The organism is Streptomyces sp. NPDC025618 (assembly GCF_055558795.1).
On the sequence record NZ_JBVHLW010000027.1, the window covers coordinates 1 to 98,128 of the forward strand.

At 72.1% G+C, this 98,128-nt stretch carries 87 protein-coding genes and 2 tRNA genes; 51 read left to right on the forward strand and 38 right to left on the reverse strand.

Features of this window, described 5'->3' with window-relative positions:
- Positions 1 to 86 precede the first annotated feature (86 nt).
- Positions 87 to 1,055 carry a ParB/RepB/Spo0J family partition protein gene (locus tag ACZ4A5_RS21715; RefSeq protein ID WP_467586414.1) on the reverse strand — a complete coding sequence of 323 codons (969 nt, stop codon included), beginning with the start codon at positions 1,053 to 1,055 and terminating at the stop codon, positions 87 to 89.
- A gap of 226 nt (positions 1,056 to 1,281) precedes the next feature.
- Complete coding sequence (locus ACZ4A5_RS21720; RefSeq protein ID WP_467586417.1) at positions 1,282 to 1,602, reverse strand: hypothetical protein; 321 nt, start codon at positions 1,600 to 1,602, stop codon at positions 1,282 to 1,284.
- A 280-nt stretch (positions 1,603 to 1,882) separates the two neighbouring features.
- Here ACZ4A5_RS21720 and ACZ4A5_RS21725 point away from each other — a divergent pair, with 280 nt between their 5' ends.
- The 3 genes from ACZ4A5_RS21725 (at position 1,883) to ACZ4A5_RS21735 (ending at position 4,762) form a co-directional block, all read left to right on the forward strand.
- Positions 1,883 to 2,863 (forward strand): quinone oxidoreductase family protein, encoded by a 981-nt coding sequence (locus ACZ4A5_RS21725; RefSeq protein WP_467586420.1) that lies wholly within the window; start codon positions 1,883 to 1,885, stop codon positions 2,861 to 2,863.
- A 143-nt stretch (positions 2,864 to 3,006) separates the two neighbouring features.
- Positions 3,007 to 3,792 carry an IclR family transcriptional regulator gene (locus ACZ4A5_RS21730; RefSeq protein WP_467586424.1) on the forward strand — a complete coding sequence of 262 codons (786 nt, stop codon included), beginning with the start codon at positions 3,007 to 3,009 and terminating at the stop codon, positions 3,790 to 3,792.
- Positions 3,793 to 3,907: 115 nt separating this feature from the next.
- Entirely contained in the window at positions 3,908 to 4,762 is an 855-nt protein-coding gene (locus ACZ4A5_RS21735) for a TauD/TfdA dioxygenase family protein (protein WP_467586427.1), read from the forward strand.
- A 77-nt stretch (positions 4,763 to 4,839) separates the two neighbouring features.
- Here the strand turns inward: ACZ4A5_RS21735 and ACZ4A5_RS21740 are convergent, their stop codons facing one another.
- Entirely contained in the window at positions 4,840 to 5,799 is a 960-nt protein-coding gene (locus ACZ4A5_RS21740) for a hypothetical protein (RefSeq protein WP_467586431.1), read from the reverse strand.
- A gap of 837 nt (positions 5,800 to 6,636) precedes the next feature.
- Here ACZ4A5_RS21740 and ACZ4A5_RS21745 point away from each other — a divergent pair.
- Both ACZ4A5_RS21745 and ACZ4A5_RS21750 read left to right on the forward strand, forming a co-directional pair.
- Positions 6,637 to 6,701 (forward strand) — tRNA-OTHER (locus ACZ4A5_RS21745).
- 270 nt (positions 6,702 to 6,971) lie between these two features.
- The gene (locus tag ACZ4A5_RS21750; RefSeq protein WP_467586435.1) at positions 6,972 to 7,703 is read left to right on the forward strand and encodes an HNH endonuclease family protein; all 732 of its coding nucleotides are present in this window, start codon (positions 6,972 to 6,974) and stop codon (positions 7,701 to 7,703) included.
- A 20-nt stretch (positions 7,704 to 7,723) separates the two neighbouring features.
- Here ACZ4A5_RS21750 and ACZ4A5_RS21755 read toward each other — a convergent pair whose 3' ends face one another.
- Positions 7,724 to 8,344 carry a hypothetical protein gene (locus ACZ4A5_RS21755; RefSeq protein ID WP_467586439.1) on the reverse strand — a complete coding sequence of 207 codons (621 nt, stop codon included), beginning with the start codon at positions 8,342 to 8,344 and terminating at the stop codon, positions 7,724 to 7,726.
- Between the two features lie 216 nt (positions 8,345 to 8,560).
- On the opposite strand from ACZ4A5_RS21755, the gene ACZ4A5_RS21760 reads away from it, so the two are divergent.
- Positions 8,561 to 8,947 (forward strand): hypothetical protein, encoded by a 387-nt coding sequence (locus tag ACZ4A5_RS21760; RefSeq protein ID WP_467586444.1) that lies wholly within the window; start codon positions 8,561 to 8,563, stop codon positions 8,945 to 8,947.
- Positions 8,948 to 9,041: 94 nt separating this feature from the next.
- Here ACZ4A5_RS21760 and ACZ4A5_RS21765 read toward each other — a convergent pair whose 3' ends face one another.
- Positions 9,042 to 9,836: a polyphosphate polymerase domain-containing protein gene (locus ACZ4A5_RS21765; protein ID WP_467586449.1), complete on the reverse strand. Its 795-nt coding sequence runs from the start codon at positions 9,834 to 9,836 to the stop codon at positions 9,042 to 9,044.
- Complete coding sequence (locus ACZ4A5_RS21770; RefSeq protein ID WP_467586453.1) at positions 9,833 to 10,465, reverse strand: DUF4956 domain-containing protein; 633 nt, start codon at positions 10,463 to 10,465, stop codon at positions 9,833 to 9,835. Before ACZ4A5_RS21770 ends, ACZ4A5_RS21765 begins: the two co-directional genes overlap by 4 nt.
- Positions 10,466 to 10,782: 317 nt before the next feature.
- On the opposite strand from ACZ4A5_RS21770, the gene trxA reads away from it, so the two are divergent.
- The 3 genes from trxA (at position 10,783) to ACZ4A5_RS21785 (ending at position 12,329) form a co-directional block, all read left to right on the forward strand.
- The gene (gene trxA / locus ACZ4A5_RS21775) at positions 10,783 to 11,181 is read left to right on the forward strand and encodes a thioredoxin (protein ID WP_467586456.1); all 399 of its coding nucleotides are present in this window, start codon (positions 10,783 to 10,785) and stop codon (positions 11,179 to 11,181) included.
- On the forward strand, positions 11,174 to 11,836 hold the full coding sequence (locus ACZ4A5_RS21780) for a histidine phosphatase family protein (RefSeq protein ID WP_467586459.1): 663 nt from the start codon (positions 11,174 to 11,176) through the stop codon (positions 11,834 to 11,836). Before trxA ends, ACZ4A5_RS21780 begins: the two co-directional genes overlap by 8 nt.
- 67 nt (positions 11,837 to 11,903) lie before the next feature.
- Positions 11,904 to 12,329, forward strand: coding sequence for an OsmC family peroxiredoxin (locus ACZ4A5_RS21785; protein WP_467586461.1), 426 nt, complete (start codon positions 11,904 to 11,906; stop codon positions 12,327 to 12,329).
- Positions 12,330 to 12,368: 39 nt separating this feature from the next.
- On the opposite strand, the gene ACZ4A5_RS21790 is transcribed toward ACZ4A5_RS21785, so the two are convergent.
- Together ACZ4A5_RS21790 and ACZ4A5_RS21795 are read right to left on the reverse strand one after the other, a co-directional pair.
- Positions 12,369 to 12,935, reverse strand: coding sequence for a class F sortase (locus ACZ4A5_RS21790; RefSeq protein ID WP_467586464.1), 567 nt, complete (start codon positions 12,933 to 12,935; stop codon positions 12,369 to 12,371).
- Positions 12,936 to 13,381: 446 nt separating this feature from the next.
- Positions 13,382 to 13,936, reverse strand: a complete 555-nt coding sequence (locus ACZ4A5_RS21795; protein ID WP_467586467.1) for a hypothetical protein — start codon at positions 13,934 to 13,936, stop codon at positions 13,382 to 13,384.
- A gap of 88 nt (positions 13,937 to 14,024) precedes the next feature.
- Between ACZ4A5_RS21795 and ACZ4A5_RS21800 the strand changes: the two genes are divergently transcribed.
- From ACZ4A5_RS21800 to ACZ4A5_RS21850, 11 genes are all read left to right on the forward strand, one after another.
- Positions 14,025 to 14,729, forward strand: coding sequence for an ABC transporter ATP-binding protein (locus ACZ4A5_RS21800; protein WP_398871590.1), 705 nt, complete (start codon positions 14,025 to 14,027; stop codon positions 14,727 to 14,729).
- Positions 14,726 to 16,423, forward strand: a complete 1,698-nt coding sequence (locus ACZ4A5_RS21805) for a hypothetical protein (RefSeq protein WP_467586470.1) — start codon at positions 14,726 to 14,728, stop codon at positions 16,421 to 16,423. Before ACZ4A5_RS21800 ends, ACZ4A5_RS21805 begins: the two co-directional genes overlap by 4 nt.
- A 152-nt stretch (positions 16,424 to 16,575) precedes the next feature.
- The gene (locus ACZ4A5_RS21810; protein ID WP_467586473.1) at positions 16,576 to 17,397 is read left to right on the forward strand and encodes an IclR family transcriptional regulator; all 822 of its coding nucleotides are present in this window, start codon (positions 16,576 to 16,578) and stop codon (positions 17,395 to 17,397) included.
- A 342-nt stretch (positions 17,398 to 17,739) separates the two neighbouring features.
- The gene (locus ACZ4A5_RS21815; protein ID WP_467586476.1) at positions 17,740 to 17,970 is read left to right on the forward strand and encodes a response regulator transcription factor; all 231 of its coding nucleotides are present in this window, start codon (positions 17,740 to 17,742) and stop codon (positions 17,968 to 17,970) included.
- Positions 17,971 to 18,157: 187 nt separating this feature from the next.
- Positions 18,158 to 19,480, forward strand: a complete 1,323-nt coding sequence (locus ACZ4A5_RS21820) for a wax ester/triacylglycerol synthase domain-containing protein (RefSeq protein ID WP_467586478.1) — start codon at positions 18,158 to 18,160, stop codon at positions 19,478 to 19,480.
- On the forward strand, positions 19,474 to 20,931 hold the full coding sequence (locus ACZ4A5_RS21825) for an MFS transporter (RefSeq protein ID WP_467586481.1): 1,458 nt from the start codon (positions 19,474 to 19,476) through the stop codon (positions 20,929 to 20,931). Before ACZ4A5_RS21820 ends, ACZ4A5_RS21825 begins: the two co-directional genes overlap by 7 nt.
- A 72-nt stretch (positions 20,932 to 21,003) precedes the next feature.
- The gene (locus ACZ4A5_RS21830) at positions 21,004 to 22,377 is read left to right on the forward strand and encodes an NAD(P)/FAD-dependent oxidoreductase (protein WP_467586484.1); all 1,374 of its coding nucleotides are present in this window, start codon (positions 21,004 to 21,006) and stop codon (positions 22,375 to 22,377) included.
- A 128-nt stretch (positions 22,378 to 22,505) separates the two neighbouring features.
- On the forward strand, positions 22,506 to 23,981 hold the full coding sequence (locus ACZ4A5_RS21835) for an acyltransferase domain-containing protein (RefSeq protein WP_467586487.1): 1,476 nt from the start codon (positions 22,506 to 22,508) through the stop codon (positions 23,979 to 23,981).
- A gap of 129 nt (positions 23,982 to 24,110) precedes the next feature.
- Positions 24,111 to 30,155, forward strand: coding sequence for an SDR family oxidoreductase (locus ACZ4A5_RS21840; protein WP_467586490.1), 6,045 nt, complete (start codon positions 24,111 to 24,113; stop codon positions 30,153 to 30,155).
- A 2-nt stretch (positions 30,156 to 30,157) separates the two neighbouring features.
- Positions 30,158 to 32,551: a KR domain-containing protein gene (locus tag ACZ4A5_RS21845; RefSeq protein ID WP_467586493.1), complete on the forward strand. Its 2,394-nt coding sequence runs from the start codon at positions 30,158 to 30,160 to the stop codon at positions 32,549 to 32,551.
- A gap of 102 nt (positions 32,552 to 32,653) precedes the next feature.
- Positions 32,654 to 33,073, forward strand: coding sequence for an ester cyclase (locus ACZ4A5_RS21850; RefSeq protein ID WP_398871567.1), 420 nt, complete (start codon positions 32,654 to 32,656; stop codon positions 33,071 to 33,073).
- Between the two features lie 51 nt (positions 33,074 to 33,124).
- On the opposite strand, the gene ACZ4A5_RS21855 is transcribed toward ACZ4A5_RS21850, so the two are convergent.
- Entirely contained in the window at positions 33,125 to 33,604 is a 480-nt protein-coding gene (locus ACZ4A5_RS21855; RefSeq protein ID WP_398871565.1) for a nuclear transport factor 2 family protein, read from the reverse strand.
- 137 nt (positions 33,605 to 33,741) lie between these two features.
- Here ACZ4A5_RS21855 and ACZ4A5_RS21860 point away from each other — a divergent pair, with 137 nt between their 5' ends.
- Both ACZ4A5_RS21860 and ACZ4A5_RS21865 read left to right on the forward strand, forming a co-directional pair.
- Positions 33,742 to 34,659 (forward strand): SDR family NAD(P)-dependent oxidoreductase, encoded by a 918-nt coding sequence (locus tag ACZ4A5_RS21860; RefSeq protein WP_467586497.1) that lies wholly within the window; start codon positions 33,742 to 33,744, stop codon positions 34,657 to 34,659.
- On the forward strand, positions 34,656 to 36,092 hold the full coding sequence (locus tag ACZ4A5_RS21865; protein ID WP_467586499.1) for a cytochrome P450: 1,437 nt from the start codon (positions 34,656 to 34,658) through the stop codon (positions 36,090 to 36,092). The genes ACZ4A5_RS21860 and ACZ4A5_RS21865 overlap by 4 nt, the downstream gene beginning before the upstream one ends.
- Before the next feature lie 60 nt (positions 36,093 to 36,152).
- Here ACZ4A5_RS21865 and ACZ4A5_RS21870 read toward each other — a convergent pair whose 3' ends face one another.
- Both ACZ4A5_RS21870 and ACZ4A5_RS21875 read right to left on the reverse strand, forming a co-directional pair.
- On the reverse strand, positions 36,153 to 37,997 hold the full coding sequence (locus ACZ4A5_RS21870; RefSeq protein ID WP_467586502.1) for an AfsR/SARP family transcriptional regulator: 1,845 nt from the start codon (positions 37,995 to 37,997) through the stop codon (positions 36,153 to 36,155).
- Positions 37,998 to 38,775: 778 nt separating this feature from the next.
- Positions 38,776 to 39,207, reverse strand: a complete 432-nt coding sequence (locus tag ACZ4A5_RS21875) for a MarR family winged helix-turn-helix transcriptional regulator (protein ID WP_467586505.1) — start codon at positions 39,205 to 39,207, stop codon at positions 38,776 to 38,778.
- A gap of 88 nt (positions 39,208 to 39,295) precedes the next feature.
- Between ACZ4A5_RS21875 and ACZ4A5_RS21880 the strand changes: the two genes are divergently transcribed.
- Positions 39,296 to 40,315, forward strand: coding sequence for an NADP-dependent oxidoreductase (locus ACZ4A5_RS21880; RefSeq protein ID WP_467586507.1), 1,020 nt, complete (start codon positions 39,296 to 39,298; stop codon positions 40,313 to 40,315).
- A gap of 48 nt (positions 40,316 to 40,363) precedes the next feature.
- Here ACZ4A5_RS21880 and ACZ4A5_RS21885 read toward each other — a convergent pair whose 3' ends face one another.
- Positions 40,364 to 40,942 carry a methyltransferase family protein gene (locus tag ACZ4A5_RS21885; protein WP_467586510.1) on the reverse strand — a complete coding sequence of 193 codons (579 nt, stop codon included), beginning with the start codon at positions 40,940 to 40,942 and terminating at the stop codon, positions 40,364 to 40,366.
- Positions 40,943 to 41,031: 89 nt separating this feature from the next.
- Positions 41,032 to 41,802, reverse strand: coding sequence for an MgtC/SapB family protein (locus tag ACZ4A5_RS21890; RefSeq protein ID WP_467586513.1), 771 nt, complete (start codon positions 41,800 to 41,802; stop codon positions 41,032 to 41,034).
- 90 nt (positions 41,803 to 41,892) lie between these two features.
- On the opposite strand from ACZ4A5_RS21890, the gene ACZ4A5_RS21895 reads away from it, so the two are divergent.
- Positions 41,893 to 43,164 (forward strand): pyroglutamyl-peptidase I, encoded by a 1,272-nt coding sequence (locus ACZ4A5_RS21895; RefSeq protein WP_467586516.1) that lies wholly within the window; start codon positions 41,893 to 41,895, stop codon positions 43,162 to 43,164.
- Positions 43,165 to 43,426: 262 nt separating this feature from the next.
- On the opposite strand, the gene ACZ4A5_RS21900 is transcribed toward ACZ4A5_RS21895, so the two are convergent.
- Positions 43,427 to 44,398 (reverse strand): quinone oxidoreductase family protein, encoded by a 972-nt coding sequence (locus ACZ4A5_RS21900; RefSeq protein WP_467586519.1) that lies wholly within the window; start codon positions 44,396 to 44,398, stop codon positions 43,427 to 43,429.
- A gap of 35 nt (positions 44,399 to 44,433) precedes the next feature.
- Positions 44,434 to 45,849, reverse strand: a complete 1,416-nt coding sequence (locus tag ACZ4A5_RS21905) for an MFS transporter (protein WP_467586522.1) — start codon at positions 45,847 to 45,849, stop codon at positions 44,434 to 44,436.
- A gap of 187 nt (positions 45,850 to 46,036) precedes the next feature.
- Here ACZ4A5_RS21905 and ACZ4A5_RS21910 point away from each other — a divergent pair, with 187 nt between their 5' ends.
- The gene (locus ACZ4A5_RS21910) at positions 46,037 to 46,324 is read left to right on the forward strand and encodes an ArsR/SmtB family transcription factor (RefSeq protein WP_467586525.1); all 288 of its coding nucleotides are present in this window, start codon (positions 46,037 to 46,039) and stop codon (positions 46,322 to 46,324) included.
- A 27-nt stretch (positions 46,325 to 46,351) separates the two neighbouring features.
- Here ACZ4A5_RS21910 and ACZ4A5_RS21915 read toward each other — a convergent pair whose 3' ends face one another.
- Positions 46,352 to 47,038 (reverse strand): TetR/AcrR family transcriptional regulator, encoded by a 687-nt coding sequence (locus ACZ4A5_RS21915; RefSeq protein WP_467586528.1) that lies wholly within the window; start codon positions 47,036 to 47,038, stop codon positions 46,352 to 46,354.
- Between the two features lie 857 nt (positions 47,039 to 47,895).
- Here ACZ4A5_RS21915 and ACZ4A5_RS21920 point away from each other — a divergent pair.
- The 5 genes from ACZ4A5_RS21920 to ACZ4A5_RS21940 all read left to right on the forward strand — a co-directional run bounded on the left by ACZ4A5_RS21920 (position 47,896) and on the right by ACZ4A5_RS21940 (position 53,556).
- Positions 47,896 to 48,177 carry a response regulator transcription factor gene (locus tag ACZ4A5_RS21920; RefSeq protein ID WP_398871536.1) on the forward strand — a complete coding sequence of 94 codons (282 nt, stop codon included), beginning with the start codon at positions 47,896 to 47,898 and terminating at the stop codon, positions 48,175 to 48,177.
- 199 nt (positions 48,178 to 48,376) lie between these two features.
- Positions 48,377 to 49,594: a fatty acid desaturase gene (locus tag ACZ4A5_RS21925; RefSeq protein ID WP_467586531.1), complete on the forward strand. Its 1,218-nt coding sequence runs from the start codon at positions 48,377 to 48,379 to the stop codon at positions 49,592 to 49,594.
- Positions 49,595 to 49,651: 57 nt separating this feature from the next.
- Positions 49,652 to 50,098, forward strand: a complete 447-nt coding sequence (locus ACZ4A5_RS21930) for a cobalamin-dependent protein (RefSeq protein ID WP_467586534.1) — start codon at positions 49,652 to 49,654, stop codon at positions 50,096 to 50,098.
- Positions 50,095 to 51,495 (forward strand): methylaspartate mutase, encoded by a 1,401-nt coding sequence (locus ACZ4A5_RS21935; protein ID WP_467586536.1) that lies wholly within the window; start codon positions 50,095 to 50,097, stop codon positions 51,493 to 51,495. Before ACZ4A5_RS21930 ends, ACZ4A5_RS21935 begins: the two co-directional genes overlap by 4 nt.
- A gap of 96 nt (positions 51,496 to 51,591) precedes the next feature.
- Positions 51,592 to 53,556: an FAD/NAD(P)-binding protein gene (locus ACZ4A5_RS21940; protein ID WP_467586539.1), complete on the forward strand. Its 1,965-nt coding sequence runs from the start codon at positions 51,592 to 51,594 to the stop codon at positions 53,554 to 53,556.
- Positions 53,557 to 53,673: 117 nt separating this feature from the next.
- On the opposite strand, the gene ACZ4A5_RS21945 is transcribed toward ACZ4A5_RS21940, so the two are convergent.
- Both ACZ4A5_RS21945 and ACZ4A5_RS21950 read right to left on the reverse strand, forming a co-directional pair.
- Entirely contained in the window at positions 53,674 to 54,072 is a 399-nt protein-coding gene (locus tag ACZ4A5_RS21945) for a carboxymuconolactone decarboxylase family protein (RefSeq protein WP_467586542.1), read from the reverse strand.
- A gap of 37 nt (positions 54,073 to 54,109) precedes the next feature.
- Positions 54,110 to 55,144: a GlxA family transcriptional regulator gene (locus ACZ4A5_RS21950; RefSeq protein ID WP_467586544.1), complete on the reverse strand. Its 1,035-nt coding sequence runs from the start codon at positions 55,142 to 55,144 to the stop codon at positions 54,110 to 54,112.
- Positions 55,145 to 55,255: 111 nt separating this feature from the next.
- Between ACZ4A5_RS21950 and ACZ4A5_RS21955 the strand changes: the two genes are divergently transcribed.
- Positions 55,256 to 56,659 (forward strand): MFS transporter, encoded by a 1,404-nt coding sequence (locus ACZ4A5_RS21955; protein ID WP_467586547.1) that lies wholly within the window; start codon positions 55,256 to 55,258, stop codon positions 56,657 to 56,659.
- Positions 56,660 to 56,790: 131 nt separating this feature from the next.
- Here ACZ4A5_RS21955 and ACZ4A5_RS21960 read toward each other — a convergent pair whose 3' ends face one another.
- Both ACZ4A5_RS21960 and ACZ4A5_RS21965 read right to left on the reverse strand, forming a co-directional pair.
- Positions 56,791 to 58,065 (reverse strand): serine hydrolase domain-containing protein, encoded by a 1,275-nt coding sequence (locus ACZ4A5_RS21960; protein WP_467586551.1) that lies wholly within the window; start codon positions 58,063 to 58,065, stop codon positions 56,791 to 56,793.
- Positions 58,066 to 58,111: 46 nt separating this feature from the next.
- Positions 58,112 to 58,840 (reverse strand): hypothetical protein, encoded by a 729-nt coding sequence (locus ACZ4A5_RS21965; protein ID WP_467586555.1) that lies wholly within the window; start codon positions 58,838 to 58,840, stop codon positions 58,112 to 58,114.
- Between the two features lie 63 nt (positions 58,841 to 58,903).
- Here ACZ4A5_RS21965 and ACZ4A5_RS21970 point away from each other — a divergent pair, with 63 nt between their 5' ends.
- Positions 58,904 to 59,566 carry a TetR/AcrR family transcriptional regulator gene (locus ACZ4A5_RS21970; RefSeq protein ID WP_467586559.1) on the forward strand — a complete coding sequence of 221 codons (663 nt, stop codon included), beginning with the start codon at positions 58,904 to 58,906 and terminating at the stop codon, positions 59,564 to 59,566.
- On the opposite strand, the gene ACZ4A5_RS21975 is transcribed toward ACZ4A5_RS21970, so the two are convergent.
- Positions 59,535 to 59,717, reverse strand: a complete 183-nt coding sequence (locus ACZ4A5_RS21975) for a hypothetical protein (RefSeq protein ID WP_467586563.1) — start codon at positions 59,715 to 59,717, stop codon at positions 59,535 to 59,537. The two genes, ACZ4A5_RS21970 and ACZ4A5_RS21975, sit on opposite strands and share 32 nt — an antisense overlap.
- A gap of 14 nt (positions 59,718 to 59,731) precedes the next feature.
- The gene (locus ACZ4A5_RS21980; protein ID WP_467586566.1) at positions 59,732 to 60,496 is read right to left on the reverse strand and encodes a MerR family transcriptional regulator; all 765 of its coding nucleotides are present in this window, start codon (positions 60,494 to 60,496) and stop codon (positions 59,732 to 59,734) included.
- A gap of 114 nt (positions 60,497 to 60,610) precedes the next feature.
- On the opposite strand from ACZ4A5_RS21980, the gene ACZ4A5_RS21985 reads away from it, so the two are divergent.
- Positions 60,611 to 63,106 carry a beta-glucosidase gene (locus ACZ4A5_RS21985; RefSeq protein WP_467586569.1) on the forward strand — a complete coding sequence of 832 codons (2,496 nt, stop codon included), beginning with the start codon at positions 60,611 to 60,613 and terminating at the stop codon, positions 63,104 to 63,106.
- A 27-nt stretch (positions 63,107 to 63,133) separates the two neighbouring features.
- On the opposite strand, the gene ACZ4A5_RS21990 is transcribed toward ACZ4A5_RS21985, so the two are convergent.
- The gene (locus ACZ4A5_RS21990) at positions 63,134 to 64,015 is read right to left on the reverse strand and encodes an SGNH/GDSL hydrolase family protein (protein ID WP_467586572.1); all 882 of its coding nucleotides are present in this window, start codon (positions 64,013 to 64,015) and stop codon (positions 63,134 to 63,136) included.
- Between the two features lie 322 nt (positions 64,016 to 64,337).
- On the opposite strand from ACZ4A5_RS21990, the gene ACZ4A5_RS21995 reads away from it, so the two are divergent.
- A complete protein-coding gene (locus tag ACZ4A5_RS21995; RefSeq protein WP_467586575.1) occupies positions 64,338 to 64,832 on the forward strand; it encodes a DUF3145 domain-containing protein in 495 nt (164 codons plus the stop codon).
- A 63-nt stretch (positions 64,833 to 64,895) separates the two neighbouring features.
- Complete coding sequence (locus ACZ4A5_RS22000; protein WP_467586578.1) at positions 64,896 to 65,774, forward strand: NAD(P)-dependent oxidoreductase; 879 nt, start codon at positions 64,896 to 64,898, stop codon at positions 65,772 to 65,774.
- Between the two features lie 77 nt (positions 65,775 to 65,851).
- On the opposite strand, the gene fabF is transcribed toward ACZ4A5_RS22000, so the two are convergent.
- The 5 genes from fabF to ACZ4A5_RS22025 form a co-directional block, all read right to left on the reverse strand.
- Positions 65,852 to 67,114 (reverse strand): beta-ketoacyl-ACP synthase II, encoded by a 1,263-nt coding sequence (gene fabF, locus ACZ4A5_RS22005; RefSeq protein ID WP_467586581.1) that lies wholly within the window; start codon positions 67,112 to 67,114, stop codon positions 65,852 to 65,854.
- A 67-nt stretch (positions 67,115 to 67,181) separates the two neighbouring features.
- A complete protein-coding gene (locus ACZ4A5_RS22010) occupies positions 67,182 to 67,430 on the reverse strand; it encodes an acyl carrier protein (RefSeq protein ID WP_398867472.1) in 249 nt (82 codons plus the stop codon).
- A gap of 93 nt (positions 67,431 to 67,523) precedes the next feature.
- Positions 67,524 to 68,570, reverse strand: a complete 1,047-nt coding sequence (locus ACZ4A5_RS22015; RefSeq protein ID WP_467586585.1) for a beta-ketoacyl-ACP synthase 3 — start codon at positions 68,568 to 68,570, stop codon at positions 67,524 to 67,526.
- A 14-nt stretch (positions 68,571 to 68,584) separates the two neighbouring features.
- Positions 68,585 to 69,535, reverse strand: a complete 951-nt coding sequence (locus ACZ4A5_RS22020; RefSeq protein ID WP_467586588.1) for an ACP S-malonyltransferase — start codon at positions 69,533 to 69,535, stop codon at positions 68,585 to 68,587.
- 89 nt (positions 69,536 to 69,624) lie between these two features.
- Positions 69,625 to 70,809 (reverse strand): PucR family transcriptional regulator, encoded by a 1,185-nt coding sequence (locus ACZ4A5_RS22025; protein WP_398867469.1) that lies wholly within the window; start codon positions 70,807 to 70,809, stop codon positions 69,625 to 69,627.
- A 57-nt stretch (positions 70,810 to 70,866) separates the two neighbouring features.
- On the opposite strand from ACZ4A5_RS22025, the gene ACZ4A5_RS22030 reads away from it, so the two are divergent.
- Positions 70,867 to 71,547 carry a pirin family protein gene (locus ACZ4A5_RS22030; RefSeq protein ID WP_467586591.1) on the forward strand — a complete coding sequence of 227 codons (681 nt, stop codon included), beginning with the start codon at positions 70,867 to 70,869 and terminating at the stop codon, positions 71,545 to 71,547.
- A gap of 267 nt (positions 71,548 to 71,814) precedes the next feature.
- On the opposite strand, the gene ACZ4A5_RS22035 is transcribed toward ACZ4A5_RS22030, so the two are convergent.
- The gene (locus ACZ4A5_RS22035; protein WP_467586595.1) at positions 71,815 to 72,627 is read right to left on the reverse strand and encodes a serine hydrolase domain-containing protein; all 813 of its coding nucleotides are present in this window, start codon (positions 72,625 to 72,627) and stop codon (positions 71,815 to 71,817) included.
- 130 nt (positions 72,628 to 72,757) lie between these two features.
- Between ACZ4A5_RS22035 and ACZ4A5_RS22040 the strand changes: the two genes are divergently transcribed.
- Entirely contained in the window at positions 72,758 to 73,222 is a 465-nt protein-coding gene (locus ACZ4A5_RS22040; protein ID WP_467586598.1) for a MerR family transcriptional regulator, read from the forward strand.
- 6 nt (positions 73,223 to 73,228) lie between these two features.
- Positions 73,229 to 74,248 (forward strand): aldo/keto reductase, encoded by a 1,020-nt coding sequence (locus ACZ4A5_RS22045; RefSeq protein WP_467586601.1) that lies wholly within the window; start codon positions 73,229 to 73,231, stop codon positions 74,246 to 74,248.
- Between the two features lie 21 nt (positions 74,249 to 74,269).
- Here ACZ4A5_RS22045 and ACZ4A5_RS22050 read toward each other — a convergent pair whose 3' ends face one another.
- The 5 genes from ACZ4A5_RS22050 to ACZ4A5_RS22070 all read right to left on the reverse strand — a co-directional run bounded on the left by ACZ4A5_RS22050 (position 74,270) and on the right by ACZ4A5_RS22070 (position 79,363).
- Complete coding sequence (locus ACZ4A5_RS22050; RefSeq protein ID WP_398867464.1) at positions 74,270 to 74,950, reverse strand: response regulator; 681 nt, start codon at positions 74,948 to 74,950, stop codon at positions 74,270 to 74,272.
- Positions 74,951 to 75,011: 61 nt separating this feature from the next.
- The gene (locus ACZ4A5_RS22055) at positions 75,012 to 76,286 is read right to left on the reverse strand and encodes a sensor histidine kinase (RefSeq protein ID WP_467586604.1); all 1,275 of its coding nucleotides are present in this window, start codon (positions 76,284 to 76,286) and stop codon (positions 75,012 to 75,014) included.
- Between the two features lie 96 nt (positions 76,287 to 76,382).
- Positions 76,383 to 77,243, reverse strand: coding sequence for a DUF4429 domain-containing protein (locus tag ACZ4A5_RS22060; protein WP_467586607.1), 861 nt, complete (start codon positions 77,241 to 77,243; stop codon positions 76,383 to 76,385).
- Positions 77,244 to 77,383: 140 nt separating this feature from the next.
- Positions 77,384 to 78,604: an alpha/beta hydrolase gene (locus tag ACZ4A5_RS22065; RefSeq protein WP_467586610.1), complete on the reverse strand. Its 1,221-nt coding sequence runs from the start codon at positions 78,602 to 78,604 to the stop codon at positions 77,384 to 77,386.
- Between the two features lie 99 nt (positions 78,605 to 78,703).
- Positions 78,704 to 79,363, reverse strand: a complete 660-nt coding sequence (locus tag ACZ4A5_RS22070) for a TetR family transcriptional regulator (RefSeq protein ID WP_467586613.1) — start codon at positions 79,361 to 79,363, stop codon at positions 78,704 to 78,706.
- 113 nt (positions 79,364 to 79,476) lie between these two features.
- On the opposite strand from ACZ4A5_RS22070, the gene ACZ4A5_RS22075 reads away from it, so the two are divergent.
- Both ACZ4A5_RS22075 and ACZ4A5_RS22080 read left to right on the forward strand, forming a co-directional pair.
- On the forward strand, positions 79,477 to 81,069 hold the full coding sequence (locus ACZ4A5_RS22075) for an MFS transporter (RefSeq protein WP_467586616.1): 1,593 nt from the start codon (positions 79,477 to 79,479) through the stop codon (positions 81,067 to 81,069).
- A 131-nt stretch (positions 81,070 to 81,200) separates the two neighbouring features.
- Positions 81,201 to 81,581 carry a peptidase inhibitor family I36 protein gene (locus ACZ4A5_RS22080; RefSeq protein ID WP_467586619.1) on the forward strand — a complete coding sequence of 127 codons (381 nt, stop codon included), beginning with the start codon at positions 81,201 to 81,203 and terminating at the stop codon, positions 81,579 to 81,581.
- 67 nt (positions 81,582 to 81,648) lie between these two features.
- Here ACZ4A5_RS22080 and aceE read toward each other — a convergent pair whose 3' ends face one another.
- The gene (gene aceE / locus ACZ4A5_RS22085; RefSeq protein WP_467586621.1) at positions 81,649 to 84,381 is read right to left on the reverse strand and encodes a pyruvate dehydrogenase (acetyl-transferring), homodimeric type; all 2,733 of its coding nucleotides are present in this window, start codon (positions 84,379 to 84,381) and stop codon (positions 81,649 to 81,651) included.
- Positions 84,382 to 84,842: 461 nt separating this feature from the next.
- On the opposite strand from aceE, the gene ACZ4A5_RS22090 reads away from it, so the two are divergent.
- From ACZ4A5_RS22090 to ACZ4A5_RS22115, 6 genes are all read left to right on the forward strand, one after another.
- Positions 84,843 to 85,265, forward strand: a complete 423-nt coding sequence (locus ACZ4A5_RS22090) for a DUF3052 domain-containing protein (protein ID WP_467586624.1) — start codon at positions 84,843 to 84,845, stop codon at positions 85,263 to 85,265.
- Between the two features lie 169 nt (positions 85,266 to 85,434).
- On the forward strand, positions 85,435 to 85,893 hold the full coding sequence (locus ACZ4A5_RS22095) for a peroxiredoxin (RefSeq protein ID WP_116211479.1): 459 nt from the start codon (positions 85,435 to 85,437) through the stop codon (positions 85,891 to 85,893).
- Positions 85,894 to 86,092: 199 nt separating this feature from the next.
- Positions 86,093 to 86,668, forward strand: a complete 576-nt coding sequence (locus ACZ4A5_RS22100; RefSeq protein ID WP_301887664.1) for a TerD family protein — start codon at positions 86,093 to 86,095, stop codon at positions 86,666 to 86,668.
- A 118-nt stretch (positions 86,669 to 86,786) separates the two neighbouring features.
- Positions 86,787 to 87,362 (forward strand): TerD family protein, encoded by a 576-nt coding sequence (locus ACZ4A5_RS22105; RefSeq protein WP_361529330.1) that lies wholly within the window; start codon positions 86,787 to 86,789, stop codon positions 87,360 to 87,362.
- A gap of 48 nt (positions 87,363 to 87,410) precedes the next feature.
- On the forward strand, positions 87,411 to 88,553 hold the full coding sequence (locus ACZ4A5_RS22110; RefSeq protein ID WP_467586629.1) for a DUF475 domain-containing protein: 1,143 nt from the start codon (positions 87,411 to 87,413) through the stop codon (positions 88,551 to 88,553).
- Between the two features lie 102 nt (positions 88,554 to 88,655).
- Positions 88,656 to 89,402, forward strand: coding sequence for a TerD family protein (locus ACZ4A5_RS22115; protein WP_467586632.1), 747 nt, complete (start codon positions 88,656 to 88,658; stop codon positions 89,400 to 89,402).
- A 13-nt stretch (positions 89,403 to 89,415) separates the two neighbouring features.
- On the opposite strand, the gene ACZ4A5_RS22120 is transcribed toward ACZ4A5_RS22115, so the two are convergent.
- On the reverse strand, positions 89,416 to 90,174 hold the full coding sequence (locus ACZ4A5_RS22120; RefSeq protein WP_467586635.1) for a TerD family protein: 759 nt from the start codon (positions 90,172 to 90,174) through the stop codon (positions 89,416 to 89,418).
- Between the two features lie 183 nt (positions 90,175 to 90,357).
- Here ACZ4A5_RS22120 and ACZ4A5_RS22125 point away from each other — a divergent pair, with 183 nt between their 5' ends.
- The 4 genes from ACZ4A5_RS22125 (at position 90,358) to ACZ4A5_RS22140 (ending at position 95,595) form a co-directional block, all read left to right on the forward strand.
- Positions 90,358 to 91,533 (forward strand): HpcH/HpaI aldolase/citrate lyase family protein, encoded by a 1,176-nt coding sequence (locus tag ACZ4A5_RS22125; RefSeq protein ID WP_467586638.1) that lies wholly within the window; start codon positions 90,358 to 90,360, stop codon positions 91,531 to 91,533.
- On the forward strand, positions 91,533 to 94,079 hold the full coding sequence (locus ACZ4A5_RS22130) for a phosphoribosyltransferase (protein WP_467586650.1): 2,547 nt from the start codon (positions 91,533 to 91,535) through the stop codon (positions 94,077 to 94,079). The genes ACZ4A5_RS22125 and ACZ4A5_RS22130 overlap by 1 nt, the downstream gene beginning before the upstream one ends.
- A complete protein-coding gene (locus tag ACZ4A5_RS22135) occupies positions 94,076 to 94,879 on the forward strand; it encodes an HAD family hydrolase (protein ID WP_467586641.1) in 804 nt (267 codons plus the stop codon). Before ACZ4A5_RS22130 ends, ACZ4A5_RS22135 begins: the two co-directional genes overlap by 4 nt.
- Before the next feature lie 77 nt (positions 94,880 to 94,956).
- Positions 94,957 to 95,595, forward strand: coding sequence for an O-methyltransferase (locus ACZ4A5_RS22140; protein WP_467586654.1), 639 nt, complete (start codon positions 94,957 to 94,959; stop codon positions 95,593 to 95,595).
- A gap of 18 nt (positions 95,596 to 95,613) precedes the next feature.
- Here the strand turns inward: ACZ4A5_RS22140 and ACZ4A5_RS22145 are convergent, their stop codons facing one another.
- Together ACZ4A5_RS22145 and ACZ4A5_RS22150 are read right to left on the reverse strand one after the other, a co-directional pair.
- Positions 95,614 to 95,829 carry an FmdB family zinc ribbon protein gene (locus ACZ4A5_RS22145; RefSeq protein WP_467586644.1) on the reverse strand — a complete coding sequence of 72 codons (216 nt, stop codon included), beginning with the start codon at positions 95,827 to 95,829 and terminating at the stop codon, positions 95,614 to 95,616.
- A gap of 60 nt (positions 95,830 to 95,889) precedes the next feature.
- Positions 95,890 to 97,293 (reverse strand): hypothetical protein, encoded by a 1,404-nt coding sequence (locus tag ACZ4A5_RS22150; RefSeq protein ID WP_467586647.1) that lies wholly within the window; start codon positions 97,291 to 97,293, stop codon positions 95,890 to 95,892.
- A 391-nt stretch (positions 97,294 to 97,684) separates the two neighbouring features.
- Between ACZ4A5_RS22150 and ACZ4A5_RS22155 the strand changes: the two genes are divergently transcribed.
- Positions 97,685 to 97,759 (forward strand) — tRNA-Val (locus ACZ4A5_RS22155).
- Positions 97,760 to 98,128 lie beyond the last annotated feature (369 nt).

A 98,128-nucleotide genomic window follows, 5' to 3' on the forward strand; every position in this document is an offset into this window, starting at 1 on the left:
CGGGGGGTGAAGGGCACACCCTGACCGGGGGGGGGGGGGGGGGGCCACCCACCCCCCCCCCCCCCCCCCCCCCCCCCCCGGGGCCGTCAGGTGGCGACGAGTTCGCGGGGAGCCTCGACCGCGTCGACGGTGTGCTCCTCGGCTTCAGCGGCGGGGTTGATGGTGATCACCTCGGCGGCCTCGGCGTGGGCCTTGGCCTGGCGCAGTTGGAACCGGGCCTTGCTCAGGGAAGCGGCCACGCGGTCGAGCTGCTCCAGTCGGGCACCGACCTGTCCGGCCAGGGCTTCGGCGAGCTTCATCGGGTCGGTGCGCGCGATGTCGTCCAGCAGTGCCCGGACCTGCTCGACCTTGTCGAGGGTGCCCCGGGCCTGCTGCTGGGCGGCGACCCGCTCGGTCCGCTGGTCCTCGGTCAGCTCCTCGGCCTCCAGTAGTACGGGCTGGTCCTGCTGCTGCTTCATCGCGTACGCGAAGTGGATGATCTCGTTGTCGCCCTTGAACTCACCGCGGGCGAACTTCCCGAGAATCACGCCCTGGTTGGCATGGTTGAGCGCGGCGATCTTCACGGCGGCCAGGACGCCGATGTGTCCGTCCTCGACGACCCTGGCGACGTCGGCGTGCAGGTCGAGGAGCGCGAGGCGCATATTGACGTACAGGACGGTCTTGCTGAAGTCCTCGGCAACGCTCTCGGGAGTGGCGCCCTCTTCCTCGTCCAGGACTCGCTGGAAGCCGCGGGCTTCCTCGAAGGGAGTCATGTCCTCGCGGTTGATGTTCTCCGACATGGACGCCTTGAACTGCGCCAGCTCGTTGGCGACGCTGAGGATCTTCGCGCGGATCGTCTTCTTCCCCGCGAGCAGGTGCGCCCGGTAGCGGCGCTCGCCGGCGACGATCTCGTAGCCGCCGCGCTCGTTGTCCGGGCGGACCACGATGTCCTGCAGCAGTCCGTACTTGAGGATCGAGTTCTTCAGCTCCTCCAGGGCCACCGGGTCGAAGAGCTCACGCGGCTGGTTCGCGTTGCGGTGAACCTGAGCGATCTTGAGGGTGCGCACGGTGGCCATGAGGACTACTCCAAGAGGTGATTTCGGAAGAGGTTCCCCCCTCTTCCCGATATCAATATTCTAGTACCTTTCGGGGTGGGGGCCAGCTCCCCGGACGTGACCTCGGCAACACAAAAGCGCAGGTCAAAGCACCCGCGACCCTCGCAGGGGTAGGCGGCGGCGACTCCTCGCGCACGAAAGGCGGCGGGCGCTGAGGAGGTCTCGGCGCCCGCCGCCTTTCCGTCTGTCACGCGGTGAGCGACAAGCTCTCACCCAGGCGCTCCCGCCATGCCCGCGCTGACTCGGGCATGCCCGCGGCGACGGCGCTGCGGCACGACTCCGAGATCGGGCAAGCGACGCAGACCCGTGCCACCTCCTCCCGCGTGGCCGCGCGCCCCTCGCCGCGCGGATCACACGAGGCGGCACTCCACGCGATCGGCCGAGTCAAAGGAGTGTCCTGGGTGTGCAGGAGGTTCAGGGCCAGCAGTTGATCGACAGCGAGCTCGCGGGCTTCCACCCGGGGACGGGACTGCTGCGCGAGCGCAAGGATGCGCTGCTTGTCGATCAACGTTGCCTCTCCAGATCGGCCGAGGCCGCACGCGCCCCCGGATCGTGCTCATGCTCACCACGGGCACCAAGTCAGACCTGGAAGCCCCACGGTGACGCCGGATCACCTTATCCAGGCCGAAGTGGATGCACTCGCCATTTTTTGCCTGGCGAAAAGTGCCTCACATCCTCCAGACGTGATCCATCCCCGCTTTTCACCACGTAAAAAAGTGGTCAAGGGAGCCTCAAGGCCCGCTTAGGGTTCTGTTGTAGTCAGAACAGCGGCAACGTGAGAGATGAACATGCGAGCAGTCGTGGTGCACGAGCCCGGCGGACCCGAGGTCCTCCGGCTGCAAGAGGTCCCCGACCCCGAGCCCAAGCGAGACCATGATCTCGTCACGGTGAAGTACGCAGGCGTCAACTTCGCCGACGTCCGCATGCGGGAAGACAACTACGTCGCACCCGTCTCGTTCCCCTTCATCCCGGGCCGAGAACTCGTCGGCACCACCCAGGACGGCCGCCGGATCGCCGCCCTCACCGACAACGGCGCCTACGCCGAGAAGGCCCTCGCCCAGCGCGGACTGGCCTGGGAGATCCCGGACGAGATCACCGACGAACAGGCGTGCGCCCTGCTCCTCGCCGGCCAGTCTGCCTGGCACCTCCTCCACACCACCCTGGCTATCCGGGAAGGCGAAACCGTCCTCATCCCTGCCGCAGCCGGCGGCCTCGGCAGCATCGCTGTCCAGCTCGCCAAGCGTCACGGAGCCAAGGTCATCGCCATGGCCAGGGGGTCGATCGCGGTCGCCGCTGCCCGCACCTACGGCCCCGACGCCGTACTGGACACCTCCAGCACCGACGACCTCGCCGAACGCATCATGGATGCGGCCGGCGGCCGAGTGGACGCCGCCCTGGAAATGATGGGCGGGAAGATGTTCACGGCCACCGTCGAAGCCCTGGCCCCCCGTGGGCGTATGGCACTCTTCGGCTGCACCCCTGGCGACGGCATCCCCCAGGGCAGCCTCATCTACGGGTCCAAAACGATCTCTGGATTCTGGCTGCCCGACTACTACAGCAACCGCTACGCGCTGCGTAACAGCATGAACGCCCTTTTCTCGATCACCGCGATAGGCGCCCTCAAGACACCCGAAACCTTTACGTATCCCATGGATGCCGAGTGGCGCGTACAGGCGGCGCAGGAAACTATCGCCGGGCTCTCTGGCAAAGCCCTCCTTGAGCCCGCAGGCTTCTACAACGCTGCCGCTGTATGGGGATGGCACGGGTGATCAGCATTCGGGAGTAGTACTCTCTATCCTTCGGCTTTACCTCTCCTTGACTAGGGGGTTAGGGGGGTGCCGCTTCAAATCCAGTAAGACGGACTGTGCACGGGGGGATGCGCAGCGCACGTATCCACCGAGGGGCCGACGGCGTGAGCGCCATCAGCAAGAGCAGCAAGGACTCCAGCCAGCAGCGCGCCTTCCGCGTACAGGCCGCATTCGTCGCGCTGGGCGGCGACGTCCTCGGCCCAACAGAGATCGCCGAAGCCACCGGCCTTGACCCCGCGACCGTCTACCGCGTCCTCAAAGCCGGGCTCTTCGACGAGACCTTCGAACAAGTCGGCCGCGGACGCTACCGCCTGGGCGCAGGCTCGGCCCGCCTGGGCATGCGCACCCTCGCCCGCACCCCCGCCGACCCCGAAGCCGCCAACGCCGCCCTCGAGGAACTGCACCGCACCGCAGACGGCCCCGTCGGCTACTACATCGCCGTCGGCTCCCGGAAACTCCTGATCGACTCCGTCATCGGCGACTTCGACCCCGACGACCTCAACCTCGATCCCCTGGAGACGATCTCGATCATCCGCTCCCTGCGGACCGGAGCCGCAGGCCGAGTGATCCTCGCCCACCTGCCCGAGTCAATCATCGTCAAGGTCCTCGCCGAGCCCGTACCCGACGGTGTCGGTCCCGGCGCGATCAAGGACAACCAGCAACTCCTGGACTCCCTCGAAGACATCCGCGCCTGCGGCTACGCCGTCGGCCGCCAGGAATCCATCACGGGCTGGGACTCCATCGCCGCCCCTGTCATGTGGGGCGACACCGTCCAGGGCGCCGCCGCCGTCATGGTGCCCGCCGCCCGCGCGGCCCAGGACCCTGGCCCCTTGGTCGACGCCACCCTCAAAACAGCCCGGCAGCTCACCCACCTGCTTGCCCTGACCTAACCCCCCGGCCCCACCGGACGCAGCCGCCCGCGAACCGTCACCACGACCCGCGAGCGGGCGAACAGCCATGCCCACCACCGGCCGCCCCCCGGCCGACGCCCCGAGGAGCCTCCACATGGACACGATCACCGACACCACCCAGATCGCCGGCCACCCCGTCACGCTCGTGACCCCCTTCGGTGTCCGCATCGACGCCGCGCTCCCCGGCACCCCGGTCACAGACCTGCCCGTCGCCCGCCTGCGTGAACTCGCCCGCGAGCACCACCTGCTGCTCCTGCGCGGCTTTACCGGCTTCACCAGCGCCGACGACCTGACCGGCTACAGCGCCCAGTGGGGCGAGATCGCCATGTGGCCCTACGGTGCCGTCCTCGAACTGGTCGAGCACGACAACCCCGACGACCACATCTTCGATCACCGCTACGTGCCCATGCACTGGGACAGCATGTACCGGGAGCAGATAGCCCAGTTCCAGGTCTTCCACTGCGTCAGCGCCCCCGGCGTCGGCAACGGCGGCCGCACCACCTTCACGCAGACCGAGGCCGTCCTCCGCGACGCCGACCCGGCCCACCGCGAACTGTGGGAGAAGGCCACCGGCCGCTACCGCCGCGCCGTCTCCGACTACGCCGGCGAATGCGTCTCGCCCGTCGTCACCACCCACCCCGACGGCTTCCCGATCATCCGCTACAACGAGCCCCCGGTGGGCGAAGACTTCCTCAACCGCCCGGACCTGGAGTTCACCGGCATCCCCGCCGAGCAGCTGCCGGAATTCCACCGCACCCTCCAGGAGGCGCTCTACAGCCCGCGCCACCTGTACGCCCACACCTGGCAGACCGGCGACGTGGTGATCGCCGACAACTACACCCTCCTCCACGGCCGCGAGGCGTTCACCAGCCGTTCCCCGCGCCACCTCCAGCGCGTCCACGTCCTCGGCACCCCGCCCCTGGAGAACACCGCGCTCACCCACCGGTAAGCCCCCCGCACGGCAGCGGCCCGGTACTCGTCACAGACGAACACCGGGCCGCACACAGGTCGCTCAGCCGACGACGCTCAACGCCACTCGACGTCGATCCGCTCATGCGGATCAGGGTTCCGCCCACGACGGCCCGGCCCCACCCGCACCTTCGCGATCACCAGCAACGTCAACGCGCGCTTCGAAGCCGCCGGAGCCCTCTTCCACCAGGCAATCAGCTCGTCCACGTCGCCCGACGGCAACGCCGCCCCGGTCATCTGCTCCAGGAACCGCAGACGAGTACGAGCGTCACGGGCCTCCTTGCGGGTCACCTTCAGCGCCGCCACGATCCCCTCACGCGCCTCATCAAGCATCGGGGTCCGGACCATCGCGTCCAGCCGCTTGACCCGCGACTCGACCGGCTTGATGCCCTTCTTCAGACGCCCGACCTCAGCCTCGACGTCAGCAAGCAGGGACTCCAGCCTCTCCCGAGCTTCAGGCCGAAGGAGCTCGGCCAGCACACGCTCCGCAACGGCACCCTCAAGCATGAGCGCGTTCATGCTGATCGAGCCACAAGGCTGGCTACGAGCGGCCTCCCCGTCCGCCGCCGGTAGACCAAGGGGGTCATCCGGCTTCGCCGACGGGCAGCGGTAGATCGGCTTGCCGGCCGCCCAGGACGGGATCAACTCCCAGGCACACTTCCCGCAAACAGCTATGCCCCCCAGCGGGTACTCACGCTCGTCCACATCCTCCGAACGGCCCCGGGACAGCTCCTTCAGCTGCTTCTGCTCCTCCGGGGTGATGATGATCGGAGCCCCATCGATGGGCTGACCATCGGCATCGAGCCCGGCCGTGCGCGGGCGCAGCAGGGTACGCATCAGAACTTCTTCACGCCAGGGGTTCCCCAGCGTGGTGCGGTGCCCCTCGGCATTCACCCAGCGCGTGACGTCCGCCTGCCGCTCGCCCGCCAGCATCCGGCAAGCTGCCTCACGCAAGTAGGCCGCCTCTCCGGGCTCAAGATCGCCGGACATCGTGAACCCTGCGGTCCGCCGCGGCATGACAACTCCATCCACTCGGGGCCGGTCACCTCCGGCTTAGCAACCACGTAGCCCCGTAATAGGTAAATGTATATCGACACTCTGTGGATCTCGGCTCAATAGACGCCCGGAAGGGGTGCGCTCCACGGAAATGGCAGGTCAGTGCCTCAAGGGTCGATAGCGAGTGGCATACGTCACGCGTTGAAGGGCGGAAGGGGTGGCTTGGTCTATGCCCGCCAGATGGGCAATAGTGCAGCTTCCCGACCTCGAACGGCTTCAGGGAGGGCCCCAAAATATGTACCTGGCCAATGAGGCATGGAGGATGTGGGGGCCGCTGAAGCTCAGGGACGCTGGCCGCCGTACGGCCGGGAGGCCCGGGTGGGCGGCGGACTGGGGAGCTCGGCCGTCCTCCCGGGCGGCCATCCACCCCTAAACGGACCTGGCTATGCAATGGACATCATTAGCTGCTCAAGCTGGCGAATCGACCCAAAGCTTCCCTAGGTTTGAGGCAAACAATGGCCGAAAGTGATCGAAGGCGAAGTGTCGCCTTCGAGCGTCGCGTCGGCGAGCCTTGGGATAATGATCATGCGCACGTCTCGTCCGGGTGCAGTTTCCCGGACCTATCGCGCGCGAACATGGGAAAGCGAATCCGTTGCTCGCGCCCCTCGCAAGTTCGGTTGGTCCTGGTCAGTGAGCCTGTCGGCGCAGCGGGGCCTGCTGGCGGGTCCGCTGAGTCCCCGTTGCGGGGACGCCACGGGGACGGAAGGCCGGGTAACAGGTGGGACGCCCCAGGAGCGGGGTGGAATGCCGCACCGCCTCTGACCTGCGAAAACGGGAAAATCTGAGCCTGAGCGGGACGGGGCGGGAAGATCTTGAGAGGACTCATAATCCGTCGGCCGTGGGTTCGAGTCCCACCCGCCCCACTTTGCGGCTCAGGTGCAGAAACGTTGCGACCTGGTCTTACGAGGCCCCGCCCGGTTTTCCCGGGCGGGGCCTCGTGCTGTTTTCCCCGGTGGACCGCGCTCATTCCTGTGAGCCGGATCACGGGAACGGGCGTCCGGGGGTGGATGTGTGCGGGTGTGACCCGGTACGGGGACCTGACGGTCCCTGAGTGATCATTTACGGGGCCGGGCCGGGAGTGCTCCCGACCCGGCCCCCGTATGTGCTCCGAACCGAAACGAGGCCGGTCCCCCGTGAACCCCCGCACCACCCGTACAGCGCTCGCCGCCGTCCTGCTGACCGCCGCCCTGGCCGGCTGCTCCTCGTCCGGGGACAAGGCCCACGACGGCAAGGGCGGCGGGGGTGAGCCGGGCAGCGCGCAGGCGGCCCTCGCGGAGCTGCCGGTCAAGAAGGCGGCGTCCAAGTCGGGATACGACCGGGAGGCCAAGTTCGGCCCCGCCTGGTCGGACAGGACCTCCGCCCCCGGCGCCGGGAACTCCTGTGACACCCGCAACGACATACTCGCCCGCGATCTGACGGACAAGAAGTTCAAGGACGGCTCGAAGTGCGTCATAGACGCCGGCACCCTGGCCGACCCGTACACCGGCGGGAAGATCCGCTTCGAGCGCGGCCGGAAGACGTCGTCGGCGGTGCAGATCGACCACATCGTCGCCCTGTCGAACGCGTGGCGGACAGGGGCGCAGAAGCTTCCGCAGGCGAAGCGTGAGGCGCTCGCGAACGACCCCCTCAACCTGGTGTCCGCCGACGGCCCGGCGAACATGGGCAAGGGCGACAAGGACGCGGCCGCCTGGCTGCCCGCCAACAAGAAGTTCCAGTGCGCGTACGTGGCACGGCAGGTGGCGGTGAAGAAGGCGTACGGGCTGTGGGTGACCTCCGAGGAAGGGGACGCGATGCGGAAGGTGCTCAGCGGGTGCCCGGGGGAAGCGCTGCCGGGCGAGGGGGCGAAGGGCGTCGCCCTGCGGTAGGCGGCCGGATCGCGGTGGGGTCACGGCGAATGGTGGGACTCCTGGAGCTCCGAGTGGAGGAAGGGCAACACGCCGCGTTCCAGCAGGGCCTGCTGCCAGGCCGCACGGGAGCGCGTGACCTCCGTCTCCGCCTCGGGGGCGTCCTCCTCCGGGGCGGGCCGCTGCCGTGCCGCCGTGACGAGCAGCGCCGTCACCGCGAGGGCCGCGGCCGCCGCCGCGACCAGGGCGGTCGTCCAGCCCGAGGCCACCAGGCCGTCCGCCAGGCGCTCCTGGGTGCCGGTCAGCCGCAGGCCGTAGCCGAACAGCAGGAAGGCCGCGGCGGCCACCCCCGCCAGCGTCGGCACGAGCACGCCCAGTGCCCCAGCCGGCCCGCCGCCGAACCCCCGCGGCGAGCGCCCGTCCGGCGCGGGCGGCTCCTGGGGCGTGGGGCTGGTGCGCGTGCGGAGATAGGCGCGGTACTCGTCGGCCGCCGTGGCCGCGATCTCCGCGCGGGCCCGGAGCGCCCTCGCGCGCAGCTGCTCGGCGCTGACCGGCGCGCTGCCGCGCACGGCTTCCCTGATCTCAGGGAAGTGCAGCGCCTGTTGGACGACGCGTTCGAAGTCGGGTGTGTCCTCCGCCCTCAGGTGGGCCAGACTGTCCATGGGCGTCCCCCGGTTGCCTCGACGTGACGGACTCCATGAAACTTCCCCAGTTGCGCAACCTCTAAAGTGTGTTGCGGGCGCGAGGATCGGGCCACGCTCGCCTTGATCCTCGGCCGGGGCGTGGGTACTCTCCTCCGGCCTGTGCCGCGGCGGATGTCGTGGCCATGGAAACGCGCAGGTCGAGACCGTCTACGGACCGTAAGGACAGAAACGAAGATGATGCACCGGATCGCACGCTCGATAGTCGGCGCCTTGGTCGTCGCGATGGCCGTCATGGGCCTGACGGCCACGGCGGCGCACCCGGCCGCCGCGGCCGCCGCGATCCGCCCGGCCGCGGCCGCGGCGCCCGCCGACGCGTCCGCGGTGTCTCAGGACGGCGCGTCCCGGACGGCCGCCGCCGCCCCGGCGACCGTCGAGCTCGCCTCGAAGCACGAGAAGAAGCTCGCCTCGAAGCACGAGAAGAAGAAAAAGAAGAAGGGCTTCTTCGCCAAGCTCGGCAAGTTCCTGCTGATCGTGGGGATCCTGATCATCGTCTTCCTGGTGCTGCTGATCGTCGGCATCATCTACGCCGCGAAGCGCATCTTCCGGCGGCGCCGGGGCTGAGGCCCAGCCGCGCGCATGCCGGACGGGCCGGTGGTCCCGTCCGGCGATTGCTCCCTCGGGCCGCTCCCTCAGGCCGCTCCCTCAGGCCGCTCCCTCAGGCCGCGCCGAACGCGCGGCGGGCGCCGCGCCGCCAGCGGTTGGCCGGGAGGGCGGGGCGCAGCCACGCGAACGAGCTGCAGTATTTGGTGAAGACGGCGGGGCGTATGCCGTACTCGTGCAACAGCCGGTCCGCCTCGGTCAGATGGCCCGTCGTCTTGGTCTCCACCAGGACAAGTCCCGCCTCGCACCGCACCGTTCGGTCCGCGCGCAGGTCGCCGCAGGTCAGCCCCGCGTCGCAGGTGATGCGCTCGCCGTCGGCGACGAAGGTGGCGCGCAGATAGTCCGTGCTGAGGGAGGGGCCGAGCCCGTCGGGCGGCTCGATGCCGTACGAGGCGCGCAGCGTCTCGGCGAGGAAGTCCCGGCAGCGGGCGTCGAGCGGGGTGTCGGCGCCGGTGAGCGGGCGCCGGTGTTTGACGGTGTCGCCGCGGCGGCCCTTGAGCTTGATCTCGAACTGCCGCTCCCCGGTGTCCTCGTACACCCGCTCGCGGATCTTGAAGCGCAGCCGTCGGCCCTGGCGGTGGTCGTGGAAGGACCGCAGGCCGGGGGTGTCGTAGTAGACGGAGTGGTAGCCGAAGGCGCGCCTGCCGTCGATGGCGAGGGCCCGGAAGGGGCCGCCGGGCCGCCGGGGGTCGGTGAGCCGTCCGGCCATCCGCAGGAAGACCGGCGCGGGCACGAGATAGCTGCGGTCGAAGCGCGCGAGCAGCGCGGACCGCTCGTTGACCTCCGCGAGCGAGATGGGCGTTGTGGCGTGGGCGGCCTCGGTGATGGCCCGTACGGCCGTGGCGCTCACACCGACTCCCAGGCGGGCGCCGTGCCGCGGGCCGGCTCGGCGGGCGCGGCCTGGCGGGCGCCCGCGCTGTGCCCGGGCTCGCGGTAGCGGACGTCGACGACGGTCAGGTCGCGTACGAAGTCGACTTCCATGACGGTCCAGTTGAGGGGCTCGCCGAGGCGCCGGGCGAGGTCGGCGCGGAGGGCGGCGGGGTCGCTGTGGACGGCGTCGAGGGTGACGATCGTGCGGCGGGAGCGGGCGAGCAGCCGGGGGTGGTCGGCGACGTAGATCACGAGCAGCAGCAGGGCGCTGAGTCCGGCGGTCAGGCCGAAGGCCAGGTGCGGCAGGCCGCAGATCAGCCCGAGCACGAGCGTCGTGAAGTAGTACGCGACCTCCTCGTGCTGCACCGAGTCGGAGCGGAGCCTGATGATCGACAGCACGCCGAACAGCCCGAAGCCGAGCGCCGTACCGCCGGTGCCGCCCACCTCGGCGAGTGCGGCGACGACCGTGAACAGCGCGACGTTCAGGGCGAGATAGGCCGGCACCAGATCGCGGCGCCGGTGGCGCGGGTAGTAGACCGCGAAGGTGAGCAGGCAGACGGCGACGAGGTCGAGCCCCAGGTGTGCCGCGAGGTGCCGGTAGGAGTCCATGGCGTCACTGCTCTCTGTCGAGTGGTGGGCGGGTCCCGCCGTATCCCCCCGGGAGACGGGGAAACACGGACCATGGAGAACTCTGGGTGAACAAGTGCTCGCTCCTGTGTGAACAATGCGCATCCTTGACGGACTCGGACCGGTCCTGTCCGGAACCGCACCGGCCGTGACGCGTTCGACGTTCTTGTGGGATGCGTCCCACCGCCTCACCCGGGTGAAGGCCCACTTCACGGGTACGGGGGGAATAGCTCGCGGCACCGTCTGGTTGGCGGTGCCGGGGCACTCGACCACGAGAACCGGAAGCAGGTAGTTCACGTATGACCAGCAGCACGGTGGAGCTCACCAAGGACAACTTCGACGAGATCGTCTCCGGCAACGGATTCGTGCTCATCGACTTCTGGGCGGAGTGGTGCGGCCCGTGCCGGAACTTCGCCCCCGTCTACGAAGGCGCGGCCGAGCGCCACGACGACCTGGTCTTCGCGAAGGTCGACACCGAGGCCCAGCCCGAGCTGGCCGCCGCGTTCGAGATCCGCTCGATCCCGACCCTGATGATCGTCCGGGACAACATCGCCGTCTTCGCTCAGCCCGGCGCGCTGCCCGAGGCGGCGCTGGAGGACGTCATCGGCCAGGCCCGCGCCCTGGACATGGACGAGGTACGGGCGTCGGTGGCCAAGGCGCAGGCCGAGCAGGGCGGAGAGCAGCAGACCGGTGAGTGAGCTCCTGCTGGTCCGGCACGGCGAGACCGGGTGGAGCCGCTCCGGGCGGCACACCGGTCTGACGGACATCCCGCTCACCGAGCACGGCGAGCGCCAGGCAAAGGCGCTGCGTCCGCTGCTGGCCGGGCGGCGCATGGCGGCGGTGCTGGCCAGCCCGCTCAAGCGGGCGGTGCGGACCGCCGAGCTCGCGGGGCTCGACCCCGAGATCGACCCCGACCTGCACGAATGGGACTACGGCGGCTACGAGGGCATCAGCACCGACGAGATCCACCGCACGCGCCCCGAGTGGTATCTCTGGGACGACGGCGTCCCGGCCGGCGCCCCCGGGCACCCGGGGGAGACGGCCGGACAGGTCGGGGCCCGCGCCGACCGGGTGCTGGCCCGCCTCGCCCCGCTGCTGGCCGAGGCGGACGGCGGTGACGTGGTGCTGGTCGCGCACGCGCACTTCCTGCGCGTGCTGACCGCCCGCAGGCTCGGCCTGCCGGCCACCGCGGGTGCCCTCTTCCGGCTGGGCCCCGCTACTGTCAGCCGCATCGGCACCGAGCACGGGCGCCCCGCCCTCGACGCGTGGAACCTGCCCTCGCCCGCGGACCTCGTCCCGGGGCCGGGCGGGGAGCGTGTCGGAACCGGGCCGGGAGCACCGACCGGCCGATGATCGGTGCGATCGGGGGACCACTCCCGGTCTTCATATGACCCATTTGCTTACGTGGAGGAATGACATCGTGGCTACGACCCGCACCGCGCACACCGTCTGGGAAGGCGAACTGCTCAAGGGCAGCGGCACCGTCACCTTCGACTCGTCCGGCATCGGCAGCCAGCCGGTGTCCTGGCCCTCGCGCGCCGAGCAGGCCAACGGCAAGACGAGCCCCGAGGAGCTGATCGCGGGTGCCCACTCCAGCTGCTACTCGATGGCCCTGTCGCACGGCCTGACCGGCGCGGGTACGCCGCCCACCCGCCTGGAGACCAAGGCGGACGTCACCTTCCAGCCCGGCGAGGGCATCACCGGCATCCACCTCACCGTCCGCGCCGAGGTGCCGGGCCTGGACGAGGCCGCCTTCGCCGCGGCCGCCGAGGACGCCAAGAAGAACTGCCCGGTCAGCCAGGCGCTCACCGGCACGACGATCACCCTGACCGCCGAGCTCGTCTGATCCGGGGGGCCGGGGGCGGTGTGCCTCCGGCCCCTGGCGTCAGGTCCGGAGCGACGCGTAGACGATCAGGTTCCGCACGGGGTGCCCCTGCGCGTCGAGGTCGCCCGCGCATGTCACCAGCCGCAGCACCCGGTCCGAGGTGCTGCCGTAGACCTTCCGCGTCGGGAACGCGCTCTTGTCGACCGTCTCCGTGCCGGTCACCGTGAACCGCAGCACCTTGCCGTCGCCGCGCTCGACGTCGATGGCGGTTCCCTTGCCGACCTTGTCCAGGTCGTGGAAGACGGCCTTGCCGTCCCGGGTGTCGTTGTGCCCGATGATCACAGCCGCTCCCGGTGTGCCGGGCTTGGCGCTGCCCGTGTACCAACCGGCCGTCATGCCCTTCTCCGGCGGCGGCACCTGCACGGTGTCGTCAGTGTTCAGCCCGAGCCGCAGCAGTCGGCTCCGCACGCCGATGTCGGGGATGGAGATCCGGGACGGCTCTTCCGCGGCGGCGGGGGTGCCGGTGGCTTCTTTGCTGCGGTCGCCGCCGATGGCGCAGCCGGTGCTGGTGGCGAGGAGGGTGACCAGGGCAGCCAGGGCGAGGGCGTGGGGGCGGATGCGGGGCATGTGGCCACGGTAGGGAGGGGGCGGTGGGGGTGGCTTCGGTTGAACGGTCAGTTCGTGTCGGCCTAAAGGAGGAGGCGGGTGCGTGGCGCCTGCGGCGGGCTTTTTCCCCAGCCCCGCCCCTTCCCGAACTGGGGCGCGTGCCCCAGGCCCCCGGCTGCCGGTCCGTTGCCTCCCCCAGCTACCTCCCCCAGACTCCGTCCGGGGGCGCCCCCAGAGGTGCCCCCAGCGGCGGGAGCGGCCTGCGGCCGCGTCCTCAAGCGCCGGACGGGCTGAGTTGTGCGGACCGTGGCCAGCGAATTCAGCCCGTCCGGCGTTTGAGGACAACGCGCGAAGCGTGTTGCGGGGTCTGGGGCGACAGCCCCCCACGCGGCGGAGCCGCACATCAGATGCAGCCGGGAAGGGGCGGGTCTGGGGAAAAAGCCCGCCGCAGGCGCCACCCACCCCCGTTACACCAGCCGCTGGAACAACCCCCACGTGAACTCCGCGACCCGCTCACCCTCCGCCGTCGAGAACCCCAGCCGCCACCGCGAAGGCGCCGTACCCTCCATCGGCCGAGCAGGAGCGAAAGCACGAGCCACCTCGTCCACCGTGCACGACCAGGGGAGAAGATCCTGGACCGTGCGCAGCGACGGGCCGGGCGCGCCCGGCGCGCGGATCAGCCACTCGTTCCAGACGGCGCCGCCGGGCGCGGAGAGGACCTCGAAGCGCAGGTCGGGCCAGAGCGGCACCGGCCAGGTGAGTGCCTCGAAGGTGAGGTCGCCGACGCGCCGCTCGCCGGCCGTCTCCGGCGGGCCGAGCACCGAGCGGTAGCGCGCGCCCGCGCCGCGGCGCCGGGGTGAGCGCAGCATCGCCTGCCAGCGGCGGTTGGCCTCCCGCATCGCGGACCGGTCGGTGCCGAGCTCGCGCAGGGCGTCCTCGACCAGGCCGGGCTGGTGGTCGGCCATCCTCCGCAGCAGGACCAGCTGGAAGTCCGTCGGACCGAAGGCGGGCGCATCACTCATGGGGCCATCGTGGCGCACCCGCCGCCGTCCGCGCGGCCGGACCGCTTGGTTAAGGTCGTGCGGAAGTCCCACCACGTACGGAGGTCCGATGGCCGAGCACGCCGATCGCACCCCGCTGCTGCGGCTGCGCGGGGTCGGCCGCACCTACGGGGAACGCCAGGCGCTCCATCCGCTCGACCTCGATCTGGAGGCGGGCACCTGCACGGCCCTCTTCGGGCACAACGGCTCGGGCAAGTCGACGCTGTTGCGCATCGCGAGCGGCCGCGACGCCCCCACCCGCGGCACCGCCTTCTTCGCCGGGCGCCGGGTGAGCGAGGACGACCCGGAGGTGCGGGCCAGGGTCGCGGTCGTCGGTGACACCGTGGCCACCTACCCGGACCTGACGGTGCGGGAGCACCTCGAACTCGTCGCCGTCGCCCACGCCGTGGACGACGCGCAGGCGTGGATCGACCATGTGCTCGCGGACCGCAGGCTGTCCGACCACGCGCGGGCGCTGCCCGGCTCCCTGTCGTCCGGCCAGCTCCAGTCGCTGCTGCTCGCGGCCGCGCTCGTGCGCCCGCGGGACCTCCTCGTCCTGGACGAGCCCGAGCAGCGGCTGGACCCCGACGCGCGCGTCCGGCTCGCGGAGCTGCTGGCCGGCGAGAAGGCGGACGGCGTGGCCGTGCTGCTGGCCACGCACCAGGCGGAGCTGGCCGAGGCGGTCGCGGACCGGATGGTCGCGCTGGAGGACGGCAGGGTGATCGCCGAGGGCCCGCCGGCGGAGGTGCTGGGACAGCTGGGGCTGCGGGGATGAACGCGCGGGAGACCCCACCGCTCGCCGACGAGCCCGCCCCGGCCGAGGAGCCCACCTGGACCGAGGAGGACGACGACCGCACCGCCGAGACGCTGGCCTGGCTGCGGGAGAAGCGCCGCGCGCACCGCCGCCGGAAGGGCCGCGACCTCGCCGTCGTCCTCTACACGATCGTCCTCGCGCTGCTGGGCTACGGCAGCGGTTACGCCTACCACTTCCTGCGGCAGATCCGGCTGGGCGCCGACTACAGCGGTCTCGGCGCGGACGTGCAGCGCGTCCTGCCCGCGCTGTTCACCCTGCTGACCGCCGGGCTCGCCCTGGCCGCCGCCCGGGACGCCCTGTGGCGCGGGCCGGTCGTCGTGCCCGGCCCGGCCGTGGGCTGGCTGCTCGCGCAGCCCGTACGCCGGGCGAGGGTGCTGCGGCCGTGGTTCTGGCTGTCCGCCGGGCTCGCGGTCGTCCCCGGCCTGCTGCTCGCGCTCGCCGGGGCCGTGGTGCTCCGCGTGATGAGCCTGGCGTCGGTCGGCACGGCGCTGCTCGCGCTGCTCCCGGCGGCCGTCTGCCTGCCGCTGCTGGCCGTGTCGGCGGGGATGGCGGTGGAGCGGCGGGCGGCGCTCGCCCGGTCCGTGCGCCGCCGCACGCCGCTCGCCGTCGTGGTGCTGATGCTGCTGGCCGCCCAGGTGGCGCTGGCGGGGTACGGGCACCGGGCCGGCCCGCTGGAGCGGGCCGAGCTGTGGTCGGGGCCGTGGGGGTGGGCGGCGCAGCCGGTGGTCGAGGCGACCGGCGGCAGCGCGCCGGGCTGGCCGTACGCGCTGGTCCCGCTCGTCCTCCTCACCGCCGCCGGCCTCGTCCAGGGGCACCGGGACGCCGCGCGCGTGCCGACCGTCCAGCTGCGCCGCCGGGCAGCGACGGCGCAGACCGTGTCGTCGGTGATGTGGACGGTGGAGCTCAGGGCCGCCAAGCTCGCCCTGCTGGACGCCACGGAGAGCGGCCGGACCCACCGGATCCGGTTGCCGCTGCCGCGCTCGGCGTACCTCGTGGTCGTCTGGCGGGACCTCCAGGCGCTGCTGCGCGCGCCCGCCCGCCTGGCCAAGGCGCTGATGTGGACGGTCTGCGCCGGCGCGGCGGCCGCGCTCGGCACGCGGCTCGGCGGCGAGCACGGGACCCTGTGCCTGGTCGTGGCCCTGCTGTTCGGCTATGTCGCCGTGGGCGCGCTCGCCGAGCCCGCGCGGCTGGAAACCGACGATGTGCGACGCGCCGCCTGGTCGCCCTTCCGCTTCCGTGTGCTGATGCTCCAGCACACGGTCGTCCCGGCCCTCGTCGGCGCGCTGCTGGCGGCCCTGGCCGCCGTGCCGTTCGCCGTGGCGGGCGCGCCGTGGGCGCTGCTGCTGATGCCGGTGTGCGCGGTGCCGTTCGCGGCCGCGGCGGTCTTCGCGGCGTGCCGCGGCCCGGCCCGTACGGGCCTGATGTTCACGGGCGTGCCCACGCCCGTGGGCGACCCCGGGATGCTTCTCTTCCTCGCCTGGTACGCGGCGGGGCCGCTGGTGTCGGCCGGCAGCCTGGCGCTCGCCCTGCGGACGGCCCTGAAGGGCGTTCCCGGCGCGGGGACGGTGGGGGACGTAGCTCTGGTCGCCGCGCTGTCGAGCGCCGGCCTGCTGTACTTCGCGGCGCGCTCGGCGGACCGGCTGGTGCGGCACTGAACGCCGCATCGCCGCAGCTCAGGCAAAGATTCCGTTTCCCGTTCCGGTTGCTCCTCGCGCCGGGGTGACCTCCCGGTTTTCGGCCGCGAGTGGTTAGCCTGTTGACCGTGGTTGATCACCGTGTGAGGACAACCAGGGGGGTAGTGGACTTCATGGGCAGGAGCGGCGCTATAGGAGGAAGTACCCATGCCGACCGGGTCTTCCGGGTGCAGCGGGCCTTCACCGAGATCGAGGGGCAGGTGCACGGCCCGGGTGAGCTCGCCGAGATAACCGGACTGGATGATTCCACCGTCCATCGCATTCTCCAGTCGGGTGTCTACGACGGCACGTTCGCCCGCGAGGGCCGCGGCCTCTACCGGCTCGGCTCCGGCGCCGCCCGGCTCGGGCTGAAGGCGCTCTCCCACGCCCCCAACACCCACGTCGCGCACGCCCTCCTGGAGGAGCTGCGCGCGGACACCGGCGGGGGGCTGGTCTTCCTCTTCGCGCTGGCGCCCTTCGGCGGGGCCAGGAAGCAGTGCCTGGACATGGCCGTCGGCGACTCCGACCTCTCCGAACTGGGCATCGGCCACCGGACCTTCCTGGAGGTCTCGCAGTCGCTGCGCACGGGCGCCGCCGGCCGGGCCATGCTCGCCCACCTCCCCGGGATCATCCAGGAGGCCGTCCTGGAGGAGCCGGCCCCCGCGGGCGCGGGCCCGGGGGCCTATCGCGACAACGCCGAACTCCTGCTGTCCCTGGAGGACGTACGGGGGCAGGGCGTCGCCCTCGACATGGAGGAGTGCGCGGCCGGGTGGCTCGGCTGCGCGGCCCCGGTCCGCTGGGACGGGCTCATCATGGGGGCCGTCGCGGTGCTCAAGCCCAAGGGCTTCCTCCCGTGCTGGCCGGGCCTGGCCCGCGCCACCAGGCGGGCGGCCGACGGCTTCGGCCGGGCGGGCGACCGCGGTGCCTGGTCGGCGGAGACCGCCAGCTCGTACTGAGTTTCCGCAAAGTTAACTTTTCTTTGCGGAATCAGCACGGGGAACGTGGAACCGCGCTTCTGAAATGCCGTTTCTCGCGGGGCGGGAAAACGGAAAGCGCGGCACCGTTTCTCGCCCTGCGGGAGAGCCCGGGGATTCCTTGACAGGCCGTGCCGCGACCCTTTGATACTGGGTGCGATGAAAGCCGGTGGCCCTGCGCCCGAGTTCCGTGGAAAAGGGGGAATTCCCGTGTCCTGCACCGTTGTCGCGTGTCCGTACGCCCCGGCGCCCAGTGCGCCCTGTGCCGCCCGCACGGCCGGTGACCAGGTCGGAACCCCGCCCTGGCAGCGGGAGTCGGAGCGGGTGGCGCTGCTGTCGGAGCGCGAGGCGGAGGTGTTCGAGCTCCTCGGCGAGGGGTTCTCGAATCGCAGCATCGCGCAACGGCTGGATGTGACGGAACGCACGGTCAAGTTTCATGTGGCCCGTGTGCTCAGCAAATTGTGCGTGGAATCCAGATTGCAGGCCGGTCTGGTCGCGCACACCTACCGGTTCCTGTACCAAGGTACAGTCCCCCGGGTGATCGCCGCTCGCTAGAGTCAATTGCACGGCGGTTCGGAGAGCACGGGGGAGAGTGCTCGAATACCGGCCCGGAAAAACCTTCCGCGGGGTATCCGCATTCCAGGACTCCGGCCGCCGTCGCAGACTTCCGCGGCGCCATGCCTTCCGTACATCCGCGCGGCACCGGTGCCCTGTCCCCCGTAGTGCTCGACTGGGAGCGGAATTGAAGCGTCCACTCAACCCGATCGACGAGGTCTTCCTCTCCATGGGCCGGGAACCCGGCCTGACCCACGGCCAGTTCCTGAGGTTCCGCGGCAGCCCGCCCCCACTGGCGGAGCTCCGCGACCACCTCGTGGCCAGGCTGCCCGGCCTGCCACGGCTGACCTGCCGGACGACCACCACATCGGGCCGGGCGTATCACGTGCCCAGCTCCGTCTTCGACATACGCGACCACCTCAGGGAGGAGGAGTTCCCCGCGGGAACCACGCTGGACGAGGTGCTCACCGCCCTCGCACGACTGCCCCTGCCCGACGGCGGACCCCTGTGGTCCCTCCACCTGGTCCACGGCTACGCGCCCAAGGAGTACGCGGTGTGCTACCGCGTCCACCACAGCACCGAGGACGGCATGGGCGCCGTGCACGTCATCGGCTCCCTGTTCGGTGACGGGAAGGAACCGGAGCGGAGGGGCCGGGACGAGCAGGGCCCGCTCTTCGGGGCGTGTCCCGACGAACTGCTCCGCGGCACGCTGAGCGTGGGCGCCGGCCTCGTACGCGGCCTGCTGCCCGCCCGGCGCTGGCCCAGGGCGCCCGAACCCCGCCCCGGCCACCTGGCCGTGTGCAGCACGAGCGCCACCCAGCGCGAACTCGGCCTGCTGGGGCAGCGGTTCGGCGGCACCTTCAACGACGCCTTCCTCATGGCGCTCTGGGGCGCGCTCGCCACCTGGAGCGCCGCGGGGGAGAGGGGCGGGGTGCGGGCGGTCTTCCGCGCGGCGCCCGTGCCGGTCCGGATGCCGCTGAGCACCCGGCGCACGGGCGAGGAGGCGGCCCCCGGCAACCACCTCACCACGGCGGTCGTCGCGCTCCCCGGCCAGGGGCTGCGCACCGACGCGGCGTTCGCGGAGCTCGTCGAGGGCACCCACCGGATGCGCTCGCGCGGCCTGCGGCCCGCGAGCAGGGCCCTGGTCGCCCTGCTGCCCGCGGCCCTGACCCGATGGACCGTCAGGCGCCTGCTCAGCCCCCGCTCGTCCCCGCTCTACGCCTCCAACTACAGCCAGCCCGCCTTACTGTCCTTCAAGGGCGATCCCATGATCGACGCGATACCGCTCGGGGTGCTCCTGCCGGGCAACGCCCTCTCCGTGACGCTGCTCTCCTGCGGCTCCCGGGTCCGGGTGAGCTTCCTCTACGACCGCAGACTGCCCGGGGCCGACCGGCTCGCGGCCCTGTGGCGCGAGGCACTGGACACCCTGTCCGCGCCGTCCGCGCCCACGGACACCCCCTTGACCACCGCATCCCCGCCGTCCATTCACCAGAAGGGTCCCTCATGCTGAGTCGGTCCGGTCCACGCGGAAACCCCGTCTGGACCCTGATCGTGACCGGGCTCGCGGTCTTCATGGCAGCGCTCGACAACCTCGTGGTGATCACCGCGCTCCCCGCCATCCGGGAGTCCCTCGGCACGAGCCTCCAGGACCTCGAATGGACGGTGAACGCCTACACCCTGACCTTCGCGGTCTTCCTCATGGCCGGCGCGGCGGCGGGTGACCGCTTCGGGCGCCGCCGGATGTTCCTGGTGGGCCTGGTCGTCTTCACCGGGGCGTCCGCCGCCTGCGCCCTGTCCGACTCCTCGGGGCAACTGATCGTCGCCCGCGCGGTGCAGGGCCTCGGCGCCGCCATCGTGATGCCCCTGACGCTGACCCTGCTGACCGCGGCGGTGCCCGAGCGCAAGCGCGGCATGGCGCTGGGGATCTGGGGCGCGCTCAGCGGCCTCGCCGTCGCCCTCGGCCCGGTGATCGGCGGCACCGTCGTCGAGAAGATCTCCTGGCAGTGGATCTTCTGGATCAATGTGCCGATCGGCATCGTGGTGCTGCTGCTGGGCGCGTGGAAGCTCGCCGAGAGCACCCACCCCGAGAGCTCCCTGGACATCGGCGGCACCGTGCTGGTGATCCTCGGCATGTTCGGCGTGGTCTTCGCCCTGGTGCGCACCACCGACGACGGCTGGACCAGCGGCAAGGTGCTCGTCTCCCTGATCGGCGGCGTGGTGCTGCTCATCGCCTTCGTGTTCTGGGAGGCCCGCACCCGCCACCCGATGCTGCCGCTGCGGCTGTTCCGCAACCGCGCGTTCAGCGCCGTCAACGTCGCCAGCCTGATGATGTTCGCCGCGATGTTCGGCCTCGTGTTCCTGCTGACCCAGTTCATGCAGAACATCCAGGGCTTCTCGCCGCTGGGGGCCGGCGTGCGGATGCTGCCCTGGACGGCCATGCCCGTGGTGATCGCCCCGGTCGCCGCCCTGCTCACCGCGCGGATCGGCAACCGCCTCGTGGTCGCCCTGGGCCTGCTGGCCGAGGCCGTCGCGCTCGGCTGGCTCGCCTCCGTGGTCGGCACGCACACCGCCTACTCCGACGAGGTGCCCGGCCTGGTGCTCGGCGGCATCGGCCTCGGGCTGTTCTTCGCCCCCGTGGCCGAGATGGCGATGAACATCGTCGCCCCGCGCGACCAGGGCATCGCCTCCGGAGCCAACAACACCTTCCGCGAACTCGGCGGCGTCTTCGGGGTCGCCGTCCTCACCTCGGTCTTCACCGCGCAGGGCGGATACGGCACACCACGGAGCTTCGTGGACGGCCTCGTCCCCGCCTCCTGGGTGGGCGCTGGCTTCGCGGCCCTGGGCTGCCTCGCCATCCTCACCGCACCCCGCCGCGCACGCGGCAAGCACGTCGCGGCGGCGGGCGGGGCGCGGGACGCGGGGCTGCCGCGGGACGGCGACCTTCTGGAGAGTCCGCGCTGAGGACGCCCGTACGGAAAGCACCACGGGTTCCTCGGCAACCAGCCGGAAACCCGCACGACTTGGGGGACGTACATGTACGACGTGATTGTGGTGGGGGCGCGGGTCGGCGGCGCCTCCACGGCGATGCTGCTCGCGAAGGCGGGCCACAAGGTCCTGCTCCTCGACCGCGCCACCTTCCCCGGCGGGAAGGCCGCGGCGACCAACCTGGTTCACCCGCCGGGCATCCTCCGGCTGAGGAACTGGGGCCTGCTCGACGAACTGACCGCCACCGGCTGCCCGCCCATCCACGAGTACGGCCTCAAGAGCGGCCCGGCACAGCTGATGGCCCGGCTGCCCGCCGTCGACGGCGTGGACGAGGCGTACTCCCCGGACCGCGCCGAACTCGACCGCATCCTGCTGGAAGCGGCGATCAAGGCCGGCGCGGAGTTCCGCGAGGGGTTCTCCCTCCGCGAGCTCCTCAGGGACGAGGACGGCACCGTCACCGGCGTGCGCGGCGAGTCAGGCGAGCGCGTCACCGCGGTCGAGCACGCCCGCGTCGTGGTGGGCGCCGACGGCTCCAACTCCACCGTCGCCCGCCTCGCCGGCGCCGAGAAGTACGCCACCAAGCCCGTACTGAACAAGAGCCACTGGTCCTACTGGGAGGGCATCCCGCACGACGGGAAGGTCCGCACCTACCGCCACGCGGGCAAGCACACCTTCACCTGGCCCACGCACGACGGCCTGACCATCGTCGGAGTGGCCCTGCCCGTAGCCGACTTCAAGGCGGGCAGCGACGAGGAGCGCGACCGCACGGTCATCTCCGCGTTCGCCGAGGTGGACCCCGAGCGGGCCCAGCTGCTGCGCGAGACCAAGCGGGCCGACAAGTGGCTGACGGGCGCGGTCCCCAACTTCCTGCGCCGCTCGCACGGCCCCGGCTGGGCGCTCGTCGGCGACGCCGGGTACACCCGCGACCCGATCACAGCCTCCGGCATCACCTACGGGCTGCGTGGCGCCGAACTCCTCGCCGAGGCCATCGACTCCGGCCTGTCGGGGCGCGCCCCGCTGCCGGAAGCGCTCGCCCGCTACGCGCGGCGGCGCGACGAGATGGTCACCGGGCACTACCGCTACACCTGCGACCACGCGGTGATCTCCAACCACACGCGGGAGGAGATCGCCTTCATCCGGGCCATGAGCCGCAGCCCCACACACGGGCGCGACATGGTGGGGATGTTCGCCACCGTCGTCGATCCCGCGCGGTTCTACTCACCGCGCAACATCCACGCCCTCCTGGACCACCTGGAACCGGGCCCCGGCCCCGGCTGGAAGCTCCGCTTCGTGCAATGGCTGGCCAGGGGCCTGCCGCGGCACGTACCGCCCGCGACGCGCCTGGCGGACCGCCTGATCGCCGAGAACCTCGGCCCGATGGGCGAGTACCTGCTGGCGCCGCAGGCGCGCCGAGCGGCCTAGCGCTTCTTCTCCGCGACTGGGGGCGCGCCCCCAGATCCCCAACTCGACGCAGCACACCCCGGCGTACGCGGCGAAGCCGTGTGCACCGACGAACCACCCGCACCAAAAACAGCAACGGAGACATCGGCATGGCACAGAACACCGCACTCCTCTTCCCCGGCCAGGGCGGCTTCGACAGCGCGGCGCTCCGCTCGGCCAAGGAGAGCTACCCCCAGATCCGGCGGGTATTCGAGCAGATCGACGCGGAGACGCAGAACCTCTTCGCGCGGCGGATCACGGACACCCTGTTCGGCCAGGAGAAGGCGGACCTCGGCGAGCTGCTCGCCGACGACCCCTGGGTCTCGCAGGTGGCCATCTACGCCGCCGGCCTCGCCGCGTACGAGATCCTCGCCGCCCAGGGCGTCGAGCCGGACGTCCTCGCGGGCCACAGCCTCGGCGAGATCACCGCCCTCGTGGCGGCGGGCGCGTTCTCGGTCGAGGACGGCGTGCGCATCGTCGCGCAGCGCGTGGCGGTCATCCAGCGGCAGCAGGGCATCGACGGCCGCATGGTGGCCCTCACCGCGGGCGCCGACCGGGTCCGCCTGCTGCTGGACCTGGTGGACGAGCCGCTGCTGGCCGTCGCCACCGAGAACCACGACGAGCAGACCGTGGTGAGCGGCCCGGACAAGGTCCTGGACCGCGTCACGGCCATCGCCCGGCAGCTCGGCATCAACGCGATCGAGATCGACGCGCCCTTCCCCTTCCACACCCCCGCCCTGGCCCCGGCCGTCCCGGAGTTCGCCGCGTACGTCCGCAAGCTGGACCAGCACCCGCTGCGCCGCCCGGTCTACTCGCCGATCCTCCAGCGCTACTACGAGCCCGACGACGCCCTGGCCGACCTGCTGGCGGAGCACTTCGTCAAGCCGGTCCGGTTCGCGACCGCGGTGCGCCACCTCCATGAGTCCGGGGTCACCACCTTCGTGGAGGCGGGCGGGCGCCCCGCGCTGACCAAGCTCGTCACCCGGCTCACCCCGGACTCGGGGGTGCGCGCCCTGGCGACGCTCGCCCTCGACGGCGGCGGCCGCCTCGCCCTCGACGCCACCCTGGACGTCCTGCGGGAGGCGGGCCTCGCGCACGCCGCCGGAGCCCCCACCCTCGGTGGCCTGCTGGCCCCGGCGGTGCCCTCCGACGTCTTCGAGGCGTACTGGGCCCGCCACGGCGACGACGTCCTGGCGTACGTCCGCGACGAACTCGCCGCCTTCCAGCGGGAGAACGCCCCGGCCGCCGCTCCTGCCGCCCCCGCCGCGCCCGAGGCCGCGGCCCCCGCAGCGCCCGCCGCGGGTGCCGGTCCGGACCGCGACGAGGTCTTCGCCGCCCTGCGTGCCCTCTACGCCGAGGCCCTGGAGTACCCCGAGGAGGTCTTCGAGGGCGGCGTGCAGCTGGAGGCCGAGCTGGGTGTCGACTCCGTCAAGCAGGTCGAGCTGCTCTCCCGCGTCTCCGAGCGCTACGGCCTGCCGCCGCGCGAGTCCGGCTTCCGCCTCTCCAACTACAACACCATGGACACGATCGCCGACTTCGTGCTCGCCGAGCTGAGCGGCGCCCGCGAGCACGCCGGCGCGGCCTGACCGCCACGGCCCACGGCCCCGCATGGCACGACTCCCGGGGGACGGCCCCCGGACCCCGGCCGGAGGCGCGGGCCCACGGGGGAACCCGAACGACATCGCGCCGCAAACGTGAGTAAGGACATGGCTCCAATGAAAGACCTCACCGGCAAGGTGGCCCTGGTCACCGGCGGGTCGAAGGGGATCGGGAAGGCGATCGTGCGGGAACTCGCCGCACGCGGTGCCGACATCGTCCTCAACTACTTCCACTCGCACGACCAGGCCAAGCAGACCCGCGACGAACTCGCCGCGGACGGCGTCCGGGTCGACCTCGTCCGCGCCTCGGTGGCGCGACAGGAACAGGTCGACCGGATGTTCGCGGAGATCGACCGGCTGCACGGCCGCCTCGACATCCTGATCAACAACGCGGCCGACGGCGCCCTGCTGCCGTCGGAGGAGACCACCGACGCGCACCTCGACAAGGCCCTCGACACCAACCTCAAGGGCGGACTGCGCTGCGCGCGGGCCGCGGCACCGCTGATGGCCAGGTCGGGCGGCGGCTCCATCGTCACGGTCTCCGCGCTGGGCGGCTCGCAGATGGTGATGGCCAACTACCTCGCCTGCGCCCCGGCGAAGGCCGCGGCCGAGGCCGCCTCCCGCTACCTCGCGGTCGAGCTGGCGCCGCTGAACATCCGGGTCAACACGGCCTCCGCCGCCATGCTGAGCAGCGCGGTGGCGGACAAGTTCCCCCGGGCAGCACAGATGCAGGAGGTCATCGCGCGGGCCACGCCGCTGGGGCGGCTCGGCACGCCGGAGGAGTTCGCCTCCGTCGTCGCCTTCCTCGCCTCCGACGACTCCCGGTGGATCACCGGCCAGGTCATCCTGGCCGACGGCGGCCTGACGCTCGGCGCGGCGCTGCTCTCCCCGCCGGCGCTCGCGGCGGACGAAGAGCCGCCGGCCCTCGTCGCGGATGAACGGCCGTCTGTGGAAGGGACCTTGGCGGTACGGGAATTGGCGGGCGAGGCCGGGACGGAGGCCGGGGCCCAGGCCGAGGCTCAGACCGAGACCGAGACCGAGACCGAGACCGAGACCGAGACCGAGCCCGAGACCGGGACCGAGCCCGAGGACGGCGACGACGCGATCGCCATCGTCGGCATGGGCATGGCCGTCGCCGGGGCCAACAGCCCCGAGGAGTTCTGGAAGCTGCGGATGACGGGGGACGAGCTCTTCGTCAAGGTCCCCCAGGACCGCTGGCAGCACGAGAGCTTCCACTCGCCCGACCTCGCCGCCGAGGACAAGGCGTACGCCGACCACTGCGTCTTCATCACCGGCTTCACCCCCGCAGAGGGCGCCCTGGACGGCATGCCCGGCGGCGCCGACCAGCAGGAGCTCACCACGCAGTGGCTGCGCCACAGCCTGGTGCAGGCGCTGGACGGGGTCAGCCACAGCCCCACCGACAGCGCCTCCTTCGTCATCGGCTACACCCCCGACGGCAGCCAGCACCTGGAGGAAGCCGGGGTCCTGCAGAGCCTGACCCGGCTCACCCACGGCATCGTCGACGGCCTCGACGTGCCCGCCGGGGAGCGGGAGGGCCTGCGCGACGACATCGACGAGGCGCTCGCCCGCCGCTACCGGCGCGGTGGCCAGGACCCCGCGCGATTCCTGCCGCACCGGGTCGGCGAGCTGGCGATGGCGGGCATCCTCCCGCCGTCCACCGAGCTCCACATGGTCGACACCGCGTGCTCCTCCTCCCTCTACGCCATCGACATCGCGGCCAAGGGCCTGCTGATGGGCAAGCAGGACATCGCCGTCTGCGGCGGGGCGTTCGCCCTCGCGCCGCGCGGCACGGTGCTCTTCTCCAAGCTCCAGGGGCTCTCCAAGAGCGGCACGGTGCACGCCTTGGACGAGAGCGCCGACGGCGTCATCTTCGCCGACGGCGCCGCCCTCGTCGTCCTCAAGCGGCTGAGCAAGGCGCGCCGCGACGGCGACCGTGTCCTCGGTGTGCTGCGCGCCTTCGGCTCGTCCTCGGACGGCAAGGGCAAGGCGATCTACGCCCCGAACTCCGACGGCCAGAGCCTCGCCGTGCTGCGCGCGCTGGAGGACGGCGAGGTCGACGGCGACGACGTGCAGTGGATCAACGCGCACGCGACCGGCACGCCCGCCGGTGACCTCGCCGAGTTCACCACCCTGCGCGAGCACTTCGGCACCTCCCGGCCCACCGTCGTCACCTCCAACAAGTCCCTGATCGGGCACACCGGCTGGGCGGCCGGCGTGGTCTCGCTCATCGAGAACCTGAAGGGCCTGGAGGAGCACACCATCCCCGGGCAGTTCCGCCTCAGCAGCCCCCGCGCCGACTTCCGGCTCGACGAGACCGAGCTGGAGGTGACCTCCGAGCCGCGGCCGTGGCCGAAGAGCGCCGATCGGCCCCGGCTCGCGGCCGTCTCCGGCTTCGGCTTCGGCGGCACCAATGCCCACCTGATCGTCTCCGAGCCGCTGCCGCCCGCCGAGGTGGCGGAGACCCCCGTCACCAAGACCCCGGACACCGAGAGCCGGGTCGCCATCGTCGGCTGGTCGGCCCACCTGCCGGGCCTGGACGGGCGCGACGAGGTCGTGAACTGGCTGGCCGGCGGCCGTAAGCCGCTCGACAGCTTCGGCGCCGACTACCCGCCGCCGCCCTTCAGCAAGGTCCGGCTGCCCCCGAAGACGATCCGCGCCCTCGACCGCTGCCAGCTGATGATCCTGGAGTGCGCGCACCAGCTCCGCGACCAGATGCCCGACTTCTGGAGCGAGCAGGCCGCCAAGACCGGTGTCTTCGTCGGGCACATGGGCCCCACCCGCGCCGCGATGCTCTACGCCAACCGCTGCTACCTCGACGACGTCGAGCGGGCGCTGGCCGACTCGCCGCGGGCGGGCTCCGAGGCCGTGCCGCGGATCCTCGACCGGCTGCGCGAGCAGGTGCGCGCGATGATCCCGGAGTCCAACGAGGACTCGTTCCCCGGGCAGATGCCCAACATCATCTCGGCGCGCGTGGCGAACTACTTCGACCTCCACGGCCCGAACATGACGATGGACTCCGGCTTCGCCTCCGCCCTGTCGTCCATCACCTCCGCCGGCCGCTACCTGCGCACCGGTGAACTGGACTTCGCGCTGGCGGGCGGCATCAACGGCAACAGCCTGCCCGAATACCGCTCCCTGATCGGCGAGCTCCTCCCGGAGCACGCGACGGAACTGGCCGAGGGCGGCTTCCTGTTCGCCCTCACCACCGAGGAGCGCGCCGAGCGCGCGGGCCTGCCGGTCCTCGCGTACGTGGACGAGGCGCTCGGTGGCACAGAGGTCCACCGCGACACCCTGCTGTGCGGTTCCTCCGCGCCCGAGAACGCCCGCTATCTGGGCGCGGCCGGGGGACTGGCCGTCCTCAAGGCGCTGCACGGCCCGGCGGGCACCGTCGTCCTCTCCTGCGAGGAGGGCGAGCACGCCGAGGGAGGCGTCGGGGCCCGGCTCCGGCTGACCGTCCCCGGCGACCCCGCCGAAGCGACCGGCTCCGCCCCGGCGGAGGCCGCCGGCGCGACCGCCGGCACAACCACCGGCACGACAACTGGCGCGATCACCGGCCCCCTTCCCGAGGGCTTCCTCTCGCAGGACCACACGGCGGCCGGGACACCCCTGCGGGTCCGCCGCCACGTGCCCGTCCTGGAGGCGGCACCGGCCGTGACCGTACGGGAGGTGGTCCCGTTCCTCGCGGACGGCACGGCCGTCGTCACCGACGCGCCCGGCCTCCTCGCCCGCGCCGCGGGCCGGACCACCGGCCTCACCGTCCTGTCGACCACCCCGCTCGACGCCCCGCGCCCCGGCTGGCACCACCTGCCGGAGGTCACCCCGGAGGCCGTCCGCGAGACCCTGGCGAGCTCCGGGAAGCCGGTCACCCAGCTGCGGGTGTTCAGCGACCTGAGCCGCGCCGTGGCCCCCGCCCAGGCGCTCACCGAGGGCTCCCCGGGGCTCCTCGCCCTGCACAGCGCCGCCTATCTGGCGGTGCAGCACGCCTACGAGGACCTGTCGGGACCCGGCTCCTCCCTCGTCGTCCTCCTCCAGGGCGCCGTGACCGACGGCACCCCGCACCCCTTCTCCGGCCTGTTCACGGGCCTGCTGAAGACCGCGGGCCTGGAGCTCCCGGACGCCACCGGCTTCGCCCTGCTGACCTCGGCCACCGACACCGGCGAGGCCGTGGAGCGCGCGGAGGCCGAGAGCCGGGCGCGGCGGGACTTCCCCGTCGTCGTCGACGCCGACGGCGTCCGCCAGGTGTACCGCCTCAAGGACGAGCCCGGTGACCTGGACGCGGACACCCCGGTGGCCCTCGGCCGGGACTCCGTGGTCGTCGTCGCGGGCGGCGCCCGGGGCATCACCGCCGAGGTGCTCAAGGCCGTCGCGGAGCAGTTCGGGCCGCGGATCTACGTGTTCGGCAGCAACGCCCTCGACACGTACCCGCCCTCGGTCTACGCCGGGAGCGACGAGGAGTTCGCCGCGGGCCGCGCGGCCTTCATCTCCGCCGAGCTCGCCAAGCGCGGTGGCCGGACGGTCGCGGGCATCAACAAGGAATTCGACCGGATGGTCAACGCCCGCACCGCCCGGCAGAACCTCGACGCCATGGCCGCCCACAGCGGCGCGGACCGCGTCACCTATCTGACCTGCGACATGCGCGACAGCGCCGAGGTCGACAAGGCGATCGGCCGCATCCTCGCCGAGCAGGGCCGGATCGACCTGCTCGTCAACGCCGCCGGGCTCCAGCGCTCCGCGCTCATCAGGGACAAGGACTTCGCGGAGTTCACCTCCATCCGCGACCTGAAGGTCGAGTCCTACCTCAACCTGAAGCACGCGCTGCGCTCCGCGCCGCCCCGCCTGTGGTGCAACTTCGGTTCCCTGCTCGGCTACTTCGGGCAGCTCGGGGAGGCGGACTACGCCTCGGCCAACGACTTCCTGGGCAGCGCGTCCACCTACGCCGCGGCCACCACGGACCACGCCGAGGTCACCATCGGCTGGACACTGTGGGCCAGCGTCGGCATGGGCGCCAACGAGCTGACGAAGGCGTACTACGAACGCGCCGGCTCCTACAGCAACATGCCGGTCCCCGAAGGCGTCCACCACTTCGTGCGGGAGCTGCACGCCCCTGTGCGGCGGCCCTCCGTCGTGCACCTGGGCGAGGCCGAGCGCGCCACGGTGGAGACCTTCTACCCCGGCTACCTCACGGGCCGCGACCCCGGCTTCTTCCTGCGCCGCGTGGTCGAGTCCGACGCGAAGTCCGCGGTCTTCGAGTGCCGCTTCGACCTGGAGACCGACGGCTATCTGGAGCACCACACCGTGCGCGGCGAACCGACGCTGCCCGGCACCTTCGTCACCGAGCTCGCGGCGGAGGCCGCCCGGCACCTGGTGCCCGGCAAGCACGTCATCGCCTTCGAGGACCTGCGGTTCGAGCACTTCCTGCGCGTCTACCGCGACCTCCCGGCCCGGCCCAAGCGCATCAAGGCCGAGATCGCCGGGGAGCAGGGCGACGCCACCGTCGTGCAGGTCCTGGTGACCGAGGACGTGGTGGCGCCGAACGGGGCCGTCCTGATCGCGGACCGGGTGCACTTCGCGGCCCGCGTCCTGCTCGCCGACGCCTTCCCGGCCGCGCCCCGGTGGGAGCACTGGGACACCGCCGACGACATCCCGGTGCCCGACCCGTACCACCAGCCCGGCTCGCCGGTGAAGCTGACCGGGCCCTTCGTCTCCACCGCCGACACCCGCATCCACCCCCAGGGCAAGCGCGGGCGCTACGCCCTGGCGCTCCCCGAGGACGACCCCGCGTGGGCGCGCTTCACCGTCCCGTGCGTCCTGCTGGACGGCCTGGCGCGGGTCGGGGTGCTGGACCTCGTCGACGGCCACCTCGTGCCCGTCGCGGCACCGCTGGCGATCCGCCGCATCGACCTCTACGAGGAGGCCAACGACCACGTCCTGTCCACCGGCGAGGACCGGATCGACCTCTACGCCACCCCGCCCGGCTTCGACCTGGCCGCCGACCGCGTCGACAACCGCTTCGTCGCGACCCGGCCCGACGGCCGCATGCTCCTGCAGATGAAGGACCTCCAGGCGACCCTGATCGGCTACGTCGACGCCCGCACGGGCGAGGCCGTGGCCCTCGACGCGCCCGACCGGAAAGGGACATGACCATGGAGTCCCCACAGTCACCACGGACGACGGCCGGGCCCACGGCGGGTGACACGGCGGTCCAGCCGATGACCCGCATGGTGTGGCAGCTCACCAGCCTGCCGCAGCCGCCCGGTGACCCCGCCCGGCTCACGGGGACGCGCGTGCTGCTCCTCGCGGACGAGGAGGGAATGGCCGGGACCGCCACCGCCGTCGAGCGCGCCCTGACCGAGCGCGGCGCCCTCGTACGCCGACGGGCGCCGGGCGGCCCCGTCGACGCGATCGTCGACCTCACCGTGGGCCGCGCCCCCGGCGAGGGGGAGGCCGCGGAGGTCTGGCGGGACCCGCTGCTGCGCACCGTCGGCGCCCTGCGCGAGCACTACGACGACTGGGCACAGGAGACCTCGGCGAGCCGCCTGTTCTACCTCGCCGTCACCTACCTCGGCGGCGGGATGGGCCACCACCCGCAGGACGACCTCGCGCAGCCGCTGGGCGGCATCTGGGCGGGCCTGGCGAAGACGCTGCACCGCGAGTTCCCCAACTGCAACGCCCGCGTCGTCGACATCGCGCTGTCCGCGGTGGACGAGCTGCCCGGCATCGTCGCCGCCGAGCTGGGCAGGCCCGGCGAGCTGGAGGTCGGCTACCGCGACGGGCAGCGCCTGACGCTCACCCCGGCCGCCCGCCCGGCCGGCGAGCCCGTGGTCGAACTCGGCCCCGACGACTGCGTGCTGATCTCCGGCGGCGGCCGGGGCATCGGCTGGGAGCTGGCCCGCACCCTCGCCGAGCGGCACGGCCTGCGGGTCGTGGTGACCGGCCGGGAGCCCTTCCCCACCGGCGACGAGCCGTGGGCCGGCATGGACGAGGCCGAGCTGAAGGTCTACGAGAAGCAGGTGTGGGCCGACAACCGCGGCCGCCCGCCGGCCGGGACGCGGCGCGACATCGCCCGCGTCCGCCGCCTGTGGGAGCTCGCGGCCAACGTCACCGGCGCCCGCGCGCGAGGGCTGCGCGTCGACTACGCCCGGTGCGACTTCACCGACCGCGACCAGGTCCGCGAGCTGGTCGCCCGCGAGGGCGCCGCGCTGACCGGAGTCGTGCACAACGCCGGGGTGGACACCGCGGCGCGGCTGCCCAAGAAGACGGACGACGAGGTCCTCGCGACCGTCCGCACGAAGATCGAGGGCTTCGCCAACCTCTTCGGCGAACTCCGCGGCCACCCGCTGAAGTTCTTCTGCAACGTCGGCTCCCTCACCGGGCGGCTGGGCGGCATGGTCGGCCAGCTGGAGTACGCGGCGGCCAACGAGGGGCTGGCACGGCTGGGCCGCTGGGCGAGCAGCCGGGCCGGCTTCCCCGTGATGACGCTCGCCTGGCCGACCTGGGACCGCATCGGCCTGATCGCCAACTTCTCGGCCACGCTGCGCTACATGGCGGCCATCGACGTCACCGACGGCCTCGCCAAGTGGCAGGCGGAGCTGCGCGCCGGGTCCGACGGCGAGGTCACCTTCGTGGGCCCGCTGGGCGCGGCGATCGACCCGGGCCAGGCCATCGGCTATCCCATCGTGCCCGACCTGCCCGGCTTCACCGACACCTTCCCGAAGATCTACCACCTGGGCGAGGTCGTCTCCTACCGGCCGCACAGCCGGATGGTCTCGCGCGTGACCTTCGACCGCGAACGGGCGCCCGTCCTGATGGACTTCCTCATGGACGGCGTCGAGGCGGTGCCGGTGAGCCTGCTGCTGGAGAGCGCGGTCCGGGGCGCCGAGTGGATCGTCCCGGAGGACTTCCCCGCGCTGCGCGCCGACTGCCTCGAAGAGATCGTCGTGCCGCTGGAGCTGCTGCGCCTGGACGGCCCCACCACCGTCTGGGAGCGGGAGATCAGCGGCAGGCGGGAGGGGCGCACCTGGGTCGTCGACGTCTGCTTCCGGCGGCCGGACGACGGCCCGGACGGGCCGCGGGCGAGCCTGCGGGTCGTCTACGAACCGGGGGACTCGCGCTCGCCCGCGCCACCGCGGCCGGACGTCGCGCGGACGACCACCTGGCGCTCGGGCCCGCCGATGCTGCGCTGGCGCTCGTCGGTGGTCCCGGCCGCCGCCTGGACGCAACTGCCCGACGGCCGCTGGTCCGCGGAGGTGCGGCCGTGCGCCTCCAACGACCTCTGGGCGACGCCCAGCGTGCCGCGTACGGCGCTGGCGGTCTCCGTCCTGGAGAACGTCGTGCGGCTGTGCGCGAAGGCGCGCGCGGGCCTTTCCGTCGCCGTCGACCCCTTGGTGATCGGCCGCGTCACCCTGCATTCCGAGGAGCAGGGGAATTCCGTGGTCGAGGGCGATCCGGCGCTGGGCGTATGGCGCGCGAAAAGCGTGGTGTCGGGGCTGCCCGTGCTCACGGTCTCGGGTTTTCCCGGGCCGCTCGGAAACGGTTGACAGAATTACCGGGCAATGTCACCGTCATGGCATTGCGGAGTCGTCGCCGTATGCCCAGGAAATAACCACCGGAATTTACGCAGAGAAATTGGAGCGCTTGATATGTCGACGTTGCAGCAGAACAAGGCCGTGTTGGAGCGCTACTACGAGGAGTGCCTCAACAAGGGAAATCTCGACGTCATCTACGAGGGCGCCGGTGACGACCACATCAGCCACGGCACCGCGCCCAACGGCAAGGAGGGCGTGGAGCACCTCAAGGAGTGGGTGCGGCTCCAGCGCGCGTCCTTCCCCGACCTCAAGGTCGTGGTGGACGACTGGATCCTGGAGGGCGAGAAGGTCGTCAGCCGGTTCACCGCCAGCGGCACCCACACCGGTGAGCCCTACGAGGGCGTGCCGGCCATCGGCCGGGAGTTCTCCGTGAGCGGGATCGTCATCGACGAGTTCCGCGACGGGATCATCGTGGAGAGCTGGTTCTCGCTGGACGGCCTGGAGCTGGCCAAGCAGCTCGGCGCCCTGGGCTGACCGCGCCCGGCCCCGGCACCGCGCGGTGCCGGGGCCGGCGGGGCCCGCTCGTCAGCCCCGCCGGACGGCGCGCGCGTCCGCGTCCGTGATGGGCGCGGCGTGCGCCTCGGCGTTCCCGGAGGCGGCGATGGCGTCCAGGGCGCGCTGGAGGACGACGGTGTCCTCCAGGGTGTGGATCTCGGTGATCCGGCCCCACTTCAGATAGAGGAACTGGGTCATGACGTTGTCGTAGCGGGTGCCGTCCGGGAGCGGGCCGCCGATCTTCACCCGGGTGGCCACCTTGGTCAGCCAGGGGCCGCCCGAAATGATGATCTCCAACGGCTCGAAACGGGCCTCCGGGATGAGCCGGAAGACCCGCTGCCACCACAGGCTCATGGCCTCGCGGGTGTGCCGCTCACCGGACAGCGCGTGCTCCCCGTAAAAGACATAAGTGAATTCCGGGGCCAGTGTGTCCACCATGGACTGCCAGTCCCCGGAGTCGATCTGAGCAAAGGCTTTACGTAGTTTCGCGGCAACGATTCGGTGATACATGCGGATCCTTCCCCGGGTCCTTCGGAATATGTTTTCGGAAACCCTGAATGCCGCCCTGCGGTGCCCTCATTGATACCACGAGAACCCTTGCGGGAACACACCTCGCAGTGGGGTGCGAGAAAAGGCGGGAGAGTGTGATGACATCTCCGATTCCGGTGCTGATCACCGGCTGTTCATCGGGTATCGGCCGGGCCACCGCGCGGCGGCTGCACCGCGCCGGGATGGCCGTGTACGCCACGGCCCGGCGGCCCGGGGCGCTGGCCGAGCTCACCGCCGAGGGCATCCGGACGCTCGCGCTGGACGTCACCGACGAGGAGAGCATGCGCGCCGCCGTCGCCACCGTCGAAGCGGAGTACGGCGCGGCCGGGGCCCTGATCAACAGCGCGGGCTTCGCCGTCTCCGGGGTCGTCGAGGAGGTCGGCATCGAGGACATGCGCCGGCAGTTCGAGACCAACGTCTTCGGACTGGCCCGCCTCAGCCAGCTGGTCCTCCCCGGCATGCGCGCGGCGGGCACCGGCACCATCGTCAACGTCTCGTCCATATTCGGCCGTTACGCGGTCCCCGGCGGCGGCCTCTACCAGGCGTCCAAGCACGCGGTCGAGGCACTCAGCGACGCCCTGCGGCTGGAGGTCGCCGACTTCGGCGTCCGCGTGGTGCTGATCGAGCCGGGCCCGGTGCGCACCACCGACTTCGGCGCGACGTACGTGGCGAACTTCCGTCCCGTCAGCGAGGACTACGCCGACTTCCGCCGCCGCACCGCCGAATACTTCGACGCCATCTACACCGGCAGCCGCCGCACGCTCGCGGGCACCTTCACCATCCAGGCCGACGACGTGGCCCGCGCCGTCGAACGCGCCGTCCGCAGCGGCCGCCCGCGCGCCCGGTACCCCGTCGGCTTCCTCGCCCACAGCACCCTCGCCCTGCGGCGGCTGGCCCCGGACGCCGTCTTCGACAACCTCTTCGTGCGGCGCGCCTTCCCCGTGCCGAGGAAGAGCACCCGGCCGGTCCCGCCCCGGCCCGTACGGACCGCCACCACGCCTAAGGACGCCCGATGACCGCGACCACCGCCCTCCCCGCCGCCACCGCGACAGCCCCCGGCCCCAAGGGTGTGCCCGTGCTGGGCAGCCTCGGCTCCTGGCGCCGCAACACCGCCGAATTCCTGCTGGGCCTCCAGCGCGACCACGGCGAGGTCGTGCGCATGCGCCTCGGCCCCATGACGGTCCATCAGGTCACCAGCCCGGAAGCGGTGCGCCGCGTGCTGGTGGAGAACAACGGCAACTACGTGCGCGGCCCGCTCTACGAGCAGTTCGGCGTCGTCATGGGCAAGGGACTGCTCACCACCGACGGCGAGTTCTGGCGCGGCCACCGCCGCGCGGTCCAGCCCGTCTTCCTCAAGAACGCCGTCCCCGACATCATCCCCAACATCGTCCGCGCCACCACCGAGATGCTCGACGAGTGGGAGGGCAAGGCCGCCCGCGGCGAGCCCGTGGACCTGATGACGGAGATGCTCAGGCTCACCCTCGTCACCCTCAGCCGCTCGCTCTTCGCCTACGACATCAAGCCGTCGTCCCGCGTGCTGAAGCTCATCGTCGACGACGTCGTCGAGGTCATGTTCCGCCGCGGCACGGCCTCCGAGATGCTGCCCTCCTGGGTGCCGACCGACCGGCAGCGCAAGATCGCCCGCATCCACCGGGTCTTCGACCGGATCGTCGCCGACGTCCGCGCCGGCTACGCGCGCACCGGCGAGGGCCCGCTGATCTCCCTGATGGAACAGGCCGAGGACCCCGCCACCGGCCGCCCCTGGACCGACCGGCAGATCCGCGACGAGCTCCTCACCGTCTACCTCGCGGGCCACGAGACCACCGCCGTCGCGCTCTTCTGGACCCTGATCGCCATCGCCGAGCACCCCCACATCCAGGAGGAGGTCGACGGCGAGGTCGGCCGCGTGCTCGGCGGCGCCCTCCCGGACGCCCGGAGCGCCGAGGAACTCACCTACACCAGGATGGTGGTGGACGAGAGCCTGCGGATGCACCCGCCCATCTGGATCTTCCCGCGCGCCGCCGTCGGCCCGGACACCCTCGACGGCTACGGCATCGAGGCGGGCTCCTCGATCCTGCTCTCGCCGCTGGTGTCGCACCACAACCCCCGCTACTGGGACAACCCGATGGCCTTCGACCCCCAGCGGTTCACCCCCGAGGCCGTCAAGGAGCGCCCGCGCATGGCCTACTTCCCCTTCGGGGCGGGGCCGCGGCAGTGCGTCGGCAACTTCATGGCCCTGCTCGAGCTGCGCACCATCGTCGCGATGATCAACCAGCGCTTCCGGATCAGCCGCATCCCGGGCGACTCCCTCCAGTACGGCTCCCCGGTCATCTCCCTGCGCCCGCTGCGCGACGTCCTGGTCCACGTGCGCTCACGCGACGCGCGCCCGACGCCCTCCACCCGGGAGGCCGCGCCCCTGTCCTGCCCGGTGCGCCACACGGGGAGCTGACGCAGGCACCCCCGCCCGCCGGACGGGCCCGGTCGTACGGCGGCCGCGGCCCGTCCGGCGTCAGCCACGCCCGCGCACGAACGCGCGCAGCAGACCGGGGAAGCGGTACACCCCCATCCCCGGCGCGCCCAGCACCCCCGCGTCGACCAGCGACTCCAGCAACTCCTCGGCCTCCCGCGCCTCCAGGCCCAGACACGCCGCCGCCGACGCCGGCGAGATGTCGGCCGCCTCCGGCCCCGCGAGCAGCCGCAGCGCCCGCGCGTGCTCCACGTCGAGCCCGTCGCAGTCCGCCGCGAACGCCGACTCCAGCGCCGTGCCGCCGCACCTCAGCTCCGCGAAGAGGCGGCCCTCGTCGGCCAGCCGGTCCGCCAGGCGTCCGACCGTCCACACGGGCCGCTCCACCAGCCGCGCCGCCGCGCTGCGCAGCGCCAGCGGAAGCCGCCCGCACAGCTCCGCGAGCCGCGCCCAGTCGGCGTCGGGCGCCGTCCCCCGCTCGCGGCCCGAGGCCAGGACGAGCAGTTCCCGGGCGTCGGCGGGGGAGAGCACGTCGAGCGGCACGTGATCGGTGACCAGCGGCATCGGCAACGGCCGCCGGGCCGTGGCGATCACCCCGGCCGTGGGCGACCCCGGCAGCAGCGGCGACAGCTGGGCCGACGAGGCCACGCCCTCCAGGACCACCAGGACCCGCCTGCCGGCCAGCAGCGAACGGAACGCGGCGGCCCGCGCCTCCAGCCCGTCCGGGACGTCCTCGGCACGCACCCCGCACGACAGCAGGAACTGCCCGAGCACCGCGGCCGGTTCCGCCAGCGGCCCCTCCAGGCGCGCGTGCAACTGACCGTCGGGGAAGTGCTCCGCCACCCGGTGGGCCACCTCCAGGGCGAGCGCCGCCTTGCCCACCCCCGCCATCCCGGACACCAGGCACACCGGCACGCTCCGCCGCCCGGGCGCGGTGAGCGCGGCGGCCATGGCGGCGGCGGGCGCGTCCCGGCCGGTGAGATGCCGCACGGCGGGCGGCAGTTGGGCCGGCCGGGGACGCGGCGGCACCGCCGCGCTGTCGGGGGAGTGCGCGGGGGCGGGGCGCGCGTCGTCGTCGCACTCGCCGTCGAGGATGCGCCGGTGCAGCTCCCGCAGCTCCGCGCACGGCTCGATGCCCAGCTCAGAGACGAGCGCGCTGCGCGCCTCGGCGAACGCCCGGAGCGCGTCGCCCTGCCGGCCCGAGCGGTACAGCGCCCGCATCTGCAGGGCGCGGAGGTTCTCGCGCAGCGGGAACCGCGCGGCGGCGGCCGCGAGTTCGCAGGTCAGCGCGGCATGCCGGCCCAGCTCAAGCTCCAGGGCCCAGCGCTCCTCCATCACACCGATGCGCCGCTCCTCCAGGGCCGTGCGGTTCTCCTGCGCCCAGGGGCCCGCGATGCCGCCGAGCGGTTCGCCCCGCCACAGCGACAGGGCCCGCTCGAAGAGCGCGGAGGCACCGTGGAGGTCTCCCGCGCCGCGCCGCTCCCGCGCCTGTTCGACGGCGGAGGCGAAGGCGTGGACGTCGACACCGGCCTTGTCGATGTGGAGTTCGTAGCCACCCCGCCCCGAAGTGAGGACCCGGGCGTGCGAGCGGGGCGTGCGGTCGGGCTCGAAGACCTTGCGGAGCCTGCTGGCGTAGGTGGACACCAGACCCGGCGCGCACCCCGGTGGATGTTCGCCGTACACGCCGTCGATGAGCCGGTCCCTCGGCACCAGGCCGCCCTGGGTGGCCAGCAGCGCGAGGACGGTGCGCTGCTGCGGCGTCCCCAGGTCTATCTCCGCCTGCCCACGCCAGGCACGGACGGGCCCGAGGAGGCTGATGCGCAGATCGGTACGGCCACGCCCGTCGTCGTAGGAAGCCGCATGGGTCGGGGTCACTCGGACATTCACCATGGACCGGTCATATCCATGAGCGATCAACGGTCGATGAATGAACGGTTGTCCTATACGAACGACTGTTCACCGCAGGTGGCCGTGTGTGAGGCGTGCGAGTGCCGCGCGTGAGTGCCTACGGGGGCATTTTCCGGTTATCTCACCCGGATTGGTGATTTCCCTACGTATAGGGCGAGTTGGGGATTGAAGCCGCTAATGTTCTCGACGGCGCCCCTGCGTGGGCGCCCCCCTTCAAGGAGGAGCCGACGAGGTTGTCGGGTTCGCGGAGGACCCGGAAACAGGGTTCCTCCGGAGCGGTCACCGGCTTTTGGCCGCGCACCGAAAGGGGGGCGCCTGATGCCAGGCCGCCACCGGAAGAAGCCTCTGCATGAGCGAATTGCCGCGGTCATCCGCGAGTTCGTGAGGTGGATGCTACGGAAGTGACCGACCGTCCCTAGCAACATTAGGGACGCCCGGTCGTGATCTTCTGCTTCCGGGGGCCCTCGTTGCGGATGTCGGTCCGCGGCGGGGGCCGTTTTCGTACGTGCGGTGATGCGTGAGGTGGATGCTACGGAAGTGACCGACCGTCCCTAGACATATTAGGGACGCCCGGTCGACAACTTCTGTTTCCGGGAGCCCTCGTCGCGGATTGGGTCGATCCGTGGCGGGAGCCGTTTTCGTACGTGCACCAGCAAAAACTCGGCCAACTGGCGCCCGTACACCCCGCCGGTCTCCCGGCCAGGCGCGGATCAGTTTAGCGTCGATGCCCCCGGCGTGCACCGCCCACAGGGGTGTATCTCTAGGCGGGATCCTCGCCCAGCATCCGCTGGAGGAGGTCGCGCAGGACCGTGCGTTCCCCCGTCGAAAGCCCGGCCAGTGGCTCGCGCGCGAAGTTCAGCGACTCGCGGAGCCGGGCGGCCGTGGCCGTGCCCTCGGGGGTGGCGGCGGCGAGCTTGACGCGCCGGTCGTCCGGGTCCGGGCGGCGCTCGGCCAGCCCGCGGGACTCCAGGCGGTCCACGATCCCGGTCACATTGGACGGCTCGCAGCGCAGCTGCTGGGCGATCCGCCGCATGGGCTGCGGCTCGCCGGCGAGCAGGGCCAGCACCTTCGCCTGGGCTCCGGTGAGGGAGTGCCGGGCGGCGGCCTCCTCGTACTCCGCGTGGTAGCGCGCCACGACGGTCGCGATGAGATCGACCACTTCACGGGTCAGTGCATCAGAACGGGGGACCATGGGCTCCAGGTTACTCCGTTGCTTGACAACATGAAATATCGAGGAGCATGGTTGTTTCACTTGCTGAACCATTAGGAGGCCGCGTCCCATGTCCGCAACCCCCGCCACCGGTCGTGAATGGCATCTCGTCGCCCGCCCGCACGGCTGGCCGAAGCCCGAGGACTTCGCGCTGCGTGAGACCGAGATCGCCGAGCCCGGCGAGGGCCAGATCCTGGTGCGCAACATCCACCTCTCCGTCGACCCGTACATGCGCGGCCGGATGAACGACGTGAAGTCCTACATCCCGCCGTTCCAGCTCGACCGCCCCATGGACGGCGGCGCCGTCGGTGAGGTCGTCGCCTCCCGCTCCGCCGCCTTCGCGCCCGGCGACCACGTCCTGCACGGCCTCGGCTGGCGCGAGTACGCGGTGCTCGACGCCGAGCACGCCGTGAAGGCCGACCCCGCGGTCGCCCCGCTCTCCACCTACCTCGGCGTGCTCGGCATGACGGGCCTGACCGCCTACGCCGGGCTGGTGGAGGTCGCCTCCTTCAAGGAGGGCGACGCCGTCTTCGTCTCCGGCGCCGCGGGCGCGGTCGGCAGCCAGGTCGGCCAGATCGCCAAGCTCAAGGGCGCCTCGCGCGTCATCGGCAGCGCCGGCTCGGACGAGAAGGTCCGGCTCCTGACCGAGGAGTACGGCTTCGACGCCGCCTTCAACTACAAGGAGGGCCCGGTCGCCGAGCAGCTCAAGGCCGCCGCCCCCGACGGGATCGACGTCTACTTCGACAACGTCGGCGGCGAGCACCTGGAGGCGGCCATCGGCTCCCTCAACGTGCACGGCCGGATCACCGTCTGCGGCATGATCGCGCAGTACAACGCCACCGAGCCGACCCCCGCCCCGCGCAACCTCGCGCTGGTCATCGGCAAGCGCCTGCGGATGCAGGGCATGCTCGTCAACGACCACCGCCACCTCCAGCAGCAGTTCGTCCAGGAGGTCGGCGCCTGGGTGCGCTCCGGCGAGCTCAAGTACCGCGAGACGGTCGTCAAGGGCATCGAGCACAACGTCGACGCGTTCCTCGGCATGCTGCGCGGCGAGAACACCGGCAAGATGATCGTCACCCTCGACGCCTGAGCCCAGCCCCCCGCGAGCCGGTTTTCGGCGGCTCGCGGGGGACGCGGCTCACCACACCCCGGGGATGAGCCTGCGGGTACGGGCGGCGTACGCCCGGTACTCCTCTCCCAGGGCGTCGAGCAGCATCCGCTCCTCCACCCGGATCCGGTACGCCACGGCCGCCAGGGCGCACACGGTGAACACGAGCCAGGACAGCGCGTTGCCGAGCAGGGCGGCGAAGCTCAGCAGGGCCAGCAGCAGGCCGCTGTAGGAGGGGTGCCGCACCCATCGGTAGGGCCCGGAGCTGACCAGCCGGTGGCCTTGCTGGATGTGCACCGTGGCCCGGAAGAAGCGGCCCAGCGCGACGATCGACCACAGGCGCAGCGCGATGCCCGCCCAGGCGACGGCCAGCACCACGCCGCCCAGCACCCGGCCGTCGGCGGGGTACGACAGAGCCGTGACCGCGTGGCGCGTGAGCACCGCCACCGCGGCTCCGCCCCAGAACAGCACCCAGATGACCAGGAGGCTGCGCCGCTCGGTCCGCTCGGTGCGCCCGCTGCGCAGCCGCTGCCGGGCCTGCAGCGCCAGCTCCGCGGCCGCCCAGGCCCAGACCGTGCCGATCAGGGCGAAGCCCATGGCCTGGTGCATCACGTCACCTCCGGACCCCGCTTCAAGGGTCGCACCGCCACTCCCCGGTCGCGGCCCGCCGCGGCGGCGGGCGGCGGGCCGCGCAGGTCTCACTCCGCGCTGTCCGGGTGCGAGCGCAGGCCCACTCCCAGGACGCCTTCCCAGTGGGTGAGTTCCTCGACCAGGGGCAGCGCGGAGCCCTTGCCCTCCAGGCTCAGGACGACGTCGGCCTCCTTGATCCTGCCGCGTTCGCGGTGGTCGCCCCGGTCCTCGGCCTCGGCCTCGACGTGCACGTCGGTGACCCGGAAGCCGCGCTTGGTGCACAGCTCCAGCACCCGGCCCAGCAGCCCGCGGCGGGTGCGGTAGGAGAGGCGCAGCTCGACCGGCCCGACGTCGGGGGCGACGGACAGCCGCCTCGTCATCAGCGGATAGCCCCGCACCACGAGGAAGTGCACGACGGTCGCGGCGGCGCCGAGCAGCGGCAGCCCGCCGCCGCAGGCCATGCCGACCGCGCAGGTCAGCCAGATCGTGGCCGCCGTGGTCAGGCCGCGCACGCCGTCGCGGCGGACGAAGATCAGTCCGCCGCCGATGAAGCCGATCCCGGAGACGATCTGCGCGGCGACCCGGGACGGGTCGAGACCCACGCCGGGGATCCCGGTCACGGCGGAGAAGCCGTGGATCGAGACCTCCATGAAGAGCGCGCTGCCCACGCCGACGAGCGTGTGGGTGCGCAGCCCGGCGCTCTTCTGCTGTAACTCGCGCTCCAGCCCCACGAGCGACGAGAGGAGCAGGGCGATGCCCAACTCCACGAATTGACGGACCCCTTGGCCGCTCCCCGTATCGAACAGGGGTGGCGCGGCGACGTACTCGACTATTCGCATCCGTCAATTGTGGCCTGAAATAGCCTTTGTATGTGGACGGTCGTGCCCCCATCTACCGTCCATGCCCGCGCAATGGTTGTGTTCTGGCCCATGAGACTCAATGGGCAACTCCGGACCGCGTCGCTCGCCGCGCTGCTGCTGTGCGCGGCCACCCCGTTCCCCGCTCTGGCGGCCCCCTCGGCCGCCCCTTCCGCCACGGCCGAGGAGCGGCGGCTCGCCGGTCCCGTGCCGCGGGAGATCCTGCGGGACAGCGGGTTCGCCGACGTGACCCCCGCTTTCGGCCGCGACCTGGCCGCCGCCCGTACGCCCGCGCAGGCGCGGAGCGTGGCGGTGCGCGACGGGCAGCGGCTGTGGCGGCGGGCCGTGGACCGGGCGCAAGGGCGGGGCCCGGCCGGGGGCACGCTGAGCCGGGACGACGACCGGCCGCTGTACTGGGCGCGGCTGGGTATGACGCGCGCGCTCCGCGAGTGGAAGCCCGCCTTCCAGCTGTCCGGAAAGCAGCGCACGGACCTCATCGCCGCGGTGGAGCGGACCTCACGCGGCCAGGACTCCGTCGAACTGCCGCCGGGGCGTGGCGTGAAGCGCGTACTGATCACCGGCTTCGACCCGTTCCAACTGGACGCCGACGCGCGGCGCTCCAACCCCTCCGGCGCGGCGGCCCTCGCCCTCGACGGCACGACGATCCGCACCGCCGCCGGCCTCGCGCGCGTCGAGGCGGTCGTCTTCCCCGTGCGCTGGGCGGACTTCGCGGACGGCACGGTCGAGCGGACGCTCCTGCCGTACTTCCGGCCGGGGCCACGGCGCGTGGACCTCTTCACCACCATCAGCCAGGGCCGCCCCGGCCGCTTCGACGTCGAACGCACCAACGGCGCCTGGCGCGGCGGCTACCCCGACAACGCCGGCGTCTCCCGCACGGAGACCGTGCCCGTCCCGCCGGGGATACCCACCGTCCACCCGCAGCCGCAGTGGACGTCGACGACCCTGCCGTACGCGGCGCTCACGGCGGCCCGGACCGGCCCGTATCCCGTCCACGACCACACCGCCGTCACCGAGATCCCGGCGGGCGGCACGACCCCCGTCGACCGCCCCGACGGCCCGACCCCCGGCTCCACGGCCCGCGCGGGCGGCGGAGGCGACTACCTCTCCAACGAGATCGCCTACCGCGCGACGCTCCTCCGCGACGCGCTGCGCTTGCGGGTGCCGGGTGGTCATCTGCACACGCCTGTCCTGGAATTCGGCCCGGACAACGCGGATCCGGCGACGGGGCGGGTGAGCGATCCGGTCTTCGTGCGGAACCGGGTGGCGATCGTGGGTCAGGTGCGGGCGCTTGTCGCGGTGGCGGTGGGTCACGCGGCGGGATAGCCGGGGGAGACCGCCGGGCCCCTGACGGCGCCTGCGGCGGGCTTTTTCCCCTACCCGCCCCTTCCCGAGACTGGGGGCAGACCCCAGACCCCCAGCAACACGGCTTCGCCGCGTTGTCCTCAATCTCCCCCAGCTACCGCTGGGAGGTGCCCCCACGGGCTGGTTGTGCTGGCTACGGTCCGCACAATTCAGCCCGTCCGGCGATTGAGGACGCGCCCGCAGGGCGCTCCCGCCGCAGGCGGCAACGCGACCCGCACTCCATTCACGGCTTGAGCAAAAGCTTTCCCATAGAGCGCCGCCCCGCGAGATCCCGGTGGGCCCGGGCCGCCTCCTCCAGCGCGTACCGGCCCCCGACGGATACATCGATCGCGCCGTCGCTCAACCACCCGAACAACTCCGAGGAACGAAAGAGAAGTTCACCGGGATCCGTGGCGTGGTCATTGAGCGTAGGGCGCGTGAGGAAAAGAGAACCGTGCGAGGCCAGCAGGCGCGGGTCGAAGCCAGGTACGGCGCCCGAGGACTCGCCGAAGAGGACGAAGGTGCCCCGCGGCCGCAGGGACATGAGGCCCGCTTCGAACGTGTCGCGGCCCACGCCGTCGTAGACGACGTCGACACCGCGGCCGTCGGTCAGCTCCCGCACCCGCGCCGCGATGTCGGTGCCGCCCGCCGTGACCAGGGTCTGCCATGCCCCCAGTTCTTGGGCGGCCGCGGCCTTCTCGGGGGTGGAGGCGGTGGCGACGACCCGGACGCCCTGCCGGGTGAGCAACTGGGTCAGCAGCCGGCCGACGCCTCCGGCGGCCGCGTGCACCAGCGCGGTGTCGCCTTCGCGCGCGGGGTGGGTGGAGGTGGTGAGGTAGTGGGCGGTCAGGCCCTGGAGCAGCAGCGCCGCCGCGGTCTCGTCCGTGACGTCCACGGGCAGCGGGACGGCGGCCCGCGCGGGCACCACGACCTGCTCGGCGTAGCTGCCGGGGGCCGCGCACCAGGCGATGCGGTCGCCCGGCGCGAGGGAGGTCACGCCCTTGCCCACGGCCGTCACCGTGCCCGCGCCCTCGGATCCGGGGGTGAAGGGCGGGGCGGGCTTCGCACGGCCCTCGCGCTCGTAGATGTCCTTGAAGTTGACGCCGATGGCCGAGGGGCGGGCCACCACCTCGCCGGGCCCGGGGGCGGGGTCGGGCAGGGTGGCGACGCCGAGGACCTCGGGGCCTCCGTACTGGGTGACGACGATTGCGCGCATGGTTCCTTCCCGGGTGGGGCGAGGGGCGGGGGTGGTCAGGAGCGTCCGGCCGTGCGGGAGGACAGCGCCGCGGGTACGGCCACGACGGCGAGCAGGAAGCCGGCGGCGACGACGCCGAGGCAGATCCGCAGCCCCGCGGGCCCGGGGGAGCCTTCGAGCAGGACGCCGAAGAGCGCGATCGCCACCGCTCCGCCCACCTGGCGCAGGGCGTTGAGCGCGCCGGAGGCCAGGCCCGAACGGTCGGCGGGCAGCGCGCCGAGCACCACGGCGGGCAGGCTCGGCCCCATCAGCCCCGCGCCGAGCCCGAGCAGGCCGCTGCCGCAGAAGAAGACCCACCAGGCGAGGTGCTCGCCGAGCGGCAGCAGCGCGCAGGCGCCGGCCGCGGCGGCGAGCGCGCCGCCGATCAGCAGCGGGCGCGGGCCGGTGCGGGTGACCGCGCGGGCCAGGACGAAGGAGGCGAAGGCCCACAGCGTGGCGAAGGGCACGAAGGCGAGACCGGCGCCGAGGGCGTCGAGCCCCCAGGCGTTCTGCAGCCGCAGGGAGAGCGCGAACTGCGCGCCGTAGGCGCCGAACTGGAACAGCGCGCCGATGGCCAGGCCGCAGGCGAACCGTGGCCGGACGAGCAGGTCCAGGGGCAGTACGGGGGCCTTGACGCGGCGCTCGACCGCGATGAACGCCACGGCCGAGCAGGCGGTGATCACCAGCAGGACCCAGGTCACGGCGCTGTCCCAGCCGAGAGCGCCGCCCTCGATGAGCGCGCCGATGCCGCAGCCGACGACCGCGACGACCAGCGTCTGCCCGGCCGGGTCCAGGGCCGCTTCCCGGGTGGCGGAGGCCGGCACCTGAATCCGCGTCAGCCACCAGGCGAGCAGGCCGATCGGCACGTTGATCAGGAAGACCGAGCGCCAGCCGACGGCCGTGGTCAGCACGCCGCCGAGGACGGGACCGAAGACGAGGGCGAGGGAGCTGACGCCACCCCAGATGGTGAGGGCCTTGGCCCGCCGGGCGGGGTCCGGGTACATCTTGGCGATCACCGCGAGGGAGGCGGGCAGGAGTCCGCCGGCGGTGACACCCTGGAGCACCCGGGCGACGACGAGGAAGTCGAGGCCCGGGCTGACCGCGCAGGCCGCGGAGGTCACGACGAAGCCCAGCAAGGAGACCTCGAACACCCGCCGGGCGCCCCAGCGGTCGCTGATCGCGCCCCCGCTGAGCAGGAAGGCGGCCAGGGTGATGGTGTAGCCGTTGAGGATCCACTCCAGCCCGGCCAGGCTGCCGGCGAGGTCCTCGCGGATGGCGGGCAGGGCGACGTTGAGGGCGCTGCTGTCCATCAGGACCATGAAGAAGCCCAGGCAGACGGCGAAGAGGGCGAGCGCGCCGACGCGCGGGGCGGTGGTGTCCGGTGGTGGGTGTCCGGTGGTCATGTCCTGGGGGGACAGCGAACTGCCGGGCATGGCACACCACCGGACTTCCTGGGACGACTACAGTGTTTGATGGAGGTCGATCACTGTGAATGTAAGACCCGAGTCGAACACCGAGTCAAGTCCCTTGGGCTGTACACCTGATGAGGTCAAGCCACCGGAAGAGGGGCGCGCCTCGTCGCGCCGCGCCCGGAATCTCTCGCATGTCCATCCCGCCGATGTGACCCTCGGCGAGGCGCTCCTGGCCCTGGCCGATCCGGTGCGGCGCACCATCGTGCGCGAGCTGGCGGGGGAGACCGACTGGTCACGGGCCTGCGGCACGTTCGAGCTGCCCGTCACCAAGGCGACGCGCAGTCACCACTTCGCGGTGCTGCGCGACGCGGGCGTGGTGGAGCAGCGGGACGTGGGCCCGCGCCGCCTGAACAGGCTGCGCAAGCCGGAATTCGACATCGTCTTCCCCGGGCTGCTGGACCTCGTCCTGCGCGAGGGGATCACCGACGAACAGTGAGCCGCTGGTGAAGGCGCGGCGGCAGCCTTACGCGAGGCCGTGCGGCGCCGGGAGCCCGTACGCCTCGTGCGGACGCGCCCCGGCGGGCCGCCCGGACCGCAGGACCCCGTGCAGCAGGATCTGCAGGAGGGACTCCAGCTCCGTGTGCAGGCACACCCCGGTGCCCCCGGCCTGGGCCCAGCGGTAGAGCACGCCCAGATAAGCGTCGCGCACGACGTTGCTCACCTGCGGGGGCGAGAGCTCCGGGCCGAGCTCGCCGTGCGCGACCCCGGCGGCGATGATCTCCTCGAAGACCTCGCAGGCGTACGGCTCCTCGAGGAGCGGCCGCCCGGCCTTCGCCCAGGCCATGAGCATGGCGATGGTCGTCTCGCGCTCCTCCTCGTTGATGTCGGCGAGCGCGGTCATGCACCGCCGCAGCCGCGCCTCGGTGCGCTCGTACGCGCCGGGCGGTGTCGAGGCGTCCAGCCGCTCCCGGAGCAGGGCGCGGCGCTGCAGTCCCCACTCGCCGATCAGGTCTTCCTTGCGGTGGAAGTAGTTGAAGAACGTCCCGCGGGCCACGTCGGCGAGTTCGGCTATCTCGTCGATGGACGTGCGGTCGTAGCCCTGCTCCGCGAACAGGGTGAGCGCCGAGGAGTACAGCCGCTGCCGGACCTTCTGCTTGTTGCGCTCCCGACGGCCCGGGGGACGCACGAGTCCGCAGGAGACGTTCTCCATCGTCATTCTCCGTTCAGGAGGGCGGCGTCCGCCCTGGATGGCCCCACGGGCGCGTGGTCGGTGCGGGCGGGGGCCGCGGGCACACCCTAGGGCGCCGGTGACGCGCGGGGACCCCGCGGGGCGGACCAGGATGGGAAAACTTATACCAGAGGTCAACTCTGTGTCACAGAGCCGCTTCGGACCGTTGATGTCCGGCCGGGGCGGCGTGCCGCCGCGCGGGTTTCGGTTCCTGTGCCGGAAGGCGGTCGCGGGAACGCCGGCGGACCTTCCGGGCGGCGCCGCGGAATTCGGCCGGAAAACGCCCCTCGGGGGGCGCGGGCGCCATCGGTTCTCGAGGGTGCCGTGTTCGTGCGGGGTGGATATCCGCCCCGGTCCAGGATTCGGTTGTCTCTTTGGGTCGGACGGTCGATCGACGCCGGAATGTTGGCATCCGATTCCTTTGTCGAGCCGTATGTCATGCGAAGCGTGATTTGCTGGCGCGAATCAGTCCTGTGGAATTTTCGCGGAAGGTGATCCGGTAGGGAATGACCCGGAAATGGAAAAGGTTGATAATTGATTTATGTGCGACCGTTGTGTTTGTTTAGAGGCTCGCTTCGCGGCGACGGTCCGAGCGTCGTCGAATTGTTCGCCGGGTTGAATGCAAAGATGAACTCAGGCGCAAGTTTAATCCTCAACTGCCCCAACCAAGGGGCCACTTGAGGTCTGCTATGCGTGACTCTGTACGGTGATCGGGGGAAATTTCCATGCATGGTGCACACTTTTTGCGAACCCTTGACAGGGGTAAATACTGACCCGAGTACAAGATTGTTCTAACGTCGGCGGTATTCTGTCGCCGCACAACTGGGGGGTGTGTTCCAGTGGAGGGCATACGTGACGCCGAAACGGCCGGCCGCGAGTCATGGGCCGAACAGCGACGGCGTGTCGGTCTGCTGACCGACCGGGAGGCCCAGGTGTTCCTGTTGCTGGGTGCCGGTTATTCGAACCGCAGTATTTCCGCGCGGTTACGGGTTACCGAAGGTACGGTCAAGGCGCACGTCGCGCAGATTCTCTGCAAGCTCCGCGTCGAGTCCCGGCTGCAGGCCGGTCTGGTCTCGTACGCGCATCAGCTGTTCAACGAAAGACCAATAGCCGCGGGTTGAGGCCGTCGGATAGAAATCTTCTGGGCGGCGGCCGGACGTTCCGCCCCGGCTCCCGCCGCAAGGGCGGGGGGCGGGGTGCCAGCCATGCTCAGCGACGTCGATTCCCACGGTCGCCGCCCCTGTCCGCTCTCCGGAAGGCGCCGGGGAGCCGTTCCAGGAAGTCGAGGAACGACAGGCCCGGATCGATCCAGGAGAACCTGTGTCCGTTACCGATGCCCATCCGCGGCAGGCGGGTCCGGCCGCCGCCGCGGTCCCCGGCCCCAGGGAGACCATGCGGGGCCTGCCAGGGCTCCTCCAGCCGCCGCTCACCGTACTCACCGGCAAACCCCTGGCCGGACAGGCCCCGTTCGGCTGGTCGCCGACCTTCCACCTCGCCGCCGCGGTCGCCGCGATGGCCGTCGGCGCGGCCGTCGGCGCGACCGGGTGGGCGCTGGGGTCCTGGTATCTGTTCCTGCTGCTGCCGGGCTGGGCCGTCACCCTGCACGGCATGCGCAACCTGCGCATGATGGTCTACCACCAGTGCTCGCACAGGAACATGTACCGCAAGCGCAAGCTCGACGCCGTCATCGGCCGGGCGACCTCCAGCCTGCTGGTCATCCAGAACTTCGAGCGCTACAGCCGCGAGCACGTCAGCGACCACCACGCCGCCCACCACATGACCCTGCGCGACCCCACGGTGCAGGCGTTCCTCGTCAGCCTCGACCTGCACCCGGGCATGACACGACGTCAGATGTGGCGCCGCGTCCTAGGGAAGCTGGTGTCGCCGCGCTTCCATCTCGCCTTCGCGTACTCCCGCACCCGCTCCTTCTGGAACAAGTCCGCCACCAGCGAGAAGGTCACCTCGGTGGTGCTGTACGGCGCCGTGGCCGCCGCCACGATCGCCACCGGGACGTGGGACGCCCTGCTCGTCGTCTGGTTCATCCCGCTGATCCCGCTCTTCCAGGTCAGCAACACCCTGCGGCTGTGCGTCAAGCACACCTTCCCGCCCGTCGGCACCGAAGTCCGCCGCGGCCGGGAGTACTTCGCCTCCCTCACCAACGCCATCTTCATCGGCGAACCCGCCCCCGACCCGGCCCTTCCCGCGGGGCGGCGCGCCGCGGCCTGGCTCCGCTGGGCCCTGCGCATGGCGTTCGTCCACGCGCCCTCGCGCTATCTGGTCCTCACCGGCGACACCGTCGTCCACGACTACCACCACCGCGCCCCCTCCAGCCGAGACTGGGCCGACTATCTCTTCGCCCGGCAGCGGGACGTCGACGCGGGCCACCCCGGCTGGCCCCCTTACCACGAGGTGTGGGGCCTGGTCCCGGCGATCAGCTATGTCTTCGACTCCCTCGCGGCCGCCGACGCCGAGGAGTACGACGTCACCCGGCTGCGCTCGGTCAGCAAGCGCGAGCTCTTCGCCGCCTTCGACGACTGAACCCGCCCGGCCCGCCGCCCCCCACCCGCAGCACGCATCCGAAGGAGCAGCACCCCCATGTCGCACAGCGAACGCCGCCTCGTCATCCTCGGAGTCGCGGCCAGCGACAGCCACGCCGTCGCCAACCACCTCATCGCCCACGCCCTGCGCGGGCTCGGCTTCGAGGTCGAGAACCTCGGGACCTGCACGCCCGTCGAGGAGTTCGCCGAGGCGTGCGAGCGGCACCCCGAGGCCGAGGCCGTCATCATCGGCAGCCTCAACGGCCATGTCCACGAGGACCTCCGCGACCTGCCCGCCGCGCGTGAGGCGGGCCGCATCACCTGCCCCGTCATCGTCGGAGGCAACCTCTCCGTCGGCAGCAAGAAGGACCCCAAGGACCTGGAGCGCCTGCGCGCCCTGGGCGTGGACCGCATCCTCCGCGACCCGGAGCAGCTGCTGTCCGCCCTCGACGAGCTGCGCGCGAGCCGGACGGCTGAGCGGGAGCGCCTGCTCGTGGCCTCATGACCAAGGTCAGCTATCTGCCGGGACACCCCGCGGGCCCCGGCGCGGAGGCCCTGCCGCCCCTCGCGGAATCCGTCGACTACATCACCTCCCTCGGCAAGCCCACCGCCGCCCGCGTCCTCATGGACGCCCGTGAGGCGGGCCGGGTCGCCATCCAGCCGCGCTGCGGCGTCGGCGGCCACGAGGAGATGAAGGCCCTCCTGCGGGAACTGGAGGACCAGGCGGCCCCCGACATCCTCACCCTCACCATCGACTCGCACACCCGCCTCAAACGCTTCGAGCAGGCCCTGCGCTCCCTCAACCGGGCGCCCGCCGACCTCAACGGCTACCCCCTGGTCAGCCACGGCTATCAGCGCGGCAGGGACATGAACGAGTCCGTCGCGGCCCCGCTGGAGATCCGGCACGGCTCGCCCGACGCCCGCATCCTCTTCGACGTCGCCGTCGCCTCCGGCATCACCTCCTTCGAGGGCGGCGGCATCTCCTACAACCTGCCGTACTCCAAGGCCGTCCCGCTCGCGGAGTCCCTCGCCGCGTGGCAGGCCGTCGACGAGGTGTGCGGCGAGGCCGCGGACCTCGGCCTGGTCATCGACCGCGAACTCTTCGGCACGCTGACCGCCGTGCTCGTCCCGCCCTCGATCAGCCTCGCGATCAGCGTCATCGAAGCGGTCCTCGCCGCCCGCGCGGGAGTGCGCTGCGTCTCCGTCTCGTACCCCCAGAGCGGGCACCTCGTCCAGGACGTCGCCGCCCTGCGGGCGATCCCCGCGCTGGCCCGCACCTATCTGCCCGCCGGGGTGGAAGTGCACGCCGTACTCCACGAGTTCATGGGGGTCTTCCCCAAGAAGCGCGGCAACGCGGAGGACCTGATCTTCTACGGCGCGCTCGTCGCCCGGCTGGGCGGCGCGTCCAAGCTCATCACCAAGACCTACCAGGAGGCGTTCGGCATCCCCGACACCCGCGCGAACGTCGAGGGGCTGCGGCTGGCCGACCGCGCCAACTCGCCGCTGCTGGGCTTCGTCACCGTCGACGAGGAGCGCGTCGCCGACGAGCTCGCCTGGATACTCGCCGAGGTCGCCGACATCGTCGAACCCGTGCTCGCCGCCCCCCGCACGATCACCGCGGTCGTCGACGCCTTCGCGGCCGGCCGCCTCGACATCCCCTTCAGCGCCAGCCGCTACGCCAAGTCGGAGATCATCCCCAAGCGCGACGCCGAGGGAGCCATCCGCTATCTGTCCACGGGCTCGCTCCCCTTCGGCGACCGCACCCGGCGGCACAACAGCGAGCTCCTCAAGGGCGCCGACAGCGCGGACCCCGTCATCGGCTCCCTGCTGACCGGCCTCACCGACGACATCAACTACTTCCCCGCCCTCTTCCGGGAAGCGAAGGGCGAGGAAGCCGAGTGACCGTTCCCGCCCTCGTCCTCCCCGGCGACGGCGCCTGGACCCCCGCCGGCCGGACCCCGCCGGCCTCCACCTTTCGCTTCAGCTAGGAGAGCTCGTATGTCAACGGAAGCAGAACCCCTGCGCATCTGCGTCGTCGGGGCCGGGCCGAGGGGGACCGTGGTGCTGGAGCGGATCTGCGCCAACGCCCCCGAACTCGCGGGCGGTACGCCGGTCGAGGTGCACGTCGTGGATCCGCACCCGGCCGGCGGCGGCCGGGTCTGGCGGGCCGGGCAGTCGCGCCGGCTGCTGATGAACACCGTCTCCGGTGACGTGACCGTCTTCCCCGACGCCAGCGTCACCTGCGAGGGCCCGCTGACATCCGGGCCCACGCAGTACCAGTGGGCCCGCATGGTCGCCGAGGGCGAGGTGACCGGAGTGACCGAGGAGACGAAGGCCGAGGCCGCGCTGATGGAACCGTGGTCGTACGCCTCCCGGGCCTTCCAAGGGGAATACCTCGGCTGGGCGTTCGCCCGCATCGCGCGCGACGCGCCCGCCGGGGTCCGCGTCCAGGTGCACCGGACCCGGGCCACGTCGGTCACCGAGACCCCGGACGGCACACAGCGGGTGCGCCTGGACGGCCGCGACCTGCCCCTGGAGGCCGACGCCGTGGTCCTCGCGCAGGGCCACTACGACGTCGCGCCGACGGAGAAGCAGGCCGCGCTCACCGCGTTCGCCGCCCGGCACGGCCTGCACTACGTGCCGCCGAGCAGCCCGGCGGAGGCGGACCTGACACCGATCGGCGCCGGCCGGCCCGTGGTCCTGCGCGGCCTCGGGCTGAACTTCTACGACTACATGGCCCTGCTCACCGAGGGCAGGGGCGGCCGCTTCGTCCCGCGCGCCGACGGCGGGCTGACGTATGTGCCGAGCGGCGAGGAGCCGGTCATCCACGCCGGATCCGGGCGCGGCGTGCCCTACCGCGCGCGGGCGGAGGTCCGCCAGGAGATCGTGCCCCGCTACCAGGCGACCTTCCTGTCGGCCGAGGAGATCGCCCGGCTCAGGGGCGGGGCGGGCACCGGCCGCACCGACTTCATGCGCGACCTGTTCCCCCTGGTGTCGAAGGAGGTCGCCTGGAACTATTACGGCGCGCTCCTCCGGTCGAGCGACCCGGCCGGACACGCCCGGCTGCTCGCCGAATACCCGCGCCACGCGTGGGGATCCCCGGAGATGGAGGCGCTCCTGAGCGAGCTGGTGCCCGATCCGGAGCTCCGCTGGAACTGGACGACCCTCGACCGGCCCGCCGGCCGGCGGGAGTTCACCGGCGCGGCCGACTACCGCGAGTGGATACTCGGCGTCCTCGACGAGGATCTGCGGCACTCGGACCTGGGCCCGTCCACGAGCGCCGTCAAGGCGGCCGCCGCGGTCATGCGCGACCTGCGCGACGAGGTGCGGCAGGTGATCTCCCACCGGGGCCTGAGCGGCGCCTCCTACCGCGACCACATCGACCGCTGGTTCAGCGGGCTGAACAACTACGCCGCCAGCGGACCGCCCGCCACGCGCGTCCGGCAGCTGCGCGCCCTGGTCGAGGCGGGCGTCGTCCAACTGCTGGGCCCGGACATGCGGGTGACGACGGACGAGGAGTCGGGCGCCTTCGTCGTCGACTCGCCCCAGGTGCCGGACGCCAAGGTGCGGGTGACCGCGCTCGTGGAGGCCCATCTGCCCGTCACCGACGTGCGGCGGGCCACCGACCCGCTGCTGTCGTCGCTGCTCGCCTCGGGAGGGTGCCGGGCCCACTTCATCCCCGACGCGACCGGGCCCGGATACGAGACGGGCGGGCTGGACGTCACCGATGTGACCTTCCAGGTCGTCGACCGCCAGGGCACACCGCACCCGGCCCGCTTCTCCTACGGGCCCCCGGTGGAGTCGGTGCAGTGGGTCACCGCGATCGGCGCCCGTCCGCACGTCAACTCCCGCACGCTGCTCCAGGGCGACTCCATCGCCCGGTCCTGCCTCAAGCTGGGGATGAGCCGCCGCGTCACGGCCCCGGCCGGGCGGGACGCGGAGCTGACGGCGCCCGCGCGCTGACGGCAATGAGCCGGTGAGGGGCGGGTCCCTGGACCCGCCCCTCCGCCGTTCACTCTTCTCCGCCGTTCACTCTTCTCCGCCGTTCACTCTTCTCCGCCGTTCACTCTTCTCCGCCGTTCACTCTTCGTCCGGCGCGCTCCCGTGGACCTCGTGGACCGCCCTCATCAGCGCGATGCCCGCCGGGCCGCCGGCGTAGGCGGCGCAGTGGACGGCGACTTCGGCCATGTCCTCGACGGAACACCCGTTGCGCCGAGCCGCGCCGACATAGAGACGCAGCTCCTCGGGCCGGTTCAGGACGGTGAGCAGCGCGAGGTTGAGGAGACTGCGCGTCCGCCGGTCCAGACCCTCGCGCGCCCAGACCGATCCCCAGTTGTACGTGGTGATCATGTCGTAGAGCGGCTTCGCCGGCGGCCAGTTGCTCAGCGCGGAGCCGACGTGCTCGTCGCCGAGCACTTCTCTGCGGATGCGGCTGCCTGTCGCGTACGGCTCGGGTGTCGATGCGGAGGTGGCAGGCATACGGATCCCCTTGTCCTATGGGTGGTCACCCACGTTTCTACCCGCGGAGCAGGGGCGAGGGGTACCCGACTTTGGTGCAAGAGGCGGCGGGTGAACGGTCGGCGGCGCGGTACGCGCGGCGGTATTCGGTGGGCGGGATGCCGACGCTGCGGGCGAAGTGGAGGCGGAGGTTGCCCGCGCCGCCCAGCCCGCACTGTTCGGCGATCCGGTCCATCGGCTGGTCGGTGGTCTCCAGCAACTCCTTGGCGCGGGCGATGCGCTGGGCCTGGAGCCACTGGAGCGGTGTGGTGCCGGTGGCCTCGTGGAAGCGCCGCGTCAGCGTCCGTACGCTCGTGCCGGCCTGCCGGGCCAGCCGGGGCGCGGTGAGCGGCTCGTGGAGGCGCTCGGCGGCCCAGTGCAGCAGCGGGGCGAGCCCGCTGTCGGTCTCCGTGGGTGGCACCGGCGTCTCGATGTACTGGGCCTGCCCGCCCGGCCGGTGGGCGGGGACGACCAGATGCCGGGCGACGGAACCGGCCACCCGGGAGCCCAGGTCCTTGCGCAGCACGTGCAGGCACAGATCGATGCCCGCGGTGCCTCCGGCGCTGGTGAGGATGTCCCCGTCGTCGATGTAGAGGACGGTGGGGTCGACCTCGACGCGCGGATAGCGCGCGGCCAGCAGCGGCGCGTGGTCCCAGTGCGTGGCGGCCCGCCGCCCGTCGAGCAGCCCGGCCGCCGCCAGCACGAAGGCCCCCGAGCACAGGGAGACGAGCCGCGCGCCGCGCTCATGGGCCTCCCGGACCGCCTCCAGGAGCCGCGCGGGCGGCTCGCCGCGGACGTCCGCGCTGGCGGGCACGATGACGGTGTCCGCCTCGACGATCTCCCGGTAGCCGTACGGGGTGTGCGTGGTGAACCACTGCCGCGCGGGGGCCGTTCCGGTCTCCGTGGGGTTGCAGAGCCGGAAGTCGTACCAAGGGGTGTGGAGATCCGGGCGTGGAGTGCCGAACACATGGCAGGGCACGGCGAGTTCGAGGATCGGCATGCCGTCGGTCACCGCCACGGCCACGCGACCGGGGCCGCCGGGCTGCTGAGTCATGGCAGCAATCTAGCGACTCATGGCAGATCTGCCACTCGAAGAGGCGGCCGCGGGCGCCGACAGTGGGAAGTGCCCCGATTCGGACCCACGGAGAGACGACGGATCACGTTCATGACCTCGACCCCCCAGACGACGAAGGCGGATGCGGCCGCCTCCGCCTCCACTGCCGCGGACCCCCGGCGCTGGCTGGTGCTGACCGTCGCGTCGGCCGCCCAGTTCCTCGCGATCCTCGACCTGTTCGCCGTCACCGTGGCCTTCCCCGCCCTGGAGAAGTCCTTCCCCACGGCCTCGCTCGCCTCCATGTCCTGGGTGCTCAACGGCTACACGATCGTTCTCGCCGCGCTCCTCGTCCCCGCCGGGCGGCTCGCGGACGAGACGAGCCGGAAGGCCAGCTTCCTCATCGGCATGGTCCTCTTCGGGTTGTCCTCGGTCGGCTGTGCCGTCGCTCCCGGCCTGACCGTGCTGATCATCGCCCGTGTGGTGCAGGCGATCGCCGCCGCCGTCCTCGTGCCCACCTCCCTGGGGCTGGCCCTGCCGGCCTTCCCCGAGCATGAGCGCTCCACGGCCATCGGCATCTGGACGGCGGTCGCGGCCGTCGCCGCGGGCAGCGGACCGGTGCTGGGCGGCCTGCTGGTGGAGATCGACTGGCGGTGGATCTTCATCATCAACGTCCCCGTCTGCGCCGTCGCCGTGCTCGCCGGCGCGCGCCTGCTGCCCCGGGTGCCCCGCAAGGCGGCGCAGGGCCTCGACCTGCTCGGATCGGCGCTCATCCTCCTCGCGTCCGGCGCGCTGACCATGGCCTTCGTCGAGGCGCCCGACTGGGGCTGGACCGCGCCCGGCACGCTGGGCTGCTTCGCGGCCGCCGTGGTGCTGCTGCTCGTCTGCCTGCGGCACATCCGCCGCACCGCGGACCCGATCATCAGCCCCACGCTGTTCGCGAGCCGGCTCTTCAGGGTCGGCGCCATCGGCATCTTCGTCTACTACCTGGCGTTCGCCGCCATGCTCTTCGAGGCCGCCCTCTTCCTGACCGGGCAGTGGCACTACTCCGTCCTGCGGGCGGGCCTGGGCATCGCGCCCACCCCGGTCACCGTGATGATCCTCTCCGCGCTCTCGGGAAAGATCATCCGCCGCGTCGGCGCCCGGACCTCGGCGGTGGCCGGAGGCGTGGTCTTCGCCGCGGGCTGCGCGTGGTGGCTGACCGCGGCCGGCCCCTCGCCGCACTACGCGGCGGCCTACCTCCCGGGAGCGATCCTCGTCGGCGCGGGCAACGCCCTCATCCAGCCCGCCCTCTTCGGCGCCGCGAGCGTCCTCCCGGCCGAGCAGCTCTCGGTGGGCTCGGGCACGCTGATGATGTCCCGCCAGATCGGCTCGGCGCTGGGCGTCGCTCTGCTCACGGCTCTGCTGGGCAGTTCGGGGCATCCGGCGATGTCCGCGTTCCGGCATGGGTGGGTGTTCATGATTGTCTGCGCGTTGTCGGCGGCGGGGGTGGGGCTTCGGTATCGGGGGCGGGATTGAGCGTGCCTGTTGCCGTGGGCGGGGGCGGGATTGAGCGTGCCGCCGTTGTCTGGTGCGGGTTGCTTGCGCCTTGCGGTTCGGGTGGCCTCAATCTCCCCCAGCGGCAGCTGGGGGAGATTGAGGACGCGGCCTCAGGCCGCTCCCGCCGCAGGCGGCAACGGACCCGCCGCTCGGGGTCCGGGGCGCAGCCCCCCGGCGAACTCGGCGGTCAGCTCGCGGCAGAGCGTCTCGAAGACCTGGGGCGCGGCGCCGCCGCCGTTGGTGAGGAGGGCGACGGCGAAGCCCTTCTCGGGGACGGCCCGCAGACAGGCGAGCTGGCCGGACGTACCGCCGTCGTGGCCGAAGCCGCGCGCGCCGTCCCATTCGAAGAGGCCCCAGCCCAGCCCCCAGTGGGCGCCGAGGGACCACTGGTCGGGCACCTCGGCCTCGCGGTGGAGCATCGCCGCCACGGCGGCGGGGGAGAGCACCCGTGTGCCGTCCGGCGCCGTGCCGCCGTCGATGAACAGCCGGGCGAACCGCACCACGTCGGCGGCCGTGGCGCTGATCCCGCCGTAGGGGCCGGCGGAGCGGGGCAGCATGTCCCACCGCGGGGTGGGGACGGGGTCCTCGCCCGGGGCGCCCACGTGCCCCATCGCCGCCCGGAAGCGCAACACTTCCTCGGGCAGGGTCATCGTGCGGCCGAGGCCGAGCGGGGCGAGGAGCAGCTCCTTGAGTGCCTCGTCCCAGGTCTTGCCGGTGACGACCTCGATGATCCGGCCGAGGATGGTGTAGGCGGCGGTGGAGTACGACACGGTGGCGCCGGGCGAGCTGGTCATGCCGATGCCTCGCGCCGCCTCGACGTAGCGGGCCAGGCAGTCGTCGTCGCGGCCGGTGTCCTCGGCGAAGTCGCCCTCGATGCCGCTGGTGTGGCCGAGCAGTTGGCGCGGCGTGATCGTACGGGACGCCTCCGCGTCGGCGACGGCGAAGTCCGGCAGGACGTCCACGACGGGCGCGTCCAGGTCGAGCCTTCCGGTGTCGGCGAGCAGCACGGCGAGCGCGGCCGTGTAGCCCATGCTGATCGAGCCGATCTGGAACACCGAGTCCGTGGTCGCCTCGACACCGGTGCCGGTGTGCAGGATGCCGCTCGCCAGCTCGTGGATCTCCCTGTCGGCGAGCACGGCCAGCGCGGCGCCCGGGACGCGGTGGGCGGCCAGCAGCCGGTCGAGCCGGGCCTGCCAGCGGGCGGCGTCGAAGCCGCTCGGGGTCACCACGCCCAGCGCGCGGTTCACGACCCGGTCCACCTCGCGGTTCGTCCGCTCCATGAGCTTGGCCACCTCGTCGTCGACGAGCCTCGACACCTCGCGGTAGACGTTCTTCACCTCCTCGTCCACGACCCTCGACACTTCCCGGTACACGTTCTCCGCCATGACGTATTCCCCCCAGGGATGTGTGCGGTGATGAAGCGGGGCGGGGTCAGGCCGTCTGCCGCGCGGCGGGCGCGCTCGCCCCCGTGAAGCCGAAGACGCGCCGGGCCAGCGTGTGGACCAGGAGGCCGAGGACGAAGCCGTACGCCGTCACCATGCCGTGCCCGTTGGACTGCGCGAACCACATGGCCAGGCCGAGCACGGGCGCGGCGATCGCGAGGAGCGCGTCCTTGCGGTCGCGGCCGCGCAGCAGGAGGCCGGCGGCCAGGGTGGCGGCGAGGAAGTACGTCGCGCCCGAACTCCCGGCGAAGTTGCGGGGGTCCGTGCTGCCGCCGGTCTGGCCGAAGAGCGCGTCGATGTGCTCCGGCAGGAGGATGCCCGCGGCGAACAGCAGCACCATCAGGGGCGCGCCCCAGAACCACTCCGCCAGCGCGGCGATGACGGCGAGGGTGGCGATGTTCCACGCCCCGCCGAGGAACCCGCCGTTCTGCATGAAGACCGAGGTGACGACGCGCCACCAGCCCGACTTGTCCGGGTCGCTGTCGAAGGTGTCCATGGCACCCGACCAGCACAGCTGGGTGACGACCCCGGCGAGCGCGATCCCGGTCAGCCCGGCCGCGGCCCAGGGCGTCCGGCGCCGGCGCAGGGTGTCCTCGCCGATGAGGGCCAGACCCCCCTTGAACATCAGAACCATCAGTGCCGCCGTGGTCACGTTGAACAGCAGTGCGCCCATCGCCACCAGCCCCCCCTCGAACGCCGTGTTGTTTGTGCTGGACACGACAGTAGCCCGGGTGGGGGTCAGTTTCAAACACTGTTTGAAAATTGTGGTTAGGCTGAGCCCATGAAGCTGACCGCAGACCGGATCATCGACGCGGGCATGGCTGTGTTCGCCGAGTCCGGCTACCACGGGTTGTCCATGCGACAGGTGGCGGAGCGCCTGGGCGCGCACGCCGGGAGTCTCTACTACCACGTGCCCAGCAAGAGCGCGCTGCTCCGGCTGATGGCGGACCGGGTGGCCCGCCAGGCGTACGACGCGGGCACCGCGGCCCTCGCGGCCCTGCCCGAACAGGCCGGCTGGCAGGCCCGGATCGAGGCTCAGGCGACGACCCTCCGGCAGAGCCTCCGCCGGCACACAGGCGGCGCGATCATGTTCGCCGACAGTCCGAAGGTGCTCAGCGCCGGGGCGCTCTCACTGATGGAACGCCTGCTGCGCACCCTGACCGACGCGGGCGTTCCCGAGGAACACCTCATCGTCGCGGCCGACAGCCTGCTCAGCCACATCACCGGCTACGTGCTCCAGGAACAGAGCGAGTCCCCCGCCACCCCGGTCACCGCGGAGGACGCGGCCACCCTCCAGGAACGCTTTCCCCTGACCGTGGCGGCGGCGGCCGCCTACGGCCAGGACGAGAAATTCACCCGCAGCGTGCGCATGCTGTGCGCGGGGATCGGGACTCTGATCGACCGGCCCCGCGTCAGCGGGACGAGTCCCGCCGCAAGCGTCTGAACGTCAGCGCCGTCAGCGCCGCCACCGCGACCGGCAGCCACACCAGCGTGTCCCACGGGATCAGTTCGGCCGCGGCCAGCGCGCACAGGAAAGGGGTCGTGAGGAGGACGGGGAGCGTCGACGCGAGGGCCGTACGGGAGTCGGGGGTCATGGGAAAGGGCTCCTTCAGGTGCGGGCGCGGCGGGCCGCGTCGAGGTAGGTGGTGAGGTCGTGCCAGCCGTCGGCGGGGGCGGGCTCCTTTGACATCGCGGCCGGGTCGGCGCGCCACGCGCCCCGTACACCGGCGGAGATCCCGGCGTCGCCGCCCGTGAACAGCGCGCTCAGCTCGTCCATGCGGTCCACGACCCGCCGGACCTTCTTGTCGGTGGGCGGGACCCCGGACGTGCGGAGCCGTTCGGCCCTGCGGTGGAGCTCGGGCCACTCGACTTCCAGCAGATAGTGCCGGGCGGGCCCCACGGCGGCGGCGCGGGCGCCCAGTTCGCGGATCTGGTCGTCGTCCAGGTGCTCGCGCAGGGCGCGCCGGCCCTCGGGGCTGGTGCCGCCCGTCGCCCGCAGCGCGTCGAGCAGGAGCTCCCCGCCCGCGGCCGGCCGGTCCGTGGCGAGCGCGTCGCCGAGCCGTACGAGCCGCTGCCGCAGGGTGTCGAGCGCGGCGATGGACGCCTCCACCTCCGCCAAGTGGTCGCGGACCAGCCGCTCCGGGTCCACGCCGGTGTCGAGGCAGACGGCGATGCTCTCCAGGCTCAGCCCGAGCCCGCGCAGGGCCAGCACCTGGTACAGCCGCGCGAGATCGCCCTCGGTGTACTCCCGGTGCCCGCCCGCCGTGCGCCGCGAGGGGCTGAGCAGGCCGATGGTGTCCCAGTGATGCAAGGTCCGCACGGTGAGCCCGCATGCCTCGGCCAGGGGCCCGACCTTCCAGGTGGAAGTGATCATGTCTCCACCATGCATCCTCACGCGACGTGAGGTTCAAGCGCACTGGAGTCCCGCTTCCTCCTGGGTGACCCTGGAGTCCTCGGCAACGCCCCGCCACGCGCCGCAGGAGGACCCGTGTCCGACGAACGTGACCGTGAGCTCGCCGTGGACGCCGCGCTCCGCGCGCTCCGCCTCGACGACAAGGCCCGGCTGCTCGCCGGGGACGGGATGTGGACGCTCCCCGCGCTGCCGGCCATCGGCCTGCGCGCCCTCGTGATGTCGGACGGGCCCATCGGGGTGCGCGGTGTGCGGTGGACCGCCGCGGACCCCTCGCTCGCGCTGCCCAGCCCCACCGCGCTCGCCGCCACCTGGGACCCCCGCCTCGCGCGCCGCGCGGGACGCGTGCTCGCGCAGGAGGCGCGGCGCAAGGGCGTGCACCTGCTCCTCGCGCCCACCGTCAACCTGCACCGGTCACCGCTCGGCGGGCGGCACTTCGAGGCGTACAGCGAGGACCCGTACCTCACGGCGGCGATCGGCACCGGCTACGTCCTGGGCGTGCAGGACGGCGGCGTCGGCGCGACGCTGAAGCACTTCGTCGCCAACGACGCCGAGACCGAGCGCTTCACCGTCGACAACCGCGTCCCCGGACGCGCCCTGCGCGAGCTCTATCTGGCCCCCTTCGAGGCCATCGTCCACAGCGCCCGACCGTGGGCCGTCATGGCCGCGTACAACCAGGTCAACGGCGTCCCCATGACCGAACACCACCACCTCCAGAACGAAGTGCTGCGCGGCGAATGGGGCTTCGACGGCTGTACGGTCTCCGACTGGCTCGCTGCCCGCGACACCGTCGGGGCGATCCGCGGCGGCCTGGACATCGCCATGCCCGGCCCGCGCACGGTCTACGGCCCCGCGCTGGCGGCGGCCGTGCGGGCGGGTGAGGTGCCGGAGGCGCTCGTGGACGCCGCCGCGCGCCGGGTGTTGCTGCTCGCGGCGCGCGCCGGGGTGCTCGACGGCGCACCGGCCGCCGTCACCCGGCCACCCGCGCCCCTCGACGGCGAGGCCCTGGCCCGGGAAATCGCGTGCCGTTCCTTCGTCCTCGTCCGCAACGAGGCCGCACCGGCCGGTGAGCGCGCCCTCCCCATCGACCCCGCCCGCACCCGCCGCCTCGCCCTCCTCGGCGGCGCCGCCCGGGACGCCCGGATCCTGGGCGGCGGTTCGGCACAGGTCTTCCCGGCCCACGTCGTCTCGCCTCTCGACGGGCTGCGGGCCGCGCTCCCCGACGGCGTCCTCGCCTACGCCGTGGGCGCCGACCCCGGCACCGAACTCGCCGTCGCGGCGGAGGGTTTCCGCCTCGTCGCCGTCTGCCGGGACGCCGCCGGCCGGGTCCTCGGGCGCGAGGAGATGACGGACGGCGCCGTGCAGTGGGTCGGCGACCTGCCGGACGGCGTCGCGTACGCGGCCCTGCACACCGTCGAGGTCACCGGCACATTCACCCCGCGCGCGAGCGGCCCGCACGCCTTCGGCACCAGGGGGACCGGCGGCTTCCGCCTCACCGTGGCCGGACGGCTCCTCGGCGACGACACCGAGCCCGGCGGCACCGAGCCCGTTGGCACCGAGCCCAGCAGCACCGGCGCCGATCCCTTCGAGGCGTTCCTGGGCGCGCCCGTCACCCGGGGCGAGGTGGCCCTGGAGGAGGGGAAGCCGGTCGGCGTCAGCCTCGTCTGCACCGTGACAAAACCCGCGAACACCCCCATAGAGGCTGTGGCGTTCGCCCTCCTGCACCGCGAACCCCAGCGCGATCCGGACGCGTTGCTGGAAGAGGCCGTGGCCGTCGCGGCGGGCGCCGACGCCGCCGTCGTGGTCGTCGCGACGACCGAGCGCGTCGAGAGCGAGGGCTTCGACCGCACCACCCTCGCCCTGCCCGGCCACCAGGACGCGCTCGTCGCCAGGGTCGCCGCCGTCAACCCCCGTACCGTCGTCGTGGTGAATTCCGGCGCCCCGGTCGAATTGCCCTGGCGGGAGGACGTAGCCGCCGTGCTGCTCGGCTGGTTCCCCGGCCAGGAGGCGGGCGCGGCCCTCGCGGACGTACTCCTGGGCGCCGCCGAGCCGGGCGGCAGGCTCCCCACCACCTGGCCGGCCCGCCTCGCGGACGCCCCGGTGACGGAGGTTGACCCACGCGAGGGTGAACTTGCTTATGAGGAAGGTGTGTTCATCGGATACCGTGCCTGGGAGAAGGCGCGGGCGGTCCCGGCTTACGCCTTTGGCCATGGCTTGGGCTACACCGACTGGTCGTACGAGGCGCTGGACATCCGGAGCGAGGGTACGGATGCCCCGGTGGCCACGGTCCGCGTGCGCAACACCGGCACGCGGTTCGGCCGGGAGGTGGTCCAGATCTATCTCGCCGCTCCTCGGGGCGGCGCGGTGGAACGCCCGGCCCGTCGGCTGGCCGGTTTCGCCTCGCTGGAGGCGGAGCCGGGGCGGACGGCGGAGGCGGCCGTCGCCCTGGACCCCCGCGCCTTCGACGTGTGGGACGAGACCGCGGCCGCCTGGCGGCGCCTCCCCGGCACGTACACCGCCGAGGCCGGCCGCAGCGTCGCCGACCGCAGACTGACCGCCACCGTCCGGGTCTGACCGGCCCCGTTCCCCTTCAGGCGCGGGTCACGCCGGGGGCCGGGGCGAGGTGATCGTGCGGTAGGCCATGTCCGCCAGCTGCTGCTGGCCGTCCTTGCTCGGGTGGAACCAGTCCCACTTGCTCAGCGCCTGGCCCGTGAAGCCGTAGTCGTGCACGGAACCGTCGTAGCGGCAGAGCTTGTCCCGGCGGCAGACGTCCGCGAGGACCGCGTTGTACTCCCCGACCCGCTTGTCGACCTGCTCGCGGCGGCCGGCCGAGTCCGCGTCCACCTTGCCGGCGTCGCGCAGCATCGAGGGGCAGATGCCGAGGTTCCACACCGTCTTCGCGAAGTCGTTGCCCCGCCCCTGGGACCACAGCCGCTTCAGGTCCGGGATGGAGGCGACGTACAGCTGGGACGTGGGCAGGGCGGTGCGCAGCTCCTTGACCGACCGCTCGAAGTCCTTGCGGAAGGTGTCCACCGGCGTCATCGCGCCGACGTCGGCGCGGCACGCGTCGTTGGCGCCGAGCAGCACGGTGACCAGCTGCGGTTTGTTGGCCACGGCGGCCTTCATCTGGGCGGGGAGGTCGGACATCCGGGCGCCGGTCTTCGCGAGGTTCCAGCTGCTGGTCCGCGGGGTGGCCAGCAGGCGGTTGGCGAGGCTGTCGACCTGGGTGCCGGTGGCCCAGGAGACCTCGGGGCAGTCGGCGAGAAGGGAACAGGCGTCGAAGCCGCGGCTGATGGAGTCGCCGAGGGAGGCGAGCGAGGCGGGCCGGGTCTGCCACGTGGGGCCGGGGCTCGCGCTCGGCCGCGCGCCGGGCTTCGCTGCGTCCTTGCCGTCGTCACAGCCGGTGACGAGCAGGGCCGCCGCGGCCACGGCGGCGGCGGCCCGTACGGCCCCGCGCGCCTTCCGTCCCGCGCTGTCGCGCATGGCTTCGTCCCCTCCGGCCGGGTGATATCGGTTCGGGTCCGACGGTACGTCACCGGAGGGGTGCCACCGCACGGTAGCTTTTCCCCGGGGGAGGCCGGGCGAGGCCCGGCAGGCTTCGCGCTCAGGTATCGCCGCTAGGGCAACACATCACATCCTGTCCCTTTTCAGGAGAATTGCTCCCGATGGTGTTTACTGTTGGTAACCTCGTGAGCTGGTGCGGGAGTGGCCCTTGGGGCAGAATGTCTGCTGCTGTCCCAGGCGGGACCGGTACGGGTGCGAGGCCGCTGGGGAAGGCGAACCTCGAACCGCACTGGAGGTCCCGGTGACGACACGTGGAGTTCTCTACGTGCACTCCGCGCCGCGCGCGCTGTGCCCGCACGTCGAATGGGCCGTCGCGGGCGTGCTCGGTGTCCGCGTCACGCTCGACTGGATCAGACAACCCGCCTCACCCGGCACCTGGCGTGCGGAATTCTCCTGGCAGGGGCAGGTCGGCACCGCCTCCAAGCTCGCCTCCGCGCTGCGCGGCTGGCACCTGCTGCGCTTCGAGGTGACCGCCGAGCCGTGCGCGACCGCCGAGGGCGAGCGCTACAGCTCCACGCCCGAACTGGGCATCTTCCACGCGGTCACCGGCATCCACGGTGACATCCTCATCCCCGAGGACCGGCTGCGGGCCGCGCTCGCGCGCGCCGCCCGGGAGGAGAGCAACCTCGCCGCCGAGGTCGCCAAGCTCCTGGGCAAGCCATGGGACGACGAACTGGAGCCGTTCCGCTATGCCGGCGAGGGCGCGCCGGTCAGATGGCTGCACCAAGTGGTCTGACCAGGGCGCGCGCAGGCGGCGCGCTCTTGCCCTGGAGCCCGCTCCAGGGGCTAGCGTCACCGCATGCCTGAAACGACCTCAGTCACCCTCCTCGGCACGGGAATCATGGGCGCGGCCATGGCCCGCAACCTCGCCCGCGCCGGTCTCGACGTCCGCGCCTGGAACCGCAGCAGGGAGAAGGCCGAACCGCTCGCCGCCGAGGGAGTGCGCGTCGCGGACAGCCCCGCCGACGCCGTGCGGGGCGCCGACGTGGTCCTGACCATGCTCTACGACGGGCCCGCCGCCCTGGAGGTGATGCGGGCCGCGGCGCCCGGGCTGGCGCCGGGCACCGTGTGGGCCCAGTCCACCACCGCGGGGCTCGACGGCTTCGAGGCCCTCACCGGCTTCGCGGCGGAGCACGGCCTGCTCTTCGTCGACGCCCCCGTCCTGGGCACCAGGGCGCCCGCCGAGGCCGGGCAGCTGACGGTCCTGGCCGCCGGGCCCGCGGAGGCGCGTACGGCCCTCGTGCCCGTCTTCGAGGCCATCGGCAGCCGTACGGTCTGGGCGGGCGACGACGCCCCGGCCGACGCGGCCACCCGGCTCAAGCTCGTCATCAACAGCTGGGTGCTCGCCGTGACCCACGGCACCGCGGAGGCGCTCGCCCTGGCCGAGGGACTCGGCGTGGACCCGGCCGGTTTCCTGGACGCCGTCGAGGGCGGCCCGCTCGACATGGGCTATCTGCGGGCCAAGGCGGCGCTGATCCTCGGGGGCGGGCTCACCCCGCCCAGCTTCGCCACCACCACGGCCGAGAAGGACGCCCGGCTGATCGTGGCCGCGGGGGAGCGGGCCGGGGTGCGGCTGGACGTGGCGGCCGCGGGCGCCGAGCGCTTCCGCCGGGCCGCCGAACAGGGCCACGGCGCCGAGGACATGGCGGCCTCGTACTTCGCGAGCTTCGACCGCTGACCTTCCGCCGGGAAAACGCGAGCGGCCCGCTCCCGGACGAACCGGGGCGGGCCGCTCGCGCGTCGCGGGCGCGGGGATCAGACCGAGCGGAGGGCGAGGACCACGTTGTGGCCGCCGAAACCGAACGAGTTGTTGATCGCCGCGATCGGGCCCTCGGGCAGCGGACGCGGCCGGTCGCGGACGATGTCCGCGTCGATGTCCTCGTCCAGGTCGTCGACGTTGATGGTCGGCGGGGCCATCCGGTGGTGCAGGGCCAGGACGGTCGCGACCGTCTCGATGCCGCCGGCGCCGCCCAGCAGGTGGCCGGTCATCGACTTGGTGGCGGACACCGCGACGTGGTCGAGGTCGTCGCCGAGGACCTTGCGCAGGGCCTTGATCTCGGCGGCGTCGCCCTGCGGGGTGGAGGTGGCGTGCGCGTTGAGGTGCACGATCTCCGAAGGCTTGAGGTCGCTGTTGTCGAGCAGGTTCTGCAGCGCGGCGGCGATGCCGCGGCCGGTCGGCTCGGGCTGCGCGATGTGGTGGCTGTCCGCGGACAGGCCCTGGCCCAGCACCTCGCAGTAGACACGGGCACCGCGCGCGGCGGCGTGCTCGGCCGACTCCAGGATGACGACGCCCGCGCCCTCGCCGAGGACGAAGCCGTCACGGCCCTTGTCGTACGGGCGGGACGCCTTCTCCGGCTCGTCGTTGTTCTTGGACATCGCCATCATGTTGGCGAAGGCCACGATCGGCAGCGGGTGGATGGCCGCCTCGGTGCCGCCGGCGACGACCACGTCGGCACGGCCGGTGCGGATCATCTCCACGGCGTAGCCGATCGCCTCGGCGCCGGACGCGCAGGCGCTGACCGGGGTGTGCACGCCCGCCTGGGCGTTCACCTCCAGGCCGACGTTGGCGGAGGGGCCGTTGGGCATCAGCATGGGCACGGTGTGCGGGGAGACGCGGCGGACGCCCTTCTCCTTGAGCACGTCGTACTGGTCGAGGAGGGTGGTCACGCCGCCGATGCCGGAGGCGATGACCGTGCCGAGCCGCTCGGGCGCGATCGACGCGTCCTCGCCGGCCTTGGCGGTGAAGCCCGCGTCGGCCCACGCCTCACGGGCGGCGATCAGCGCGAACTGCGCGGACCGGTCCGTCTTGCGGGTGAGCGGGCGGGGCAGGACGTCCTCGGGGTCGACGGCCGCGCGGGCCGCGATCCGGACGGGGAGGTCGGCGAATCGCTCGCCTTCCAGGGGCTGGACCCCGGAGCGCCCGGCGAGCAGGCCCTCCCAGGTCGATGCGCTGTCGCCACCCAGCGGTGTGGTTGCGCCGATACCGGTGACGACCACGGTGCGATTGGTCGGGTTCACAGGGATTCTGTCTCCACGTGTAGAGGTGCTGGAACCGCCACCACTGGGGTGGCGACGAACGCTTGGATCAGGCCTGGTGCTTCAGGATGTAGTCGGCAGCGTCACCGACGGTCTTGAGGTTCTTGACGTCCTCGTCGGGGATCTTGACGTCGAAGCGCTCCTCGGCGGCCACGACGACCTCGACCATGGACAGCGAGTCGACGTCCAGGTCGTCGGTGAAGGACTTGTCCAGCTTGACGTCCTCGACGGGGATGCCGGCGATCTCGTTGACGATCTCGGCGAGACCCTCGAGGATCTGCTCCTGGGTGTGAGCCATTGCGGCGCTCCTTCTATGTGCGGTGAAACTGCTGCGTTATGGAAATCTGCTGATGCGGGAGGGGCCGTACGGCGGGGCCGCGCGGATTCTCGCCTAGGGGAGGGTAACGACCGTGGCGGCGTAGACGAGACCCGCCCCGAAACCGATGAGGAGCGCGGTGTCCCCGCTCTTCGCCTGCCCCGTGGCCAGGAGCCGCTCCATGGCCAGCGGGATGGAGGCCGCGGAGGTGTTGCCGGTGGTCTCCACGTCGCGGGCGACCGTGACGCTCTCCGGCAGTTTGAGGGTCTTCACCATCGAGTCGATGATCCGCATGTTGGCCTGGTGCGGGATGAAGACGTCCAGGTCAGCCGGGCTGACCCCGGCGTCGTCCAGCGCCTGCTGGGCGACCTTCGCCATCTCGAAGACGGCCCAGCGGAAGACCGCCTGGCCCTCCTGGGTGATGGCGGGGAAACGGATCTCCTCTATGGCCTGGCGGACCTCGTCGCGGTCACCGCCGGGGAGGGGCGTGGTGCGGTACTCGTCCCAGCCGACCGTCTGCTTGATCGTGTGGGACTTGTCGCCCTCCGAACCCCAGACCGTGGGGCCGATCGCCGGCTCCTGCGAGGGGCCCACGACCACGGCACCGGCACCGTCACCGAAGAGGAAGGCCGTCGCGCGGTCCTCCAGATCCGTGAGGTCCGACAGCCGCTCGACACCGATGACCAGCACATACTCGGCCGAGCCCTCGACGATGAGGCCCTTGGCGAGGGTGAGGCCGTAGCCGAAGCCGGCGCAGCCCGCGGAGATGTCGAAGGCGGCGGGCCTGCCCGCACCGATCTTGTGCGCGATCTCGGTGGCGATCGCCGGGGTCTGCTTGAAGTGCGAGACGGTGGAGACGATCACGCCACCGATCTGCTCGGGGCTGATGCCCGCGGCGGCGATGGCCTTGCCGGCCGCCTCGACCGACATCGCGGACACCGTCTCCTCGGGGCCCGCCCAGTGCCGGGTGGCGATGCCCGAGCGGGAGCGGATCCACTCGTCCGAGGAGTCGATGTGCTTGAGGATCTCCTCGTTCGGAACCACCCGCGTCGGGCGGTATCCGCCCACGCCGAGGATGCGCGCGTAGGGGGCGCCCTTGCTGGGCCTGATCTTCGCGGTCATGCTCTCGGGGCTCCTTATTCGGCCGGGGTCGCGGCGTCGGCGTACTCGGCGATCAGCTCACGCGCCGCGTCCAGGTTGTCCGGGGACTTGAGCGCGAGGGTCCGGACGCCGGGCAGCGCCCGCTTCGCGAGGCCCACCAGGGTGCCGCCGGGGGCGAGCTCGACGATCGCGGTGACGCCGAGCTCCTTGAAGGTCTCCATGCACAGGTCCCAGCGGACCGGGTTGGCCACCTGGCCGACGAGCCGCCGCACGACCTCGGAGCCCGAGGTCACGACCTGGCCGTCCTTGTTGGAGACGTACCGCGTGTGCGGGTCGGCGGGGGCGAGCTCGGCCACCGCCGTCTCCAGGGCCGCGACGGCCGGGGCCATGTGGTGCGTGTGGAAGGCGCCGGCGACCTTCAGCGCGACGACCTTGCGCGTGCCCTCCGGCTTGTCCTCGGCGAGCGCGGCCAGCTGCTCCGCGGTGCCCGCGGCGACGATCTGGCCCGCGCCGTTGACATTGGCGGGCGTCAGCCCGAGCTTCTCCAGGTGCGGCAGGACGACGTCGGCGTCCCCGCCCAGTAGGGCGGACATGCCGGTCTCCGTCACGGCGGCGGCCTCGGCCATCGCGAGACCGCGCTTGCGTACGAGCTCCAGCGCGGCCCGCTCGGGGAGGACCCCGGTCAGGGCGGCGGCGGCGAGCTCGCCGACGCTGTGACCCGCGGTGGCGCCCACCAGGCGGGCGAGGTCCCCGTCCGCCGGGAACAGCTGCCGGGCCGACACGAGCGCGGCGGCGACCAGCAGCGGCTGGGCCACGGCGGTGTCGCGGATCTCGTCCGCGTCGGCGTTCGTGCCGTAGTGGACCAGGTCCAGGTCGATGGCGGCCGACCACTCACGGAGTCGGTCTTCGACACCGGGGAGGTCGAGCCAGGGGGTCAGGAAGCCGGGCGTCTGAGCGCCCTGGCCGGGGGCGACGAGTACGAGCACCCTCACACTCTCTCTCGTGGACGGCCCTGGTCACCGGTGGGGACAGGGACCAAGAACCGTCAGGGGAATTGTTGATGTCCAACAAAAGCCTAGAGCTGGCACTCCGCGTCTGCCAGGCGCCCCAGGATCAGCGCGACCCGCAGGGTGAAGGCCGAGCGCACATCGGAGGGTGACCAGCCGGTGACGTCCGTCACACGTCGGAGGCGGTATCTCACGGTGTTCGGGTGGACGAACAGCATCCGTGCCGCGCCCTCCAGGCTACTTGCCTGCTCCAGATAGACGCTGAGGGTCTCCAGCAGGGCCGAGCCCGCTTCCTCCAGCGGTCTGTAGATCTCCTCCACCAACTGCTCACGCGCGGTAGCGTCCCCGGCCATCGCGCGCTCCGGGAGAAGATCATCGGCGAGTACGGGCCGGGGGGCGTCCGGCCAGGCGGCGCACGCCTTCAGCCCCGCCGCCGCGGCCTGCGCGGAGCGGGTGGCCGCCAGCAGGTCCGGCACCACGGGGCCGGCCACCACCGGGCCCGCCGCGAACGGCCCGATCAGGGCCTTCGCCGCCTGAAGCGGATTGTCCGAGCCGCCCGCGATCACCACCAGCCGGTCCCCGAGCACCCCCGTCAGCACCTGGAGCTTCGCGTGCCGCGACGCCCGCCGGATCGCCTCGACCGTCAGCTCGCTGTCCCCGTCGGGGGCCGTCCCCAGCACCACCGCGACGTGCGAGGGCGAATTCCAGCCGAGGGCGGCCGCCCGGGAGAGGGCGCCCTCGTCGGCCTCGCCCGACAGCACCGCGTTGACGACCAGCGACTCCAGCCGGGCGTCCCACGCGCCGCGCGCCTCCGCGGCCTGTGCGTACACCTGAGCGGTGGCGAAGGCGATCTCCCGCGCGTAGACGAGCAGCGCCTCGCGCAGCACCGACTCGTCACCCGGCGCGGCCACCTCGTCGATCGCCGACTCCATGACCTCGATGGTCGTGCGGACCATCTCCACGGTCTGGCGCAAAGTGATCGCCCGCGTCAGCTCGCGCGGCGCCGTGCCGAAGACGTCCGTGCTGATGGCCTGCGGGGTCTCGGGATGCCGGAACCACTCGGTGAAGGCCGCGATACCGGCCTGCGCGACCAGGCCGATCCAGGAGCGGTTCTCCGGGGGCATCGCCCGGTACCACGGCAGCTGGGCGTCCATCCGCGCGATGGCGGCGGCGGCCAGGGTGCCGGACGACTTCTCCAGACGGCGGAGGGTGGCGCTGTGGGGGTGCGGGGTGTTAGCGGCGGGTTCAGGCACGGGGACAAGCCTGCCTCATTCGGGTGCGGAGCGGGGTCGCCGGGCTACGGTAGCCCGATGACGCACGTGCGACGCGCCGTACAACGCGCAGGTGAACGCTTCCGCGGCGGCGACCCGGAGGCCGGGATCGAGACCTGGCACGCGTTCTCCTTCTCCGGCTTCTACGACCCCGACAACGTCCGTTTCGGGCCGCTGGCCGCCTGCAACGAGGAGCACCTCGCGCCCGGCGCGGGCTTCGCCGGGCACCCGCACCGCGATGTCGAGATCGTGACCTGGGTCGTCGAGGGCGAGCTCACCCACGAGGACTCCACCGGTCACCGCACGGTCGTCCGCCCCGGCGACCTCCAGCGCTTCAGCGCGGGCTCCGGCGCCCGCCACTCCGAACGGAACGAGGGCTCCGCCCCGCTGCGCTTCGTCCAGATGTGGCTCACCCCGTCGGAGGCCGACGGCGAACCCTCCTACGAGCTCCTGCCGCAGGTCCCGGACGGGGAGTATCCCCTGGCGGGGGCGGAGGCGGTGCTCCATGTGCGGCGGCTGGGGGCCGGTGAGGGGGGTGTCCTGCCGGACGGGCAGTGGTTGTACGTGCATGTCGTGCGGGGGCGGGTGCGGGTGGAGGGGGAAGTGGTGTCGGGGGGTGATGCTCTGCGGTTGTTCGAGGCGGTGGGGGTGACGGTGGAGGCGGTGGATTCCGCGGAGCTTTTGCTTTGGGCGATGCGTGCGGAACCGCACTTCGGCTGAGGGGGGCGGGCGCCTGCGGCGGGCTTTCCCCCACCCCACCCCGCCCCTTCCCGGCTGCGTCTGATGTGCGGCTCCGCCGCGTGGGGGGCAAGCCCCCGGACCCCAGCAACACGGCTTCGCCGCGTTGTCCTCAAACGCCGGACGGGCTGATTGTGCGGACCGTAGCCAGCACATTCAGCCCGTCCGGAGTTCGAGGACGCGGCCGCAGGCTGCTCCCGCCGCAGGCGGCAACGAAACCCGCGGCCGGGGGCGGGGCCGGGAAAAAAATCAGCCCAGCTCAGCCAGGACCGCGTCCGTCAGCGCAGGCCAGACCTCCGTCGCCCACGGCCCGAACGGGCGGTCCGTCAGGGCGACGCACGCCGCGCCCGCGACCGGGTCCACCCACAGGAACGTCCCCGCCTGCCCGAAGTGGCCGAACGTGCGCGGTGAGGACGACGCCCCCGTCCAGTGCGGCGACTTGCCGTCGCGGATCTCGAAGCCGAGGCCCCAGTCGTTGGGCCGCTGGTGGCCGTAGCCGGGGAGGACACCGGTCAGGCCGGGGAAGGCCACGGCCGTCGCCTCGTCGAGCGTCTGCCGGGACAGCAGCCGCGGAGCCTGCAGCTCCGCGGCGAAGCGGGCCAGGTCGTCGACGGTGGAGACGCCGTCCTTGGCGGGGGAGCCCTGGAGGTCCGTCGCCGTCATGCCGAGCGGCTCCAGCACGGCCTGCCGCAGGTACTCGGGGAAGGGGATGTCCGTGGCCTTGGCGATGTGGTCGCCGAGCACCTCGAAACCGGCGTTGGAGTACAGCCGCCGCGTTCCCGGGGCGGCCATCGCCCGGTGCTCGTCGAAGGCCAGCCCGGAGGTGTGGGCCAGCAGATGGCGGACCGTCGACCCGGCCGGACCGGCCGGCTCGTCCAGCTCGATCGCGCCTTCCTCGACGGCGAGCAGCGCGGCGTACGCGGCGAGCGGTTTTGTCACGGAGGCCAGGGCGAAGCGGTGCGCGGTCGGCCCGTGGGCCCCCGCGAGAGTGCCGTCGGCCCTCACCACCGCCGCCGCAGCGGTCTCCACCGGCCAGTTGTCGATCTTCCGCAGGCTCTCCATGGATGCGAGCCTAACCCGGCCGGGGTGCCGCCAAGATCTCGCTTGCTTGGAGTGCACTCCAACTCTCTAGCGTTATGGATGTCGCAAGGGCTTTCGACCGTGAACGGCCCGCGACGCGAGGGGGATCCGTATGACCGTTGTGGACCACGCGCCGGCGGAAGTGCTCGGTGACGGCAAGCCCTGCGCGCCGGGGCCGCGGCCTGGACGGCCGCGGGGCGAGCGCCACACGATCAGCGAGGTGGCCGAGTACACCGGGCTGTCCGCGCACACCCTGCGCTGGTACGAGCGGATCGGGCTGATGCCTCATGTGGACCGCTCGCACACGGGCCAGCGCCGTTACACCGACCGCGACCTGGACTGGCTCGACCTCGTCGGCCGGCTGCGGCTGACGGGGATGCCGGTGGCCGACATGGTGCGCTACGCCCAGCTGGTCCGCGAGGGCGAACACACCGTCGCCGAACGCGAACGGCTGCTGAGCGCGCACCGCGACGACGTGCGGCGCCGCATCGCGGAGCTGCGGAGCACGCTCGACGTGCTCGACTACAAGATCGATATTTACGCCGACGCCCGACGCCGGGCGTCCGAAGGGGTCTGAACGCTGATGAGCAGCAACGACACGATCACCACCGCGAAGCTCGGTACCGACGGTCCCGAGGTCGGCGTGCAGGGGCTCGGCTGCATGGGCATGAGCCACGCCTACGGCCCGACCGACGAGGCCGAGGCGCGGGCGACGCTGGAGCGGGCGCTCGAGGTGGGCGTCACCCTCTTCGACACTGCCGACGTCTACGGCTTCGGCCGCAACGAGGAGTTCATCGCGCCCTTCGTCCGGGCCCACCGCGACCGCCTCACGCTGGCCACGAAGTTCGCCATCGTGCGGCGCGAGGACGACCCGTCGTACCAGGCCATCCGCAACGACCGCGCCTACATCCGCGAGTCCGTCGAAGGCAGCCTGCGCCGCCTGGGTGTCGACCACATCGACCTCTACTACATGCACCGCCGGAACGTCGACGTGCCCATGGAGGAGACCGTCGCCGCCATGGCCGAGCTGGTCGCCGAGGGCAAGGTCGGCCACCTGGGCCTGAGCGAGGTCACGGGCTCCGAGCTGCGCGCCGCCCACGCCGTGCACCCCATCGCCGCGGTGCAGTCGGAGTGGTCGCTGTTCAGCCGGGACATCGAGGCGGGCGTGGTGCCCGCGGCGCGCGAGCTCGGCGTGGCCCTCGTGCCGTACTCGCCGCTCGGCCGCGGCTTCCTGACCGGCTCGTTCGTCAACGCGGACAAGGATCTGGCGGACGACGACTGGCGGCGCAAGCAGCCGCGCTTCACGGGTGACAACGCGGCGGTGAACGCGGCCCTGCTGGAGCCGGTGCGCGCGATCGCCGAGGGCCGCGGGCTCACGCCGGCCCAGGTGGCCCTGGCCTGGGTCCAGCAGCGGGCCGCCGTCCACGGCCTGACGGTCGTTCCGATCCCGGGCACGCGCAAGCGCTCCCGCCTGGAGGAGAACACGGCCGCCACGCGCGTCGTCCTGACCGACGAGGAGCTGACGGCTCTGGAGCCGATCGCCGCCCAGGTGGCGGGCGACCGCTACCCGGACATGTCCTTCGCGTCGGCGGGCCGGGAGTAACGGCCGTGCCCCGGGCGCCGGTTACCGGCCGTCGCCCGGGGCCACCAGCCCCGATTCGTACGCGAAGATCACGGCCTGCGCCCGGTCGCGCAGGCCGAGCTTCGCCAGGACCCTGCCGATGTGCGTCTTGACGGTCTGCTCCGCCACGACCAGGGACGCGGCGATCTCCTGGTTGGAGAGCCCGCGCGCGATGAGTTCGAGCACCTCCGTCTCACGCGGCGTCAGGCCGCGCAGCCGCAGGGCCGGATCCCGGCGCCGCGCGGGCCGTTGCCGCGCGAAGTCCGCGATGAGCCGGCGGGTCACGGACGGGGCGAGCAGCGCCTCGCCCGCCGCCACGACCCGCACCGCCGAGATCAGGTCGGCCGGGGGCGCGTCCTTGAGCAGGAAGCCGGACGCGCCCGCGCGCAGCGCCTCGTAGACGTAGTCGTCGACGTCGAAGGTCGTCAGCATCAGCACCTTCGGCCGGTGCGTGACCCCGGGCGGGGGGTCGAGGAGCTGCCGGGCCGCCTCCAGCCCGTCCATCTCCGGCATCCGGACGTCCATCAGCACCACGTCGGGGTGCGCGCGGCGGCTGAGTTCGACGCCCTGCCGCCCGTCGGGCGCGTCACCGACGACGTCGATGTCGGACTGGGCGGCGAGCAGCGCGGCGAAGCCCGCCCGCACCATGGCCTGGTCGTCGACGATGATCACCTTGATGGTCATGGGGTGGGTGCTTCCCTTTCGGAGCGCTGCTTGCGGAGGGGATGTGAGGGCACGGCGCGCGTCAGTCGTGCCCGGTGAACGGCAGCCGGGCGGCCACCCGGTAGCCGCCCTCCGGCAGGGGCCCGGTGTCGAGCGAGCCGCCGACCAGCCGGACCCGCTCCCGCATCCCGACGAGGCCGTGGCCGGTGCCGGAGGACTCCAGCGGGGCGTCCGGCTCCGCCGCCGCGTCGTTGACGACGAGCACCATCAGGCTTTCCGCGGAGACGGACACCGACACCCGGGTCCTCGCACCGGGCGCGTGCCGCACGACATTGGCCAGAGCCTCCTGCACGATGCGGTACGCCGAGAGGTCCACGGCCTGCGGCAGGGCTGCGGCGGCGGCCGCCACCTCCGGGCCGACCGAGAGCTCCACGGGCTGCCCGGACCGCACGGTCGCCTCCACGAGCTGCGGGATGCGGGAGACCCCCGGCTGCGGCGCGCGCTCGCCGCCGGGCTCCTCGCCGGTGTCCTCGCTGCGCAGGACGCCCAGCAGCCGCCGCATCTCGGTCAGCGACTCCCGGGCGGTGGAGGCGATCGCGGCGAACTCCTCGCTCGCCCCGGGCGGCAGCCCGGCGATGCGGTACGGGGCGCTGTCGGCCTGCACGGTGATCACCGACATGTGGTGGGCGACCACGTCGTGCAGCTCGCGGGCGATCCGGGCGCGTTCCTCCAGCAGGGTGCGGCGGGCGCGTTCGGCCTCGCTGATCGTCTCCTGCTCGGCCAGCGCCCGCCGGGCGTCGCCCCGGCCGCGCAGCGCGCCGCCGAGCAGCATGAGCACGCCGCCGATCACCACGAGCGCCACCCACACCGCGGAGCTGCGGCCGGGCGCGATGCTCCGCAGGGCCACGCTCGCCGCGAAGGTCAGCGTCCACACGGCCACCAGCGTGCGGGGCCGCTCGCGCAGCCCGACGGCGAGCATCAGCAGGAGCATGCCGATGATCTCCATCGGCGGCCATGGCCAGGGGTGTTCCGCGCGCGCCGGCACCCCGAGCAGCGCGGCCGCTCCCACGACGTCGGCGGCGAGGACGACCGCCCACGCGAGCAGCGGCCGCCGCACGGCGAAGAACAGCGGCCCGGCCTGGAGGAAGGCGAGGACGACGGCGAGGCCGGTGTCCAGCCCGTACTCCCGGACCAGGACGGTGCCGGTGACGGGCAGCAGGATCGCGACGAACACCACGGCGACGGCGTACGGCAGGAGGCGCACCCACCGCCGCCTGGCCTGGCCGAGGAGGGGTGTCGGCGGGCCGACGGGCGTGAAGAGCTCGCGCAGGAAGCGCAGCGGCGGCGACTGGATCATGACGCCCTCAGCGTAGGCGCCGTGGGGGCGCCCGGACGTCACACCGGGGTGTGGACCGTGGCGTCGTACCCAGGTATCAGTGACGCCTCCGCCACCTCACAGCTCGGCCAGCAGCTGGGCCTTCTTCGACGTGAATTCGTCGTCCGTCAGCAGCCCCGCGTCGTGCAGCGCGCCCAGGTGGCGGATGCGGTCCGCGATGCCGCCCGGGTCGGGGCGGGCCGCCGGGACGCGCAGCGCGGCCACCGGCGTGGTGGACCGTACGGCCTCCAGGACCGCGGCCGCGAAGGGGAGGGATTCGTGGACGAGACCGTAGCCCATGCCGAAGACGACCGCCGCCGGGTCCTGGTCGGCCTCGCCGGGGTAGGCGTCGGGGGCGTGGCCGCGCCGCACCAGCCGCAGGCAGCCGCCCGCCGCGTCGGGGGAGCGCCACTCGACGCTCGACAGCTCGTCGACGGGGAAGCGCTGGTCGCCCGCCTTCCACTTGGCGGAGGAGGCGCCCGTCCAGAACCAGCGGAAGGCCACGGCCGCGCCGTCGAAGGACGCCTTGCCGTCGTACGCCTTGAAGGACAGGGGCGGGGCGGGGGCGGTCACCAGGTGGCGCTCGGCGGGTTCGGCGGCGTACGGGCCGAGCGCGGACCGTATCTCGTCGGCGTAGTACCCCGCGAGGGCGTCGCGCTCCTCGGGCAGCACTAGACGGTAGGGGTCGCAGCCCTCCTTGAGCTGCCCGGCGGCGGCGTCCATCAGCGGGTCGGCGCCCGGTCTGGGCACAGCGCGCAGCACCACCGTCCCGCGCTTCCCCGGGGCCAGCTCGACGGCCGCGAGCGCTTCGTAGGGGACGCGGCGCTCGCCGAGAGCCTGGAACAGCTTCGGTGTGCGGATCCCCCGTTCGAAGCGGATGAGCACGGAGTCGGTGTCGAACTCCCAGGCGGCGTGGAAACCGGCCAGCACATCACCCATGCGGCTCATCGTATGCGGCGGTCGGCCGCTCGTCGCTACGCGCGTCAAAGTGACGTGCTCCCGTCCGGTGGCCGATATTTCCCGGGGTTTCGCGCCCGCCCCTCTTGACGCGGCCCCGCCGTCCGCGCCGTCGAGGGGGTCTACGAGAGATCGTCCGCGCAGCCGCTGGACGCCTTGGCGCAGCTGACCGCGGCGGGGACGCCGACGCCGATGCCGGCGAAGTTGGCCAGGCTCGTCGTGCCGGGTTCGAAGTAGCCCGCGTGCCCCTGCGCCCCGCGCGAGGACAGCAGGCGCGCGCCGAAGCTCGCGGAGACCGGGTCCGCGCCGTGGCCGAGGCCGCCGACCTCCAGGTGGGGGACGCCCTGGATCCAGTCGTCGGGGTCGCGCATCGCCCATATCCGGGCGCTGGTGCGCAGCTCGGAGACGCGGTCGGCGCGCATGCCGGGGCTGCCCGCGACGGCCACGTCCGTGACCCGGGGGGACATGTCGCGCACGGCGACGCCGCACACCACGGAGCCGTAGCTGTGGCAGAAGAGGGAGACGGGCGCGGTGCCCGGCAGGCCCAGCACGAGCGAGCGCAGGCGCAGCGCGCCCTCGGTGGCGAGCTTGCCGGTGGCGGCGTCCATGCCGACCCCGGCGGGCGAGGTGTAGTCGGCCCAGGCGATGACGGCGGTGCGGGTGCCGGGGCTCGTCTTCCGCTCGGCGGCGTAGAGGGAGCGGGCCATGCCCTCGGGCGCGGTGTACGCGCGCTGGGTCTTCTCGAAGGTGAGGACGTTGGTGTCGACGCCCGGCACGACCACGGAGACGCGCTCGGCGTGCTCGAGGTCGCCGGTGACCTCGGCGACCCGGCCGGCGCCCGTGGGGTCGAAGGCGAGGATCTGCCGGTCGTCACCCATGAGCGAGGCGAAGCGGTGCATGCGCCGCTCCGCGTCCTGGCGGCCGGCGGGTTTCAGGTCGCTCTCGCGCATCCGGTGCTTCTCGACCTTGCGCGCCTGGTCGAGGGCGACCCGGTTGGCGTGATAGCGCAGGGTGAGCGGGGCGCCGTCGAGATTGCCGACGACGAGGGGGTAGCGGTCGGCGAGCTGCTCGCGCTGGGCGCCGGTGAGGGAGCCGAAGAAGCGGGCCAGGGCGTCGGGCGCCGTCGTGGGGCCCGGCAGCGGGCGCCCGGCTATCGAGCCGTGCAGCCACGCGCTCAGCGACGCGGCCCGTACGTCCTCGCCCGCTCTGTGGCTTCTGACGGCGGTCCAGCCGGTGGTCGCGAGCATGACGAAGACCACGGCCAGTGCGAGCAGCGCGCGCCACACAGCGGTCGTGGTCGTCCACGGGGCGGAGGGGGAGCCGAGCTCCGGGAAAGAAGTCACCGCCGAACACCCTAGGAGAAAGCCGGCGGTGACCGTGAAGTCAGTGAGTCATCTCACGTTTGAAGTGAGAGTGATTGTGCACTCGTTTGCGCTTGACGATCAGTTGCGCCAGTTTTCCGCCAACGCCGGTCCCAGCTGGTCGAGATACTCCGAGGTGATCTCCCGGAGTTCGTCCAGCCCGGCGTTGCCGCGCTCGCCCCAGAGCTTGCCGGTCACCCGCATCACACCGCCGAACGCGGCCACCAGCACCTGGGGTCTGGGGTCGGTCCGCACGTCCAGGCCCTCGCGGCGGGCGATCTCCCGCGCGAGCTGTTCCTCCAGCCCGGCCAGGCGGTGCAGGTGGGCGGCGAACAGCTGCGGGGTCGACTCGATCATCCGGTAGGTGCGCATGTGCAGTTCCAGCGGCACGACCGCCTCGATGGCCTCGCCCACGCTGTCCCAGGAGGCGAGCACGGCGTTGCGCAGCGCGGTGAGCGGCGCCTCGGAGGCGGGCCGCAGGAGCAGCCGGCTGAAGAAGAAGGACTCGACCGAGTCCTGCACCGCCAGGGCGACTTCCTCCTTGTTCGCGAAGTAGCGGAAGAAGGTGCGCTGCGAGACGTCGGCGGCGTCGGAGATCTCGTCGACGGTCGTGCCCTCGAAGCCCTTCTCCGCGAATAGTTCGAGGGCGCAGCGGATCAGGGTGTCCCGGGTGCGGCGCTTCTTCCGCTCGCGCAGTCCGGGCGGTGCCTCGGGTCCCGCCACATCCTCGATCGCACGCATCGACGCCTCTCCTCACCCGCGTTTCGGCTGCTCAGGATAGCTGTGACCGATCTGGCAGCGGCCGTCTCATGAAACCGCTGGGCAATTGTCAGACGCTGCCATAATCTCGAAATATGATGTCTCAGACCACCGTCGCCGACGCGACGCCGGACCTCGGGCCCCGGAAGGGGTTACGGGGCCATCCCTGGCTGACACTGCTCTCCGTCGCGATCGGCGTGATGATGGTCACGCTCGACGGCACCATCGTCGCTGTCGCGAACCCCGCCATTCAGCGGGACCTCGGCGCCTCGCTCGCCGACGTCCAATGGATCACCAACGGCTATCTCCTCGCCCTCGCGGTCGCCCTGATCACCGCGGGCAAGCTGGGTGACCGCTTCGGCCACCGGCTGACCTTCCTCATCGGCACCACCGGCTTCGCCGCCGCCTCCGGCGCCATCGCCCTCTCCGACACCGTCTCCATGATCGTCGGCTTCCGGGTGCTCCAGGGCCTGTGCGGCGCCCTGCTGATGCCGGCGGCGCTCGGCCTGCTCCGGGCCACCTTCCCGGCCGAGAAGCTCAATATGGCCATCGGCATCTGGGGCATGGTCATCGGCGCCTCCACCGCCGCCGGACCGATCCTCGGCGGCGTGCTCGTCGAGCACGTCAACTGGCAGTCGGTCTTCTACGTCAACGTCCCCGTCGGCGTCCTCGCGCTCGTCCTCGGCGTGATCATCCTCAGGGACCACCGGCCCGAGGAAGCGCCCAAATCCTTCGACCTGCCGGGCATCGCGCTGCTCTCCGCGGCCATGTTCTGCCTGGTCTGGGCCGTCATCAAGGCACCCACCTGGCAGTGGGGCGACGCCAGGACCCTGACCTTCCTGGGCGTGGCGCTGCTCGCCTTCGTGGCCTTCGCCATCTGGCAGACCAGGGTCCGCGAACCCCTGCTGCCGCTCGGCCTGTTCCGCTCCGTGCCGCTGACCGCGGGCACGGTCCTGATGGTCCTGATGGCCTTCGCCTTCATCGGGGGCCTGTTCTTCGTCACCTTCTATCTCCAGAACGTGCACGGGATGAGCCCGGTCGACAGCGGTCTGCACCTGCTGCCGCTCACCGGCATGATGATCATCGGGGCGCCCACGGCCGGCGCGGTGATCACCCGGTTCGGCCCCCGCATCCCGCTGGTCGTGGGCATGCTCTTCACCGCGGCCGCCTGCTTCGGCACCGCCCAGCTCGACACCGGCTCCGGCACGGCGATCATGTCGCTGTGGTTCGCGCTGTTCGGCCTCGGCCTCTCGCCGGTCATGGTGGGCGCCACCGAGGTCATCGTGGGCAACGCCCCGCTCCAGCACGCCGGTCTGGCCGGTGGCCTCCAGCAGGCCGCCATGCAGGTCGGCGGCTCGCTCGGCACGGCGGTGCTGGGCGCGGTCATGGCCGCCCGCGTCGATCACCTGCTGCCCGTGAAGTGGGCCGGCGCCGGGCTCCCGCCGGTCTCGCACGACCAGCTGTCCCAGGGCTCCGACCTCATCGCGATCGGCATCGCCCCGGTGCCGCCGGGCACCCCGGCCCCGGTCGCGGAGAAGATCACGAGCGTGGCGCATGACACTTTCGTGTCAGGCATGAGCCTGTCCTTCACGGTCGCCGGCGTCATCGCGCTGGTCGCCGCCGTGTTCGCGCTGTTCACCAAGCGTGGCGCGAACGCCGACGCCGCGGCGGGCGCCGCGATGGTCTGAGCCCACCGGCACCTTCCCCGCCGACCGCCGTCTTCCCCTATCAGGGCCCCGCTCGCGGGGCCCTCTTGGCAGGGGCGGCGCCGGGTGGCCACGATCGACGCAGCAGTCGCCGATCACAGGGAGTGATGCATATGCGTACGATCCGTTTCGCCGCCCTCGCCGTGGGGGCCGCCGCCGGGCTGGCCCTCGTGAGCGCGCCCGCCGCGACCGCGACCGCGCCGGCCCCGGGACGGCCCGGCTCGTGCGGGGCCGGGCAGCTGTGCCTGTGGCCGAAGACGGACTACAGGGGCGCGCGGACGACGAGCGAGCTCTCCGGGATCGACATCGAGAGCTGTGTGACCTTACCGGCGAGCGCCGGCGCCGCCTCCTTCGTCAACCGCACCGGCCGCCCGGTCACCACCTACCAGAGCGCGACCTGCGCGGAGACCGGCGAGTTCGCGACGTACCCCTCGGGCTCCTGGGTGCCGGAGTCGCCGTACGCGGTGCGGGCCTACAAGGTCTGGGAGAGCTGAGCACATGCCTGGGCCCCGGCAGGCGATGCCTGCCGGGGCCCAGGTCGGGTGACTCGAAGGGGGACGCTTACGCGTCGCCGCCCGCGGCGCCGGGGTCGGCGGCCGTCACGTCGAGGAGCTGGTAGCGGTCCACCGCCTGCTTCAGGGCGGAGCGGTCGACCTTGCCCTCCTTGGCGAGCTCGGTGAGCACCGCCAGCACGATCGACTGGGCGTCGATGTGGAAGAAGCGGCGGGCCGCGCCACGGGTGTCCGCGAAGCCGAAGCCGTCCGCGCCCAGCGACTGGTAGGCACCGGGCACCCAGCGCGAGATCTGGTCCGGAACCGCCCGCATCCAGTCGGACACGGCCACCTTCGGGCCCTGGGCGGCGGCGAGCTTGGACGTCACGTACGGGACGCGCATCTCCTCCTCGGGGTGCAGGAGGTTGTACTCCTCCACCTCGATGGCGTCGCGGCGCAGCTCGTTCCAGGAGGTCGCCGACCAGACGTCCGCCTTGACGTTCCACTCGTCCGCGAGGATCCGCTGGGCCTCGACGGCCCACGGCACGGCCACACCGGAGGCGAGGATCTGCGCCGGGATGTCGCCCTTCTCGCCCGCCTTGAAGCGGTAGAGACCCTTGAGGATGCCCTCGGCGTCCACGTCCGCCGGCTCGGCCGGGTGCTGGATCGGCTCGTTGTAGACCGTCAGGTAGTAGAAGACGTCCTCGGCGTTCTCGCCGTACATCCGCCGCAGACCGTCCTTGACGATGTGCGCCATCTCGTAACCGAACGCGGGGTCGTAGGACACGACGCCCGGGTTGGTGGACGCCAGCAGCTGCGAGTGGCCGTCCGCGTGCTGGAGGCCCTCACCGGTCAGCGTCGTACGGCCGGCGGTGGCGCCCAGCACGAAGCCGCGCGCCAGCTGGTCGGCCATCTGCCAGAACTGGTCACCGGTGCGCTGGAACCCGAACATCGAGTAGAAGACGTAGACCGGGATCAGCGGCTCGCCGTGCGTGGCGTAGGCGGAGCCCGCCGCGATCAGCGAGGCCGTGCAGCCCGCCTCGGAGATGCCGTCGTGCAGCATCTGGCCGGTCGGCGACTCCTTGTAGGCGAGCAGCAGCTCACGGTCCACGGACTCGTACTGCTGGCCCAGCGGGTTGTAGATCTTCGCGGACGGGAAGAACGCGTCCATGCCGAAGGTGCGGTACTCGTCGGGGGCGATCAGCACGAAGCGCTTGCCGATCTCCTTGTCCCGCATGAGGTCCTTCAGGATGCGGACGAACGCCATGGTCGTGGCGATCGACTGCTGCCCGGAGCCCTTCTTGGCGGTCGCGTAGACCTTGTCCTCGGGGAGGACCAGCGGCTTCGCGCGCACGACACGGCTCGGCACATAGCCGCCGAGCGCCTTGCGGCGGTCGTGCATGTACTGGATCTCCTCCGAGTCGCGACCCGGGTGGTAGTACGGCGGCAGGCCGGACTCCAGCTCCTTGTCGGCGATCGGGATGTGGAGCCGGTCACGGAAGCGCTTGAGGTCCTCGACCGTGAGCTTCTTCATCTGGTGGGTCGCGTTGCGGCCCTCGAAGTTCGGACCGAGGGTCCAGCCCTTGACGGTCTGCGCGAGGATCACGGTCGGCTGGCCCTTGTGCGCCTTGGCCGCCGCGTACGCCGCGTAGATCTTCTTGTGGTCGTGACCGCCGCGGCCCAGGTGCAGGATCTGGTCGTCGGACATGCCCTCGACCATCTTCCGCAGCCGCTGGTCGTCGCCGAAGAAGTGCTCACGGATGTACGCGCCGGTCTCGGTGGCGTACGTCTGGAACTGGCCGTCGGGGGTGCTGTTGAGCTTGTTGACCAGGATGCCGTCGCGGTCCTGTGCCAGCAGCGGGTCCCAGGAGCGGTCCCAGACCAGCTTGATGACGTTCCAGCCGGCGCCGCGGAACTGCGACTCCAGCTCCTGCATGACCTTGCCGTTGCCGCGGACCGGGCCGTCGAGGCGCTGGAGGTTGCAGTTGACGACGAAGGTGAGGTTGTCCAGGCCCTCACGGGCGGCGATGGACAGCTGGCCGAGCGACTCCGGCTCGTCCATCTCGCCGTCGCCCAGATACGCCCACACGTGCGACTTGGAGGTGTCGGCGATGCCGCGGGCCTCCATGTAGCGGTTCATCCGGGCCTGGTAGATCGCGCCGAGGGGGCCGAGGCCCATCGAGACGGTCGGGAACTCCCAGAAGTCCGGCATGAGCCGCGGGTGCGGGTAGCTGGACAGGCCGTAGGGGGCCTTGGACTTCTCCTGGCGGAAGGCGTCGAGCTGCTGCTCGGACAGTCGGTCCAGGAGGAAGGCGCGGGCGTAGACACCGGGGGAGGCGTGCCCCTGGAAGAAGATCTGGTCGCCGCCGTCGCCCTCGTCCTTGCCGCGGAAGAAGTGGTTGAAGCCCACGTCGTAGAGCGACGCCGAGGAGGCGAAGGTGGCGATGTGACCGCCGACGCCGATGCCCGGGCGCTGGGCACGGGAGACCATCACGGCCGCGTTCCACCGGGTCGCGTTGAGGACCTTGCGCTCGATCTCCTCGTTGCCGGGGAAGAACGGCTCGTCCTTGGTGGCGATGGTGTTGACGTAGTCCGTGCTGCGCATCTCGGGCACGGCCACACGCTTCTCGCGGGCCCGCTCGATCAGGCGAAGCATGAGGTAGCGGGCACGTTCCCGGCCTCGCTCATCGACGGCTGCGTCGAGCGAGTCGAGCCACTCCTGGGTCTCTTCGGGATCGAAGTCCGGGACCTGGCTGGGAAGGCCGCCAATGATGATCGGGTTGCGATCGGATCCGGAAGCCACGCTGTTCCTTCGGTGTTCGGGTCGTGCTCAGCACGCGGTCAACTACGGTCTGCTGCTCTGTCGCGTCGGCTCCCATCGTGGACCGCGGCGACGGATACGTCATCTCTACCGGGCGGTAACCACCACTTCATGAGACGACGTGTCAAGGGGTGGCCGCCTGAGGGCGGCCAAATCGCAACCATACGCTCCCTTTGGGGGGTGCCCGCGTACGGCCGTTCGGGCCTGTGGGCCGTAATCACACGGGGCAACTTCGCAAACCCGGCAGAATGCTGTGGCATGAATCACCCGCCCGTGCCCTTCCATGGTGAGGGTTGCGGTGGGAGAGCCGCTTCCGTCACCGTTTCGGCGGTCTCGGCGGCCGGGTACTTGCGCGATCGGTCCGGCACGTGTGGACTACGGCCAATGACTCGCGTATGCGGGGAACACAAGACACTTTCTCGAAAGATGACAGGAGGCAATAAGTGAGCGCGACCGCGGACCACGCGGAGGAGCGGACCAACCCTGCCGCCAGGCTGGGTTTCCAGCCCGGACAGGTGGTCCAGGAGATCGGCTACGACGAAGACGTCGATCAGGAACTCCGCGAGGCCATTGAGGAAATCACCGGCCAGGATCTGGTCGACGAGGACTACGACGACGTGGCCGATGCCGTCGTCCTGTGGTTCCGCGACGAGGACGGCGACCTGACGGACGCGCTCGTGGACGCCATTGGCCTGCTCGAGGACGGTGGGATCATCTGGCTGATGACCCCCAAGACCGGCCGTGACGGCTACATCGAGCCGAGCGACATCAGCGAGGCGGCGCAGACCGCCGGGCTGAGCCAGACCAAGAGCGTCAGCGTGGCCAAGGACTGGGCAGGCGCCCGCATGGTCGCCCCCAAGCGCTAGCACCGGCCTCCGCAGAGCCCTACCGCGCCCCCCGGCAGCACCGCTGCCGGGGGGCGCGGTGCATGCGCCGGGGGGCGCAGTGACAGACTGGCCGCACCACCGCCGGTGGCCGGGGCCGCCGAGGATCGGGCCCCGGGGCCGGCACCCGTCGAGAGAGGGATGCGAACCCATGGCGATCGAGGTCGGCACCAAGGCTCCGGACTTTGCGCTGAAGAACCAGCACGGCGAGACCGTGCGGCTCTCCGACTTCCGCGGTGAGAAGAACGTCGTGCTGCTCTTCTACCCCTTCGCTTTCACCGGCGTGTGCACCGGCGAGCTGTGCGCCCTGCGCGACGAGCTGCCGAAGTTCGCCAATGACGACGTCCAGCTGCTGGCCGTCTCCAACGACTCCCCGTTCTCGCTGCGCGTCTTCGCCGAGCAGGAGGGCCTGGACTACCCGCTGCTCTCCGACTTCTGGCCGCACGGCGAGACCAGCCGCGCCTACGGCGTCTTCGACGAGGAGAAGGGCTGCGCGGTCCGCGGCACCTTCATCATCGACAAGGAGGGCGTCGTCCGCTGGACGGTCGTCAACGGCCTGCCGGACGCGCGCGACCTGAACGAGTACACCAAGGCGCTCGCGGCGCTCTGATACCTCGCCGAACCGTTGTTCGGCCTTTTTCGCGGCTTTTCGGAAGCCGTGGTTCCGCTCTGGGTGGGGCGGGTGTGCGAGTCCTGTGCGAGAAGCCTGTAATCGGTGGGAACCGGTCACTAGGATCCAAACGTTGATCCGATGCCATCGCACAACGGGGCGCAGGTCATGCCCTCCCCCTCGAACCAATGGAGGACTCGTGGGAGTCAGTCTCAGCAAGGGCGGCAACGTCTCGCTGACCAAGGCGGCCCCCAACCTGACCGCGGTCATCGTCGGTCTCGGCTGGGACGCCCGTACCACCACCGGTACGGACTTCGACCTGGACGCCAGCGCGCTGCTGACGAACGACCAGGGCAAGGTCGCCAACGACCAGAATTTCGTCTTCTTCAACAACCTCAAGAGCCCCGACGGCTCCGTCGAGCACCAGGGTGACAACCTCACCGGTGAGGGCGAGGGCGACGACGAGGTCATCAAGGTCAACCTGGCGGGCGTGCCCGCCGATGTCCACAAGATCGTCTTCCCGGTCTCGATCTATGAGGCCGAGGGCCGTCAGCAGAGCTTCGGCCAGGTCCGCAACGCCTACATCCGCGTGGTGAACCAGGCCGACAACACCGAGCTGGCGCGCTACGACCTCAGCGAGGACGCCTCGACCGAGACCGCCATGGTCTTCGGTGAGCTTTACCGCAATGGTGCCGAGTGGAAGTTCCGCGCCATCGGTCAGGGGTATGCCTCGGGTCTGCGCGGTATCGCCCAGGACTTCGGCGTCAACGTCTGACCGACACTGCCGCACGGCGTCCGGCGCCGCATGCCCCGTCCCCGGCTTCCCCGGGGGCGGTGGTGTGCGGCGCCGGACGTGCATCGGACACCGTTCAACTCGGGGAGGAAACAAGATCATGGGCGTCACGCTCGCCAAGGGAGGCAATGTCTCCCTCTCCAAGGCCGCACCCAATCTCACCCACGTCACCGTGGGTCTCGGCTGGGACGCGCGCTCCACCACGGGAGCCCCGTTCGACCTCGACGCCAGCGCCCTGCTCTGCGCCTCGGGCCGGGTCCTCGGCGATGAGTACTTCGTCTTCTACAACAACCTCAAGAGCCCCGAGGGCTCCGTGGAGCACACCGGTGACAACCTCACCGGTGAGGGCGAGGGCGACGACGAGTCGATCCTGGTCGACCTGACCAAGGTCCCGGCCACCTGCGACAAGATCGTCTTCCCGGTCTCCATCCACGAGGCCGACCTCCGCGGCCAGAGCTTCGGCCAGGTCAGCAACGCCTACATCCGCGTGCTCAACCAGGCCGACGGCAGCGAGCTGGCGCGCTACGACCTCAGCGAGGACGCCTCCAGCGAGACCGCGATGATCTTCGGCGAGGTCTACCGCTACGGCGGTGAGTGGAAGTTCAGGGCCGTGGGACAGGGGTACGCGTCCGGGCTGCGCGGCATCGCCCTAGACTTCGGGGTCAACGTTTCGTAAAGCCGCGCGCGGCGCGGGGGAACCCCTTAGCGAAGGATTGGGTAGCCAGTGCTCCTGAAAACCTTTGGCTGGTCGTTCGCCATCACGGCGGCGGGACTGGCCTTGGCCGGCGTTCTCTGGGGGTGGCAGGGGCTGGCGGTCGTCGCGATCCTCTCCGTCCTGGAAATTTCGCTCTCGTTCGACAATGCGGTCATCAATGCCGGAATCCTCCGGAAGATGAACCCGTTCTGGCAGAAGATGTTCCTGACCGTGGGCATCCTCATCGCCGTCTTCGGCATGCGGCTGGTGTTCCCGGTCGTCATCGTGGCCATCACGGCGAAGCTGGGACCGATCGAGGCGGTCAAGGTCGCCCTTCAGGACCATGAGCGCTATGAGGCGCTGGTCACCAGCGCCCACCCGGCCATCGCGGCCTTCGGTGGCATGTTCCTGCTGATGATCTTCCTGGACTTCATCTTCGAGGACCGGGACATCAAGTGGCTGGAGTGGCTGGAGAAGCCGCTCGCCCGCCTGGGCAAGCTGGACACCCTCTCCATCGTCGTCTCGCTCGTGGTGCTGCTCATCGCCGCCACCACCTTCGCCACGGCGGTGCCGGTCCACGGCGGCGAGGGCACGGTCGACAAGGCTTCCACGGTGCTGCTCGCCGGCATCGCCGGTCTGGTCACCTATCTGATCGTCGGCGGCGTCTCCGGCTTCTTCGAGGAGCGCCTGGAGGAAGCGGAGGACGACGAGGAGGAGGGCGCGCGGAGCCCGGCGGGCAAGAGCGGCAACGGCGCGCTCGTCGGTCTCGCCGGCAAGGCCGCGTTCTTCATGTTCCTCTACCTGGAGGTCATCGACGCCTCGTTCTCCTTCGACGGGGTCATCGGCGCCTTCGCCATCACCAACGACATCTTCGAGATGGCGCTGGGCCTCGGTATCGGCGCGATGTACATCCGCTCGCTGACGGTCTTCCTGGTCCGCAAGGGGACCCTCGACGACTACGTCTATCTGGAGCACGGCGCGCACTACGCGATCGGCGCGCTCGCCGTCATCCTCCTCGTCACGATCAAGCACGAGATCAACGAGGTGATCACCGGGCTCATCGGCGTGGTGCTGATCGGGCTCGCCTTCTGGTCCTCGGTGGTGCGCAACCGCAGGGCCGTGGCGTCGGGCGACGGCTCGGACAGCAAGGCCGAGGTCTCCTCCGGGGTGTGACTCCGGCACATTTGAGGAACGCTCTGATCGGGGCGGTCGTGAGGGTCACCTCGCGGCCGCCCCGCGGCCGTTCGGTTCACTTGGGGTGGGGGGTTCACAGCCATGGCGATCTGGGACAAGCTCTTCGGCAACTGGGGGCGTGCGGGCGAACAGCAGCTCGACTTCGGCGGTGCCAACGGCGCGGTCGAGCTGACCAAGCGGCACCCCTCGTTCTCGCTCACCAAGCAGGGCGCCGTCACGGGCAACCTCCGGGTCAACCTGTCCTGGCGGATGCGCACCACGTCCGCCTTCGACGAGAAGGGCACGCTGGGCGACGGGCTGCGCCACCCGCTGCGGAAGTTCCGGCCCGAGATGGTGCAGGCGCAGGGCCCCGCCTTCGTCAACGTCGACCTCGACCTCGCCTGCATGTACGAGCTGCAGGACGGTTCGAAAGGCGTGGTCCAGCCCCTCGGTTCGATACTGGGCAGCCTCAACAGCCCGCCGTACGTCCAGCTCAGCGGCGACGACCGGTTCGGTTCCGGGTCCGGCGAGACGATCTACATCAACATGGACCACCGCGCGGAGATCAAGCGGCTGCTGATCTTCGTCTACATCTACGACGGCACCCCCGCGTTCGACCGTACGCACGCGATGGTGACGCTCTATCCCGGCAACGGCCCCCGGATCGAGATCCCGCTGCACGAACGCGCCCCCGAGGCCCGCTCGTGCGCCGTCGTGATGATCGAGAACACCAAGGGCGAGATCATCCTGCGCCGCGAGATGAAGTACGTCTACGGCTTCCAGGCGGAGCTGGACCGGCTCTACGGCTGGGGCCTGCAGTGGGGCCGCGGCTACAAGTCGAAGGTGTGAGGCCGGCGGCGGGCTAACGGTTCCGCTGGAACTGCGGGCCCTGCGGCGGAAGGCGGAAGGCGGGGTCCGGCGCGCTCTGCCGCTGCGGATAGCCGTACGCCGGGGGCGCCGACGGCGGGACGGGCGGCGGCGGGGGATAGCCGTATCCCGCCGCCGGAGCCGCCGGAGCGGGCACGGGCGCCGGGGCGGGCGCCGGCGGGGCGGCCGCCGCCGCTTCCGGTTCCGCTTCCGACTCGTCGACGGAGATGCCGAACTCCGTGGCCAGCCCGACCAGCCCGGAGGCATAGCCCTGGCCCATCGCCCGGAACTTCCAGCCCTCCCCGCGCCGGTAGAGCTCGCCGCAGATCATCGCGGTCTCGGCCCCGGTCTCCGGCTGCACCTCGAAGAGCGCGAGGGGCTCCGTGCCGGCCGCCCCCGCGTCGTACAGCAGCACGCACAGGTCACGCACGCGCCCGAAGGGCCCGCCGTCCGCCGAGGCGGCCAGCACGACCCGGTCGACCCAGGGCTCCAGGGCGTAAAGGTCGGCCTCGACGGAGTCCGTCGCGCCCTCGACCAGCCGCTTCTTCGCCAGATGGCGGACGGCGCCCGAGGGGTGGCGGGGCTGGTTGTAGAAGACGAAGTCCGCGTCCGAGCGCACGCGGCCGCCGTCGCCCACCAGCAGCGCGGAGGCATCCACGTCCGGGATGCCCGGGCCGGGGGTCCAGCGCAGGACGGCCCGTACGTTACGGGCGTCCAGCGGGATGTTCGACCCCTTCAGCATGGCGTGCGTCATGCCCGCAATCCTGCCTTCCCCTACCGGCCGCGGACAACGCAGGGGCCGTCCGAGGTGTTCACCCATCCAGGAGGCCGGATTCTCATGCACTTGGGGAACTCTTGACCACCTCCCGAACGTACGATAATCGGCCACGCTTCCGGCTGGACGGTCCGGTGGGCAGCCGTGGACACGGGGAGAGTAATGAGGCATTTCGAGCACCTTGCGCCCTCGATACGGAATGGGCTGTTCCATAGGCAGCCCGCCGCCTTCGACGCGCACTCCCCGGCCGCCACGCTCGCCGTCGCCCTCGGGGCCACGCTCTACAGCCCCGCCACCCGGCCCGCCCTCGCCGAGGACGTCGTCAAGCAGGCGGACCGCGGAGTGGTCTCCATGGTGCTCTGCCTGGAGGATTCCATCGGCGACGCCGACGTGGACCGCGCCGAGGAGAACCTCGTCCGCCAGTTCCGCGTGCTCGACGACCTCGCCGCGACCGGCCGGAGCCTGCCCCTCCTCTTCGTCCGGGTCCGGCGGCCCGCCCAGATCACCGACCTCGTCCGGCGACTCGGCCCCGCCGGGCGGCGGTTGTCCGGATTCGTCCTCCCGAAGTTCACCGAGGAGCGCGGCATCCCCTTCCTGGAGGAGCTCGCCGCGGCCGAGAGCGACTGCGGGCGGCGGCTGTTCGCCATGCCCGTACTCGAATCGCCCGAGCTGCTCCACCTGGAGACCCGCACCGCGACGCTCGCCGGCATCGCCCGCACCGTCGACAAGTACCGCGACCGCGTGCTGGCCCTGCGGCTCGGCGTGACGGACTTCTGCTCGGCGTACGGACTGCGCCGCGCGCCCGACATGACCGCCTACGACGTCCAGCTCGTCGCCTCCGTCATCGCCGACGTCGTCAACGTCCTCGGCCGCGCGGACGGCACCGGCTTCACCGTCACCGGACCCGTCTGGGAGTACTTCAGACAGCACGAGCGGATGTTCAAGCCGCAGCTGCGCCGCACGCCCTTCGCCGGACCCGCGGAGGAGCTGCGCACCGCGCTCATCGAGCACGACATGGACGGCCTGCTCCGCGAGATCCAGCTCGACCGGGCCAACGGCCTCCAGGGCAAGACCTGCATCCACCCCTCCCACGTGGCCCCCGTGCACGCGCTCTCCGTGGTCAGCCACGAGGAGTTCAGCGACGCCGCGGACATCCTGCGGCCCGAGCGCGAGGGCGGCGGAGTGATGCGCTCCGCCTATACGAACAAGATGAACGAAGTGAAGCCGCACCGGGCCTGGGCGGAGCGGATCATGCTCCGCGCCGAGGTGTTCGGTGTCGCGCGGGAGGACGTGGGTTTTGTGGAGCTGCTGGCGGCGGGCGTCGGGGCGGCCGCGTGATGTGGCAGGGACGGTGGGTCGAGGACCGGCTCGGCATCGGACTGGAGGGCGACACCGCCCTGCGCGGCCTGCTGGGCCTGGCCCTGCGGCGCAACCCCAAGCGGGCGCACCTGCTCGTCTCCCAGGTGCTCGGCAAGCACATACCCGTGGCGCCGTCCGCGGTCCACGGCTCGGGGGCCGGGCTCGGGCGGCGGGTCCGCGCGCTCCTCGGTGACGCGGAGGCGGCGCGCGCCGTCGTCCTCGGCTACGCGGAGACGGCCACCGGCCTCGGCCACGCCGTCGCCGACGGCCTCGGCCTCGCGCCGTATCTGCACTCCACCCGGCGGCCCGTCCCGGGCGTGACCCCGGTCGGCGGCTTCGAGGAGGAGCACAGCCACGCCACGTCCCACCTGCTGCTGCCGGAGGACCCCGCGCTGCTGTCGGGCGACGGCCCGCTGGTGCTCGTCGACGACGAGTTCTCCACCGGCCGTACGGTCCTCAACACGATCACCGCGCTGCACGCGCGCTTCCCGCGCGAGCGGTATGTGATCGTGGCCCTGGTCGACATGCGCGGCCCGGCCGACCGCGCGCGTCTGACCGACTTCGCGGCCGGGCTGGGCGCCCGCGTGGACGTCCTCTCCCTCGCCTCCGGCACGGTGCGCCTGCCGGAAGGGGTGCTGGAACGGGGGCAGGAGCTGGTGGCACGGCACGAGTCCGCTCCGGCGCTGCCGCCGCCCTCGCGAGCGCGCGGGACCTTCCGCCGCCTGGACCTCCACTGGCCGGCCGGCGTCCCCGACGGCGGCCGGCACGGCTTCACGCCCGCCCACCGCGCGGCCCTGGAAGAGGCATTGCCCGCCATGGCCGCCCGCGTCGCGGAAGCGCTCCCCGCCGACGCCCGGCGCGTGCTCGTCCTCGGCAACGAGGAGTTGATGTACGCGCCCCTGCGGCTCGCGTGCGCGCTGGAGACGGCGCTCGGCGGCCCGGCGGAGGACCAGCCGCGCCGGGGGACGGGCCGCGCGAACCGCGTACGGGGATGCGACGACGCGCGGCGGGCCGGCGGAGCGAGCGGCCACGGCGAAGGCCGCCGCGAGACCGGCTCCGCCGCGGACCACCGGGCCCGCCTCCCCGCCGTCGACGTGCGGTTCTCCACCACCACCCGGTCGCCCGTGCTCGCCGTCGACGACCCCGGCTACGCCATCCGCACGCGCCTCGCCTTCCCCGCCCACGACGAGCCCGCCGACGGCCCCGGCCCCCGCTACGCCTACAACGTCGCGGGCGCCGGCTTCGACGCCGTCGTCGCAGTCGTCGACTCGCACGGCGACACCCCCGAACTGCACGCCCCCGGCGGGCTGCTGGACGCCCTCGCCCCGCACACCGGGCACGTCCTGCTCGCCGTCGTCCCCTCCCACACCCCCGAGGCCCCCACCGTGCCCGAGCCCCTCCGCGGCCCCGCCTTCTCCTCCTACGACCCGGAGGACGTCGGCTGGCTGCTCCAGGACCTCTCCGACGTCACCCTGGAGGCGCCCACCGAGGAGCGCGAGGAGGCGATACAGAGCGGCGGCGCGCACTACGCCGAGTCGCTGCCCGTCGAATACCAGCCCAGCGCGGAGTACCAGGCGCTGTTCCGCGCCGCGCTGGACGCCTCCGCCGCCCGCATGGCGCGCGCCGTCGGCGTCGTCACCGAGACCGTGCTGGCCGAGCGCTCACCCCGCCCGGTGCTGGTGTCGCTGGCCCGCGCGGGCACCCCCGTCGGCGTGCTGATGCGCCGCTGGGCCCGGCACGCGTACGGCCTCGACCTGCCGCACTACGCCGTGTCCATCGTCCGCGGCCGCGGCATCGACCGCACGGCGCTGCGCTGGCTGGCCGCCCACCACGACCCGGCCGACGTCGTCTTCGTCGACGGCTGGACCGGCAAGGGCGCGATCACCCGCGAACTCGCCGACGCCCTGGCCCATTTCGAGGGCTTCGACCCCCGCCTCGCCGTGCTCGCCGACCCCGGCCACTGCGTCGAGACCTACGGCACGCGCGACGACTTCCTCATCCCCTCCGCGTGCCTCAACTCGACGGTGTCGGGCCTGATCTCCCGTACGGTCCTGCGCGCCGACCTCGTCGGCCCGCACGACTTCCACGGCGCGAAGTTCTACCGCGAGCTCGCGGGCGCCGACGTCTCGCGCGACCTCGTCGACGCCGTCACCGCGCGCTTCCCCGAGGTCGAGGAGCGGGTCGCCCTCGACGCCAAGGACATGGCCGCCGCCGACCGCACGCCCACCTGGGCGGGCTGGGCGGCCGTCGAGCGCATCAGCGAGGAGTACGGCATCCACGACGTCAACCTCGTCAAGCCCGGCGTCGGCGAGACCACCCGGGTCCTGCTGCGCCGCGTCCCGTGGAAGATCCTCGCCCGCCGGGGCGCGGGCGCGGACCTCGGCCACGTGCGGCTGCTGGCCGCCCAGCGCGGCGTCCCGGTGGAGGAGGTGGACGGCCTGCCGTACAGCTGCGTCGGCCTGATCCACCCCCGCTACACCCGCGGCGCGACCGGCGCGGACGGCACGGCGGTGACCGCCCCGTGACGCTCCTCGTCGCCAGCGACCTCGACCGCACCCTCATCTACTCCGCCGCCGCGCTCGCCCTCGGCATGCCCGACGCGCGGGCGCCCCGCCTGCTCTGCGTCGAGGTCTACGAGAGCAGACCGCTCTCGTACATGACGGAGACCGCGGCGGAACTCCTCGCCGGCCTGGCCCGTACCGCCGCCTTCGTCCCCACCACGACCCGGACCCGCGAGCAGTACGCCCGCATCCGGCTGCCCGGCCCCGTACCGGAGTTCGCGATCTGCGCCAACGGCGGTGAACTGCTCGTACGCGGCGAGTCCGACACCGGCTGGCGGCGGCGGGTGGAGCGGGGCCTGGCCGCCGAGTGCGCCTCACTGGACGAGGTCCGCGCGCACCTGGTGCGGACCGCCGACCCCGCCTGGCTGCTCAAGGAGCGCACGGCCGAGGACCTCTTCGCCTATCTCGTCGTGGACCGGCCGCTGCTGCCCGACGGCTGGGTGAAGGAGCTCGCCGAGTGGGCCCGCGCCCGCCGCTGGTCCGTCTCCCTCCAGGGCCGCAAGCTCTACGCCGTGCCGGAGCCGCTCACCAAGAGCGCCGCGGTCGCCGAGATCGCCCGCCGCACGGGCGCGTCCGAGGTGCTGGCCGCCGGCGACTCCCTGCTCGACGCGGACCTGCTGCTCGCCGCCGACCGCGGCTGGCGCCCGGGCCACGGCGAACTCGCGGACGTGGGCTGGACCGCGCCGCACGTGACCGCCCTGGAGACGCGGGGCGTGCTGGCGGGTGAGGAGATCCTCAGGGCGTTCGGCGGGGCGGCGGCGTAATCTCGGTGGGTCGCACGGCCGTTGGCCGTCCCTCCCCTTCCGAGGAGCTTCGCGTGACCGCGTTCAAGGGCATCCGGATGACCCCGGAGCTTTACGAGTACGTCCTCGCCCACAACCCGCCGCTCGCCCCGGTGCAGCGCTCCCTCGTCGACCTCACCCACAGCGCGCTGCCCGGCGTCGCCGTCAAGCAGATCGCCCGGGAGCAGGGCCCGTTGCTGGCCTTCCTCGTCCGGCTCACCGGCGCCCGGCACATCGTGGAGGTCGGCACCTTCACCGGTCTCTCGTCCCTGTCGATGGCCCAGGCGCTGCCCGCCGACGGCAGGCTGATCACCCTCGACATCTCCGAGGAGTGGACGGCCTACGCGCGCGACGCCTGGGAACAGGCGGGCGTGGCCGGCCGCGTCGAGCTGCGGATCGGCGCCGCACTGGACTCGCTGCGGGCCATGCCGGCCGAGCCGCACATCGACCTGGCCTTCATCGACGCCGACAAGGAGGGCTACATCGGCTACTGGGAGGAGCTCGTGCCCCGGCTGCGCCCGGGCGGGCTGATCGTGGCCGACAACGTCCTCTTCAGCGGCGAGGTCCTCACCCCGAAGACGTCAGGCACGGGCGCGGCGGTGCACGCGTTCAACGAGCACGTGGCCGCCGACAAGCGCATGGACTCCGTCATGCTGGCGGTCGCCGACGGCCTGACCCTCTCCCGCCGGACCGGCTGACGGCGGCCCGGCCGGGCCTCAGCCGCAGCAGCCGCCACCGCAGCAGCCACCGCCACCGCCCGTACGGGGGGCGGGGGTTGCCGCGGCGGCGCCGGTGACGGCGACGGTCGACAGCAGCTTCACGGTGTCCGTGTGGCCCTCGGGGCAGGTGGCGGGGGCGGACGACTCGGCCATCGGGCGGTTGAGCTCGAAGGTGTCGCCGCAGGCTTTGCACCGGTATTCGTAACGAGGCATGCGCGTAGGATAACGGGCGGATTTTTCCCGGGCCCGCCCCTTTCGCCGGGCCCCGCGCCCTCAGTGGCTGCGGGCTTCCCTGATGTCCTGCACCACGCGCGCCGCCGCGTCGCGCACGGCCTCGTTCTCCAGCAGGAAGTGCCACCAGTCCGGGTGGCGTCCCTCCAGGCCGGCCACCGCGCGCTCCAGGCGGGCCACCGCCTCGTCCAGCGGCCGCGCGTGCCGCGGGTCCGGCGTGCTGCGGCCCGCCATCGCCAGCCGCTGCGCGTCCCGCACGGCGAAGCGGGTGCGCTCGACCTCCTTCTGGTGGTCGAAGGACACCTCGTCCAGCCGGCGCAGCCGCTCACCGGCGGCGGAGACCGCCTCGTCGGTGGTGTTCAGCAGGGCCCGTACGGTCGACAGCCCGGCCAGGGCGTCCGGCCAGCGCTGTTCGTCGCGCGCCGCCTGCGCCTCCCGCAGCTTCGCCTCCGCCTGCTCGACGGCGCGCTCCGCCTCCGCGGGCACCTGCTGGAGGTCCTGCCAGCACGCCGCGCTGTACCGGCGGCGCAGCTCGCTGAGGACGGGCCCGACACCGCCGGCGCGCGTGGTGATCGCCTGGGCGCGGGTACGCAGTGACACGAGCCGCTTGTCGATGTCCGCCGCCTTTTGCGGCAGGCCCTCGGCCTCGTCGCGGATGGCCTCGGCCTCGCGCAGCACCCGCTCCGCGCGGGCGACGGTCTCCTGCACGCCGTGCTGCCCGGCGCCCTGGTTGAGCTTGGTCAGCTCGGGGGAGAGGGCCGCCAGCCGGGCGGCGAGGTCGTCGGCGCGCAGGCCCGAGGCCCGTACGGCGTCGAGCGCCTCGCTCGCGGCCAGGAGCTTGCGCCGGGCCCGCTCGACCGCGGGCGCGAGCTGCGCCAGCCGCTCCTCGGCCGAACCCAGCAGCGGGCCCAGGCTCTGCCCGAACCGCTCCAGGTCGGCCTTGACCCGCAGCAGCTCGTCCTTGGCGCGGGTCAGGTCCGTGCGCGCCCGCGCCGCCGCCCCGGCGTCCAGGTCGTCGCGGTCGAGGTCGTGGGAGTCGACGGCGGTGATGTAGGCGTGCGACACCTCGTCGATGCGCTGCCCGAAGGCCGCGAAGTCGGCGGCCGCCTCGCGGGCGGCGGGGGAGGAGTCGGCCGCGCTGATCGTCTCGATGGAGATCCGCAGGTCGCGCTGGGCGGTGTCCAGCTCGTAGAACGCCGCGGCCGCGGCGTCCTTCGCCGCCTGCGCGTCGGCGCGCTGGCCCTCGCCGCGCCCCCAGCCCCAGCGGCGCGTGCCGCCGCCGGCGAAGGAGGCGGGCACCGTCGCGGCGAACAGGGCCACGGGCAGCAGCGCGAGCCCGGCGGTCTCCCGGGCCGCGGCGGCGGCCGCCGCCCACGGACGCCTGGCCCCCGGGGAGCGCGGACGGCGGCGTGCCGGTCGTACGGACTGCGCGATGGTCGCCGTCACTTGCCCTCTCCCGATGGATCGCCCCTGGCCCGGATGCCATTCTCCCACCCGCCGGGGACGGACACACAGGACGGTCGGCCCGCCGTGACACCCCGCACGTCGCCGCTGTCGCCGCTCGCGGAGACCGTGTGCCGGGCGGCGTCCTCCCGGGGAACGTCCCGCGCGCGCCGGCCTTGTACGGGGCGCGCGGGAGCCCGGTCCGGGTGCCGCCGTCGTGGTCGATCGTCTCCACCCGGTCCTCAGCGTGATCCGGATCCGGCCGCTGCCGGAGCGGACCCTGACCGGGCGAGCGCCACGCCCGGAATGCGGCCCGCTACCGGATGGGGGGTGCCCCCTCGATCGGGGTTTGCGGGGACCGGCCCGTGGCCATGTAGGCTGTCCATTCGTTCCCGGGCGCATAGCTCAGCGGTAGAGCGCTGCTCTTACAAAGCAGATGTCGGCGGTTCAAATCCGTCTGTGCCCACCAGCGCGAAGACCCCCAGTCGATCTGGCTGGGGGCCTTCGGCATCTCCGGATGACGGCAACGCCGGCCGCCTCCTCATAAGGACCGCGGCCTGGCCCTCTCCATGAGGTCGATGACGTAGTCGACCAACTCGAAGGGAGCCGTCGTGGCCGCGAAGATCCATGGTCGCCGTCCGTGCGATCACCGAGATCGGGTTCGGGTTCGTCTACCCCGAGGCCATCGGGAAGATCACTATCGGCGAGTAGAGCCAGAGACCACAGTGGGGGGGGGGGGGGGGGGGGAACCGGGGGGGGGGGGCCCCCCCACACCCCCGGGGGGGTCCCCCCCCCCCTCGTGTTTTCCCTGCTTGCGGGAGCGCCACAAGGGGTTTGT

Excerpts from the sequence above, each read along its gene's own strand:
- ACZ4A5_RS21715 (WP_467586414.1), bottom strand. The coding sequence starts at position 1,055 with ATGGCCACCGTGCGCACCCTCAAGATCGCTCAGGTTCACCGCAACGCG.
- ACZ4A5_RS21725 (WP_467586420.1), top strand. The coding sequence starts at position 1,883 with ATGCGAGCAGTCGTGGTGCACGAGCCCGGCGGACCCGAGGTCCTCCGG.
- ACZ4A5_RS21735 (WP_467586427.1), top strand. The coding sequence starts at position 3,908 with ATGGACACGATCACCGACACCACCCAGATCGCCGGCCACCCCGTCACG.
- ACZ4A5_RS21740 (WP_467586431.1), bottom strand. The coding sequence starts at position 5,799 with ATGCCGCGGCGGACCGCAGGGTTCACGATGTCCGGCGATCTTGAGCCC.
- ACZ4A5_RS21755 (WP_467586439.1), bottom strand. The coding sequence starts at position 8,344 with ATGGACAGTCTGGCCCACCTGAGGGCGGAGGACACACCCGACTTCGAA.
- ACZ4A5_RS21760 (WP_467586444.1), top strand. The coding sequence starts at position 8,561 with ATGATGCACCGGATCGCACGCTCGATAGTCGGCGCCTTGGTCGTCGCG.
- ACZ4A5_RS21770 (WP_467586453.1), bottom strand. The coding sequence starts at position 10,465 with ATGGACTCCTACCGGCACCTCGCGGCACACCTGGGGCTCGACCTCGTC.
- trxA (WP_467586456.1), top strand. The coding sequence starts at position 10,783 with ATGACCAGCAGCACGGTGGAGCTCACCAAGGACAACTTCGACGAGATC.
- ACZ4A5_RS21790 (WP_467586464.1), bottom strand. The coding sequence starts at position 12,935 with ATGCCCCGCATCCGCCCCCACGCCCTCGCCCTGGCTGCCCTGGTCACC.
- ACZ4A5_RS21795 (WP_467586467.1), bottom strand. The coding sequence starts at position 13,936 with ATGAGTGATGCGCCCGCCTTCGGTCCGACGGACTTCCAGCTGGTCCTG.
- ACZ4A5_RS21800 (WP_398871590.1), top strand. The coding sequence starts at position 14,025 with ATGGCCGAGCACGCCGATCGCACCCCGCTGCTGCGGCTGCGCGGGGTC.
- ACZ4A5_RS21805 (WP_467586470.1), top strand. The coding sequence starts at position 14,726 with ATGAACGCGCGGGAGACCCCACCGCTCGCCGACGAGCCCGCCCCGGCC.
- ACZ4A5_RS21810 (WP_467586473.1), top strand. The coding sequence starts at position 16,576 with ATGGGCAGGAGCGGCGCTATAGGAGGAAGTACCCATGCCGACCGGGTC.
- ACZ4A5_RS21825 (WP_467586481.1), top strand. The coding sequence starts at position 19,474 with ATGCTGAGTCGGTCCGGTCCACGCGGAAACCCCGTCTGGACCCTGATC.
- ACZ4A5_RS21830 (WP_467586484.1), top strand. The coding sequence starts at position 21,004 with ATGTACGACGTGATTGTGGTGGGGGCGCGGGTCGGCGGCGCCTCCACG.
- ACZ4A5_RS21835 (WP_467586487.1), top strand. The coding sequence starts at position 22,506 with ATGGCACAGAACACCGCACTCCTCTTCCCCGGCCAGGGCGGCTTCGAC.
- ACZ4A5_RS21840 (WP_467586490.1), top strand. The coding sequence starts at position 24,111 with ATGAAAGACCTCACCGGCAAGGTGGCCCTGGTCACCGGCGGGTCGAAG.
- ACZ4A5_RS21845 (WP_467586493.1), top strand. The coding sequence starts at position 30,158 with ATGGAGTCCCCACAGTCACCACGGACGACGGCCGGGCCCACGGCGGGT.
- ACZ4A5_RS21850 (WP_398871567.1), top strand. The coding sequence starts at position 32,654 with ATGTCGACGTTGCAGCAGAACAAGGCCGTGTTGGAGCGCTACTACGAG.
- ACZ4A5_RS21855 (WP_398871565.1), bottom strand. The coding sequence starts at position 33,604 with ATGTATCACCGAATCGTTGCCGCGAAACTACGTAAAGCCTTTGCTCAG.
- ACZ4A5_RS21860 (WP_467586497.1), top strand. The coding sequence starts at position 33,742 with ATGACATCTCCGATTCCGGTGCTGATCACCGGCTGTTCATCGGGTATC.
- ACZ4A5_RS21865 (WP_467586499.1), top strand. The coding sequence starts at position 34,656 with ATGACCGCGACCACCGCCCTCCCCGCCGCCACCGCGACAGCCCCCGGC.
- ACZ4A5_RS21870 (WP_467586502.1), bottom strand. The coding sequence starts at position 37,997 with ATGGTGAATGTCCGAGTGACCCCGACCCATGCGGCTTCCTACGACGAC.
- ACZ4A5_RS21875 (WP_467586505.1), bottom strand. The coding sequence starts at position 39,207 with ATGGTCCCCCGTTCTGATGCACTGACCCGTGAAGTGGTCGATCTCATC.
- ACZ4A5_RS21880 (WP_467586507.1), top strand. The coding sequence starts at position 39,296 with ATGTCCGCAACCCCCGCCACCGGTCGTGAATGGCATCTCGTCGCCCGC.
- ACZ4A5_RS21885 (WP_467586510.1), bottom strand. The coding sequence starts at position 40,942 with ATGCACCAGGCCATGGGCTTCGCCCTGATCGGCACGGTCTGGGCCTGG.
- ACZ4A5_RS21890 (WP_467586513.1), bottom strand. The coding sequence starts at position 41,802 with ATGCGAATAGTCGAGTACGTCGCCGCGCCACCCCTGTTCGATACGGGG.
- ACZ4A5_RS21895 (WP_467586516.1), top strand. The coding sequence starts at position 41,893 with ATGAGACTCAATGGGCAACTCCGGACCGCGTCGCTCGCCGCGCTGCTG.
- ACZ4A5_RS21900 (WP_467586519.1), bottom strand. The coding sequence starts at position 44,398 with ATGCGCGCAATCGTCGTCACCCAGTACGGAGGCCCCGAGGTCCTCGGC.
- ACZ4A5_RS21905 (WP_467586522.1), bottom strand. The coding sequence starts at position 45,849 with ATGCCCGGCAGTTCGCTGTCCCCCCAGGACATGACCACCGGACACCCA.
- ACZ4A5_RS21915 (WP_467586528.1), bottom strand. The coding sequence starts at position 47,038 with ATGGAGAACGTCTCCTGCGGACTCGTGCGTCCCCCGGGCCGTCGGGAG.
- ACZ4A5_RS21930 (WP_467586534.1), top strand. The coding sequence starts at position 49,652 with ATGTCGCACAGCGAACGCCGCCTCGTCATCCTCGGAGTCGCGGCCAGC.
- ACZ4A5_RS21935 (WP_467586536.1), top strand. The coding sequence starts at position 50,095 with ATGACCAAGGTCAGCTATCTGCCGGGACACCCCGCGGGCCCCGGCGCG.
- ACZ4A5_RS21940 (WP_467586539.1), top strand. The coding sequence starts at position 51,592 with ATGTCAACGGAAGCAGAACCCCTGCGCATCTGCGTCGTCGGGGCCGGG.
- ACZ4A5_RS21945 (WP_467586542.1), bottom strand. The coding sequence starts at position 54,072 with ATGCCTGCCACCTCCGCATCGACACCCGAGCCGTACGCGACAGGCAGC.
- ACZ4A5_RS21950 (WP_467586544.1), bottom strand. The coding sequence starts at position 55,144 with ATGACTCAGCAGCCCGGCGGCCCCGGTCGCGTGGCCGTGGCGGTGACC.
- ACZ4A5_RS21955 (WP_467586547.1), top strand. The coding sequence starts at position 55,256 with ATGACCTCGACCCCCCAGACGACGAAGGCGGATGCGGCCGCCTCCGCC.
- ACZ4A5_RS21960 (WP_467586551.1), bottom strand. The coding sequence starts at position 58,065 with ATGGCGGAGAACGTGTACCGGGAAGTGTCGAGGGTCGTGGACGAGGAG.
- ACZ4A5_RS21970 (WP_467586559.1), top strand. The coding sequence starts at position 58,904 with ATGAAGCTGACCGCAGACCGGATCATCGACGCGGGCATGGCTGTGTTC.
- ACZ4A5_RS21975 (WP_467586563.1), bottom strand. The coding sequence starts at position 59,717 with ATGACCCCCGACTCCCGTACGGCCCTCGCGTCGACGCTCCCCGTCCTC.
- ACZ4A5_RS21980 (WP_467586566.1), bottom strand. The coding sequence starts at position 60,496 with ATGATCACTTCCACCTGGAAGGTCGGGCCCCTGGCCGAGGCATGCGGG.
- ACZ4A5_RS21990 (WP_467586572.1), bottom strand. The coding sequence starts at position 64,015 with ATGCGCGACAGCGCGGGACGGAAGGCGCGCGGGGCCGTACGGGCCGCC.
- ACZ4A5_RS22000 (WP_467586578.1), top strand. The coding sequence starts at position 64,896 with ATGCCTGAAACGACCTCAGTCACCCTCCTCGGCACGGGAATCATGGGC.
- ACZ4A5_RS22010 (WP_398867472.1), bottom strand. The coding sequence starts at position 67,430 with ATGGCTCACACCCAGGAGCAGATCCTCGAGGGTCTCGCCGAGATCGTC.
- ACZ4A5_RS22015 (WP_467586585.1), bottom strand. The coding sequence starts at position 68,570 with ATGACCGCGAAGATCAGGCCCAGCAAGGGCGCCCCCTACGCGCGCATC.
- ACZ4A5_RS22030 (WP_467586591.1), top strand. The coding sequence starts at position 70,867 with ATGACGCACGTGCGACGCGCCGTACAACGCGCAGGTGAACGCTTCCGC.
- ACZ4A5_RS22035 (WP_467586595.1), bottom strand. The coding sequence starts at position 72,627 with ATGGAGAGCCTGCGGAAGATCGACAACTGGCCGGTGGAGACCGCTGCG.
- ACZ4A5_RS22040 (WP_467586598.1), top strand. The coding sequence starts at position 72,758 with ATGACCGTTGTGGACCACGCGCCGGCGGAAGTGCTCGGTGACGGCAAG.
- ACZ4A5_RS22045 (WP_467586601.1), top strand. The coding sequence starts at position 73,229 with ATGAGCAGCAACGACACGATCACCACCGCGAAGCTCGGTACCGACGGT.
- ACZ4A5_RS22050 (WP_398867464.1), bottom strand. The coding sequence starts at position 74,950 with ATGACCATCAAGGTGATCATCGTCGACGACCAGGCCATGGTGCGGGCG.
- ACZ4A5_RS22055 (WP_467586604.1), bottom strand. The coding sequence starts at position 76,286 with ATGATCCAGTCGCCGCCGCTGCGCTTCCTGCGCGAGCTCTTCACGCCC.
- ACZ4A5_RS22060 (WP_467586607.1), bottom strand. The coding sequence starts at position 77,243 with ATGGGTGATGTGCTGGCCGGTTTCCACGCCGCCTGGGAGTTCGACACC.
- ACZ4A5_RS22070 (WP_467586613.1), bottom strand. The coding sequence starts at position 79,363 with ATGCGTGCGATCGAGGATGTGGCGGGACCCGAGGCACCGCCCGGACTG.
- ACZ4A5_RS22075 (WP_467586616.1), top strand. The coding sequence starts at position 79,477 with ATGATGTCTCAGACCACCGTCGCCGACGCGACGCCGGACCTCGGGCCC.
- ACZ4A5_RS22080 (WP_467586619.1), top strand. The coding sequence starts at position 81,201 with ATGCGTACGATCCGTTTCGCCGCCCTCGCCGTGGGGGCCGCCGCCGGG.
- ACZ4A5_RS22095 (WP_116211479.1), top strand. The coding sequence starts at position 85,435 with ATGGCGATCGAGGTCGGCACCAAGGCTCCGGACTTTGCGCTGAAGAAC.
- ACZ4A5_RS22105 (WP_361529330.1), top strand. The coding sequence starts at position 86,787 with ATGGGCGTCACGCTCGCCAAGGGAGGCAATGTCTCCCTCTCCAAGGCC.
- ACZ4A5_RS22115 (WP_467586632.1), top strand. The coding sequence starts at position 88,656 with ATGGCGATCTGGGACAAGCTCTTCGGCAACTGGGGGCGTGCGGGCGAA.
- ACZ4A5_RS22120 (WP_467586635.1), bottom strand. The coding sequence starts at position 90,174 with ATGACGCACGCCATGCTGAAGGGGTCGAACATCCCGCTGGACGCCCGT.
- ACZ4A5_RS22125 (WP_467586638.1), top strand. The coding sequence starts at position 90,358 with ATGAGGCATTTCGAGCACCTTGCGCCCTCGATACGGAATGGGCTGTTC.
- ACZ4A5_RS22130 (WP_467586650.1), top strand. The coding sequence starts at position 91,533 with ATGTGGCAGGGACGGTGGGTCGAGGACCGGCTCGGCATCGGACTGGAG.
- ACZ4A5_RS22140 (WP_467586654.1), top strand. The coding sequence starts at position 94,957 with ATGACCCCGGAGCTTTACGAGTACGTCCTCGCCCACAACCCGCCGCTC.
- ACZ4A5_RS22145 (WP_467586644.1), bottom strand. The coding sequence starts at position 95,829 with ATGCCTCGTTACGAATACCGGTGCAAAGCCTGCGGCGACACCTTCGAG.